Source organism: Sporosarcina sp. YIM B06819 (genome assembly GCF_033485175.1).
Classification (GTDB): domain Bacteria; phylum Bacillota; class Bacilli; order Bacillales_A; family Planococcaceae; genus Sporosarcina.
Genome location: NZ_JAWLIQ010000005.1, coordinates 115343 through 230685, shown reverse-complemented (window position 1 = coordinate 230685; position 115343 = coordinate 115343). Strand labels below are relative to the sequence as shown.

Genomic DNA, 115343 nt, shown 5'->3' with positions numbered 1-115343 from the left:
CATCTGCTAAGTCGGAAACGACAAGCTCTCTAAAATAGATGCCCGTTGGATTTTCCTGTGGTACAAACGGCGGATTGATGGCAAACGGATACAAAACATCTGTATAATGCATGTTTCCGTATCCTTTAATTTGCCAACTAGAAGGAACCTCCATATCGTCTAAACTTTCTATGCCGAAGTCTTCTTTTTCAAACCCTTTTGGTGACAGCTCAGGTGCATCTACAAATAAGAACTTCCAGACGCCATCTAGTAATGTATAGCCAATACTTTTTTCTTTAGTAAATGTTTGTGCGTTTTCTTTCGTTTCGTATCTATAAAAATCAGCATGAGCGGGAAGTCTATTGATACCCGTTATCCCGATATCTTCCCATCTTTTCATTTCGCGTCGCATTTTATCTTCCTCCATATAAAATTCTATGATGCTATTTTTAATTATTTAATCGACCCACTAATTCCTTCGACAATATATTTTTGTGCAATTAGGAACATAACAACTGGTGGAATAATCATGACCAATGTAATCGACATGATTGGTAAAATTTGAAGATCATGAATTCCTTTAAATGATGCTTTGTTGTAGTAAACAACATGCGTCGTGTACCCAACTGGTAATCCCAGAATTTTTCATCTGCTGAATTATAGTTCCACAGTGTTTCATAGAAATTGTCTTTGTACTCAGCGCCTTCTTTTTCAAGATAAGAATCCAATGGCTCTAGCGCATCCTTGTATTATGGGTAGTTCCAAATATAGATAATATCTGAAGCATCCTTTGCACCCATACCTGCTGTAATTTTCGTATCATATTCACTTCCATATGACTCCAAAACGACATGGATTTTCTCCTGTGATGCATTGAATTTGTCAATCATATCTTGTTGCAAGTTAACAGCATCGCCAACAACCCAAGTAGCAAAACGGAGTTTAACTTTACCATCTTTCGTAGTACCGCTTTCTCCCCACCTGATGAACTACAACCGAATAAAAGCAACATAGCTGCAAGAATTACAAAGAAAACTGATTTAAACTTTACAAACTTCATATATACCTTTTTTAAACATCTTCATTATATTTCACCTTTTACTAAAAGTAAATTATTTTTAGTTATTTTAGTAAAAGTCGAAGAGTTAAGAAAGAAGGTTTCGTTGTCCGTTACTTCATAAATAACTAAAAAGAGCTACCTCACAAAGTCATTTTTTGACTTTGCGAGGTAGCTCTTTTCAATTAAAACAAAACCTTCTCATCTTTTTCACCAATAATTTTCATCAAAACCTTTCGACTTTGAGGTAATGTATAGTGAACGATTTGCCCTAAAAATAACGCAATTAACACAGTACCGATACCAATTGGACCACCAAATAACCAACCGACAATCGCAACAGCAACTTCAAGTGTTGTCCGGACTTTCTTTATACTAGCTCCCGTCTTTTCAACAAGAACAAGCATCAGGCTATCACGCGGACCTGCACCAATATTAGGTGAAATATAAATACCAGCACCGTACCCCATCACAATAACACCTAGTATAAAAATTACCATTTGTGCGCCAAAGGCTGTAAAATCGGGTATTAACCAGTTAAATATGTCGATAAAAATACCAAGCAACAGCATATTAAGCCATGTACCAATTTGGGGCCACGCCTTCAATACGGCAGCTGTTGCAAGAATAATGATAAAGCCGGTAATGATTCCCCATGTCCCAATAGTCAAACCAAAATGCTGATATAATCCAACATGGAGCACATCCCAAGGTCCAATGCCCAATTGCTGTCCTTTAATGGTCATTGAAATCCCAAACGCCAATACGATTAATCCGATAAAATAAAATGTCCATCTCCATAGCAAAATCTTTTGCATACAAATCCTTCTCTCTACACGTCAAAGAACATTCGTGCTTGTTACACACGAACGTCAGATTTTCAATCTATTCATTGTAACACGTCATTATCTGATAGACATGTTAACTGTCTTTTACAATATCATAGAAAGCTGCGTCTGCTACACGTGCCAACTCTTTAGGAGCTAGCTTCATCTGTAACCCCACTTTTCCTGCACTCACAATTATCAAATCCAGATCTTGTGCAGAGTCATCTATGAACGTCGGATAATGCTTTTTCATACCAATTGCTGAACAACCTCCACGCATATAGCCCGTCTCTTTCGTTAAATCTTTTAAAGGCAGCATATCCAATTTTTTCACGCCAGCTACTCTTGCCGCTTTTTTCAAATCAAGCTCAAGCACAACTGGAACTAAAAAAACGAATAACTCCCGCGGACCCGCTATCGCTACTAGTGTTTTGAAGACACTCTCAGCTGCTTGGCCTGTTTTTTCCGCCACAGAAATACCGTCTAACAAGCCATCTGTCGCATCGTATCCCATAAGTTCATAGTGAATGCCTTCCCCTTCTATAATTCTCACTGCATTCGTCTTCGCCGCCCGATTTTGTTTTGCCACTTATCCATTTCTCCCTTCCCCAACAGAAAAGGCCACCTTGCTAGGTGGCCTTCCAATAGTAATTACGCAACTGCAGAAAACTTTGATTTATTCAGTTCGTAGCCATTTTTCCTGGCCTCCGCTTGGAAAGCATACGTTGAAATTGCTTGTTCAAAACGTTTTTGCATAATAAATGTTTCTCGATCAACGCCCGCTGGCAATTCAAAAGATTTTACTTTTCCCGTCTCGGCTGCTTGTCTAGCCATCGTTGTTTCAAATTCTGACTGCTCCAATTTTTGTAACGCAATTTGCGTTTCCATCTGCGCAATTTTCGCTGATGCTGTCGCTACAAGCTGATGATCAGCTGTTGTTGGTTCCGGCACAGAAACTGCATCTGTTCGCACATCTTGCCAAAGACCAATTGTTTCTTCTAGCGTCTTACCTATTGGAAGCACGACTTGCTCCATCTGTCCCGCACCAAGCTTTTGTAATTCTTTCGATCCCGGTTGAACAACTTGCGGCTCGTCCTTCCCGGTTAATAAAGCCTCAAGCTTTTCTAGTATTTTTTGGTTTTGTCCGTTATACTGCACAGTACGATCATAGGCGCTTTCAGCATTTTTACGCCGAATCGCATCATAACGTTGCAATTGATCACTTGCCGTTGCGAATGTCATTACAGCATTCATGCACCTTCACCTCCGTACAATCCATTCCCCTTATTATACACGCATTATTCTGCTAAATTAATCCTACTAAAGCTCCGAAAACTCACTTTTCAAATAGTTTCTTTAGCGCATCAGCCATTGCTGTATTTTCTGGTTCTTGTTGCTTATTCATGTACTTCTGAACATCACGCTTATCGGCTTTCTTACCGCCAGAATTCTCACGGCGTTTTTCAAATGCTGATAATTTCTCACGATGACCACATTTACATACGAAAATCTTGCCGTCACCTTCCCCGCGCAACTCCAATTTCTTTTTACAAACTGGGCATCTTGCGTTCGTAAGTGTCGAAACATTTTTACGATGTCCGCACTCCCGGTCCTGACAAACAAGCATCTTGCCACGCTTGCCATTCACTTCCAACAAAAGCTTACCGCAATCGGGACATGTTTTCCCTGTGACGTTATCATGCTTAAACTTTTTATCATCCGTTTTAATTTCTGTCACGGTCCGCTTTGAAAAGTCGATCATATTTTTCATGAATGCGGCTTTTTTCATCTGTCCATTGGCGATTTTTGTTAGCCCTTGCTCCCACTCCGCCGTCAGTGCCGGTGATTTCAAATCTTCGGGAACGAGATCCAGTAGCTGGCGACCTTTTGACGTTGTGTAAATATCATTGCCCTTTTTCTCCATCACGAATGAGTTAAATAACCGTTCGATGACATCGGCACGTGTAGCAACGGTTCCGAGGCCACCTGTTTCACCGATTGTTTTGATAAGCTCTTTGGATTCGCCTTGCATGAATTGTGCAGGGTTTTCCATTGCCGCAAGCAATGTCCCTTCATTAAAACGGGCAGGCGGCTTCGTTTGTCCATCTGTCATTACAATGGCACGAATACTCACCTCATCCCCTTTGTTAAATGAAGGGAGTGTATCTGTATCTATTTCTTCCTCATCTGTTGAATAAACCTTTTTCCAGCCTTCATCAGTAATTGCGCGACCTTTTACCTTGAACATTTCTCCGCCTACCACCAGTTCTGCTGTTACTTGGTCATAACGGAATGAACCAAAGAACACAGCCAAGAAACGTTTGACGATTAAATCATATAAACGCTGCTCTTTATCAGACAAACTTTGCAAAATCGGCGTTTCCTCTGTCGGAATAATCGCATGGTGATCCGACACGCGCTTGTCGTCAATCACACCTTTTTGCGGCTTGATGGTGCCCGAACGCAATAATGTATTCACGGCCTTACGATACGGTCCTATATCGACAGCTTTAATGCGCTCTTTCAGCGTACTTTCCATATCCGATGTCAAATGCTTGGAATCCGTACGTGGATACGTTACCGCTTTGTGGTGTTCATATAAGTTTTGCAATGTCGAAAGCGTCTCTTTCGCAGACCATGACCAACGACGATGCGCTTCTTTTTGCAGTTCCGTTAAATCAAATAAATGCGGTGCAGGCTGCGACTTCGGTGTCGTTTTTACATCCGTCACTTTGCCAGATTGAACCCCATCCAGCTTGCTCATCAATTTCTCAATCACTTCTTTATCAAACGACTGTGTTTGACCAGCCTTATCATGCCAAGTGAATTTTGCTGTTTCTGTCAATGCTTGCATACCATAAAAAGATTTCGGCTTGAAATCACGAATCTGTTTCTCTCGTTCCGCAATCATCGCAAGCGTCGGTGTCTGCACACGCCCCGTTGACAATTGTGCATTATATTTTACTGTCAGTGCGCGCGTCGCATTAATGCCGACAACCCAGTCCGCTTCCGCACGAGCAACCGCCGCTTCATATAAATTGTCGTAAGCACGACCGTCTTTCAAATTGTTAAAGCCATCTTTAATGGCCTTATCCGTAACCGAAGAAATCCATAACCTTTTGATAGGCTTACGAACTTTCGCCTGCTCCAAAATCCAGCGTGCCACAAGCTCTCCTTCACGTCCCGCATCTGTCGCGATAATGACGTCTTTGACATCATTTCGCTTGAGCTGTGCTTTCACCGCATTAAATTGCTTCGACGTTTGGCGAATCGGTACCAGCTTAAATGGCTCTGGAATAATCGGCAAATGCTCGAGCTTCCACTCCTTAAATTCATTGCCATAACCTTCTGGATCCACATGGGTCACGAGATGGCCTAGCGCCCATGTGACAATATAATTAGTGCCTTCAAGAAAGCCATTTCCTTTTTTATTGCAGCCGAGCACTCGCGCAATATCGCGTGCTACGGACGGCTTTTCAGCTAATACAAGTGATTTAGACATTGGTAAATCCCCTTTCTTCATAGATTGATTATATAGGAAAACAGGGTTGTTTGCTTGTTGCTCAACCTTTGGCTGTAAGCAACAAAAATCCCGTTGCCCCACTAACTTTCTACTTAGTGGGGCAACGGGATTCATTCACAGCTTATTATTTTTCATCCAATACATCTTTCGATAAATCCTGGCTCATTTCAGCATATTTTACAAAAACTCTTGCCAGCTCTCGCAAACGGTTATGCACGTCGTCATCGATAATGGTATTGTCCTTATCAAAATGGCTCGCATGTGTATAGACGTAGTTCGGTGTTACAAGACAACGGAAGTAATCTAGGATTGGCTTCAGTTGGTTTTCGATGACAAGATGGTGTTGGTATGTACCGCCATTTGCAACGATGGATACCGGTTTATAGCGCATTGTGTGCGGATGTAGCATGTCGAAAACATTTTTCAGTACGCCAGGAATTGACCCTTGGAAAATCGGTGACGCCATTATATAGCCGTCTGCCTCTTCGAACTTTTTGACAAGCTGTTGCATGTCATCATTGTATTCACTTAACGGACGTCCGTCGACAATTTGATGCTTGTAGTCTGCAAAATTCAAGTACTCTAGTTCATAGCCACAACCGGTTTCTTCAATATAACCTTTGACAGTTTCGAGAACAGCACCTGTTTTGCTGCCGATAATGGTCCCGTCCACAAACAAAACCTTCACTGATATTCACTCCTAATAACTAATGATCATAGTCCATCGTACCAAAGATCATGGTTGCTGACCCAAATATCGGCTCAAACAACCACTTCTCAATGAAACTTATTTTGCAGAAAGAGGGGCTTCACCTGGAATCATCGGCTTCTCCATTCTTTCATCCCCCATAAATTGCTCCTCTAGTTGCTCATAGAGAATAGTAGTTTCACCGTTTTCCTCCTCAAGTCGGTCTTTTACTCGTTCAATCATTTTTGCCGGGGAGGTCAAGGCAATTATGGCATCACCCGCGGAAGCCTGACGTTCGATTTCTGGTGTAAAAAATTCAATCATACCGTCCGCCCGAAGGATATAAAGAAGGATTGATTTATCATCCCGTTCACGTAAGTATTGCGTATAACTATACTGCTTCGTCAGCAATGTTTTTCGAATAACATGCCCTGCACTCATCCGTTCCTCAAGGTCATAGATGGAAACAGCAGGCGAAAACAGCATTTGCCCTCCAGTAATCGTAAACGACTCTACATCCCCTTCAACTTGAAAAGCTGTCTGGAATAAATAATCACTTCCGAGATCTGGTGCGAAGTCCGCACAAATATGCGCATTATACATATCAGTCTTCGTCATCGCAAGGATGTAGCGATACGGCGTCAAATCCGTATGGTATTCGACTTGCTCAGATAGAATATCTCCGACCAAACTGTTCAACCCTAGCTTTCGGGCATATGACAAGCCCGCCCATGATTGGTCAATTAGCAATACTTCATTCCCCGTTTCTTTCACTGATAGTGCCAATTCAGCCGCAAATCGGGTACCGCCTACAATGAGCACGCCGGATTCATCTGTTGTCGTAAGATTTAACTTTTTAGCTAGGAAACCAATCGAGAAACCATGCAGAACAACTGTTGAGAATACTAACGCGAACGTTAAAGCTGTTAACAATTCCGCATCTTCGTAGCCATTTTCAAGTAAAATCGTGGCAAAATAACCGGACACCGTCAGGGCCACAATCCCCCGTGGTGCAATCCATGCGATGAGATGCTTTTCACGATTATTCAACTCTGTACCCATTGTTGAAATCCAAATCGACAATGGTCGGACAACAAACAGCATCGCCAAGACGTATAGAATGATATGTGGATTAAAGATTTCAATTAAGACTTGCGGATTAAGTGATGCCGTCAACATGACGAAAATCCCCGAAATTAGCAGTACAGATATATTTTCCTTGAAATGACGGATGTCATTTAACGTTGTCAAACGCATATTAGCCATTGTCATACCCATCGCAGTAACTGCAAGCAGCCCGGTTTCATGCATAATTTCATCTGCAAAAACGAATGTGAAAATGACGAGTGCAAAGAGTACTGGTGCCTTTAAAAATTCAGGTATGCTCCCTCGTTCAAAGGCATTGCCTACGATGCGCGCAACGCCCCAACCTAAAACAATGGCAAAAGCCGATGCTGCAAAGAATAACAGCAATGCCGTCAATGTTGCTTCCTTATTTAAAAACTTAATGAACTCGAACGCAAATACGGCAAGCAATGCACCGAACGGATCGACAACAATTCCTTCCCACTTCAAAATAGCTGCCGGGCGTGGCTTTAGCTTCGCCTGTCTTAACAACGGCAAAATTACCGTAGGACCCGTCACAATGAACAGGCCCCCGATAATAAAGGCAACCGCCCACGATAGCCCCGCCAAATAATGCGCCGCAAGTGACCCCGCAATCCATGCAATGAACGCACCAACTGTGACGATGCGTGCAACCGGCTTACTAAACCCCTTAATTTCTTTAAAATCAAGATTCAAACTACCCTCGAACAAAATAATCGCGACGGCAAACGTTATAATAGGACTAAAAAGATCCCCCATACTCTCTTTCGGGTTAATTAAACCAAAGATTGGCCCGACCAATAACCCCGCAACCGACATCACAACAATCGCCGGCATCCGGAACCGCCATGCCACCCATTGCGATAATATCCCAATAAGAACAACCAACATGAGATCAAACAGTAGTGAATCAAACATTGACATCACCCCATTATCGAAGTATTAACTAAATTTAAATAATGCAAGTTTACCATAATTTTAGTTTCAATCCACGTGATTTGGATGGATTATTGAGAATTCATTCGTGAATACGTATATCTACTAGTCTTTTCACATACCGTGGAGAGATAGATTTATCAATGTTGCATGAAAGGGTGATTCCAATAGACGGACAAGAAAAGAAAAGAGTCGCTATCTACATTTCCCAGTCAGCCGGAAAAGGGACATACCCCGCACGTAGGGCAGCTATGATTGCACTTCAACTAGCTGCAGAAACAGATATCGTATTTTTAGTCGGAGCAGATTCACCTCCGGCACCCGATGGCTTCAGAGCGATTTCAACCGTCAATAGTACGGCTTTTTTGCAAGCCATCACAGCGATGAAGCCGGACCTGTTGATCCGTGACAGTGGCTCCACGTTACGCGAAGAAGTCGAACACATTCGTGAGCTCGTCCCTTCCATCATCCATTTTGATGATTTCGGAGACGGCGGTAATTTTGCAGATCTTGTATTTCAAACATTGTATGCTGACTCAAATGATAAAGTGCCGGATCATTATGTCGTAGGCATCGAAAGCTTCATAGCCGATGACAAGATGGCTTCATTGAAACAAATCGGCCTTCGCAAACAACGTCCCGGTCCACTGCCTCATCTCGTTATTTCATTCGGTGATGAAGACGCCGGAAATTTGACATACCGAGCATTACGCCATATGATGCAGCTACAAATCCCACTCAAAGTGACCGTTGTTGTCGGTGAAAAGTATGCGCATGATACAAGTACGTTACGTATGATGGCTCTCGGTAGACGCAACACAACCATATTAGAGCATCCTCAACATTTTACCGAAGTATGCGCAGATGCAGATGTTATTTTGTGTTCTTCTGGCTATATGCCCTATGAGGTGGCAGTAATGGGCATTCCTTGTGTCGTACTGGCACAAAATGATTTTGAACTCGGACTGGCCTTTCCGAAAGAACAACATGGATTCATCCATCTCGGCCTAGGTCGGAAAATAAAACAATCTAGCTTGCTCAACGCTGTTATGGAACCATTGCTACACGAGCCACTACGCAAAAAAGCCATTGCACGACAAACAGCCCTCGGCATCGGCGACGGCAAAGATGCTGTATGCGAAGCTATTCGCTACTACCTCGAGTATCCGAAGCGACCCGTAGGAAAAGAAACGCTCAATATGCTACACTAAGGGAAAATGCGAGGTGTTTTCCTTATGAATAAACGTCAAGTAGAAAATGCGATTGTTGAACTCAAAATGGATTATATCAATCTACAAGGTGATATAGAGAAGCTCGAATCGACAGGCAATAATAGCTTCGTCAAGAAAGCGGAGCTACGCCTAGCGACGATGGAAGAACGATTAGCCGAACTAAATAAACAACTGGCGGAATTTGAATGACAAAAGGCTATCCTGGGAATGGATAGCCTTTTTTATGCTTATTTATGTCACGCGATAACGTATTCACGTACCGCAGTGTCTTCCATCATTAATTCCTTCAAATATTTCTTGGCGCGGAACAAACGCGATTTCACTGTGCCAATTGATACTTTCATCACTTCCGCAATTTCGATAAGTGAAAATTGATGGACATAGAAATATTCGATTGTTTTTCTATAAATCGCATCAAGTTCACCAATTTTTTGTTGGACAAGTGATTGGATATCATTTTGCTCCAGTAACTCGGCCGGTGTCAGACTGTCGCTTGGCACAAGATCTAGAATGGGTACATCCAGTGAGTCTGGCTGATTCATGACATGCTTACTTCTTCTGACATCTTTTCGATAACGATCGCGGAAGGTATTCATGCAAATCGTCGTCAGCCACGCTTTCATATGATCGACGTCATCCATTCGCCCGCTGTAACGAACAACCTTCAACCATACATCTTGCATAAGATCTTCTGCTTCTTCTTTATTACGTGTCAATTTAAGACATAAATGATATATGTATCGGCCGTACTCTTCATACAACACGTTGAGATTTTTTTTCATAGGATAACGCCTCCGCCTTCAATCTGTTATCCCTATTATCAACAATCACAACATTTCAAACCATCGTATTCTCTTTCAGTTTACTTACAAACGTGTAAGGGAACGTGAACATTCCGTCACTATAAGAGAATCCCTGCAACTAGACGAGCTAGCTGCAGGGATTCTTGGTGCTATTCATCGTTACGAATTGTAATCGTCATACGGATGATTCGACTGCGCTCCATCTCATCGATTTCAAAATGCAGATGATTGTATGTAAATCGTTCTCCCGGCTCCGGAACGTGACCGAGCTCTTGTAAAACGAACCCACCCAGCGTGTCATGATCCATCGGCAACTCGATGTCTAGCAGTTCCATCGCTTCTACAATCTCAAGACGCCCATGACAAATGAGCTTATTTTCTGCTTGTTCATAGACCAGAACTTCTTCATCAATATCCGTCTCATCTTCAATGTCCTGGCCAATCATCTCTTCCATAATATCTTCATGCGTCACAATACCAAGCGTCCCACCATATTCATCTAACACAACCGCCATATGCTTCTTCTTCGCAAGCATTAACTTGAACACTTTCTCAACGCTAGCAGATTGCACGACATACAGTGGATTACGATCAATCAACTCACTGAGCTTCTTCTCTGGATGCATTGTCCACTCGATAAACATTTTCGAATAAAACATGCCGACAATCGTATCCATATTGTCATCATACACCGGATAACGTGTATAGAAATATTCCAATATCGTATCACGCACTTCTTCGTACGTCGCTTCAATCGGCAAGCCTACGATATCTGTACGGTGCGTTTCAAGAACGTCAGACACATCTTTTTCAGGGAAATCGAGCACTTCCTTCAAACGATTCGATTCCTCCTGCTTAAACGTCCCTTCAAAAGAAGCAATGTCTACCATCGACCTCAAGTCATCCTTCGTCAACTTCGCTTCCGTCACAGTGCCCTTCGAAATAATTCGAATGAAAACATTAGTGAATAAAGATAGGATAACTGTAAGTGGCGTCAAGGCTTTCACAAAAATAGCGATCGGTGGAGCAACGATATAAGCAACACGATCAGCAAATGTCGCGGCAATTGTCTTCGGTAACACTTCACCAAAAACAATAAGTATTACCGTCAAGACTCCTGTCCAAAGGCCAACACTCAGACCTTTGTCGATAGCAATCATTGTCACGATTGTTGGCATCATAATATTTGCGATATTATTGCCAATTAATATGGCTGTAATCATTCGGTCCGGTTTCAAAATCAGTTGCTGCAGCCTGATTGCCTGCACATCACCCTGATCTGCACGAAACTGGACCTTCATCCTATTAACTGCTGTTAATGCCGTTTCACTTCCGGATAAGAAGAACGACATACATAAAAAGAACCCAAGTGCTATAAACAAAAGCGTTTCCTCCCATTATTGGTTTCCGTTCGGTTTGTTATTTAAGATAGCATACCATAATATTCATATTTACGTCTGACTTACTTACTCCATTTCCATCTGTCTGTTATACTCTTTCTATTAGCTTAATTATTTCGAAAAGAGGGATTTTGTTGACTCACTTAAAGACACTTGACGGTTATTTTACAGAACAACGCGACGAACATCTTGAACAATTAAAGGAATTCCTTCGCATTCCAAGTATCAGCTCTTTATCTGAGCATAAAGGGGATATGCACAAGGCAGCAGAGTGGCTCAAGGATTCATTCGAAAAGGCGGGGCTTGAAAACTTATCGATTGATGAAACAGATGGACATCCTGTTGTGTACGGTGATTGGCTCCATGCAGAAGGTAAACCGACGATTCTAGTCTACGGACATTATGATGTGCAGCCTGTTGATCCACTGCATCTATGGGAAAGCGCGCCATTCGAACCCGAAATCCGTGATAATAAATTATTTGCGCGGGGCGCAAGTGATGATAAAGGGCAAGTATTTATGCATGTCAAAGCGGTTGAGGCATTGATTGAGAAGATGGGTAGTTTGCCAATCAACGTGAAGTTTTTCATTGAAGGGGAAGAAGAAGTCGGTAGTCCGAATTTGGAGAAATATATTGAGGCCAATAAGGACAAGCTGGCGGCTGACGTCATCGTTATTTCCGATACGGGCATGCAAGGACCAGGACATCCGGCGGTTTGTTACGGATTACGCGGATTATGTGGCGTGCAAATCGATGTAAGAGGCGCGAAGAGTGACTTGCATTCAGGGTTATATGGAGGCGGCGTAGCTAATCCAATTCATGCGCTAGCAGAAGTTTTGGCTTCCTTCCGCGATCAAGAAGGTACGATTGCAATTGAAGGGTTTTACGATACAGTCCGTCCACTCGCTGACGAAGAACGCGATGCTTACAAGGCTCTGGATTTCGATGAAGAAGCATTAAAAGAAGAAGTTGGTGTGACAGAACTATTTGGTGAAAAAGGATTTTCATATTTGGAACGTACATGGACTCGCCCAACGCTTGAAGTGAACGGTGTATTCGGCGGCTTTTCAGGCGAAGGCATCAAAACTGTGTTGCCGGCGGAAGCAAGTGCAAAAATCACGTGTCGCCTTGTGCCTGATCAAGATCCAGATGACATCATCGAAAAATTGAAAGCACATATTGAAGCGCATAAGCCAGTGGGCGTAACGGTGACAGTGAGTGAATTCGATAAAGGGAAGCCGTTCATCACTCCGTTTGACCATCCTGCTATTCAGGCAGCAGGTCGCTCTTATGAAAAAGTGTATAATGTGCCAACTGCTTATATCCGAGGCGGCGGATCAATTCCGATTGTTGCCGCTTTCGACGAAATCTTACAGCTACCTGTTGTTCTAATGGGCTTCGGGCTCTCGACGGAAAATTTCCATGCGCCTAATGAGCATTTCCATTTAGAGAATTTTGATCAAGGGCTACGTGTCATTGGTGATTATTACTATGAAATTGCTGGTTTTACGAAGGATGAATTGAAGAAATGATTGTTGTGCCGGATTCTTGTTGAGAGGGTCCGGTTTTTTATGCGCTTTGCGCGCGGAGACACTCTTCGCGCGCCCATCATTTCACAATAAATATTAATAACAAAAAACGCCAGGATTGCATACTAATATGCAATCCTGGCGTAATCTATTTTCTTATTCTTCGTCCTGTCCATAATACGTGACAATTTCATCAAGCGGTTTTCTAGCACGTGCTTTTGGAATTTCATCGAAATAACCAAATTGCATCATGCTGATGATTCGCTCGCCAGGTTTGACACCAAGCTCATCTCTAAACTTTGGATTATCGAGGAAGCCAGGCGTTTTCCAGCATGTCCCAATCCCTTTATCCCACGCAAGAAGCTGAACATTTTGGATGAACATGCTCGCAGCTGCGTAGTCTTCTAAGCGTTCTTTTTGACGAGCATCTTCTGGAACAATAACAAATGCAACTGCACCAGGTCCTGTGAATTTCTTCATTTGTTTTTCAAGATCCTCTTCCGATAAATCCTGCCATTTTGCCACACCGTATTCACGTAAAATATCGAGAAACTTCACATACGCTTTATCGGCTGCGACAACAAAGCGCCATGGATTTCGGTTACCGTGATTCGGCGCCCATGTAGCATCTTCCATTATCTCAGCAATATTTTCCGGATCTACCGGCTGGCCATTAAAATTCTTTATCGAACGACGCGAAATAATCGCATCCCTAACAGACAAAGCTTGTTCATTCATAAAACATATCCCCTTTACTCCATACTGCATTCATTATACCCCAACCACAGCCAAGTTGACACTTCACTCTCCAAATATCACTCTACTGATAACTTTCAGAATACATCCGAATTACTTTTCGTGGTATAATAATAGCAATTAAAAAAACATAGATAAGGATTGATTTACTTTATGAATAAAAAGCCGATTGCATGGATTGTAGACAGTACCGCTTATGTTTCAGAGGAACTTCAACGACATCCCGATTTCTTTTCAGTTCCTTTGAATATACATTTCGGTGAAAAACAGTTTGTCGATGGGGTCGACCTAACTCCCGAACAATTATACGCTAAAATAAAAAATGCAGAAGAATTCCCAAAATCATCACAGCCTTCCGCTGGGGAGTTCGCAGAACGTTTTAAAGTAATTGCAGAGCAGTATGAACAAGCCATCGCGATTCACGTATCCAGCAAATTAAGCGGGACGCTCGCTTCCTCGACGACTGGGGCTGAACTTGCTGGATTTCCTGTAACGTTTATCGATTCACTGTCGCTGTCCTACGGCATTACGGGGTTAATTGAAAAAGGCATGGATATGTACAGCAATGGAGCAAGCGTGCCAGCCATTAAAGCGGAGCTTGAGAAACTGGCTGGAACAATGCATAGTTACATCTTAATCGGTCAGCTTGACCAATTGTACAAGGGAGGCAGAATGAGCGGCGTGCAGTTTTTCCTTGGCAGTTTGTTGAAAGTGAAACCGATTGTTCAACTTTCGAAGGATGGCGAACTGGTAGCTATCGATAAAGTACGTTCCGAGAAGAAGGCACTGCAATACTTAGTTGATAAAATAGCGGCTAGTGATCATGCAGGGAAAAGGAATATCCATCTCATGCACGGTAACGTTTTGGATCAGGCCATCCATTTGAAAAACCTGATTACAGAGCAGGTACCTAATCTTGAAGTGAAAATTGGCGATATCAGCTCCGTTCTTGCGGTTCATGCGGGCGAGGGGACGCTTGCTGTATTGTGGTTTGATTAATAAATAGAAGCAGTCCGCCTACTAGTATAACTACTAAAGGCGGACTGCTTTTGTTTATGAAAATTGGTCGTTGATTTTAAAAAAGACGTACTTGGCGTTGGGGGAAAACATATAGGAATCCTTATAGTCCCACAGGCGATGTTGTGCGTCGAATGTATGCGCATTGACGAAAGGAACCCCGCCCACCTTCGCAGTAACAATGGTGGAGTGATCGTAGCGACCATCCCCTTCAAAATCATAGGCAATGACGTCCCCTAATCCTAGTTGCTCGGCCGACGACACTTGTGTAGCCGTCAATCCTTTTTTCGAAGTGGCTAAATACCAGCGCAATGAATGAGCCACTGACCAACTAAAACTCCATGTCCCCCCTTGCAGCCACCAGCCTCGCTCACGATTCGGATAGCCGTGCATCGGCGCCCCACCCGCCAACAAACATTGCGATATAAAATTGGTACAATCCACATCAAACGATGGAAATGCCGGATTGCGGCCGTTCCACCACTGGTTCGCATAGCGGACAGCGGCTTCCCTGTCGTACATTGTGAAATCCCTCCCTACGCCACCATATGAAAATAAATTGGGCGGAATGCATTAGAGAAGTAGCCTTGAGACGATCTATATAAATTACAGCACTAAAAAAGTACCCGAATAGACCGGATACTTATGAAGAATGTATGATATGAAAACAGTTTCTTCCTGACTTTTTAGCTTCATACATTGCATCGTCAGCATCTTTCAAGACAGAGGTAACTGTTGCCTCTGTAGATGAAACGAGGGAAATCCCCATGCTGGTCGTCACATGCAACATCTTATGCCTCATTGACCACGGTTCTTTCATAGCAGATTTAACAGCCATCGCAGTTTTCTGAGCAAGTTCTTCCGTTCCTACATTAGGCAGTAGAAGGACAAATTCATCCCCACCAAGACGCGCAGCCATTGCATCTTTGCCGATGTTTCCAGATAATCTCTTACCAAATTCCCGAATGACGCAATCACCTACTTCATGGCCGAATTGATCATTAATATTTTTAAAATGATCGATATCAAGCAGACAAACCGCAAAACCTTTTCCGCTATCCCGAAAATGATCCAATTTTGTCTGTAATCGATCCGTAAAAAGGCGACGATTTGGCAACTCCGTCAAAAAATCATGGTACGCAAAGTATTCAAGTTGATCTTCATTCTTTTTTTGTAACGTTACATCACGGATAATCATGACCATATGCTTAAAATTATTCCATTTATCATTTACAGGCGTCACCTTCAATTCCGACCACAGCCAGCCGTCCACCTTATGCTTAATTCTTAGACGCAAACTAGATGTTTTGGCCCCTAACAATACTTCTATAAAGCCCTGTTCCAAACGAGATATATCCTCCGGGTGCACATGCCAAATTGCTGATTTCCCAATATATTCAAAGGAATCAAACCCGTAAACTTCGTTACTAGAAGGAGAAACATACGTGTACGCAAGCTTTTCATTTATCAGCGCAATGACGTCTTGGGCATTTTCGGCAATGATTCGGAATTGCTTTTCACTTTCCACAAGCTTATTCCACGAAATTTCACTATCTAATTGTGCGAGTTTTTCAGTTGTAATATCTTTCACAACACCTATAATATATGTACATGTCCCCGTCAGATCAAATAAAGGCGTCAATCGGGTGTTTGAATATTTCCTGACTCCTAAAGAGGATAGATAAGAATCTTCATAAATCAGTAGTTCTTTAGTTTGCAAGACTTTGCTATATTGATTGTACAAGAACGTACTAAGCTCTAGATCATGCGTTTCACTAAAGGTCTTACCGATTGCATCCCGGTTTACATTGGCATGTTGAATAGCCAAATGATTGAAATAAGCATAGGTAAACGTCGAATCCTGTTCCACTTTCGAAATAAACACCATATCTTCAAGTACTTCCAATAAAGTCGTATCAAAAGGTAATATACTATTATCAATCATTGCTATTTTCCTTTCTTTACAGGCAGTAGTAGATGATTCAATGCACTAAAAAAAGCATCCGAATAAATCGGGTGCTCTTCGTGTTTCATATGGAGCATACCGGGCTCGAACCGGTGACCTCTTCACTGCCAGCGAAGCACTCTCCCAGCTGAGCTAATGCCCCAAAAATTTGGTACAATAAAAGTATAACAACAATATTCAAAAAAGACAATAGGCAGGGGGAGTCTTCATGCAGCATGCAGAAAGAGAAATCACCAGCCCTGTTGCGCTATGTGACGGCAAGGGGCTATTAAATCCAGAAGCAATCGGTTTTGCCCGGCAACCTCTTATTAAGAGTAATTTGACGGGTCATTTTATGCGCAAGAAAAAATGGAATTATTGGTGTGTGTACGGAGAGGATTTGCTATTTTCTGCGACAATCAGCCATCTCGATTATGCAGTTGTCTGTTTGGTCTATATTTTGGATTACGAAACGCAACGATTTTATGAAAAACAAATTACTATCCCCGTCGGACGTACTGTTAAAATGCCGGAGGAAGTTCTTGAAAGCGTCAAATTCGTCAATGACAGCTTGACTGTTCAAATTGTCAATATCCAAGGCGAAACGCATCTATCCGTAACCATCCAAGACTTTGACAATGAAGTGCTTCATGCGGATCTGCATATTACTCATCCACCAGACGACGAGTCGTTGAATGTCGTTATTCCTAAAAGTCGGGACATTTTTCAATTCACTGCGAAGCATCACTCGCTACCAACATCAGGCTTTGTGAAGATTGGCGAACGGCGTTATGATTTCAATCCCGAATACAGTTTTGCTGTGCTCGATTATGGAAGAGGCATCTGGCCACGTAACACAGAGTGGAACTGGGCGATGGCATCGCAGCGCCTTGGCAATCGCCGAATCGGGCTGAATTTCGGCGGGAAGTGGACGGATGGTACCGGGATGACAGAGAATGCTGTATTTGTAGATGGACTGATGACTAAAATTCATGAAGATGTACTGTTTAGTTATGACAAGACCAATTTTATGGGACCTTGGAAAATTCGAACAAAGTTTTCAGATACCGTCGACCTCAAATTTACACCCTTTTTTGAACGCATAGCTACAACCAATGTCAAAGTTATTCGTACGGAAGTTCACCAGCTTGTTGGCTACTTCAATGGTACAGTGCAGCTCCTAGACGGCTCCACGTTGTATATTCGCAACATGCTTGGTTGCTCAGAAGAACATATTGCGAAGTGGTAATTCCATAACGGATTTTGCTATTATCTATTATTTTTCTACGCCGGCTGAAAAGCCGGTTTTTTTATTGCATGAAACGCTCTTTGGTTTAATTCAGCCGTATTTAGGTAAACTACGTATAAGAAATTTATTTGAAAGGTGTGGTAGAGATGCACAAATTTACATTACTCGCCGCCGCAGCATTATCGGGCACTTTGATACTTAGTGGATGCGGCAACTTCGGGAAAAATGCCGACAAACCGAATCGGGAGGATGCGGCTCTTATTCACGAAAAAGAGAAAGCGGGAGGCTCCCTTGAAACCGGGGATGGTTACGGATTTACATCCTTTGATCTTGATATTGAAGTCGATGGCAAAGATGCAATTGAAGCCGATTACAAGGTGGGCAAACAGTTAGAGGCAGATTACGACAATAAACTAACCAACATCAAATTGACAGACAGCGCCGCAATGGATGAGCTGGATAAGCTTTTTATGGATATTCTTATCACCAAGGATACACCGCCTCAAGAAGTAATCGACAAAATTTTAAAATGGTACCAGCTAGAAACTTACTCGAAGTTCGATCTAGAAGTCGACTTTGATGATGGCACGAGGCTTGATATTGAAGAGATACAATGATCAATTACGCCTCGGCGTAATTGCGTCCAAATTTTGAATTGCGCTTGCGTGCCCGCAGGATGCGGATATGCAACCGTTGCCGCAGGACGCGGCGAACTTAGGTTGCCTTCCCGCTCCCTTCAAAATTTGTGACATCCGCCGGAGGCTTAACTTGAATCAGCAGGGAGTTTGGACTTCTGTATCCGAAGCTTCACTTTTAGCATAAAAATATTTGCTGATTCAAGTTAAAAGGGCTACAAGGATGGAGATATCCTTGTAGCCCTTTAACTTTATACTTTCGACTCCGCCAACATGTTGTAATAAGCCCCATGGCGTTCAATTAATTCCTGTTGGTCTCCAGATTCAATCAGTTTCCCTCGCTCCATTACATAAACGGTATCAGCTTTGCGAACCGTGTTCAATCTATGCGCGATGACAAAGCTCGTTCTGCCTGCCATCAAACGATCAAGTGCTTCTTGAATTTGCAATTCCGTCACTGTATCAATGCTACTCGTGGCTTCATCCAGCAAAAGGAGTACAGGATCCGCGACAAGCGCTCTTGCAATGGACAATAACTGCTTCTGTCCTTGTGAAATTTCACCACCATCCGCGGTCAACACCGTGTCATAGCCATCTTCCAGTCGGCTAATGAAACTATGCGCATTGGCCTTTTTGGCCGCAGCCATGACTTCCTCGTCAGTCGCATCCAGCTTACCATAGCGAATATTTTCAAGCACAGTTGCTTCAAATAGAAACGGATCCTGCAACACAAACGCTGTCTGACTACGCAATGTTTTTCGCGGCAACTCACTAATCGGAATACCGTCAATATAGATTTCACCTTTATCAACCTCATAAAATCTAGCGAGCAACTGCATAATCGTTGTCTTCCCCGCTCCCGTTGCCCCAACAAACGCCGCCGTCTCCCCCGCTTTTACGTGGAATGAAACCCCATCAACCGTATAGCCATCGGTTTCCACTGCATAACCAAATGACACGTTGCGAAATTCAACATCTCCTCGCAAAATTGTCTCTGCATGTCCTGTCGCTTCATCTTCTTCAACTGGTTCATCCATAATCTTGAATACACGTTCCGCCCCGGCAATCGCAGACAGGACTGTGTTGAACTGGTTTGCCAGATCGTTAAGCGGGCGCGTGAACTGGCGTGCAAACTCCGAGAAAATCACAATCGTTCCAATCGTCACAACCCCATCGCCTCTAAGTGCCAATAGTCCACCGACACCCGCGACAACTGCAAAAGCAGCGTTATTCAACATATTCATCACTTTGGGAATAAAACCAGAGTACGTCAACGCCCAAAAACCTGTACGCCGCAGTCGATCACTTTTCTCCGCAAACTCTTCCATAACACGCTGTTCTTGCGAGAATGCTTTAACAATGCGTTGGCCGGAAATCGTTTCTTCAATCATACCGTTCAATTCCCCAACTGCACGCTGCTGCTCTTTAAACAATAAACCTGTACGGCGTGTAATCCAACGCATCGCCACAAACATTACTGGCACGATAATCATCGTCAGCAACGTCAGCAATGGACTCAAATACAACATTACCGCCAGTGTCCCCGTCAGCGTCAAAATACTTGAAAACACTTGGATAAAGGAAGAGTTCAGCGTTTGACTGACGTTTTCAATATCATTCGTCACTCGACTCATCAATTCACCATGTTGCCGTTTATCGAAAAACGTGACTGGCAACTTCTGAAGATGGCTAAATAAACTCGTACGTAATCGGAAAATCGTTTGCTGTGCAATGCCGACCATCCAAAAACTTTGAAAATAAGTCGCGGCTGACAAGCCAATATAGATAGCAATGAGAAGACCGATTTGACCGCCAAGACCATCAAACTGCATCGCAATAATATAGTTGTCAATGATTTTTCCAATCATCAGTGGTCCCAGTAATGCCAACACGGAGCTGACAAAAACGAGGGCCAATACGGTTATTAGCAAGCCGCGTTGTTCGTCAACTAGCTTCCAAATACGGTAGAGCACTGATTTCCAGTTTCCTGCACGTTCTCCCTTTTTCTTTTTAGGATTTTTCAAATCATCTTTTATAATAATAGGTTCATAGCCAAATGGCTTACGAATGCTGCGTAACATCAGACACGACCTCCTCTCCCGATTGCGATTGCGCTATTTTTCGGTAGAGCGCAGATTGTTCCATCAAGTCGGCATGTGTGCCATAGCCAACAACCTTACCTTCATCGAGGAGAAGAATTTTATCTGCCCCTTGCGCTGTACGAATTTTTTGCGTCACAACGAGCATCGTTGCAGCTTCTCCTTCAAGCGCATCCCATAATGCCGTTTCCGTTTTGACATCTAACGCACTCGTACTGTCGTCTAAAATTAATATGGACGGTTTCCGGACAAGCGCTCGCGCAATCGACAGCCGCTGCTTTTGCCCACCTGATAAGTTCACCCCTTTTTGCCCAACCCGAGTGCTATACTTTTGCGGGAACAGATCAATGGATTCATGGATTTGCGCTTTTTTAGCCGCTAGTTCTAGTTCATCCACATGTGCTTCGGTATCGCCCCACGACAAGTTTTCCAAGATCGACCCTGTGAATAAAATCGATTGCTGTGGCACAAGTCCGATGGTATCGCGTAAATCCTTTAATGCCCAGTCCTTTACTTCAGTGCCACTGACAAAAATCTCTCCACCTGTCGCTTCAAAAATACGTGGAATTAAGTTTAGCAAGGTCGATTTTCCAGAGCCAGTTGCGCCCATAATGGCAAGCTTCTCTCCTGCTGCTACATGAAACGATACGTCATCCAATATAGGTGTTGGTTTCCCGGGGTAATGGAAGGAGACATGATCAAAACGCAAATCCCCCACCAACCGGCTGAATCCAGAACTTTCCGTTGTGTGATTTTCCAGGTCTTCATTCGCAAGGAGTACTTCTTCCATCCGTTCTGCCGAAGCCTTGGCACGTGAAAATGCAACAATAATGAAGGCAAACATTGAAAACGCCCCTGTCATGCGCATCGCATAGTTGACGATGGCAACTAGTTCCCCTACTTGTACGCCACCCTCTCGCACTTCCACAGCACCGAACCATAGCACAGCCATTAAACTGCCGTTCATGATAAGGAGCAAAACCGGTAAGATGAGCTCCATCATGCGCATCGCTGTAACCGTATCTTTTCTGAGTAAATCAGATACTTTTGAAAAACGACTCGCCTCGTACATACCGCGTAAATAAGCCTTAATCAGCCTGACCGCCTGTAAATTTTCCTGAATGACGCGGTTGACTCGATCCAATCGTTGCTGCACCCCAGAAAAATAACCGACTCCTTTATTCGCCATGAAATAAAGGAAAATCAGCAAGAACGGGGCACCAATGACTAACCATAAAGCCAGTTTAACGTTGACGATGAATGCCATGATTAAACTTCCGATGACAAGTAACGGGGCACGCATCATAATGCGGAGACCCATGAATAGGATGTTTTGCGTCATTGTCACGTCACTCGTTAGGCGCGTAATGAGACCGGCCGTTGGAAAACGCAGGAACGTTGCCATTGAAAATGCCTGCACTTGACGAAAAAGTGCCTGACGTAAATCATAGCCAAAACCTTGTGCCGCATGCGCAGCAAAGTAGGAATTGATGACTCCTGAAAATAAAGCCACGAATGCAAGCACCATCATGACACTGCCCCATGTCCAAATGACGGTCTCGTCCCCCACAAGAATGCCATCATCGATAATTTTTTGAATGAGTAGTGGCTGAATGAGCTCAACAGATAGTTCCAGTAACATTAGAAATAAGGCAATAACTATTGACCATTTGTACGGCTTAGCATAAGCAAACACTGTTTTCATTTTTCAACCCCCAAAAACTCTTTCGTTTTACGAATCATTAAATCAACAGAAGGAAGGATGTAGTTCAATCCTTCCTCCTGTTGATTTAAGCCTCCGGCGGATGTCACAGATTTTGAAGGGAGTTATGGAAGGCAGTCTAAGTTCGCGACGTCCTGTCGCAACGACTGCATGACCTACAAGGAAGGATGCAGTTCAATCCTTCCCCTCTGTAGGCCTCAAGCTCAATTCAAAATCTGGACGCAAACACGCCAAGGCGTGTTTAATTAGTAGACTTTATTATGCCATAGCTACTGAACTGTGTATAGCCAACCAAACTGAATCGCGCGATATTTCGGACAAGAGGTGAGACCAGCGAATTGAAAACTTATATGTAACCTTAAGAAAAAAGGACCGAGCCCCAGTGGGAATCGGTCCTTTTCTATTCTTATGCCTTCACCTTACTCCCCGCAATCGACAACCAAGTCACGCCAATCAGCATGACAATGGCCCCCGTCAATTGCCACATGCCGAGTACTTGTCCCAACCACAAGACAGAAATAACCATTGCTGTCAGCGGCTCAAAGCTTGATAATATGCTTGTTTCAACCGGCGATATGTATTTCATACTGCTCATAAATAAAATGAAGGCGAGTGTCCCAACCATAATGACAAGAAGAAGCATAGCCGTTGCGTTCCAATCTGCCAAATAGTCGAGATGCGTGATGATTCGTAAAGGGTTCGTCACGAAAAGTGTCACACCACCGATAATCATTGCCCAACCGATAACGAGTAGAACGCCCCATTCTTGCATGAGTCGGACTGGGTACAATGTATAAAACGAAAAAGTGAATCCAAGTACAATTCCCCAAATCACTGCTACTGGACTCAAAGCAAATCCAGAAAGCGAGCCGTTTGTCATTAGTAAAAATAGTCCAATCAATGTCACGAACATACCTAACACCTGTACGACAGGTGGCCACACCCTGTGTCTAAACGTCACGAACATAATAATAAAAATCGGGGCAAGGAATTGAAATAAGGTTGCAATGACCGCATTACTTGATTCAATAGCAGCAACGAACGTGTATTGGACACCAAGCATACCAAATACACCAAAAATGAGTAGCTGCCGTGCCCAGACCTTGTGCTTCCATGGAAGACCTATCGGTTTGCCTTGCATTTTCAACATAGCTAGCAAGAATGTCCCCGCAATTAATAGGCGTATTGTCAGCATATAAGAAACTGACATGGCGCTGTTCAATAGAATCCACTCCATCATAGGTCCCGTAGCTCCCCAAAGCATGGCACCCGAAATAATCATGACAATTCCTTTTAGTCTCTCCATCTTTTTACCCCCTCTACACTAGCAATTTATTCTTGATATAAGTAAATTGTCATCTATTCTTCAACTTCAGGATGTACAGATGGGAAAATTTCATTATAATAGGAGTATAGTACATTCAGAAGGAGACTTTTGTATGAAACCACAAAACGAGCAACTCATGCCGGAATCACCCGAAATTCCAGACATCATGAAAAGCCTTGAGCAATTTTACATGGTAAACCGAACGGATAGTGAAGGATCCATCATTTATGCCAATAAGAATTTTTTAGATACAAGCAAATGGACACCAAAGCGTATTCTCGGAAAGACATTGTGGCAAATGTTTCCTGAAACAGAGGCAAGTCAAAACCAAGCACACGCCATTTGGAACACCGTCACAAACGGCAAGACATGGTTCGGTACTGTTGAAAAAACAACACGCTTAACTGAGCCTTACTTTGTCACGATGATTGCCGTTCCATCTATACAAGCCGGTGTTGGACTCGTTTCTGTGACGTTCCTCGAGTTAGACATTACAGATGATGTCCATTTACGTGAACGACTCCAGCAAATTGCTTTTATCGACTATGAAACCGGATTGATGAGTCGCTATAAGCTTGAAACTACTGTCAATGAATCGATTGCAGAAGACAAACATTTCTCTTTTGTTTATATCACAATCGATCACTTTTACACGTTAAAAGATTTACAGTCCCCTGAATCGGAAAAAGAACTTATTAAATCATTCACCAATCGATTGAAGCGGTTTTTCCAAGATAACCCGATTGCAAGAATTGGTGTTAATGAATTTGTGGTTCTCACACCGTTTGGTGATTGGTATGTGCAAGGATTCTTACAATTTCTTGAACAACAACCTATTTATATCGAAAATAGCGCAATACCCTTGTCAGTTAGTGGAGGTATCGTTCGTTACCCTGAAGATCAATTGACATATAACCATTTGATGAAAGCTGCATTAGTCGCAACAAAAGATGTTATGGACAACGGTGGCAAGAAAATCGCTTCATTGTCTGCCGCATCGCACCAAGGTCTAAACAGACGGGCAATCATTGACCGTAAATTGCTAACTGCATTAAACCAAAACAATTTACAAGTCGTCTACCAACCACAATTTGATGTTTCCGCCAATAAAGTAAATATGTATGAAGCGCTTGTTAGATGGGAAGATTCAGAGCTTGGTTACATTTCACCAGACGAACTGATTCCCATCGCAGAAGAAAATGGACTTATCCACGAAATCGGTGCATTCGTATTGGAAGAAGCCGCAAAACTGGCTACCGAATGGAATGACAAAGGACATGCCATCAGTATTGCTGTGAACTCTTCTGTCCGTGAATTTAGCAATTCTCGCATGAAAGACAAAATTACTAAAATTCTTGAAGAAACAAGCTGTCCTGCAAGCAGTATTCAACTGGAAATTACGGAGAAATTCGCACTTCAAGCTGAAGAAGAGCAATCCATCATTCATCAGATGAAAGAGCTACAAGACGAAGGGATTAAGTTCGCACTCGATGATTTTGGAACGGGTTATGCATCATTCCGTTTTCTACAAAGCTTGCCTATCTCGAAGGTGAAAATTGATAAGCTATTTATCCGCTCCTTACTGACACATTCCAAGACACAGCGACTTGTCGAAGGAATGATTCAGTTAGGTAAGTCGTTAGGCTTGTATGTCGTTGCAGAAGGCGTCGAGACCGAAGAGCAATTTGAGTTACTTAAAACAATGGGCGTAGATGCAATTCAAGGCTATTATATTAGCGCTCCCGTCAGTGGAGATAAAATTTTATTGGACAATTAAATGAATGAAAAGGAGTGCCTGGCATGTAAAGGCACTCCCTTTTCATGTTATTTTTTCTTTTTTCTTCTCATCGTTGATTGGAAGAACAACTGAATGATCACTTCTGCAAAAACAAGCCCCATCGCAATTGCACCAGACACCATAAAAGCGCGCGAAGCATATGAAATGGATGTTGTATAATCATTTTCAACAATATGACGCATCGCATTATAAGCCATGCCTCCTGGAACAAGTGGGATGATGCCCGCAACACTAAAAATAATCATCGGCATTTTGAAGCGTTTAGCAAACAGATGTGCAACAATAGCGACAGTAAAAGCACCAAGGAAAGAAGCTTGCATGGGATCACCCGAATACTGATTGAACGTACTATAAATGAGCCAACCCGTCATGCCTACAAAACCACAATAGAATAACATCCTGCGCGGTGCATTAAAAATAATACCAAACCCTGCGGCCGCCAGAAAACTAAGAATCCCCTGCGTAACCCACGTCAACCTTCTTCACCTCTCTACTCAAAAAGATAAAACAAGTGCCACACCAGCACCAATGGCAAAAGCTGTTAAAAATGCCTCGGCACCTTTTGATAATCCAGACACAAAATGACCCGCCATCAAATCACGCACGGCATTGGTAATCAACAAGCCCGGAACAAGAGGCATGACAGAGCCAATAATGATTTTATCCAACTCCGTACCCAGCTCAACCGAAATTGCACCGTAACCAATCAGGCCGATAAACAAGGCTGCGACGAACTCCGCGAAAAAACTAACTTTCGTTAACTCTTGCATTTTGGTCGCGATGATAAATCCTACCCCACCAGCAAAAACGGCCGCTGGTACATCTGACCATATTCCTTCAAATAAAATTAGAAAACAACCGCTGGCGACAGCTGCTGCAATCACTTGCAGCCATAATGGAAACATCACATTGGCTTGTTCAATTTCTTTCAGCTTGGCATAAGCTTGCTCCAGTGTATATTCATCCGCGGATAGTTTGCGAGAAACATCGTTGACAAGCGCTACTTTTTCAAGATCCGTCGATCGATTTTTAATCCGAATTAGTTTGGTATGATACGGACTACCTGGCGTAAAAATGATACCCGTGGGCGTAACAAAACTATGCGTTGCCGACAATTCCTGCGTTTCAGCTATGCGCTCCATTGTATCCTCTACACGATACGTCTCAGCTCCCGCTTCCATCATTAAGCGCCCCGCAAGCAGACAACAATCTATCGCTATCTCTTTATCCACTGCTGACAATCTCCGCTCACTCCTCTAAAGAGGAATAAAGTTCAATTCCTCTTCACTCCTTTTGAATAATCTTAACGAAGCAATCCACAAATGACAATGAGTAAAATCCAAAGAATGAAGTTATCAACAAGTGGATAACTTCATGTAGCTAGAATAACGGTGTTTTCGTTGAATTTGCTGATAAATCCCTCAAACTGGCCAATAAATTCTCCAATATTTCATCTCACCTAAAAAACGATCCAGCATTAGTGTGCTGGACCGCGTTTTTCATTTCCACTCAATCAAACTTCACGCCACCCAAAGTACCAAATGTATCTAACGAATAACTATTAATTTCCTTCATAGAAATTGTATACAGCTCATCTTTACTATACAACATACGCTGAATTTGCTTATCCCAATCTGAATATTGCTCTCCTTGCGTATTCTTCGTCAATAAATCGCCTTTCAACACAATTCCTTTTTCAGATGTAATTTCGTATACGAGTGCTCCCGAGCTTTGAAGCTCAATGTAATCTTTTTTGCCGATTTCATCGTACACCATAACAGGGAAACCGTACAAATTACGGTTTTTATGCTGGAACAATGCCTTATGGTCATATTGAATAGGCGAGTAAGTACCTCGGCCACCGATAATTTCCGTATCCTGTTCTTTCGGATTGGCAAAATCGGAAATATTGAATAGTGAAATCTTCATGCCCTTCGTCAAAATACGTGGCTCACCGCCGTTTGGATTCTTTTCGGCAACTGTTTCATAACCGAATCCGATTAGATGAGTATCATCAAGTGGGTGCAAATAATTACTGAATCCTGGAATCTTCAGTTCACCAAGCACCTTGGGAGCTGCAGGTTTGGCTACATCAATGACAAACAGTGGATCCGTTTCACGGAACGTTACCATGTATGCCTTATCCCCCATAAAACGCGCGGAATAGATACGCTCACCCTTGGCAAGCCCCTCAACCGAGCCTGTAAGTTTCATGTTTTCATCTAAAATAAAGAGATGATTTTTCGATGGATTTTTGTCATCCCATGTATTTCCTTCCGTCATAACTACACGGAAATACCCTTTGTGCTCATCCATCGAAAACTGGTTGAGCAATTGACCCTTTAGCTCAGTAGAACTATGGAATTTCACGTCAGTTCCTTTCAATGCAAACTTAAATAGTTCAGTATTTGCAGTGCCTGGATTCCACATAATCATATCCGAAGTACTCGAATTGGAAGTGGGTACATCATCATAAGCAGTGGCAGTGAGATAGAGATTGTCCTCTGACATATACAACTGTTCACTACTACCTAAATAGCCTTTAGTGACGACCTTATTCGTTGCTGGTGATGACAGATTGATAGCAGTAATGACTGAATACGACGGCTCTACTGCACCAGGTAAAATCGCAATGTCTCGGTAATCTAGTAGCTGAGCATCTGCACTTCTTTTTGAATCGTACATGCTTGGGCGTAAGATATCTCCATCGAAAGTATCCATAATCCAAAAGTATGGGCGGACATTCGTGATGAAGTACAGCATATCTCCCGCTTTTCGCGCACCGTTCAAATAGCCTTCCGCCCCAATTTCACGGATCATCGATGGGTTTTTCGGATTTGAGACATCATACAACCGCACCATTGTCATGCTATTGACAGGCATTAGCCTTTTACTAGAGGTTGCCTGCTGTTCCTCCCGATATGGCTCATATTTCTCGCCAAGGACGACCAGTGTTTTACCGTGAAGGAACAATTGAGATGGATAAAATCCTTCTTCCATTTTAATCGCCGCAGCTTGTTCGATATTCTTTGGATTGCGGATATCTGTAATCGACACTTTACCATCACCGACTACTGCGTAAATAAAATCGCCATCCGTTTTGACAATATCTGCTTCATCGACCCCTTCAACTTGGTTGTTCGTCGTCGAATAATCAGAGGAGCCGCTTGATTTATTCGACGTAGAATCAGCCATTGCTGATTCCTCAGTAACCATGTCCGTCATAATGCCAAGACGAGGTTGTTGCATAGCCTTCGCTTGCTCGAAATACGCAATCAACTCCTTGGCAGAGGAAACGGGTGTAAGTACTTCCTCCACTGTGAACTTGAATGCATGCGCGCCGTGACGCTTACCACTCACTACCCTCGGCTTCACATGCAGTGTATAGGATCCCGCTTCAATGCCATTTACATGAGCCGTCTTTCCCTCATTACCAAGCGTAATGGTAGCAGTCACCTGCTTACCTTGGTCATTGGTGACAAAGAGATCTCCTATTTTTACAGGCTGGATGAAATCTTTGCTCCATCCTTGATTAGCAACTGCGCTAGTCGCTGCCCTAACTTCCCCTTGATGGATGACAGTAGAAGAAGCAATTGCACCTACGGTAATGAAAACAGCCGCGATGAACCCAATCGTCGATTTTTTCAAATTGACCAACCCTTTCCTTTTCGTGTATTACCTCATTAGACTGTAATGAATTGATTTGGTTACACGAAAAAAGGAATTATTTTCTGAAAGGTTGGATTTATTGAATAAAAAATGTAGCAAAACTCCTTTCTCAACCGAGATAAAAGAAGATGCTACACTTTTTTGTTTGAATCAATGATTACTTTGAATTGGGGTTGCTTGTTTTATAGCAATAGACCGTGTAACGCTCCTAGTAACGTAAAAATGATAAGATGGTCTCCGATCGCTATCACAAGTGTTTTTTTCGTCAAAAGTCCAAATAATGCATTTTTCAAATATACGATTGAAATAAGTATACCTATTATGATTCCTATCACCGCGCCTTCTAATAAACTTGCAGAGCCAGTGGCTTGGACGAGTATGGCAACAAAAATTGAACTAATAAATGCGACGATAACTGAGACACCATATTTTAAAGAACCTCTGCTCTGATGACCCTTATCCTGAGGGTCAAGATTTCCTTCTTTTTTATTCCCTAGAATGATCGAATAATAGATTGCTCCATAAATCATGTACAACAATCCACCAGCAATAATCGCAATGTAATTTAGTTCATGTAAATCAATTAACATGTAATTCCCTCCAATCTATTTAGGATCAATAGCTAAAGCTATCGTGCTTAGTTGAGCTATATTTTCATTTATGCTTATATACACAATAGCATGTTCTAGGAGAATTCGACTTATTTTTTATAGCATTAACTTGCAAAGCAAAAAACGCAAGCAGGATTTATTCAAATGAAAAAAATATAAATTCAATATGGATTGGACTTTCTCCAAGAGTGAGATGAGCAGTAACTGAAGCTGTAATTTTGCCTTCTTAGCATTTTTCGTTTAATTCATTCAACGTGAGGGAATGATTTCTTTATACGTGAATTGTCTAGGAGGAAATGACTTGATGAAAGATCAATATGACAAGATGGATGACAACGTTCAGGGACAAACGCAGGACCAGCAACCTGGTGTTGAAGCCGAAATGAATCCAGCACCCATTTATGATGATAAGGATTATAAAGGGTCAGGTAAATTAAAAGGTAAAACCGCTTTAATTACAGGCGGAGATAGCGGTATCGGGCGGGCAGTCGCGGTGGCTTTTGCCAAGGAAGGTGCGAACGTAGCAATTGCATATCTAGGCGAGCAAGAGGATATCGATGCAAATAAAACCGTGGAACTCATCGAATCCTACGGTGGAAAAGCACGGAAAGTTCGGGTTGATATTAGTGAAGAAGAACATTGCGAGCAACTGATTGATGAAGTGGTCAATGAATTCGGCGGTTTGAATATCCTCGTTAACAATGCCGGAAAACAATTTCCACAAGACGATATCTTGTCCATTTCAGCGGATCAATTACGCGAGACGTTCGACACGAATTTCTTCGGCTTATTTTATTTAACGAAAGCCGCTTTACAACATATGACGGATGGTGACGCCATCATCAACACCTCGTCTGTTACAGCCTATAACGGTTCGGCAGATTTGATGGATTACTCCGCAACAAAAGGAGCAATCACGACATTTACTCGTTCGCTCGCACTGAACTTGGCAGGAAAAGGGATCCGCGTCAATGCTGTCGCGCCTGGTCCCATTTGGACACCGCTAATTCCAGCATCATTTGATAAGAAGAAAGTCAAACAGCACGGAGCCGACACACCCATGAAACGCCGTGGTCAACCTGCAGAAAACGCGCCCGCTTATGTATTTCTGGCTTCCTGTGATTCCAGTTACATGACCGGTCAAACGATCCACGTCAATGGCGGTGGTTTTGTAGGTTCATAACGTAAAAGCCCCTGACAGCAAAAATTCCATGCTGTCAGGGGCTTTCCATTTTACGCTTCTACTGTGTTCTTCGAATATCTTCTCGTATATAGAAGTGCGAAGTAACCAAATGTAATGGCCAGACATGCAACCATGAATCCAATCAGGATACCGTTGTTCATCCAAACAAACGACAGGTTACCCGTGGAGATGGCACCTTTGAAAGCTTGCACGGAGTAGGTCATCGGCAATACTGTGTTGAAGATTTGCAGTGGCACTGGAATTAATTCAAGTGGGAATGTCCCTGCGCTCGTTGTTAACTGCAAAATAAGAATGATAATCGCGACGAAACGTCCTGCATCTCCTAATATGGATACGCATAGTTGGACAAGCGCGATGAATGTGTAGCTTGTGATAATCGCCGTTAGTACAAATAGCGGCGTGTTAATGGTTTCCATTCCAAGTGCGAATTTCACGACACCTACTGCGATAAGTGCCTGCAATAAGCCTACGATAGCGAGTACCGATACTTTACTGGCGAACCATCTGAATGCACCTGTTGGTTTGATCGCCGGCTCGACAAGCGGGAAGACGATAGACAGCAGCAAGGCACCAATGAATAACCCCATTGACAGGAAATACGGCGCAAATCCTGTTCCATAGTTCGGCACAAGGTTAATACCTTCTTTCTCGACATTAACTGGTGAACCTACCATGCTATATGTTTTGTCTGTCGGATTAACTTCACTTGCAGTTTCATTCGCTTCTGCTAGTTTTTCTTGCAGCGTCACTGTTCCTTCATCCAACTCCACCAAACCGTCAGCCAGTGTGACAGAGCCTTCTGCAAGTTCTTGTGATTTCGATGCCAGTGTATCCGTTCCCTCTTTCAATGTCCCTGTTCCTTCTGTTAATGAAGCAAGGCCTGACGCTAAATCAGACGAACCTTGTTGTGCGGCCGATACACCTTCCGCTAATTGCGCTACGCCCGATACAAGATTTTCATTTCCCTCCGCCAGGGCATTCGCCCCTTCGAGAAGCTGTGGAGAAGAACCGTTTAGTTTTTCGAGTCCTGCGAGCGCCTTACTATGTGCGCCAGCAAGTTGACTAGCAGCACCGTTTAGATTGGTAGTCCCCTCTGTTAAGGCTGCAGTTCCAGCAGATAACTCTTGCATACCGCTAGAAAGTTGGGCACTCCCTTGTTTCAATTGACCAAGTACTTCCCCAATCGCTGTTTGCTGCTCAGCTGGAAGTTCCGCCAAAATAGGACCAAGTTGTGTAGACAGTTCTTCAAGTCCAGTTGCTACATTAGCCGCTGCTCCCGTTAATTGACCTGCCGCCCCATTGAGTTGCTGTGATTTTTCATTCAACGTACCTACTGCCTTGTTAAACTCCTGTTCTTTCTGACCAATTTGTCCATAACTTGTTGTTAGTTGGTCAACACCAGCTGTATAGTTTGCAAGGCCCTCTTTCAATCCATCAGCGCCAGCTGAAGCTTGTTGTGCCCCTGCAAGCAGTTCTGTCGAGCCTTGCGATAAAGTACCTAGCCCTTTATTCAACTCAACGGCACCCGTAGTAGCATCGCTTGCTCCTTGGGCAATTTTATCAGACCCATCTGCCAGCGTAATGGTGCTACCCGCCAATGTTTCAAGATAACCTTTCAATTCGTCTGCGCCATCTACTAATTTTGTAGCACCGTCATGCAATTTCCCTGCGCCGTCAGCCGCCTCACCAAAACCATCACCCAATTCCTTAATGGAATCAAATAACTTTTCCGCATACGTTGAAGCGACTTTCTCGTTTACTTCTGCACGAATCCGGTCCATTGCCGTCTCGCCAATTTGGCCGGATAAGAAGTTGAATCCTTCGTTTGGTTTGTAAATCATCGTTAACTTCTCCGGTTCGTCATCTAGCAATGTCGTAGCATGCTCCGAGAAATTTTCCGGGATTTCAATAACTACATAATAATCTTGACTTTCAAGTCCTTTTTCTGCAACGGCTTTCGAGACCCTTTGGAAATCAAACTGCTTACTATCCATTAATTTATCAGCCAACTCTCGCCCTAAAGCCAGCTGCTCGCCATCCATTTCCGCTCCTTTGTCTAAATCTACAATCGCAACGGGCAAATCCTTCATATTGGCATAGGGATTCCAAAATGCCCACAGAAACATTCCCGCATACAAAACCGGGATAAACAAAATAGCAATCATGGGTATCATCATTTTCTTCGAACGTAGTAGCTGTTTCCACTCCGCCCAAGTCATCGTTTTCTTCACCATACACACTCCTCTAGAACTAGTTGACCACTTTCCTCAAATGGTCAATTTTAAACAAAAAAACAAGTCTCAGACTAAGAGACTTTTGAAAATTGTCCCACTCAATAACGCAACAATACGCTGTTCTTCAAGCTCCGTATCATGAGTTTTTCCCCAATCGGCCACAAGTGCCATGTACGCTTTAAATAACAGATAAGCGACCAGCTCACTGTCACAAGGCTTCAGCTCACCTTTAGCGACCGCTTTTTCAATCTTGAATTTAATATAAGAAACGATTTCTTTTTCGATCGTTTCCAACACTTCTATGACTGCTGGTGTCCGAAGTTCTTTCTCTTCATCGACAAGCATGGCATACAATTGATGCGTTTCACGGAATTGGAGCATGCGCATTAACCTAGCATGTGCATTTTGTTCAAAAGGTGCACCTTCAACAGCAACTGAATCTGCTTCCGCCCGCATCTCCTGAATCATGTTCACAACAATCGCATTGAACAGCTCTTCTTTGTTAGCAAAAAACGTGTAGATGGTTCCTTTACCAACGTTGGCAATCTTGGCCACTTGATCCATCGTTGTCGCCTTGTAGCCGAAAAGCGAAAATGACTTTGCCGCCGCCTCTAAAATTTCCTGCCTACGATCCATTTCTCCACCTCACTTTGAAGGGATTAGCTAATTGACCTAAATACCATTTCGGTCATACAGTCATTATATTACACCGGGTGGTGGAATTATGCAAGTTTTTTATTTGGCAGTCAGCATCTTACTTTACCTTTCTGTCACGATACATAACTAACGTCGCTGTATTTAATACAATCGTAACGATGAGAAGAACTGCACCGACTTTTACCAGAGCGCCCGTTGTATCCATAAGAGCACTCCAATCCCCAATCGTGACTAGGTGGTGATTATAAACAATCTGGAAATATAGCGAAATTGCACAGGCACTGACGCTCATAACAGAAAATGCAGCCCAATTCTTATGCCCACCTTGTATATATCGCATGAGACTCACAACTGGCAGTATCCACGCAATTAGTCCAAGCACGAGACTACCAACATTCAACCAACCCATCATTTTTACTTCCCCTTTCTATTTTTCACTAAACATCCCTACTATTTAAAACGATATTACCAAGGTATAAGTTTCATTATTTGGAAATAACCTCACAAGGTTGTTCGGAAAGAAAGTTATCGATCAATTGCGGCAAGTTATCGATCAATTCAAAGCCGTTATCAATCAATTCAACAAAGTTATCGTTCATTTGCGGAGTGTTATCGATCAATTGAACAGAGTTATTGTCATTTCAGGACCTTCGACTCACTGAATTGGCGCAGCCCTCTCTTGTTTATGAATCAAAAAGTGCCTGGAAAGGGATCTCTCCCTCGCCAGGCACAACATTTATTCCACTTCACTCATCCACAGATCATAATAAGACGCCAGTTGCTCTTTCAAACTAGCCACTTCCTTCGTGAACGATTCATACTTCTCCCAATCCGTTTCACATTCCATATCCTTTTCCAATGAAGTGATGGCAAGCTCAAGCTTCGCAATTTCTTCTTCCACATTAATGGTCTTTGATTCTTTCACAGGCTTCGTCACCACTACAGGTGACACTACCTCAACCATCTTCCGACTTTGAAGCTCCTGCCATTTGTCACGTGCCCAGTTATACGGTCCATCAAACGTCGTAATCACGCCGTTTTCCAACCAGGCTGTGCGCGTGAATAATTTATTCAAAAAGTAACGGTCATGTGAAACCGCAATGATGGTACCTGTGAAATCCTCCAACGCTTCTTCGAGCACCTCGCGCGATTCAATATCCAGATGATTCGTTGGTTCATCCAACACAAGGCAATTGATATCTTGGTGCATGAGCTGTGCTAAACGAAGCCGCATCCGTTCCCCACCACTTAAATCCCCAATGCGCTTGAATACATCTGGTCCGTAAAACATGAATTTTGCTAACAGATGACGCGATTCACCTTCCGCCACTTGGACGTCTGCCCGAAAAACATCAATAAGACGAGCTTTAGGATCTGCAATTTCAAAATGCTGTGACAAGAATCCTACTTTCACATTGCTCCCCAATTTACTGAGCCCACCATCCACTTGCAATTCCCCTAATAAAATCTTCAAAATCGTCGATTTCCCGCTACCGTTGCGGCCAACAATCGCCGTGCGATCCTTCCAATACACATGTAAGTCTGCTTCCTTCAATAACCGCCGTTGCCCGAATGCTTTCGTGATGCCCTCCATGACAACCACTTCCTTGCCACTACGTGGAGCAGCTTCAAACGACAAGGACATCTTCTTCGGATCTATTAGCGGTTTCCGTACCTTCTCCATCCGCTCCAACGCTCGTTCCATATTGCGCGCTCGGCGATGCAATGCCGCATTCGGTGGATTGGCCTCATTCGCCCACAGACGTAGTCGCTTAATAGCTTCTCTCATCTTCTTAATCTTCTTTTGCTGCTCTTCATAATCTTGAAATTCTCGCATTAGCCGCTGTTCCTTTTCGAGAATAAAAGCAGAGTAATTCCCGTAATAAAGATGAAGCTCTCCCTCTTCCAGATCCGCAACCTTCGTCACGACACAATCCAAGAAGTAGCGGTCATGCGAAACGATAACAACTGTCCCAGCGTAGTCTCTTAAATATTCTTCCAACCACTCCACTGCAAATAAATCCAAGTGATTTGTCGGTTCATCTAATAACAGTAAATCGGGCTTCGTCAATAACAGCTTGCCGAGCATAATCTTTGTTTGTTCACCACCACTTAATTGTCCAAAAGACCGCCCAACAAATGTTTGTAATTGCAGGCCATTGATGACCTTGTCGATTTCCGAATCGATGGCATAGCCGTCACGACGCGCAAACTCTTCTTGTAAATCTCCATACAATTGAAGTAACTTTTCCATGTCATCCTGTTGAGGATCGGCAAGCTTTACTTCCATCTGAGCCATCTTGGCCTGCATAGCCTTTAGTTCTTCAAATGCACTATTTAGTACATCGTAGCCCGTCGTTTCTTTATTGAATGAAGGAATTTGGGCTAAGTAGCCGATTTTCGTTCCCTTTTTAAAATGTAGCGCACCGTTATCTGGTCGCTCCGCTCCTGCAATGAGCTTAAATAATGTTGTTTTCCCGCTACCATTGCGTCCAACAACCCCTAATTTATCTCCCGTTTTTATATCTAATGAAAGATTTTCAAATATCATATTGCCACCAAGCATTTTGCTAATTTGTTGTATTGTACAGATCATATTTTCCGCTTCCCCTCGTTCTGTGGTCACAGCTGGAAGCAACACAAAAAGACCGCTTTTCAGCGATCTTTCCCCTTAAAAATGTATCGTAAGGAATAAATGCTAAACAGCTGTGTGATTACTGAAATTGGCTAAAAAAGGACAGACGTATCCCGTTAGGCGTAATTTCATGCGTAATCGCACATGAAGTAGCTAAATATTCCAACAAACTTTCACGTGCATACACAGTATCTAACATCATTCCTCACCTCCGTTTCACTACTAATGAGAATAGTTTAACATGTACTGATTTTTGCTGCAAGAATTGTTAATACCTTAACTGTAGGATGGGCTATCTTTTTTATTACAGAAAACCACCCTGCGCCGTAAAAAGCAAAGGGTGGTTCGTAAAAAATATTCCAACTCGGTATCCCTACGCCAATTGTTGCTCTGCAAACTCACGATACAATGCATGTGATTGCGTCAATTCCTGATGCGTCCCACTGCCCGTTACCTGTCCGTTCTCGATGAAAATAATTTTATCCGCATCGACAATTGTTGATAATCTGTGGGCAATGACAAATGTTGTGCGCCCTTCCATTAAGCGTATCAGTGCATCTTGCACGACGCCTTCCGATTGACTATCGAGACTAGCCGTTGCTTCGTCCATCATTAATATTTTGGGATCTCGTAAAAACGCTCTGGCAATGGCAATACGCTGCCTTTGCCCTCCCGAAAGTTTAACGCCTCGCTCGCCAACTTCGGTGTCCAAGCCTTTCGTAAAGCTCTTAATAAATTCGTCAGCATAAGCCATTTCAGTCACTTCCCACAGCCGTTCATCTGAAATAGTTGCACTATTGTCTAAACCGTAGCATAAATTTTCACGAATTGTTCCTGCCATCATGGCACTTTCTTGTGAAACATAACCAATTTGACTGCGCCACGATGCCATCGACAGCTCTTTAATAGGTGTGCCGCCAATTCGAATTTCACCATCCGTCGGTTCATAAAAACGTTCCAGTAACCCGAACATCGTCGTTTTTCCTCCACCACTTGGCCCAGCAAAGGCAATCATTTCACCAGGCTGTGCTTCAAAGGACACATTGCCAATGACAGGTTCATCTTCTTCATAAGCAAACGATACATCCACAACTTGAACAGATTTTCCCGCAATATCCATCGCCAAACCGTCCTGCCCTTCTTCCAATGGCAGTTCTAAAATGTCGATAATACGCTCTGTTGCCCCTTTTGCTTTCTGCAACTGCGTAAAGAACATTGCAAAGGATGTAATCGGGAAAATGATTTGGAAAAGGTATAGCAGGAATGCAACAAGTTCCCCCGTTGACATCGTGCCGCTCGCAACACGCATACCGCCATAACCGATAATCATGACGATCACAACCATAACCACCAAGTACATAAAAGGGGCAATTAATGCAGTTATACGCGCTTCCTTCAAACCAAACTTAAGTAATTTTTCAATGCCCGCTTTACCACTCGCTTCTTCATTCAGTTCAGCATTAGAAGCTTTCATTAAACGAATTTCACCGAGTGTTTGTTGAATATTACCCGTAAACACAGCTGTTTCATCTTGCAAGCCGCGTGAAATCTTTGCCATTCTAGTCCCAAGTGGCACCATAATAGCTACTGTAATTGGCACTGAAATGAGCATAATGAGCGTCATCTTCCAGTCCATTACAAGTAAAATAATGACCGCACCGATAATCGAAATGATTCCGGTAATGAATTGAGGAAAGTGTTGGGTGATCAATTCTTTAACGATTCCCGTATCATTGACAACGCGGCTCACCGTTTCACCGCTCGATTCTTTATCGAAATGGCTGACTGGCAAACGAATGAGCTTGGTCCACATTTTCTCACGCAACCTAGCTACTACTTTTTGTCCCACATAACTCAGTAAATAAATGGATACCCCATCAATTACTGCTTGGAGAATAAACGCCACCCCGATTGCAATCATAATCGGGACACTTAGCGAAGCGACCGAAAAGCCATCCACAAGATTTTTCGTTAACAGCGGAACAACCAAACCTGCAAGCGTCGTCAGCACGCCCGCAGTTAAACCAACAGCTAAAGCTAGCTTCGGAATTCCTGTGGATAAAATAAGAGAGAAAAACGGCTTCAATCCGACTTGTTTTTTTTCCATTGTGCATAACTCCAATCCCTTGAATCTTTTTTTGATAAGTTTATCATAATAGATGTATCAATCAATTTCATAATAGAACAATCAACCCTGTAATCCGAACAAGGTTGGTTACTACTTCAGGCGAGTGCAGGTACGGCTTCATTCTGCTTTACATTAGGTGCAATTCCCAATCATCGATTGGAAAGGGGAGTTATATGAGTATTATTCGTAAGCAACTTTTAGTATACGGGGTAGAAACAGGATGGATAGATCTACTGGCATTTACTATTTTAATTACACTTATTATATTGCTTTGCGTCATCGCAAATTTTATTACACAAAAAGTGATTATTCGTTTTATCACACATCTTATACGTAAACATCAACTTACATGGGGACATCTTTTGTTGGAGCGAAAGGTATTTCGGAAATTATCACATTTTGTGCCTGCAACGATTATTTATACATTTGCAGAAACATTTCCGACCTATCAAAAGTTGATTGAAACGTTGGCACTCACATACATTATGATTGTAGCCTTGAGTGTTACTAATCGTTTGTTAAGCATCTTTAATGATATTTATCAAACATATGAAATTGCCAAAACAAAACCGATTAAAGGCTATATACAAGTTGCCAAAATTGTTGTTGTGACGATTGGAGTTATTTTAATCATTGCCAATTTAGTTGGGCAAAGTCCAATTATTTTACTGAGTGGAATCGGAGCACTTTCGGCAGTATTTATGTTAATTTTTAAAGATTCGATATTGGGTCTTGTCGCGGGCGTTCAGTTATCGTCCACAGATATGGTGCGTATGGGTGATTGGATTGAAATGCCAAAATACGGTGCCAATGGGGATGTCATTGATATTTCTTTAAATACCGTGATGGTGCAAAACTTTGACCGAACTATTACGATGATTCCAAGTTACGCACTCATTTCTGACTCGTTCATTAATTGGCGGGGAATGCAGGAGGCGGGCGGGAGGCGCATAAAGCGTGCATTGTATATGGATGTGTCCAGCATTGCATTTTGTTCAAAAGAAATGATTGAGCATTGTAGAGAAATCGATATTTTAAAGGACTATATGACTGAACGAGAGCGAGAAATTGAGGAGTATAATCGAGTAAATGAAATTGATCGCAGTAATATTGTAAACGGAAGGGCGTTGACCAATATTGGCGTTTTTCGGGCATATATTAACCAATATATCCAACGGCATTCGGGGATTAATAAAGAAATGACGTTAATGGTACGCCAGTTAGCCCCTGGCGAGCATGGACTCCCGATTGAAATTTATGCATTTACGAATAGCACGCAATGGACAATCTACGAGGCTATCCAAGCCGATATATTCGACCATCTTTTTGCTGTCGCTGGACAATTCGGCCTCCGTATTTTCCAAAGTCCGGCAGGCAGTGATTTTAAATTGGATAACCAACGAATAGCGAGGTGATTTGTTTATAGATCCCCTCGCTCATTTTTTTATAGGGCGATTTTGTTGAATTTTAGCTACTGCACCCGAATCAGCAAGAAATGTTCATAAATAAAGCTTGAGGACATTAAGAAACTCATAACTTAATCACAACTTCCGTCCCATCCTTATCTTTGACATCGACTAGCAAAAGCCCTTTATGCTTTTTCAGTTCATTCACAATACTTTTGAGTTCTTTTTTATTCAAGGGCGGCATCGTAAATGTTTGTTCTTTTTCCTTCATAGATTCCTGGACCCATTTGTTAATAAGTCTAGTAGTGAGTTGCCAAGAAATGATAGAAATACCTATGTTAAGAATGACATAAGGAACTGGAATAGTGAGCCGCACCGATTCTGTTCTCACCTTTACTTTTAGCATATGAAGACCCTATTCAATCGTAACTGAAACAGTATCGCCATTCGCAGACTTGACATCAATAATTTGTCCGTCTAATTCATGTTCTATGGCATCCAAAATTAAACTGATATCGAGGTCCTTCACATACTTTTCCGATTGAGGGATACTTGCAGCGATGCTATGCCCCGCTAACAATACAACCTTTACAAGTTTGATTGGCAAATTGACAGTCACATTATCATTGTCTGCTGATACAACACGTACCTTCAATGTTTTATCCGCATAGATAGGAGATTTAGCAGACACATTACTACCAGATTCTCGATCTTTTAATACTTGGATAAGTTCTGATGCTTTCGCCGCATCCACTTTCCCATCTTGTACCATCGTTATGATTTTCTCAATTTCTGTACTCAAAGTTAATTCCTCCTATTCGTCTTTTAATAGCTTAATGGCTTCTTCCGGAGTTATTTCTCCGCTTTCTAACATTGCAACAACCTTTTTCTCATCTACTTCATTTTTCTTCTTTATTTCGTAACCAAGGGAGCTCACAACATCATTCAATTTGCCACGTACCGTTGGATAGGAAATTCCAAGTTCCTTTTCAACTTCCTTAATATTTCCTCTACACGTTAGAAATACCTCAACAAAGTGAAGTTGATCACTCGATAGAGATGCCAATTTTGACAATTCGAATTCATTTTCAATGGTTGTGTGACAAGATGAACAACGTAGCTTGGTAATTTTTAGTGTTTCGCTACAGACAGGACAATGACTAATAACTGGATAGGCCATGATAAACTTTAGTCTCCTCCTCTCATTTGTATTCATCATATAACATAGAATCAATAAAATCAACAACTAAACTTAATAATATTTATAATGAAATTAATATTATTAATACGTCGATTGAATTCGGTAAACAAACGTTAGCATGAAATTAATTATATAGGCGCACATAATTCAACCATACAAAAAGGTTAGAGAGGACGATAACATAAAAGTCCTTTCTAACCTAACTTCACTTCACTGCGTAAATTTCTAATGTACTCAATTGAGCAACTGCTTTTTGCAATTCCTCCACTTTCTGTACAAGTGCCAATCGCACAAATCCAGCACCTTCCGTACCAAAGATGCTTCCTGGAACCATGACAACACCGCATTGCTCAATCGCTTTGAAGACGAATGCCCTGTCGTCAATGTCAAACGGATATTTCGCCCACACGAACATACCTCCATTTGAAGGCGTGACAGACCAACCAATATCAGCTAACCCGTTCATTAACACTTTGTGACGCGCGGAAAACTCCTTGCGCAGCCGATCTGTAATTTCTTCTGCATGGTCAAGTGCAGTTACTGCCGCTTCTTGAATCGGCCCAAATATCCCGTAATCCAAATTCGATTTCAACTGTTTGATGATGCTAATCAACTCTGCATTGCCGACAATATAGGCGATACGAGCGCCTGCTAAACTAAAGCTCTTGGATAATGAATTGATTTCCATGCCGACTTCCATTGCCCCAGGTGTTGATAAGAAACTACTCGGCGAGTCACCTGCAAAGTAATATTCTGAATAAGCTGCGTCATGAAGGACAGGGACATTGTACTTCTTAGCAAATGCCACGACCTTATCAAAAAATGTTGCATCAGGCAACGCAGGAACAGGATTGCCTGGCAAATTCAAAATGAGTAATTTCGCTTTTCGAGCGACATCTTCCGGTATTTCATCTAAATTAGGTAGAAATCCATTTTCCGCACGCAATGGCATGTAATATGGAACAGCACCTGCAAGCTTAATGCCTGCATCGTATGCGACGTAAGCTGGATTTGTAGTCAATACGATATCCCCTTCATTGCACAGAGCAAAGGGTAAATGAACGAGTCCTTCTTGCGACCCCATTGTTTGAATGATTTCGGAGTCGGGATTAAGTGTTACGCCAGAACGTCGTTTATAGTAATTCGCCACTGCTTCGTTAAATCGTTTTGTTCCGCTCAGTGTATAGCCATATGTAGTCGCCAAGGCGCTTTGTTCAGATAAAACCTGTCTCACTTTTTCATCTGGAGGAAGGTCTGGACTTCCGAGACTTAAATCAACCACGTCAGCGCCAGTCGCTCTTTTCGCTTCAGCGGCTATTTTTAAATCTCCAAAAATAGCAGGTTCAAAAATAGACATTTTTAACGACGGTTCAATCTTCAATGGTAAACACTCCTTGTTTGTGAGAAATTGTTTTTAAGGAATAGTTTATCATAAACCGTTCGATTATTGTAAAAAAAACACGAGTTCACACCAGAGAACAAGGCAGAAATCGTGTCTTAAAATGCGCAGGGCTCTTTAAGAAGAACTATTTCCCGTCACATACACTTCTTCAAACGGTTGAATGATGACAAATCCCTCACCCTTAAACTCCATTTGAATGGATTCTCCACTACCACGGCCTATGAATGTCCGGAAACTAACATCTGTGCGGAATTCTGGCGTCAAGTCCCCAGACCAAGCAACGGTCGCATTTGGATCGGTTATGACGGGCTCTCCCGGACGAACAAGTAGCGTTAATGGCTCAAAGTGAGTGGTGATAGCCACTTTGCCCGTGCCTCGCAATGTCACGTTGAACAATCCACCCGACATCATGCCTGCCACTTTTCGCATCAGTTTGATATCCCATTCGATACTCGGTTCAAATGCTAGCAGATCATTACCGTTGACCGTAATCGATTCATTATTCAAGTCGAAAATCGTAATCTTTTTCCCTTGGTCCGCCAAGTACAAGCGACCATTCCCTGTCGCCTTCATCAATGAAGTACCTTCACCCGTCAGCGCTTTTTTGAACATCATCCCCACGCCGTGTTCCAGCATTCTTTCCCGTTCAAATTTAATCTGACCTGTGTAAGAAATCATCGAGCCGGTTTTTGCCCACACTAAGTCCGTTAAATTGACCTCCAAAATACGTGGTGTTTCCAGCTCAAAGTTTTCTCTTACTTGCTCATCCTGCTTTGTCTGTTTAATAAATTCGTTAATCGTATACTTGCCCATCTAGATCTCCCCTTTCAGCGATTCGTACTGTCTATACATACGTTGGAGTATGGAGAAGGATTCAACAATCAAAGTATGCTACCGCACTTGAGGCGGACTTTGTTTAATTTGCAATTAAGAGTTATTAATAGGCATTTATTGTTTAATTTCTGCAAAAAGCGCAGAAGTTAAAAAAACGCCACCGATAAAAAAACCCGATGGAGGCAGAAGCCCCATCAGGATCTCACTCAAAAGGCCATTCTGGCAACATATTGCTTAACCTCTTATCCTCTCGATACCCTAGCACGTACTCCGCCTGCATAATCGTATGGATTTCACGCGTACCTTCGTAGATGACGGGTGCTTTTGAGTTGCGCAAGAACCGAGCTACCGGGTATTCATCCGAATAACCGTAAGCACCGTGGATTTGGAAGGCATCATCAGCTGCTTTATTGGCAAAATCACAAGCCTGCCATTTTGCTAGCGATGTTTCGCGCGTATTGCGCAGGCCTTTATTTTTCATGTCGCCTGCACGGTAGACAAGTAAGCGGCTCATCTGATAACCAGCTTCCATATTGGCGATCATTTGCTGAACAAGTTGGTGCTTACCTATCGATTTGCCGAATGTTTCGCGTGCATGACAGTATTTCACACTTTCTTCGAGACAGCCCATAATTAGGCCGACTGCCCCCGCTGCCACAGTGAAGCGGCCATTATCAAGTGCAGCCATCGCAATTTTAAAGCCTTCACCTTCTGCCCCTAGCAAATTCGCAGCCGGCACACGCATATCTTCAAAAAACAACTCGCCCGTATTGCCCGCACGAATGCCGTACTTCCCTTTAATCGCCTTCGATGAAAAGCCCGGTGTTGTCCGCTCCACAATGAATGCACTAATGCCATGATGTTTCTTCTCCTTATCCGTATAAGCAAAAACAAGGAAATGATCAGCCACGTCGCACAAGGAAATCCACGTCTTCTGACCATTCAATACATAGTCATCCCCATCGCGTACAGCTGTCGTCGTCATCGCCGCAACATCCGATCCTGCGCCAGGTTCCGTTAATCCGAAAGCACCAATTTTCTCACCCTTGGCCTGCGGCATTAAATATTTCTGCTTCTGCGCTTCCGTTCCCCACTGCATTAGCGTCATTGAGTTCAACCCGATATGAACAGAGACTGCCGTCCGGAACGCAGTATCGCCACGCTCTAATTCCTCACATAAAATCGCCAGTGAATTGTAGTCCATGCCACTGCCGCCGTATTGTTCAGGTACACACACGCCCATAAAACCGATGTCCGCAAGCTTCTTCCAAATCGCTGGGTCAAAGCCGCCTTCCGCATCCCATTTCTGAATATGTGGCATAATTTCTTCATCGACAAACTGACGCGCCGTTTTCCTTAACATCTGTTGTTCTTCTGTGAATCCGAAATCCATTGCTATATCCCTCCCTCAAGCGGAGACATTATTCGTCTCCACCGTTTCCACAATAACCACGTCACGCTTTTTCATTTCCTCAATATATAATGCACCTGGCACACTGTTTTCTGGTGGATGAACTCCTCGCTTTGTAATTACACCATTACCAATCATCTGCGCCACGATTGAAACGGTATTCGCCGTCGCACGCGCCATCGCAGTTTCATTGACCGTCGTATCTTTTTCCGTAATCAAATCGTACTCATACGTCACAGGCAATCCACCTTTGTCACCACTAACAATGACGCGCAGCAACACGGCATCCGATTTATCACCTAGCTTAAGCTGCGGAGACAATAGCTCTCGCATAACATCACGCACTTTGACCTTATTACCAGCGACAACTACCTCACTGTCACGTGCTAATAATCCAAGATCGACAAGCAACTGGAACTTTTCAGCATGCCCTTTATAGCGAATCGTCTTATATTCAAGCGTCTCCACATTCGGGAACGATTTAGTCAATGTCGACGTCCCACCAGATGTATGAAACGCCTCCAGTTCACCATATTTATCGAAATAAATCGGTTCAATTTCGGATAAAGAAGGAACTTCTAACAGCTTACCACCACGAATAACATGAGAAGGATCTGTATAATGATCAAACACGCCTTCTAATGAAAAAACAACATTATAATTTAGCGGCGGTTCTGGCTTCACCGGAATGCCGCCCACATATAATTTAATGGACTTTACGGTATCTAGTTTTTCCGCCCCGTACCCCGCTAAAATATTTATCATGCCCGGTGCCACTCCGAGATCTGGAATAATCGTGACACCTTTCGCCGCCGCCTGTTCCGCGAGGCCGAGTACCGCATCCGTTGCACCGCCGATATGACCACCGAGATCGATGGAGTGAACGCCCAAATCTACTGCCATCCGCGCCACTTTCTCATTAAATGTATAGAACAATGCATTGATCACGACATCCCCAAGTGCCATAACGTCGCGCAATTGCACATCATTTGTTGCATCTAGCAGTAGAATATCGAGTTTGTCAGACATCAGTTGTTCTGCAAAATTTTCCGCTGGTCTGACATCCAAGTCTGCCAAATAGACTTTGGCAACCTCATCACTCTTCACTAGATCACGTGCTGCTTCTTTTCCCATTAAACCTGCACCGAGTATGACGACCTTCATGCTCCCATCCCCTTACCTAGGATATTATTCCGTGTCAATCTGCGCCCGTTGCAACTTCCCACTAAAATCCACATAAATACTTTTCCACTCCGTAAAAACATCGAGTGCAGCTACGCCCGAATCACGATGACCATTCCCCGTCCCTTTTGTCCCGCCGAACGGCAAATGGATTTCAGCCCCCGTCGTTCCCGCGTTGACATAAACAATTCCGGTATCCAAATCACGCTGTGCCCGGAATACTTGATTGACATCCCGCGAGAATATCGAACTGGAAAGTCCATATTTCACGCTGTTATTCACTTCAATCGCTTCATCTAAACTACTGATTTCAATTAAGGACACAACAGGACCAAAAATCTCTTCTTGTGCTAGTCGGCTATCCCATTTCACATCTGTAAATAGCGTTGGCTCATAATAATGCCCAGCTGCAAGGTCTCCTTCTGTTAATATATTCCCCCCTGCCAGCAGCTTCGCACCTTCTTGTTGTCCAATACCCACATAGCTATGGATTTTCTCAAGTGCTTTTTGATTAATAACTGGACCAATTTTGACTGATTCATCCAGTCCATCACCGATTGATAAACCTCTCATTGCCTCAACAAGCTTTTCCTCAAGTTCCTTCTTTACATCTTTATGCACAATGACGCGGCTACATGCTGTACAGCGCTGACCCGCCGTCCCAAAAGCACTCCACAAAATCCCTTCCACCGCAAGATCGATATCCGCATCATCCATGACGATGACTGCATTTTTACCGCCCATTTCAAGCGATACTTTTTTCAAATGACGGCCACCTGTTTCAGCCACATGACGCCCCGTTTCTGTTGACCCTGTGAATGAAATCACGCGTACATCAGGATGTTCAATTAGCGCTGTTCCCACCGTCGAACCCGCACCAAAAACGATATTAGCAACACCAGCTGGTAGCCCTGCTTGCTCAAAAATAAGCGCCATTTCATACGCCATCATCGGCGTTTCTGTCGCTGGTTTCCAAACGAAAGTATTACCCGCAACCATTGCCGGGAATGACTTCCATGTCGCGATTGCCACTGGAAAATTCCAAGGTGTGATCAACCCGACAACCCCAATCGGTGCACGAACACTCATCGCAAATTTATCTTGCAGTTCGGACGGCACCGTTTCACCAAACAAGCGGCGACCTTCTCCTGCCATATACAGCGCCATGTCAATTCCTTCTTGGACTTCGCCACGCGCCTCCTCAATCACTTTGCCCATTTCCTTCGTTAAGACCTGTGCCAGATGCTCTTTCTTGTCCTTCATGATCCGTCCAATTTCATATAAATAATCCGCACGTTTTGGTGCCGGAACGAGTGCCCACTTTTTCTGCGCTTCTTTCGCTACCTGCACCGCCTTATCTACATCTTCCTTTATCGATAGCCTTACTTGTGCCAGTTCCTCGCCATTCGCAGGGTTGGTCACAGCCGTATATTCTGCTCCTTCCTCTCCTTGCCACGAACCCCCAATATAGTTGTTCAATTTCATTGCACCATTTCCCCTTTCCACTTCCGTGTTGAATCAAATTGAAAACGCTTACAACCCTACTTAATGACTTCGACATATCCCATGAAATCCCTTTATTTTATTCCACCAAAAAACTCCGCACCAGGACATAATTGCCCATGCGGAGTTGACGTATAACTACTCTTTACTTTCCTTTAGCTCAGCAAACGACCTATCATTCTTCGGTGGTACAACTCGCTTTACAAAGAATGTTAATAGCAAGGCAACCACAGCAACAAGCATGGAAATGAAGAAAGCAAAATTGACGCCATCTAGCATGGCTGCTTTTGCAATTTCTTGCTGGAATAATGCCAAGCCCTCATTCGTTGTCGGCATGTCACCCGAAGCAGCAGCCTTTGCAGCAAGATCCGTCCCCGAACTTTCCATCCTTTTCGTCATAATGGTCAGAAGGATAGCTGTACCAATAGCCCCCGAAACTTGCTGAAGTGTATTGTTCATAGCTGTACCATGCGGATTTGAAATCATCGGCAATTGATTCATACCATTTGTCATGATTGGCATAGAGACAAGTGAAATCCCGAACATCCTGACCGTGTAGAGCATCATGATGTAGTAATAACCCGACTCCAAACCAAGTTTACTCAAATAAAATGTGGTAATAATCGTAATAGATAGCCCCATGATTGCCATTGTACGTGCCCCGTATTTATCGAATAATCGGCCGGTAATCGGCGACATCAGTCCCATGACAACCGCACCTGGCAGCATCAAAATTCCTGCCTCAAACGGTGAAATTCCTCGTACATTCTGTACATAAAGTGGTGTCAAAATCATTGCGGAAAACATTGCCACAGACAGAACAATCGAAATGACAGATGCTAGCGCAAACATCGGATATTTATAAATCCTGAAGTCGAGCATTGGATCATCCATGCGAAGCTGACGGATTATTAATGCGATAAGTGCAATCGCACCAATCAAAATGGTTCCATAGACAATCGGCGCAGTCCACCCCTTATCTCCAGCAGAACTAAATCCATACAATAAGCCACCAAAACCAACACTCGACAAAGCAAGTGACAAGATATCTAGCTTCACATCACGGTTTGGTGTAATGTTACGTAGTTTGAAAAATGCATAGATAAGCGTCATTATGGCAACCGGCAAGACAATCACAAAAAGTGTACGCCATGAATAATGTTCAATGACCCAACCTGATAATGTCGGTCCAATTGCAGGTGCCGCAAACATCACTAATCCAAACATACCCATTGCCGCTCCACGACGTTCAATTGGGAAGGCTGTTAGCATGATATTCATCAGCAACGGAACCATCATCGCAGAACCCGATGCCTGAATCATTCGTGCAGCAATGAGTAAACCAAATGTTGGCGTAATAATCGCCAACAAAGTTCCTAGCGAAAACAATGCCATTGCCGTTAAAAATAATTTACGATTCGTAAACTTTTGAACGAAGAAGGCACTGGCAGGAATCATTATCCCATTGACTAACATATACCCCGTCGATAACCACTGTACTTCATTCGGTTTGACATTGAATTCCGTCATAATTGTCGGTAACGCAACATTTAACAGCGTATTATTTAGGAACGCTACAAACGTTCCTATGAAAAGAATCGCAATCATGCCATAAGGCGGCTTGTCATGCATTTTTTGAATATCCATCTTATTTCCCCCATTTACTACTTTACGTATAAATTTTGTACTCTCGGTACACCCTATTGAACAGTTTATACTGACAGTCCAAATTTATCAACTTACGTAATCGCTTTCATTGAAAAAAACTTTATTTCATTGATATAATAGTCTTTGCGGTCTAATATATCATTAGACTAGCAGTATAAGTTCGATAGCCAATCACGAAGAAAAGGTGATTTCATGAATAACCGCAAACGACAGGTTTTATTAGTTGCACGGCAGCTATTCGCAGAAAAAGGGTTTGCAGCTACATCAGTACAAGATATTTTAGATGAGTCCCAAATTTCCAAAGGGACTTTTTATAATTATTTCACATCGAAAAACGAATGCCTGATGGCCATGTTGGAATATGCACACGAAGAAGCTACTATTAAAAGGAGAGAATTGTTGATTGGACAGGACATTCAGGATAAGAATATTTTAGCTGAACAAATTGTCGTTCGCATGCACATCAATCGCGAGCACAATCTGTTGCCGATTTATGAGTCTGTTTTCAGCTCAGGCGACCAAGACTTGAGATCCTTCATCAGTAAGCATCATTTCATGGAAATTTCCTGGTTGACCGAAAGATTGGTGGATGTTTACGGGAAAGAAGCACAATCCTACGCACCAGACTGTGCCGTGATCTTTATGGGGATGATGCAGCATCTCATTCACTTTTGGAATGCTAGTTCAACAGAGAAAATCGATATTCAGCGGCTCGCGCAATTTACAACAAGACGAATTGACGCGATTATTAGTGATATGATGGCCACAAACGACACATTACTTGGAGCCAGTTTGTTCAATCATTTACAGCCCGCAAATGAAACGACAGTGGATAACAAAAGTATGGTCATCATGCTATTAACTCAATTTCTTGAAAAGTGTGCGAATGACACTAAGCTAAGCGGCAATCAGTATACACAATTTTTACTGGATGAAGTTCATTCAGCACAGCCTCGCGTATTCATTTTAGAAACAGTCACTCGCTCCTTTAATGAAACATTTAGCAATACACACTTTGAGCCAGAAACGCGCGAAATCGTTACTTACTTATGGAGTTTCATAGATATATTAAAAAAGATGAATTGAAACTTTTCTGCTTGTCAAACGTATGGTTAATTATCAATAAAAATAGAGGAGGATTCAGGTTATATGAACAATCACGAAATTGATTACAAGTTATACGGGGACGACATGCAATTCGTCGAAATCGAGCTCGACCCACAGGAAACGGTTGTGGCAGAAGCAGGGTCTCTTATGATGATGGTAGACGGCATCAAAATGGAAACGATTTTCGGTGATGGCTCTAAATCATCAGGCGCTGGTGGACTTATGGGCAAGTTAATGGGTGCTGGAAAACGGATATTGACTGGAGAAAGTCTATTCATGACAACGTTCACTAACGACGGCGTCGGAAAAAAACATGTCTATTTTGCATCGCCTTATCCTGGGAAAATTATTCCGATGGATTTGAGCCAATATAACGGCAAAATCATCTGTCAAAAAGATGCTTTTCTTGCTGCTGCTAAAGGCGTTTCTATTGGCGTCGAATTTCAACGCAAACTCGGCGCTGGCTTTTTCGGTGGCGAAGGCTTTATCATGCAGAAACTTGAAGGCGACGGTATGGCATTCGTCCACGCTGGTGGGACAATCATCGAATACAAACTCGATCCAGGTGAAATACTACGCGTTGATACAGGCTGTCTCGTTGCCTTGACACAAGAAGTCAATTACGATATCGAAATGGTCAAAGGTGTGAAAACAGCATTATTTGGCGGCGAAGGACTGTTTTTCGCCACGCTGAAGGGACCTGGGACTGTATGGGTTCAATCATTACCGTTCTCCCGACTTGCTAGTCGCGTATTTGCAGCTGCACCACAAACACCGGGCGGAGGCTCGCGTGATGAAGGAAGTATCGCAGGCGGATTGTTTAATTTACTTGGTGGAAAGTAATATTCAGGTGTCGCTCTATTTATAGAGTGACACTTTATTTGCACTTATAGATGGTAAATTTAATACCGGACGACCCCGATACGAAACTATACGATCCCAAGCAAACTGGACGACCTTAAAGCGGAACTCCACACCTAAAAAACGTGCCATCAGCCGATCCCTCGACTAATGACACGCCTTCACTCACTTACCTATTCACACCATTCAACAACAGCCAAATATATCTCGCTTCCACTTCACTGCCCGGCTGAATCTCTTGATATCTAGGATAGGCAATTGTTTTCGACTTGAACGTTTGCAAATTGATGACATGACTATTCGCTTTAGCCGCCAACTTCAGCATGCCATCAGCTTCCGCAGATTCACCCTTCGATGCCTCCAATTCAAGCTTCCAATCCAAATATAAATAGGTCGCGTCATGCTGTGACCCTTTTTCATAGCGTACCATAATTTCTGCTGCCTCATTATAACGCCCCGCATGAATCAATGACGCAACCGCTTCATATCTTGCACCTTGATTATCATTCCAATTCAGCTTCACTAAATCCAGAAATACGCCTGCCGCCTCATGATAATCGCCTTCACTGAATAAGTACGCTCCATAGGCAAATGCCGCACGCATAAATGGCCGGTTCGGGATATTTTGCCACGGATTCTCCCCCGGCTCAAAGGTGCTACTCGCAAAATGAATAGCTTTTTCATATAACTCAGCCGCTACCACAGGGTCTTGCTCTATTTCTGCTTGTAACAACAGCGCATCAGGATTATTCGGTCCGATTTCCAGCGCACTAGCCGCCAATTTCCTACGGCCTTCTTCCGATTCTGCTGCATAAGCCTCGTACGCTAATAACTGCGCACGTCCTTCTGCAACACTCGGCTTCCGTTCAGGTTGCACAACACCCGCCGTCGTCATTGACGTTTCCCACAATGCTTTTTCCGACGGCTTCGGATCCGTCCCAATGTCGTATAATTGTGCAGCCATTGGCTCGTCCCCGCTATTCATCATCTCCGCGTAAAGCGCTTCAAGCCCCTTAACATAAACGGCCATTCCTTCAGATGAAGCACTATACTTCTCAACAATTGTCTCATCTTCTAAACCAGTACCGTGGACAATACCGATTGAAATACCCGCCTTGACTGTAGCCGCAAGAAAATCAGCTTCGACCGGCACATCCTCGTTATCATTCATGAAATACGCAACCGCTAATTTATGCATAATTTCACGTGATTCCGTCGTCTGCTCCAAGTCACGTAAAGTAGCTTCCATCGCCTGTAATGCGCTCAATTGCGTCGGCGCCAGCACCTCTTCCACGATTTCCGTCATCGATGCCATACTCCGTTTGATGAACAACTCATAAATATCCAGCGCATGATCCACTATGAATTGCTCCTGCGTTTTATCTGCCACTGCTTCTCGTAATTCTACAAGTGACGCCTTCGTCTGCTTGCTCCACTTCGCCAAAAATATTATCGATGATATCGGCGCAATGGCATCTGCCACTTTACGGGGATCACGTAACACCGCTCCAAACATCAACGTCCCGACATCCGTTGGCATGCCTTCATTGCGCGTAACATGATACGTATTGTCACCAAATAGCTCCTGCACTTTCAACATACCGAATTCAACACCCGTAATTTCTGCCAGCAACATAAACGGCTCATCCCACACTTGTAACACCGTCGCCACTGACTCACGCTTCGCTTGTTTTAATTGCTCACTAACATATGTACGCCAAACCTCTTTATTGTGAATGAATAAATAAAACTCACTAGCTGCCTCTTCAATATTTCCTATTTCCCAGCTACCCGACAGACGAATGCTCCATTCCCGCATCAAGCGCATCATTTCGCCGCGATTGTCACCTTTTGGATAGTCATTAAAATAATCAATCAGTACACGATCCAATTCTTCATTCACTAGCATTTCCACAAGGTCTGTCCCTCTTGAACCACAGCACTTCTTATATTTCTTCTCACTACCACAAGTACACGGATCATTTCTGCCAATCATATTGTTTTCCTCCCTGTTTTAAACTTATATAATCGCTACATCTTATACCTCTATCATAGCAGACAAGAGGCTTTATGTTGACTGCTACATCGCTCGTTTAAGTGACAGTCTCGCCTTTTTACGCTACTATTTGTATAGGTGTTTGTATCGAAAGGATTGAAATTATGTCACAGCAAGAACATTGGAAATCGAAAATCGGTTTCGTCCTAGCAGCTGCAGGTTCAGCGATTGGACTCGGGGCCATTTGGAAATTCCCTTACGTCGCCGGTACTGGTGGTGGCGGAGCCTTTTTACTACTCTTTTTAGTATTCACATTGCTATTGGGATTCCCTCTATTAATCGGTGAATTCATTCTCGGTCGGAAAAGTCAAAGTGATGCCATTACGACCTATAAAAGGTTTGCGCCACATTCCGCTTGGCATATTACAGGAAGAATTGGCGTTATCACTAGCTTTTTAGTGCTATCCTTTTACAGTGTCGTTGGCGGATGGATTATTCTCTATTTAGGTAAAGCACTCACTGGGGGTATTTCCGGTTTGTCGCAGGATCAGTTTGGCCCTTTATTCGGCGATATTATCGCGAATCCTTTTGCTACATTGATGGGACAACTAATTTTCATGTTGCTCACAATCATTATCGTTGCCCAAGGCATTCAAAAGGGCATTGAAAAGGCTAGTACCATCATGATGCCAGCCTTATTCATTTTATTTATCATCATCGTCATCCGATCACTTAGCTTAGATGGCGCAATGGAAGGCGTTACATTTTTACTCGTACCTGATTTCACTAAACTAACTTCGGAAACGATTTTATTTGCTTTAGGGCAAGCATTTTTCACACTGACACTAGGTGCTTCCGTCATGGTAACGTACGCTTCGTACCTCCCTAAAACACAAAATCTACCAAAATCAGCTCTATCGATTATTGCGATGAATATCATTATCGTGCTATTAGCTGGTTTGGCGATTTTCCCGGGCGTATTTGCATTCGGACTTGAACCAGATGCAGGCCCGACTTTGATTTTTTCTGTATTACCAGCCGTCTTCAATCAAATGCCTTTTGGAACGCTATTTTTCATCGCGTTTTTGGTGTTATTCTTGTTTGCCGCACTCACTTCCGCGTTTTCAATGATTGAAATTATTGTTGCAACAATGACCAAAAATGTTGCGTCGAAACGACAGAAATACACGTGGACAATCGGTATGGCTATTTTCATCGTTGGCATCCCATCCTGCTTATCCTACGGGGTAATGGCCGATGTCAAATTGTTCGACAAAACCGTCTTTGACCTAGTCGATTTTGCGGTAAGTAATGTATTATTACCACTGGGCGCATTATTAATTTCTATTTTCATTCCATTAAAATTATCTAAAAAAGAATTATTTGATGAAATGAAACAAGGTTCTGGCGTCGGAAAGCTATTCTTCAACTGTTGGTTTTATTTATTGAAATATCTCACGCCAATCGCCATTATCATTGTCTTCTTGGATGCGTTGGGTGTGTGGGATTGGTTTTCAAAGAGCTAAGTTTTTAATTTCCGAAAAAGACAGTTTACATAGCTGTCTTTTTTATATTATTCAGCCAAAAAATCCCCTTGTCTCCGTTATAAATGCTTGAATAGACGGTGATAGATAACGATTTTTCATAAAGGTTAAATACACGGTTCTCTCTAGCACAGATGAAGTGATTGTCCTACTCCTAATGGCATAATCACTTGGCCCCTGCAAGTAGTTTTCTGGAATAATCGCAATGCCTAAGTTTTCACGCACAAGGCTTAATACCGTTTCAAAACGTTCAATTTCATATTTGATGGTTGGCGTAGCTCCTTCTAATTCAAACGCCCTCAAAATACCTTCCCTTGTTTGGAAGCCCTTTGTACTGATGATAAACGGCTCCTTCTCCAACATATTTAATGATATGACGTCACTTTCTACTAACGGGTGACTCTCATGTAGGACTAAAACGAGCTTTTCATTATATAAAGGAATTGTTTCAATATCGATTTCTTTCACAAGCTGATTCGTAATGACCGCATGTGTTTCATACTTTCTTAATGACGTTTTCACATCTTCCCCACTCAATACTTCCGTTAATGTAATATTGACTTCGGGAAATTTTTTATTGTACTGAGAAAGCACTTTTGGAATCCAGTGTTTCACTGATTCAATCATTCCAAGCCTAATTTCCCCTTTGCCAACGAGCTTCACTTCCTGCATTTCTTTGTTCACAATCTCCATTTCTAATAAAAGATGGAGTGCCCTGTCATATAAAATTTCTCCCGCTTCGGTCAATCTAATATTTCTTGTATCCCGTTCAATCAGCTGAAATCCTAATTCACTCTCCATATTTTTCATTGCTTTACTTAATGATGGTTGGGAAATATGGAGTTTCTCTGCCGCTTTTGAAAAACTCATTTGATCAACAATCGTAACGAAGTAATTCAGTTTTTTTAGTTCCAAAGTTATCTCTCCTCAACATTTATAGCTGCAGGTTATTCATTTATACTAATTATATATTAGAGTTTATAGATCAAGCGATATATAATTGGTGATATTACTTTTTCTGAAAGTTTGGAAAGGATGAGGGAATTGATGAAAAAAGTAAATTCTACCGTATGGTCTGGACGCACGGATCACCTTGAAAATAAAGCAAGTTTTCGTTATCACCAAGTAGTGAAATTAGCAGAGATACATGAAGTATCGATTTCTCCAAATACTTGTGCTATCGTTGGCTTCGAATGTGAAGAAGGTGTCCGCCGTAACAATGGACGGCTTGGTGCAGCACAAGCTCCTGACGCATTGCGAAGCGAACTTGCGAAACTACCTTGGAAAATGGCAGCGGGGCAACAAATTATCGATGTAGGTAATGTCGAATGCCAAGGCCATGAACTTGAAAATGCTCAACAGCAACTGGGTGATATTGTTGCTGACATCTTACACAAAAAAATGACACCGATTATTTTAGGCGGCGGTCATGAAACCGCTTACGGACATTATCTTGGTGTCCGGAAACATATCGGCGAGGCAGCTTCTCTCGGAATCATCAACATCGACGCCCATTTCGATCTACGCCCTTACGACGAACAGCCTTCATCCGGTACAATGTTTAAGCAGATTCTTGAACAAGATACCAATTGCGGCTATTTCGTAGCAGGAATTCAACGGTATGGCAATACGCAAGAACTGTTTGATCGCGCCGACGCGCTCGGGGTTACCTATGAGTATGAAGAGGATATATCTATCGGAAATATGGACAAGCTAACGGTAGCTCTCGAAAATTTTATCGGCAAACACGATGTAATCTTTCTCACACTATGCACAGACGTTCTGAACGCTGCCTTCGCACCAGGTGTCAGTGCCCCTTCGCCATTCGGCTTAGATCCTTCCGTCGTCCGTTCTATCATTCGAACCGTCACGTCACATGAAAAAACACTATCGTTTGATATATCTGAAGTAAACCCAGTTTTAGATGAAAATAACCGCACTGTCAAACTTGGCGCTTACTTGGTAAATGAAGCCATTACGACATTTTTAGAAGGGAACAACATTCATGACACTCGAGCTTAATCAAATCACAACAATCTTTCTGTCCATTGCACTATTAACGCTAGGAATGATCTTAGTCAAAAAGGTCGGGGTACTGCAGAAGTTTTGTATCCCCGCTCCCGTAGTTGGGGGTTTATTATTCGCACTATTTGCGACTCTTTTCAAGTCACTTGGATGGCTTGAAATTACACTTGATACATCACTACAAAGCTTATTCATGCTAACGTTTTTTACAACAATTGGTTTAGGTGCAAGCTTTAAACTCATTAAACTGGGAGGTAAACTCCTTGTCATTTATTGGCTTGCCTGCGGATTCCTTGCACTTGCACAAAACGCAATTGGTGTTTCCATGGCATATTTATTCGATTTACATCCGCTAATCGGAATGATGGCAGGAGCGGTATCGATGGAAGGTGGTCACGGAGCTGCAACTGCCTTCGGCCAGACTCTTGAAGACCTTGGTATCCAGTCAGCCCTTTCCATCGGAATTGCGGCTGCCACATTCGGCCTGGTAGCTGGTGGTCTCGTTGGCGGTCCTACTGTCAAATACCTTATCACGAAACATAATCTCAAACCCTCGGAAAAAGACGATGAGGTTGGAGGTCATTTTGAAGAAAAAGAAAAGGCAATTCAAACCGATTCCTTCTTCATGCAAATCTTACTCATCACATTTTGTATGGCCATCGGCACGTATCTAGGCGAACTCTTTTCGACTGCAACAGGATTCGTTCTTCCTGGTTACGTAGGCGCTATGTTCGTTGCTGTTCTCGCAAGAAACATTGTCGACCGTATGAATCCAGATCTTATCGACATGAAGGGCATTAGCCTAATCGGTGATGTTTCCCTAGGGATTTTCCTGTCCATGGCACTGATGAGCATTAAGTTATGGGAAGTCGCTGGCCTAGCCCTCCCATTACTTGTTATTGTTTTCATCCAAGTTGTTTTCATTGTCCTATTCAGTATTTTTGTCTTGTTCCGTCTACTTGGGAAAGACTACGATGCAGCCATCATGGTAGCCGGGTTCACTGGACACGGCTTAGGCGCTACACCAAACGCAATGGCCAACATGGCAGCTGTCACGGAACGATTCGGTCCTTCCCGAAAAGCATTTCTTATCGTCCCAATCGTCGGCGCTTTCCTAATCGATGTTTTCGCAATGCCAATTATCATTACGACGATTAATCTGTTTAACTGATGGACAAAAACAATTAGACTCATCAAATAAAACGGAAGACCCCTTGAAGTGGGGTCTTCCGTTTTTCACATTAAGATATAAACTCACATCTGGTAACTACTCAGGAACGGATAGATTACGCTACTGTTCAAATCACACTTCAATAATAATTTATATAAAAAACATGCTTATGATATAATCGAAGAATAATAGCATATGGTTTTCAAGGGTGGTCAGCATCCTGTTTCTTGTTCCGGTCACGGTATATAAAATGTTAAGGAAGGCAGACTAAGTTCGCCGCGTCCTGCGGCAACGTCTGCATGACCCACATCCTGTGGGCCCGGGGTGCTGCTAAGATGACAATATTCGAAACGCTGATGGTCATGATTAGTTTCTCAACTTTACAAGTTGCGACACTGGCACTAGCGTATTCTATGTCACAAAAGAAATAATCCACCCTTGAGTTTAGGCGCTCAGGTGGATTATTTCATCGTGTGATGCTGATCCCCGTATCGGGAACCCATCTATTATGAGTACCACAACGATGCGCAAACATCGTTGTGGTCTTTTTAGTATATCTCGTTGCTACTGTAATTATAACAAACCTTAAAATGACTGTCTACCTATCGGGTTTACATCGCAAATACTCTTCCTTCAAACCACCCGATTCGCCGGCTCTCTTCCCTCCAACACATCCATAATCGCTTGTGCATTCAAGGTCATCATCCCAAGACGCGTCGCAATACTTGCACTACCAATATGCGGTAACACTGTCACATTCGGTAGTGTCAACAACGGATTATCTTGTGGAACAGGTTCCTTTGCAAACACATCAAGCCCCGCCGCCCAAATATCACCATTTTTTAATGCTTCATAGAGCGCTGCTTCATCAACAATGCCACCACGTGCGACATTAATAAGGACTGCTGTCTTTTTCATCAACCCGAGTTCCCTAGCTCCAATCAATCCCGCTGTTTCCGCTGTATACGGCGCAAGAATTACGACAAAATCTACTTCTTTCAACAATGTATCCAGCCCGACATATTCAAAGCCGTGCTCCACTTCTGCATCCATTTTCCGGCTACGATTGTGGTACAAAATCCGCATGTTAAATCCTTTTGCCCGACGTGCTACTGCTTCGCCAATCCGTCCCATGCCGATAATACCAAGCGTCGCGCCTCCAACGTCCATTCCGGTATAAGCCATCGGCGACCACGACGTCCAATTGCCCGTTCGTACATCATTTTCCGCCTCCATCAAACGACGCGCTGTCGCAAGAAGCAGTCCAAATGTCAGATCCGCTGTCGTTTCCGTCAACACATCCGGCGTATTAGTCACGGTAATACCACGTTCCTTGGCAACTTCAAGATCAATATTGTTATAGCCAACCGCCATATTAGCAACAACTTTCAACTTCGTTCCCGCCAGAAGCACCTCTTGATCAATAGAATCGGCCAGAACGCTCCATAATGCATCCGCTTCTACAACTTCTTGTAATAGAACCTCACGCGGAACTGACTCACTTTCAGACTCCCACATCCGCACATCAAACTTCTCCAGAAGTGGTGCTATCACGCTATCATCTAGTTTTCTTGTTACATAGATTCTTGGTTTCATTTCAATTCCCCCTTGCATCTATCACAATTTTAACACAACTCTGTGAGTCGGGAGAGTAATTGCAACGTTTTCGAATAACTTAACAACGTTTCTACTAAACTAAACAACGATTTCGCCAAACTAAGCAACATTCCACTATTCCCCACAAAAAAGACACTACCGAAGTAGTGCCTCATCCACCAATATAACTCATACCAATCTTCTTACGATTTTTCGCCGTCTGTTCCGTCCGCTCATCCGAATAACGGTCTCCACGACGCCCCCAAACACCTGAAATGGCGTCTAGTAATTCCGCATCGGACAATCCACCTCGAATCAATTCCCGTAAATCGAACCCATCTGATGCAAATAAACACGTATACAATTTACCATCCGACGACAATCTCGCCCGTGTACAGGTTGAACAGAACGATTCCGAAACAGATGTGATGAAACCAACCTGCGCCCCGTTATCCATATAACGATAGCGTTTCGCAACTTCGCCGTAATAATCCTGATCGGCAGGTTCCATATCATGTACAGCACGCAACCTATCATAAATCTCTTTCTTCGTGACCACTTTTTCAAAGCTCCAGCCATTGTCATTGCCTACATCCATAAACTCGATGAAACGCAGTGTAATACCTCGCTCTTTAAAGTAAGCCGCCATCGGTAGAATCTCATCCTCATTGACGCCTTTTTGAACGACCATATTCATTTTGATTTCAAAGCCAATTTGTTGCGCATAATCGATATTAGAAAGAATGAGCTCCGGTTTAATGCCTCTCCCGTTTAATTTGCCGAAAATCTCCGGGTCTAGTGCATCAAGGCTCATATTCAAACGGCGAAGGCCGGCATCATAAAGTGGCTGTGCATATTGCTTGAGCAACACGCCATTCGTCGTCAACCCGATATCCTCAATGCCTTCAATTCCCATCAGCTTCCCAATCAATTCTGGAAGATCACGCCTCATAAGGGGTTCGCCACCTGTCAAACGGAGCTTCTTGACGCCCAATGAAGCAAATAAACGTGTAAACCGTTCAATTTCCTCAAACGACAGCAATTCTTTTTTCGGTAAAAATACATAATCGTCACCGAATATTTCCTTCGGCATGCAATAGGAACATCTGAAGTTACAGCGGTCCGTTACCGATATCCGTAAATCCCGAATCGGTCGTCCCAGCTTATCTACGATTGCTTCCACACACTCAGCTCCCTTCCAATACCCCAGGCGTATTCACATTGGTGAACACCCGCTTTTCATCATCCGTCAACAAACCGCCATCTATCCACCTAACACCACTCTTTGCAAGGACAGGCATAACACGCAATTGCCCATTATCCAACGCCTCTTGAAGATTACCCTTCACACGGCTATCCCAAATGGACACAAGCGGATGCTGCCGCCCATCTACCACAACCGCTGTTACACGTTGTTCATGTTGTAACAACAACTTCCCAATAACCGCTTCATCGACATATGGCATATCGCAAGGCAACACGATATAGCGGTCCGCTTCCACGGATTCCATCGCAGACAGGATCCCTGCAAGCGGACCGAGTCCCTTATAGTCAATAATATCAGTTATCGCTGTTATCCCTTCAGGAAAACATTCCAAAAGCTCCCGTCTTGTTACGATGATTACCTCATCACAATGAGCCTTCAATGCTTCCGTCGCCCGCTCATAAAAATACCGATTATCGAGCTTCGCAAATGCTTTAGGAGAACCAAATCGAAGCGATAATCCTCCCGCAAGAACGACACCAACCGTCCTCGTCATCCGCCACTCACCGGAGGGATAAATGCGCAAACATCACCTGATTGGATCACATCTTCCTTCAAGGCATACTCTTCATTGACGGCAACATGCACGGTATCTTTGCCAAAACCGGGATAAGTAGCCTCTGCCCAGTCCAGCAATTCTGTCACTGTCATGGATTGTTGTTCAATTGTCTCTTCCGCCTTGCCCGTTAATTCGCGTAGCCTGGCAAAATAATTTACTTTAATCACTGTTCTGCACTCCCCTTTTCAGGATACTTTTTCTGTCCGCCAATCCACTCTTCGCCGTCTTCCCAAATCTCTTTCTTCCAAATGGGCACGACTTCCTTAATGCGTTCGATGGCATATTCATTCGCTTCATAAGCTGCTTTTCGATGCGGAGACGATACAGCAATGACGACAGCAATATCTGAAATATGCATCTCGCCAATTCGATGTGCAATCGCTACTTTTACACCTGGCCATTTTTCTTCCATTTCAGCACCAATTTGCGCTAATTTCTTTTCTGCCATCGGTACGTACGCCTCGTATGCCAAATATAATGTACGAATCCCATGTGTCCATTCCCGCACATGCCCCGTAAATACAGTGACAGCACCCGCACCCGCGTGAAGTACATAATCCGAATATTTTTGTGTTTCAATCGGCGTTTCTACAATTTCAAACGGTTTCATTGCCGTCCTCCTCTATCCATTCAAGGAACCAGTGATCCAGTTGCTCGACATCTGTCCTGGATGCGATTTGCCTACTGCCCGCTACAATTTCTGGACAACCGACAACAAGTTGAATGCCTGACAAGTTCCGCAAGGTCTCCCAATCTTCCGCGTTCCTTACCAGCACCACTTTGTCTCCTTGTTGTTCCTTATACCCTTCTACAAGTAAAATACTCGGACGCCTCATTGCCGCCATCTCTTTCAGCTCCGCGAACCCTGGCTCTTCATTAACCAATAATTGAACAGCTCCGCCACCTGCAACGACCGATACATCTGCTCCACCGTTGAAAAATTGCATCGTATCCGTCGAAGCATCCGGCATGGCAGGTTGTCCGCCATGACCATGATGCTTCAATACCGCAACCTTCAATCCTTGTTCTTTCACTAAACGAACCCATCTCGCAACGAGCGTCGTCTTGCCACTATTTTTAAAACCTACGACATGGAGTGTCTTCATAGCACCCATTCACTAACACCTTGCTCAGCTCCAAGTAATAAAATATCCACTTCCGTACCTGTCACGAAACCACGCGTTCCGCTTGGTAAGACTATCAGGCAATTTCCTCGCGCTATGGAAGACACTGCATTTGATTTATTGAAACCAGCAGGCACAGCAACCATTCCTTCTGGTGTCATATCCCACATTGCACGAATGAAACGCGTAAATGGATTTGGTTTGACGAAATCTTCACCAAGCTTTGCTGTCATACGTGGCATATACGGTGCCGTTCCGCCCATCATCCCAATAATCGCTGGTCGCGCAAACAATTCAAACCCCGTAAAGCAAGCAGATGGATTACCCGATAAGCCAAACAGTAGCTGATTACCAAGGGCCGCCACCGTCGTCACACTACCCGGTCGCATCGCCACTTTGTTGAATAAAACCTTAGCACCCAGACGCTCATAAATGGCAGGTAAATAATCATAATCACCGACTGAAACCCCGCCCGTCGTAATGAGGACATCCGTTTCAGCAAGTGCTTGTTCAACGATTGCCGTACACGCATCCAAATCATCCGCCTGCATACCGTAAGACTGATAGCGAATGCCCATCCGTTCCAGCTGCGCTGCAATCATAGGACCATTTGAATTACGAATTTTCCCAGGTGCCAATTGTTCATCAACACGCAATAACTCTGTCCCCGTCGATAAAATCCCGACAGTAGGACGTTTTGCCACTTCGACATTCGCATAACCGAACGTTGCCAGCAGCGCAATTGTCCCCGGATGAATCAATGTGCCAGCTTCAATTAACAGTTCTCCTTCTTTCGCATCTTCACCTTTGAAGGACATATTTTCACCAGGACTAAACGGTTTTCGTAATGTAAAGCCACCTGCCTGCTCAACAGTTTGCTCCAGCATCACGACTGCATCCGCATTGTCAGGAATCGGCGCACCCGTCATAATCCGGTATGCTTCCCCTTCGCCAATCGCACGATTTGCTACATAGCCAGCGCTGATTTCTCCAATTACACTGAACGCAACCCGGTTATCTCCCGATGCACCAGTCGTATCTTGCGCACGAACTGCGAAGCCATCATACGGTGATCGATTAAAGGATGGGACGTCATGCTGCGCAATGATTGGTTGCGCAAGAATTCTTCCATATGTATGTTCAAGTGGAACCATTTCTGTTCCGGTAGTATGTATATGCTCCATTACAAGTCGAACTGCCTCCGTCACCGGAATTGGCTTTCTCATTTCTACCATACTAATCCCTCACATTCTTCTGGTATACTAACACTATATTGTTCGAAAGGAATGAATCCATTGTCAGAACTCACGCATTTTAACGAACAGGGCCGTGCGAAAATGGTCGACGTTTCCGATAAAACCGAAACCATCAGAACAGCTATCGCAACCTCTTCCATACTCGTCAATGAAACCATCCATTCTCAAATTACAGAAGGGACAAATAAGAAAGGCGATGTCTTTGCAGTTGCCCAAGTCGCGGCAATCATGGCGGCCAAAAACACATCTACCTTTATCCCGATGTGCCACCCAATTCCATTAACAGGCGTCGACATTCAGTTCGAATGGAACATCGATGAAACAGCAGCACATTATGAGGTCTTGATTCAAGCTGAAGCCAAAACAAAAGGCGTAACAGGTGTCGAAATGGAAGCACTTACCGCCGCTTCTGCAGCTGCACTTACTATCTACGACATGTGTAAAGCTGCTGGCAAAGAAATGATTATCGGACCGACTATGCTTGTTCGCAAAACTGGCGGGAAAAATGGCGATTATAACCGACAGGTATGAGGATGCTTTACGCATCCTTTTTTTATCGTCTAGGCTCCTGCGCCTACCCCCTCGAGTCGCTTCAGTCTTGCTGTAAAGGCAAAGGACGCCTTTGCCTTCCAGCCTTCCAGCCTTCCAGCACTTGCCGGGACTGAACAGGCGCTAGCGCTTTTGTTAGTCGACTAGATGTTTTGTCAACTCATGCACAATATGATGCAATTCCGGAACAATCAACTTATCCATCGCCAACCCAACAGCCTTTTCTGAACCTGGAAGTGCAAACAACACTTTCTCCTGAATAGTCCCAGCTGTTGCTCTGCTCAATAGCGCCTTCGATCCTACATCCTCTGTATAGCTTAAAAACCGGAACAATTCACCAAATCCATCTAGTGTTTTTGTGAAATAAGGTGTCACTGTTTCAATCGTGACATCACGGAAACCAATGCCCGTTCCGCCTGTCGTAATGATGGCATGGACATTTGGATTTCTTAGCCATTCCTCAAGTATCGACTCAATTTCCATCTGATCATCCTGGCATAACCACGTTTCAAAAATATGATGCCCCGCCGTTTCAAGCTTCGTTCGGATTGTCCATCCACTGCGGTCATTCGCCACATTACGCGTATCGCTTACCGTCAACACACAACAGACTAACTTCTTCTCTTCATTATGTAAATGCGACAAGATAATTCCCTCACTTCATCCGAAAAATTGATGGTACAGTTTACGCCCAACCTTCATATCCTTCAGTCCATGAATTAATAACCGACCATTTCCAAATAAAATACAGCGATAACCACTTGCATGAAATTCTACAAAGAAAGGTGTTACTTTATAAGGCGCACCTAAGCGCTTAGCAACAAGTTCCCCATCCGCAATCGTCAAAGGACGCACACTATCCGGAATAATTTGCACCGTATCCCTTCCACATAAAACCGCATAGCCGGTTCCTTCTGAACGATGTAAACTCGGATACGTCGGTGTTTTCCCGCATGTCTCACATACTTCGCTACGCATTCGGGAAATCCCTGCCTCAACATGCGTATTGTTCCAGACATCAAAATGATAGACTTTCGTGCGCATGGACTCCACATTACCCGTTAGCCATTTTAACGCCTCGGCACTTTGATGGGCAGCAGTAATTTGCACAGCCGGTGCGATAATTCCTGCGGTATCGCATGTTTCATTCACAGATGGTAATACGGGGAGCAAGCAACGGAAACAAGCAGACTTCCCTGGAATGAATGGAAAAACAGTACCTGAACTACCCACACAAGCCCCGTACACCCATGGGATATCCATTTTCCATGCGATGTCATTTATTAGGAGGCGTGTTTCAAAATTGTCGGTGGCATCCATAATCAAATCTGCATCTTGCGCGAGATTCTCCATCAATGCTCCATCAATATGATCGAGCATCGTTACGATATCAACATCTTGTCGAATATCTTTCAACCGTCTTTCAGCTGCAACTACTTTCGGTACACCATCCCGTGCATCTTGTTCGATAAATAGCTGCTGTCTTTGTAAGTTTGTCGACTCGACATAATCCCGGTCCGCAATCGTCAATTTACCGACCCCTGCACGGACAAGCGTCTCTGATATAGCTGACCCCAATGCGCCACAGCCAATGATGACAACATGTGATGCGCTTAGCTTGTCCTGTCCAAGCTGTCCAATCGGTGTAAACAATGTTTGTCTTGAATAGCGATTGTCCAAAATATCACCCTTTTTCTTCTGTCTAGCTCCAGGCCCACAGGATGCAGGTCACAATCCATCCTCGTTGTCAGAGCTAGCAGGAAACTAGTCATGCAGTGAGGAAGGATGTCGTGATCTTAGACTGCCTTTTCATTTAAAAATGAAGCGAGGGCTTCCGGTCAATTTGACCGGCTGCCCTCTTCACCCGGAGGCGTTATATCACTAAATGTCCCCACGTAACGGATTGTCTCACCAGAATCATTTGTTACTGAATTGATAGAAAGTAGTTCCAAATATTCCTCACCATTTTTCTTCTTATTCCAAACTTTGCCGTGCCACTCACCTTGTTGCCCAATTTGGCTCCACATTGTTGTGTAAAACTCAGTCGATTGTCTGCCTGAGCTAAGGATATTCGGGCTTCTGCCGATTACTTCCTCTTTAGCGTAGCCTGTTAGTTTAGTAAAAGCCGGATTAATCAACTCGATTTTCCCAGCAGTATCTGTCACAAGAATACCCTGTCCTGTTGAGTTAAACACTTCTGCCGCAGCCGATACACGATCCATATAATAGAGCCAAACAACGAGCACTAGACTGGCAAGTGCCACTTGCGAAAACGCCATAAACCCGATTGAATAAGAACCTGTCATCGAGTGAATAACGGAGAGCAACAATGGCGGGAAAAATCCACCTAGACCACCCATCATTGATACAATCCCATTGACAATCCCCGCTTGCTTATTAAAATAGAATGGCACGAGTTTAAAGATGACTCCATTCCCAATTCCAGCAGCAGTCGCAATTAGCATACTCCCGACCGTATAAAGCATAATCGATGGAGAAAATGCTAGAAGAAATGCTGCAAATGTTAAGCAAGAAAAGACCCCCATTAGAAGGAACAATGGTTGGAATTTATCTGCAAGCCATCCACCCACTGGACGAAGGAATGTTGCCACGACGATAAATCCTGCCGTCCGCATACCCGCATCTACTTTCTCTAGTTCGAAATAAGTGACAAGAAAGTTTGGTAAGAATATCGTAAAGGCAACGAACGAACCGAACGTAATGAAGTAGAACAATGAGAAGAACCACAATTTCTCATTTTTATAAACGCCTTTGATCTGCTCAACAATAGGTGTTTTTACTTTTGCTTCCTTACGATCACCAAATATGAAATTCAATGCTGCAAAAATTAACAGCAAGACCAGATAGAATTTAACAGTCATCGACCAACCCACTTGCGTGGCAATGACAGGCGCTGCGAATGTAGAAATCGCTGTACCCATATTCCCCATCCCGTAAATCCCGTTGACAAGACCATGCTTCTCTTTCGGGAAATACTTCGGTAGCGATGTAACCCCTACAGAAAATACAGCTCCGCCGATTCCCAGGAATGTTCCACCGATGATCAAATCTGTAAACGTTGATGCTTCACTTATGTAGAACACTGGAAATAGTAGTAAAATGAAGCTTACAAAAAAGATAAGCCTTGCACCAAATACGTTCGCATAGTAGCCTAGTGGAATTCTAAGAACAGACCCTAACACGACTGGCACAGCCGTTACAATCGCTAGCTTTTCCGCTGGAATTGCAATATCTTCTCGAATGAATGGCAATAGTGAAGATATGAGTACCCATACCATAAAGCCGACTACTAAGTTTGCCGTCTGCAACGGCAATTGCGCTTTTCTAATCATCCCAATCAGTCCAATCCTATTAATTACTAATGCTATAGTATGATTGTAACGACTGTAATTCTTAAAAACTATTGGGTGCTCCCCTCTAATGCGCTAGGGAAATCCCTATATCCTTTTGTTGTCACAAAATAGACGTATACAATTGCTCATATAGCTTATCTTGTTCTTCAATTCTCAAAATATTATTGACCATTGGGAAGAGAATGGACTCCTCTTTGACAAAGTGAACCGTAATCACTTCGAATGCTTCACCTGCATCCTTAACGACATCTTTCATGTCCTTCATCGTCATTTTACTTAAATCGCCGCGCGTATGATGAAGGAAGTGACCAATATAAGCATCAATTTCTTCATGCTCCTCTTCCGTTGCATTGACGGGTCCTTGTTCAGTACCTACATACCTGGCAAGTAAAGGGAAAAGGTGCTCTTCTTCTTTCTCCGTATGATTTTTTAACGGGTCAATAAACTCGATCAGCTTTCTGCGAAGTGTCTGTAGTGCTTCATGCCCTTCTTCGAGCGTGTACATATCACGTTGAAAAGCGAGGACGATTAAATGCCAATCTTGCATCAAGTACAGCAAATAATTATGTTCATTTTCAAGGACACGCAATGCTGGTAGATCAAATTTAAACTTCTTTTCTTCTGCCACCGCTTATGCACCTCATCTTTAAAAGTTTAAAAACTTTTTCTTTAACGCATATTCAACGAGCTCAGGACGGCCTTTCAGTTGAAGCTTTTCCATAATTTTAGACTTATGGGCTTCCACTGTTTTAACGGATATATACAACTTCTCCGCAATTTCTTTATTGCCATAGCCCTTTGCGACAAGTGGGAGAACTTCAATCTCACGTTTCGACAAAATTTTGTATGGATCCGTTTCCACTCCATCGCCATCTTTTTTAACAAACTCTCGAACAAGTGATGTCGCCATCGTCGGATGAATGTACGTCCCGCCTCCATAGACAATCCGAATGGCATCAAATAATTCTTCATCTGGTGAATTTTTCAGGACATAGCCTGATGCACCATTTTTTAAGACATGAAATAAATATTCCTCATCGTCATACATCGTTAAAATAAGAATTTTCGTTTCCGGAAAATCCTCTTTTATTTTCCCGGTTGCAATAAGACCACTTTCCCCTGGCGGCATACTTAAGTCCATTAGCAATAAATCAGGGCGATGCTTAGCGACTAAATCATATGCCTCTAAACCATCAGCCGCAGTTGCAACAACTTCCATATCGCTTTGGAAGTTTAATATATGCATAAACCCACTACGAACGACTGCGTGATCATCTGCAATTATGATTTTCAACGGTTGATCACTCCTTTGTTAGTGGTATTTCCAGTCGAACAATAGTGCCTTTACTCAATTCCGAAAGGATAATGATATCTCCTTCGACAAGGGCAGCTCTTTCTTTCATACCATATAAACCCAATCCGGTCCCTTTTGGATGAACCGCATTCGAATCAAATCCATTTCCTTCATCGATAACATGTAATTTCAAAAAGCCATCCTTTTCAAACAACCGAACAGTAATATCATCCGTATCGGCGTATTTCAACGCATTGAACACAGCCTCCTGACAAATCCGGTAGACAACCGTTTCAACTTCACCGCCATACCTTTTTGAATGAAGCTCAGATGTAAAATGCACAATTAGCCCGTAATTTTTTTCAATCCATTTAAAATGTGTTCTAAACGCAGCTTCGAGTCCTAGATCATCTAAAGTAGCAGGTCGCAACTCGACGGAAAGATGTCGAATATCATCTAACAGCCGCATTAGTGAACCTTCCGTCTGTTGTACCTTTTTCAGTACTTCCGTATCAATATTCATATACTTCAATACGCGTAATTCAACCAATGAGCTAAGCATTTCCTGCGCCACACTATCATGAAGCTCTCTGGAAATCCGTTTTCGTTCGTCTTCCTGGGCTTTAATAATACTTTTCATCATCATTTTTTGATTCAAAGATTCTTGCGTCTTATATTGTTTAGTCAAATCACGAAGCATAAAGACACGGATACCATTTTCCTCATCAATGGTTTGGTAGCTACCTGTATAAGGGATAACCCCTTTTCCTTTTGTATCCAAATAGACTTGGAATGAAGTTAAATCTTGCTGCGGATTCTTGATGTAACAAGACAGGCATGTCCGAAGCTCCTGTTCACTTGTATACCCTTTACATGGCAAACAAATTGCTTCGCTGTCACCTGCCGCTATTCGATCTAGTACATCCGGATCCAAAATAAGTTCGGCGGCATTATTCATCGATATCACTTTTCGATTGCGATCAAAAAAGAAGATAGCTTCAGCTGAATTGTCATACATTTTCATCAACAAATCTTGCAATTGAAGATTATCTAAACGTATCAATCCTTCACCTTCTCCCTGTTATAAAAAGGTCCAAATCTCGGGCCAATTACCTGTTTAAAATCCTCGAATCCTTGCGGTGTTAATTTCTTTCCAGCACGGTACCCGACGAGTAACACACCTTTAACCCGATTATATTTGTATAAAGGAATCGCCCCAAAACTTTTCAATCCTTCTGAAACGACAATCGGATAATTAAATAAATCTTTCTCCTCAAGCATCTCTTCTACGTCCTCTACAAGGAACGGTTTACCTGTTTTAAAAACATGCCCTGCAACACCTTTACCTGTTTGCAAAACAATTCTTCGATAACGATTACTTCGATTCCCTGCGGCAAATTCCCATTTGAGCTCGAAATGACGTTCAGCCGATTGAACAAGCGCCACTCCAACAAAATCAAAGCCAAAATGAGCTTTTAACTGTTCTATTTCCTGTTGATAATTAAAAACCTTCATTCCATCCATAATCTATACTCCCTATATAGAAAAAAAAGGCAATTACGCCCTTTTCCCCTCATCAATTCACTCTATTCTTTCTATATAGGATATAGCTTCTTCCAACATAATTCAACGGAACACTCCAGACGTGAACAAGCCTAGTAAACGGCCACATTGCAAAAATAAGGAATCCAGACAAAATATGTAGCTGGAACGCTACGGGAACAACTGACATCAAATTTGCTTCTGGACGGAAAATAAGCAATGAACGGAACCAAACGGAAATCGAATCGCGATAATCAAAGTCAGGTTGCGCTGCACTTGTCGCGACCACACTATAAATCCCTAGAAATACTATTAGTAATAGAAGTGTATTGACGACCAAATCAGAAGCCGATGATAGTTTCCTAACATTTTTCAACAAAAAGCGACGTGATGTCAAAATCAACATCCCTGCAAGTGTCACAAATCCAAAGAATCCACCAACCCAAATCGCTCCTGTATGATACAAATGATCACTAATGCCAAGCGCACGTGTCCATTCCTTAGGAACACCGAGTCCCACAACATGGCCTGCGATGACAGGCATAATGCCTATATGAAATAACACACTACCAATCATTAATTGCTTTTTCTCGATAAATTCACTTGATTTTGCTGTCCAACCAAACTTATCGTTTCGATATCTGAAAATATGTCCTACAATAAATACCACCATACAAACATAAGGGAAAATGACCCACAAAAACTGATTAGTCATTGGCTGGTTCCTCCTGACGGATACAAGACTTAAATGTTTCCCTCATTCCCTTAATCAAATGGAAGTAAGGGCTATTATGTTTCTCAAGTGCTTTCATCAAGTTATATGTTCCATCTTCCATGACTGCAAGAAGCATGGAAAAACTTTGCGCTGCCCTCGGATCACCCACCCACTCTGCCGCGTAAATAAACTCACACATTAACGGTAAGAAGTCGGATAATTCACCTTCCGGCATATTCAAACCAAACATTTCGTATAGCACTTTCAGCTTCGCCAACATTTGGCCACGTTCTTTGGCATCTGCATACTTGACATATGTCATGAACAATGTTGATTCTTTCTGAAAATCAAATGTATACGTGTACATCTCTTGGATTTCATCTAGGCTATATTCATGCATTAAATCCCAAAATAATTTTATTTCGGCATAAGCCGGGTCGGAAGAGTCAAATGACTCCTCCAATACCGACGGATGAAATGTAAGTTTTTCAGGGTAGGATAGCTGATTGGCGAAGAAGCCAAAAACATGCTTTACTTCGTACAATTTCTCTAAATCAATCACGCCAAATCCCCCCGTAGAAGTTCTCTTCATAAATTTCTTTACCCGTCTTCGTTGGTACTGCTGGACTACAACCATCACAGTCTCCATTTTCGCCCATACCTGTGTAGCTAAACTGGTTTTGCGTTGCATCCATACCATAATCGCCCGCCATTTCTGTATAACCAGCCGACCCTTGTGAGCGATACATATTCATATGTCCTTCTTTATGTGCTGTTGGAATAACAAAACGATCTTCGTATTTTGCAATCGCCAGTAAACGGTACATTTGTTTTGTTTGATGGGCTGTGAGTCCAACACGTTCTAGACGAGATTCATCAAATTCCTTACCCGATGATACTGCACGCATATAAGAACGCATCATCGCCATCCGTTGCAACCCTTGCTTCACTGTTTCTGCATCTCCGGCCGTCAACATATTGGCAAGATATTGAATCGGAATCCGCATTTCATCGATTGCCGGGAAAATCATATCAGGGTTTTTGATAGAATCTTTCCCTTCAAAGTAGTTCATAATCGGGCTAAGTGGCGGTACATACCAAACCATCGGCAACGTTCTGTACTCCGGATGAAGTGGGAATGCTAGCTTATACTCAATCGCCAATTTATAGACAGGTGAGTTTTGTGCAGCTTCAATCCACTCTTCCGATATGCCATCTTTCCTTGCCTGTTCCATCACTGCCGGGTCATTAGGATCAAGGAATAAATCACATTGGGCTTTGTATAAATCTTTCTCATTAGGTGTTGAAGCTGCTTCAAGTACGCGGTCAGCGTCATAGAGAAGTACACCCAAATAACGGATACGTCCCGTACATGTTTCAGAACAAACTGTTGGCAGTCCTGACTCAATACGCGGGAAACAGAATGTGCATTTTTCTGCTTTATTTGTTTTCCAGTTGAAGTACACTTTCTTGTACGGACAGCCCGTCATACAATAGCGCCAACCTCGGCACGACTCTTGGTCAACAAGAACGATGCCATCCTCATCACGTTTGTAAATTGCTCCCGAAGGGCATGATGCCACACAGCTCGGATTTAAACAGTGTTCGCAAAGACGTGGCAAGTACATCATAAATGCTTGCTCGAAGTTGAATTTGATATCCTCTTCAATTTTTTGGATATTCGGGTCAGTAGGTCCTGTAATATGCGCGCCGGCTAACTGATCTTCCCAGTTTGGTCCCCATTCAAGATCCATGTATTCACCAGTAACAACCGATTTCGCACGTGCGACAGGCGTATGCTTACTATCGCCAGCCATCGTTAATTTTTCATAATCATATGTCCAAGGCTCGTAGTAATCCTTCATTTCCGGCATATCTGGGTTGTAGAAAATTTTCCCGAGAGCAATCTTTGACAACTTAGAGCCTGATTTTAGCTCCAACTTGCCATTTTTCAGTTGCCAACCGCCTTTATAAAGTTCTTGGTCTTCCCAACGTTTTGGATAGCCGATTCCTGGCTTCGTCTCTACGTTGTTAAACCACATATACTCCGCGCCTTCGCGGTTTGTCCAGGTCGTTTTACACGTGACACTACATGTATGACAACCAATACATTTGTCTAGATTCATGACCATTGCAACTTGTGCTTTAATCTTCAAGCCAGTTTACCTCCTTCATCTTGCGGACTGCGACGTAAACATCCCGCTGATTTCCGATTGGTCCGTAATAGTTAAATCCATAGCTAAGTTGTGCGTACCCACCGACCATTTGTGTTGGTTTCATATGGATGCGCGTCGGAGCATTATGACTACCGCCGCGTTCTTCTGTAATTTCAGAACCCGGTACTTGAATATGCTTATCCTGCGCGTGGTACATGAACATCGTACCTTTTGGCATTCTATGACTAACAACTGCCCGTGCTGTTACAACTCCGTTTCGGTTGTAAACTTCCAACCACTGGTTATCGTCAATATCATGCTCTTCTGCATCTTCGTTAGAAATCCACACTGTCGGCCCTCCACGGAATAGCGTTAACATATGCTGATTATCTTGATAGGTCGAGTGAATATTCCATTTACCATGTGGCGTCAAATAGCGTAGAACTAGGGAATCCTGTCCACCGACAATTTGCTTATCACGCGGTCCAAATACCATTGGCGGTAATGTCGGTTTATAGACCGGCAATGCTTCACCAAAGTCTAGGAATAGCTCGTGGTCAATATAGAAATGCTGTCTTCCCGTCAACGTTCTGAACGGAACGAGTCGCTCGATATTCGTTGTAAATGGTGAGTAACGACGACCCATTTTATTAGATCCACTAAACACTGGCGTCGGAATTACTTCCCGAGGCTGTGCCGTAATACTGGCAAACGTAAAGCGTTCTGCTGCTCTATCTGCCGAGATATCTTTTAACTCAACGCCCGAATCTTGTTCGGCTGCTTCGTATGCCTTTTGCGATACCCGACCATTTGTTGCAGATGATAATGTCAGCATTGCTTCAGCAGCATGTTTAGCCGTATGCAGTTTCGGCAATCCGTTTTTGATGGTTTCATCAAAATAAGTACCATTGATGCCTTTCATCATTTCGTATTCTTCTGCAACAGAGAAGCTCACACCATGCGCACCGACTTTTCCAGTTGATAATAAAGGGCCGAGTGTGACGTATTTATCGTAAACTTTTGTATAATCGCGTTCGACAATCGTCATACCGGGCATCGTTTTCCCTGGAATCGCTTCAACTTCGCCTTTTTTCCAGTCCTTCACTTCGCCATAAGGTTGAGCAATTTCCTGAATAGAATCATGCGCCAGCGGAGTTGTGACAAGATCCTTGTAAACGCCTGGCAGATGAACTTTCGCCATTTCCGAGAACGTCTGCGCAATTGAACGGTAAATATCCCAGTCCGAGCGTGATTCCCATAGTGGGTCGACTGCCGGATTAAATGGATGGACAAATGGATGCATATCCGTCGATGAAATATCCGTCTTTTCATACCATGTTGCGGCAGGAAGAACGATGTCCGCATACAATGGTGTCGCCGTCATCCGGAAGTCCAGTGCGACAAGAAGATCGAGTTTGCCTTCTACTTCTTCACGCCAAACCATTTCCTCTGGTTTCACTTCTTCATTCGGAGAGGCTAGCAAGCCATCTGATGCTCCGAAAAGGTGTTTCATGAAGTATTCCTGTCCTTTTGCAGAACTCGAAACCAAATTTGAACGCCAAATAAATAATGAGCGTGGGAAGTTTTCTGGTGCATCAGGATCTTCCACAGCAAACTGCAATTTGCCTGACTTCAATTGTTCAACCGTGTGACCGACAATCTCTTGTGTTGTTGTTTTCCCTAATGCCGCTGCTTCTTCAGCGAATAGTAAACTGTTCTTATTAAACTGCGGATAGGATGGTAGCCATCCAAGTCTTGCAGCCAAGACATTATAGTCCGCTGGATGCTCATAACGTGCTTTTCCAGCAGTTGGCGACATTAGCACCTCTGCGCCAGCTTCCTCATACTTCCACTGATCCGTTGCATAGTAGAAGAATGATGTTGCATTTTGTAGGCGTGGTGGTGCTTGCCAGTCCCTTGCAAAGGCAATCGTGCTCCACCCTTCAATCGGACGACATTTTTCCTGTCCAACATAATGTGCCCAGCCGCCGCCATTCACGCCTTGGGAGCCCGTCAATGTCACAAGGTTTAAGATTGATCTGTAAATCGTGTCACTATTAAACCAGTGATTAATACCAGCGCCCATAATAATCATGGAACGACCGCCCGTATCAAGAGAGTTCTGGGCAAATTCGCGTGCGATTTGTGTCACAAGTTCTGGTTTTACATTAGTGATTTTTTGCTGCCAAGCAGGTGTATAAATGGAGTTAACATCATCATAGCCAGTCGCTTCTAACTCACTACCGATACGACGAACGCCATATTGACTGAGCATTAAATCGTAAACTGTTGCGACAAGTCTTTCTGTGCCATCTGCAAATGTTACTTTTTTCGTAGGAATCGGGCGTTTAAATGTACCATTCGCGATATTATCAAAGTATGGGAACACCATTTCAGTCCACTCAGCGTCATGTTCTGCAACAGATAGCGCAGGTTCTACACGCGAGCCGTCTGCGTTATCGAGAATTAGATTCCATTTCGTATCCTCTTCCCAACGCTGACCCATTGTGCCGTTTGGAACGATGATTTCATTTGTTGTTTCATCGAAAATGACTGGCTTCCATTCTGCATGCTCAGATGTGCTACCCAGATCACTTGCCCGTAAGAAACGACCTGCTTTGTATGAACCTTCATGCTCATCCAGCATGATTAAGAACGGCATATCCGTATATTGTTTCGCATAGTTCAAGAACATCGGTTCTTTTCGTTTTTCATAAAACTCATCCAAAATAACATGCGTCATTGCTTGTGCAACGGCTGCATCCGTACCAGGATTCGCGGCAATCCAATCATCCGCATGTGTAACACTTTCCGCGTAATCCGGTGCGACGGAGACTACTTTTGTTCCTTTGTAGCGTACTTCTGTCATGAAGTGAGCATCTGGCGTTCGTGTTAATGGAACGTTCGATCCCCACATAATAATGTAGCCCGCATTAAACCAGTCACTCGATTCAGGAACGTCTGTCTGCTCACCCCAAATTTGTGGAGAAGCTGGCGGTAAATCCGCGTACCAGTCATAGAAACTAAGCATTTCTCCCCCAAGAAGTGAGATAAAGCGAGCACCTGAGGCATAACTAACCATCGACATCGCCGGAATGGGTGTAAATCCTGCGATACGGTCTGGGCCATATTTTTGAATTGTATAAATGAGCTGCGCTGAAATAAGCATCGTCGCATCTCGCCAATTGACACGGACGTGTCCGCCTTTTCCGCGAGCCTTTTTGTATTCATTCGCTTTTTCAGGATCTTCCACAATACTCGCCCATGCTTTCACGGGATCATTATGTTCTGAAAGCGATTGACTCCACATGCGCCACAATTTCCCACGTATATAAGGGTATTTCACGCGAAGTGGGCTGTATTCATACCAAGAAAATGAAGCACCACGAGGGCAACCACGCGGCTCAAATTCAGGCATATCAGGTCCACATGAAGGGTAATCAATCTGCTGATTTTCCCAAGTGATAATGCCGTTTTTAACAAAAACCTTCCAACTACATGACCCCGTACAGTTTACACCATGTGTTGTTCGAACTACTTTGTCATGTGACCAACGTTGACGGTACATATTTTCCCAATCACGGCTTTTTTCTTCTAAAATGGACCAATTCCCTGAGTAACGTTCAACAGGCTTGAAGTATCGTAGTCCACTTTCCAGTACACTTTTTTTCTTCATCGAGAAAACTCACTCCTTTTCAGAATAATGAACCAATGAGGGATTTCATCACTATGTCCATTCATATACCCTAAATTCTAAAGAGTATTCTACCCACTTCCTATTAGGGAATATCCTATATCGCATAGCGAGTTCCCTCATTCGACAAAAAAACCACCAAGTGGTGGTTTTTTGTCAATTCATTAGATTGCTGCACGCACTCGGTCAAATAAAACATTATTTTCAAGATGGACATGTTCAAATGTATCTTTTTCGAGCTGTGCAAGGCGCGCGTAAACAACACGGTAAGTACCGCAAGCTTCTTCTGGTGGTGTGTAGTTGTTGGTTAGATCACGAATTTCAAACAATAATTCACCTGCGTGTTCGTGCTCTGCTTCCAATTCCATGACATGCGGTTTTACTTGTTCTTTTAGTTCAGGCGTTGGGTTATCCAAAAATTCAAGAATGACTGGAAATACATTTTTATCTTCGTCAGCTGTGTGCTCTAAAAGCTCTGCACGTAATTCCTTATAGATTTCTTGAATACGGATTAGATGGGGATGTTTTTCTCCATGGACTTTAACGACTCGCGTTATATAAGGCGCTAGCTGTGGTAGCTCTTCTCGTAGGCCCGCATGATACTTTTCTTGAATATAAGAGACGAGCGTTCTGTTACCGAATGTAGTCGGGTGCGTGCTGGCAACTTGCTCTCGTTTCTCTTCTATTTTTTGGACACTCTGCAAAACTTCTTCCGGACTAAGATTACGTTCTTCCGCGGCATCTTTCAGCGGAATTTTCCCACCGCAGCAAAAATCGATACGCAGACTTCTAAATAAATCGGCGCTTTGAGGAATTGCCGTGACGATATCACAAACTTGTGTTTCAAGTGTAAGTTGACTCATATTTGTTTTCCTCCCCTAATCAATTTAGCGAGAACCATTCTCACTGTTAAGCATACGTACATACTGTCATTGTTCCTACTAGGGATTGCCCTAGTTATCAATAATGACGGTTTGCATGACGAACTAACTGTGTGAATGTTTTTCTACTTACAGCATAGTCGATAGCTATATCGAAAAATGTGATGTATATCACATTCCAACTACTGTCATAAATTTTTCACAATTTAAAAGAGGTGAAAAAATTTTTGATCGTGTCCAAACGATGAGTCTAAGATCCCGAAATGACAATAACTCTGCCCAATTGATCGATAACCGTGCGGAAATGATCGATAAGTTCTCCCAATTGATCGATATCCTCCGGCAATTGATCGATAAGTTTCCAATGGCGTTTGTCCGGGAATGGAAAGTGAACTTCCCGCGATATATAAAAATAGAGCTGTCCCGAAAGTTAGTGCAAACTAACTTTTGGGACAGCTCTTTAAGATTATAGATCATCAAAACCATTCAAATCACTAGTTTTCACATACTGCCTTGAAGTCTGCTCAAAGAAGTCTGTTTTCGTATCATCAAAGCTGTCGACGTAAGCACGAATCCATTTCATCGGATTATCGGTGAATTCTGGATAGATTTCACTAAGTCCTAGCATACGCAGCATTTTATTGGCACGATATTTCACGTAGCCTTCCATTTCAGTCAGGTCAATACCATCTATATCAGCTAACACATAACGACTCCATGCAACTTCTTGCTCAACAGAGTGCTTGAATTGGTCGTAAATCCATTCAGTAAATACATCGGTATTCAGTTCTGGATTTTCTGCAAGTGCTGCACGGAAAACGTCGCTAATTGCTTTTCCGTGCTGGAGCTCATCGCGATTTATATAAGAAATCATTGTCGATGTACCAACCATTTTTTGGTTGCGTGCTAGGTTGTAGAAAAATGCGAAGCCGCTATAAAAGAATAGACCTTCCAGCAATGTCGTATAGACCATCGCTTTCAATGCTGACTCAATTGTCGGATTCTCGGCAAATTCATTATAAACATCGACAATTCTTTCGTTACGACGCATCAGTACTTCATCCGTACGTCCCATTTCGAATGCCGCCATCTGCTTATCTAACGTTGTCACAGAGGACAAAACGTAAGCGTACGAATGATTATGCTCGCTTTCCTGATCAGCAATGGTTGCCATCAGTGATTTCACAGAAGGATCGGTTGTATACTGGGCAATTTTCGCCGCAATATCTGTTTGCGGACCATCAAGCGTTGCTAGCAAGCCAATAATTTTTAGAAATGCATCTTGTTCTGGCTTCGTTAGTGACGAGAATTGCTTAACGTCCTGCGTCATGTCTACCTCGTTGGCGGTCCAGAACAGCGAACGAATCCGTTGTCGTAATGTATAGAAATGTGGATGTGCTAGATCGTTCCAGTTAAGAATTCCGCTCGCTTTACCACCAAATATAGCGGTTGATTTATTTGGATTTGCGGGTTCTAATACCTTTACTCGTGTAAGTTTTTCCAATGCTTGATGACCCCTTTCGACCATTCGATGACTGTTGATTGTTGCACGCCACGTGGGCTTTGTTCAATTTTTAAAGGCTCATAGCTAGACCCGTAAAATCGTGCCAACTTCACGGCGGCATGGCAGAACAACTCGTCGCCGCCAAATTGTGTATCTCCCGTTCCGAAAACGTAGACATTGTCCGGTTTATAACCAACGTCTGCGACGAAATCCTTCACTTCATCAGGCGTTGCACCTTTATCCCATGTAAATGAACCGATAATTAGCGCATCGAAATGGCGGGGGTTCGGCATGACACCCCCACCAATTCGATACGTTGTTACTTTGATATTTTCGTTGACCAATACTTCCTCAATCATGTCAGCAACTTCTTGGGTATTTCCGCTCCAAGAAGCGTAAGCAATTAGGAATGACACCATTCACACTCTTCAATATCCGTTGCAGTTGAACGCGTGTAATACGTCGTCTTCATGCCCGACTTCCAAGCTTGCACATGAAGCTCAAGCAGCACTGAAGCACGAATCGAATTCGGTACATACAAGTTGAAAGAAATCGCTTGGTCAATATGACGCTGTCTTGCCGCGTTCTGTTTAATCGACCAACGCTGATCGACGATATAAGCAGAACGACGGTAGACATCATAGGTGTTGTGATTGAGATCAGGCGCGACTACTGGCAATTTATAGTCTTTCTTTTCTTCATGATAAAAAGGCTTGAAGATTGGATCGATGGATGCCGTTGACCCCGCAATCACAGATGTAGAGCTATTTGGTGCAACCGCCATTAAATAGCCATTACGCACACCATTTGTCGCCACGTCAATGCGCAGTTCACGCCATTCCTTCGAATCATAACCCTTGTTTTCGAAATAAAACCCGGATTGCCAATCAGAGCCTTCAAATAATGGATAAGCCCCTTTTTCCTTCGCCAGTTCCGCAGAAGCTTTGATTGTTAAAAAGGCGATTTTTTCATATAATTTATCAGCATAATCCACTGCTTCATTGGATTCCCATTGAATGTTTTGTAGCGCCAGCAGATGATGCCAGCCGAATGTTCCAAGGCCGATTCCACGATAACGAGAATTCGTCCGTTGTGCCTGGACAACTGGGATTTTATTCAGATCGATGACGTTATCTAGCATACGTACTTGGATTGTAATAAGTCTTTCCAAAACGCTTGCTGGAACAGCACGACCCAAGTTGATGGATGAAAGGTTACAAACGACGAAATCGCCAGGCTTTGAACGCGTAACAACGATATCGTCTTCCAATGTAACTGATTCAAATTTTGTTGCGCTCATATTTTGCATGATTTCCGAACAAAGATTTGATGAATAAATCATTCCCTCATGCTTGTTCGCATTGGCACGATTGACTTCATCGCGATAGAACATGAAAGGCACGCCTGTTTCGAGTTGGCTACGCATAATGCGTTTCATTAGGTCGATAGCTGGAACCGTTTCTCTGCTCAAAGTAGGATGGTTGACACATTCCTCATATTTCTCACGGAAAGAACCTGTCCCTTTTGTTTCATCATAAAAATCCTCAAGGGAGTAGCCCATGATTGTACGAACTTCATGTGGGTCGAATAGATTCCACTCACCACGCGCTTCCACTTGTTCCATATAAATGTCCGGTAGGCAAACACCTGTGAAAATATCATGCGCACGCAGACGGTCGTCTCCATTATTCAGCTTCAGGTCAAGGAATGTGAAGATGTCTTTATGCCAAACATCCAAGTAAACCGCAATTGCCCCTTGGCGTTGGCCAAGCTGATCAACACTAACTGCCGTATTATTCAGCTGTTTAATCCACGGAAGAACACCGCTCGATGCACCTTTAAACCCACGAATCGATGCGCCACGACTGCGCACTTTCCCCATGTAAACGCCGATGCCGCCACCATATTTCGACAAGTTCGCTACGTCCGTATTACTGTCGTAAATGCCCTGCAAAGAATCATCGACCGTGTCGATAAAGCAGCTCGAAAGCTGGCCATGCGGTTTCCCTGCATTCGACAACGTTGGCGTCGCCACTGTCATGTACAAATTACTCATTGCCCAGTACGATTCCCCTACTTTGTCCAGGCGATTTACAGTCTCATCTTGCATCAGCGTCATCGCAATGACCAGCCAACGCTCCTGCGGAAGTTCAACTGATTTTTTGTTGTAATCAACCGCAACATAGCGGTCCATCAATGTTTTCAATCCGATATATGTAAATAGCTTGTCCCGTTCAGGTTCAATCAATTGACCAAGATGCTCAAGATCTTCGCGTGAATATTTTTCTGTTAATACTGGTGTGTATAACCCTTGCTCAACAAGGCGAGAAACATTGTCAGCGAAATCTGTATAGACCTTCGCACCGCGTTGTTGCTCCTGGCGAGCGTAAACATCATGGAGGTGAATACGTGCTGCAACAAACGTCCAATAAGTCGACGCTTCATCCAAATTACTCAATGATTCTAATGTCATCGCTTTCGCCCATTCAGACTCAGAACCCTCCGGATATTTCTGCTGCCACCGTTCACTTGCAATGACAAGTGCTTCTACTTGCGCTACTCCAAATTCACTTTGTAATGCGTCCAAAACATGATCCATGTTCGTTTTTGCGATTTGAATTGTCATACGAACCATCTCCTTCTATTAATATTACGTATCGTATCGTTTAAATTCTTAGTTGTTTTTCATATCAAATACGCTTTGGCGTATTTGTGTCCAGATCTTTATCGAGCTTGCTCGATAAATTCCACTAAAAGATCTGTGACATCCGCCGGAGGCTTTCATTTTAGTCAGCCGGGGTTGAACCTAGGCTGACTAAAATGAAAAGGCGACAGGTCCACCTTGTCGGTAGAGCTTATCGCCCATGGGTTGAGTGCTGGAAACGGAATCAGACGCATACAAATAAAAAGCATCCTTTTCGCCTCCACCTCTCAACCCCCGAAGAAAGTGTCGCTTAACGATGAGTGGCAGGTCTACTGGCTCACGCTTCGTCCTTCCTGCCTTGGCCTTCCCATAGAATTCTCCACAGTGGCTTATTTGGCGGTCGTCGGCGTTTACAGTTGCGGGGACAGCTCCATGATGACGGATTCCCTTTTAAACCGGTGTCGGTACCATTTCCTCGTTCAATACTATATGTAGTGCCTTGTTTTCTTTATATACCCTAACATGTTGTGGTTCACACGTAAATAGGTAGAAAGTTTTCCCAATCGATAAACAAGTGCTTATCCACATATCCACAGATAACTTTTCCACATTAGCAAAACCGCCATCATCGGCATTACTGTAAAAAAGAAAAAGTTATTCACAAAATGTTAAAATCGAAAAAATTTTCTAGTCAATATTCTGTTGACAGCCCATCACCTTTTTGCTACATTCAAATACAATATCTATGATGAAGAGAGTAGCTTTCATTTCTTTTTCAGCAAACTGGGGACGATGAGAGCCCGGTAAAGAATGTTTGTGAACCGCACTTCGAAGATGCTTGTGTAGCCGGTGTCTCGCCGTTATGAGAAAGTGGCCCTTTACGGGCAATTTGAGTGGTACCGCGGAAGTTAAGCTTTCGTCTCATTAATTTGAGGCGAGGGCTTTTTTTGTTCAATTAAATAGAGGGAGTGTTAGCGATGAAAAAAGATATCTTGCAAGTGCTACAACAATTTAGTCCGATTCCACTAAACGAAAGTATGCTTGAACGGCCTACCCATACACATCTAGGCGATTTAGCTCTACCTTGTTTCCCGTTTGCCAAGGAACTTAGAAAATCACCTGTTAGCATTGCCGAAGAACTAGCAAAAGCAATCCATCATCCACTCATCTCAAAAGCACAAGCTGTGGGTGGATATGTGAATATCTTTGTGAATCGTTCTGTCATTACCGACTCTTTACTACAAACAATCCACACGCAATCAACAGCGTACGGTTCCAACAATGATGGCAATGGCGGAATCGTGACGATTGATTTGTCTTCCCCTAATATTGCCAAGCCGTTCTCTATGGGACATCTGCGTTCTACTGTCATCGGTAATTCGATTGCTTTATTGCTCGAAAAAAATGGCTTCAAGCCAGTGAAAATTAATTATATCGGGGATTGGGGAACGCAGTTCGGTAAATTACTGACAGCGTATCGAAAATGGGGCAGTGAGCAAGCAGTCCAACAAGCACCAATTCAAACGCTATTGAAACTATACATCCGTTTCCATAAAGAGGCAGAGCTAGACGATTCGCTGAATGATGAAGGTAGAGCTGCTTTCAAAGCGCTAGAAGACGGCGATACGGAAGCACTTGCCTTATGGAAATGGTTTAAATCGGAATCATTGAAAGAGTTTCAACGCATTTATGATTTGCTGGGGATTACCTTCGATTCGTATAACGGGGAGGCTTACTATAACGACAAAATGGAGCCCGTCGTCAACGAGTTAGCTAACAAAGGATTGTTGGCGGAGTCGGATGGTGCGTTAGTCGTCGAGCTTGGCGAAGACATACCGCCTTGTTTGATTAAAAAATCAGATGGTGCGACATTATATGCTACTCGTGATTTGAGCGCTGCTATTGATAGAAAAACAACGTATAATTTTGTAAAATCCCTATACATCGTGGGTAATGAACAAAGTCTACACTTCACACAAGTGAAACAGGTGCTCAGCAAACTGGGCTACGACTGGGCAGATACAATCGAGCATATCCCTTTCGGACTGATTTTGCAGGATGGCAAGAAGATGTCCACACGCAAAGGCAAAATCGTGTTATTGGAAGAAGTGCTAAACGATGCTATCAAACTTGCACACAAAAATATTGAAGAGAAAAACCCTAATTTATCGAATAAAAAAGAGATCGCTCAAGCCATTGGTGTTGGCGCTATCCTATTCAGTGATCTAAAGCAGCATCGAAAACATGATATCGAGTTCGATCTGGCGACCATGCTCCAAACAGAGGGTGAAACTGGTCCTTATGTCCAATATGCATGCGCACGGGCTTATGCAGTGCTCAGAAAAGCTGGAGAAGCAACTGCTTTTACAGTGGGCGAAGTCAATGATTTTGAATGGGAGATCGTGAAAACACTCGAGCAGTTCCCACAAGTCGTCAAACGAGCTGCAGACCATGTGGATCCTTCCTTCATCGCAAAATATGCAGTTGATCTTGCACAAGCCTTCAACTCCTTTTATGGCAATGTCCAAGTGTTGTCAGACGCCGATCACCTACCTTATCGAATCTCGCTAATCAGCTGTACGGCCACTGTCTTGAAAGAGGCTTTGCGATTATTAGGAATGGTAGCACCTGAGGAGATGTGACTTTTACGCTAGAAATTTACTCCAGACACATTGGCATATCATCTAGAATGAATAACGAATCAAATTAGATGACCGAAAAAAAGCATAGCTAGAAATGACGAAGTCGTTTCTAGCTATGCTTGCACCTTTGTATTGATGTCGTGAATATTTCGCCGAAAGCAAGATGAATATGGTTTAGAGAAGAAGGTGGTTTTCAAGCCTTCGCTTACTTATGCATTAAGCAAGTAAATGGTTAATCGGCAGGCATTCCTATCTTCATCTCTCGCCTTTCTTGAAATGATACAATAACAACTCTATTTATTCATAATCCGCCACTGCTTCTTTCAAACGATACAGTTCGGTTTTTAATGTGACTACTGTCTCACTGTAACTCGGATCACTATAAACATTATTCATTTCATATGGATCTTTCTCTAAATCAAATAATTCCCACTCCGGTGTCCTTGATTCATCAACCGCATCCGATGCGCCCAACGCTTCACCATAATAATAAATAAGTTTATATCTTGTTGTGCGTACTCCGTAATGTGCACCGACCTTATGTTCACTACTCAAATGTTCCCAGTATCGATAATACATTGATGTTTGCCAATCATCCGGAGTGTTTCCTTCCATAACTGGACGTAAGCTCGTCCCTTGCATTTCTTCCGGCACTTCAATTCCCGCATAATCGAGGAAGGTTTCTGCAAAATCCACATTAAGCGCAAAATCTTTTGTGACAGTTCCAGGTTGAATTGCTCGTGGGTAGCGCACAATAAATGGCATTCTAAGTGATTCTTCGTACATAAACCGCTTGTCAAACCAACCATGATCCCCTAAGAAGAAACCTTGGTCAGATGTATAAATGACCATTGTGTTTTCAGTCAATCCTTCTTCATCTAGATAATCAAGTATTCTCCCAACATTATCATCAATAGAAGCAATCACACGCAAATAATCTTTAATATAACGCTGATACTTCCAACTTTTCAACTCTTGATCAGATAGATGCTCGGGTGGTGTAACTTTAAAATCTCTTTCAGTCAGATCTCGATCAATTCTCATTTTTGCTTCTTTTGCGGCTTCCGAACGATTTGAATAATCATCATTAAATGTTTCCGGCTCCGGAATATGAACATCCTCGTACATATGTGCATGCTTCTTATCGGGATCCCATGGGCGATGTGGCGCTTTATGATGGCACATCAACATGAACGGCTTATCTTTATGTCTACCTTTCATCCAATCTAACGAAAGATCCGTGAGAATATCTGTTACATATCCTTCGTACACTTTCTTTTCGCCCATTTCGTAAAGCTGGGGATCATGATACACCCCCTGACCCGGAAGCACGTTCCAGTAATCAAAACCAGTCGGATTATGAATCCCTCCGTGACCTAGATGCCATTTTCCAATGAGTGCAGTTTGGTAACCATCGTCCTGCAAGATCTTTTGAACTGTTTGTTGCCTACTATCAAATTTATCACCTAGTGTTTTAACGCCATTCATATGATTATAGCGACCTGTCAAAATTGCAGCACGACTCGGTGCACAAATTGAGTTTGTGCAAAAAGCATTATCAAAACGTATACCTTCATCGGCAATACGATCAAGATTAGGCGTCTCATTAATTTTACTGCCATAACAACTCATCGCATGCGCTGCATGATCATCACTCATAATAAAAATAATATTAGGTTTCGTCTGTTTTTGTTCCAATTTACCCCATCTCCTATTCTCTTCAAATAGTAACATTGCAATCCTCGATTTTAATCATTCTACTAAAAGGCACCCCAAAAATGACAACCAACATAATGAATCGCTGTCTTATTATTTCCCCCCATTAATTCTTTTTTGTAAATCCTCTAACCAACAACTTACCATAGGTCGAATATCAAAAAACAGTTTTTCGTCAGTTTATACAAATAATTCTAACTTTTGAGAGCGTTACTGATTACTAGAGTACACAAAAAGCCTTGATGACAAACGTATTTGATGATGTGCTAGTAAAACCCATCGAAATAGATGCTTTCTATACAACAAAAACAGCGAGTCTTTCCTCAACTAAATAGAGGAAAAACTCGCTTCACTTGCAATTTTAATTGTGGAGCTTTTCAGACGGTCGATCTTCCCAACACTCAGCACCTGTAAGACCCGGTACCGTGCTTGCTTTAAATGTTGGATTCAACCCTTTTTTACGTTGAATCGTGAAATCATCCAGCACTTTAAATGCGACTTTACCAAGTAATAGAATGACAATCAAGTTCAAAATCGCCATCATCCCCATGAATAAATCCGCCATGCTCCAAACAACGCTAACTTTTGCCATTGCACCGAACATCACCATACCAAGTACAGCAACACGGTAAACCGTCATCCATGATTTATTCGCATTGATAAATTCGATATTGGTTTCACCATAATAGTAATTTCCTATAATCGAACTAAACGCGAAAAACATAATGGCAACTGCGATGAAATACGGAGCCCATGCCCCTACGTGCACAGCCATCGACGCTTGCGTCAAAATGATTCCATCCTTCGCTCCAGTACCGTAAAGGTCGGCCAACAGAATAATAAATGCAGTAGCTGAACAAATAATGATTGTATCGAAAAAGACACCAAGACTTTGAACAAGTCCCTGCTTCGCTGGATGAGAGATATTTGCAGTAGCTGCCGCGTTCGGCACACTCCCCATCCCTGCCTCATTCGAAAACAGCCCTCGTCGAATTCCTTGCATCATAGCTGCACCGATACCGCCGCCGACCATTTCCTGAATGCCGAAAGCATGCTCAACGATCAATTTGAACATTGCCGGTACGTCCGTAATGTTCGCGATCACGATGTAAGCCGCAACAAGTATGTAGAGAATCGCCATAACAGGAACAATCATCTGCGTAACTTTGACAATCCTTTTCACGCCGCCAAAAATGATCACTGCCGTTAGTAGAACCAATCCGGTACCAATTAGCCATTCAGGAATACCAAAAACATCCGTGAACGATTGGCTAATCGTATTCGACTGTACCGCATTAAAAATAAAGCCGAAGCAGAACGTCAAAAGAATCGCAAACACAATCCCAAGTTTCCGAAGTCCAAGTGCCTTTTGCATATAATACGCGGGCCCACCTCGAAAAGTATCGCCGTCCTTCACTTTGTACACCTGTGCAAGCGTACTTTCTACGAATGCTGTCGCCATCCCAATAATTGCGATAACCCACATCCAAAATACCGCTCCAGGCCCCCCGACGCCAATTGCCAACGCGACGCCGGTAATATTGCCCGTCCCTACCCGAGATGCCGCACTAATTGTAAACGCCTGAAACGGAGAAACACCATCGTTACTCTCTTTTTTCTCAACGACCAAACGGAACATCTCGCCAAACAACCGTACTTGGACGAATTTCGTACGAACCGAAAAGTAAGTACCAATTGCCAAAAGAGCACCAATCAGTATATATGTCCAAATAAAATCGTTCGCCGGACCAACCAACCACTCTAATACTTCCATGATAAAAGACCCCCTCATTACTATTTTCCACACATTCACTTACTGTTTTTCTTGCATAAAACTTAGAATACCATAGGATATCCTCTGAATACGCAAAAAACGTGAATGTCGAAACATTCACGTTTTTCATCAATAATAGGATAATGAACCATCAATAATTATGGATAGTAAATTCCTGAACCTGGTCCTAAATCGAGACCGAATAACATCCAGATAACAAGTGTCAACGTCCAGAATAATAAGAAGAACATACTATATGGGAACATGACGGAAATAAGTGTTCCGATCCCCATTTTCTTATCGTACTTCTGTGCAAATGCGATAATAATCGCAAAATACGTCATGAGCGGTGAAATGATATTTGTCGAAGAATCGGCAATGCGGTACGCCATTTGTGTTAACTCAGGCGAATAACCCAGCTGCATCATAATCGGGACAAATACCGGAGCCATCATCGCCCATTTAGCAGACGCACTTCCAATGAACAAGTTGATGAATGCCGAAATCAGGATGAACGTCAGAATAAGCGGAATTCCCGTCAAGTTAATGCTATTAAGGAATTGAGCCCCGTAAACGCCAATCATAAGACCCATATTGGACTCTGTGAAAAAGGATACGAATTGGCCCGCTGTAAATGACAGGACTATGAACATACCCATCGCCGCCATCGTTGCAGACATCATCGCCGCAACATCTCGGTCACTCTTAATCACTTTCGTCACTTTACCGTAAACCAGTCCTGGAATGAAGAACAAGATCGCGATAATCGGTACCAACGAACTCATGAACGGAGAGCGGATAATCGGCATCTCGCCTTCTACCCCACGCAGTGGCGCACCTTCAGGAAGAATAAGCAATGCAAATAGGATACTTGCAACAACAATTGAAATCGTCGCCCAAACAAGACCTTTTTTCTCTATCGCCGTAAGTTTTTCCATTTTCTCACGGAATTCGCCTGTGTATGTACCAAGACGTGGTTCAACAATTTTCTCTGTCACCCACGCTCCAACGAATGTCAATACAAAGACAGAAGCCGCAATGAAGAAGTAGTTCATGGCGATATTCATATTTGCCGCATAGGCCGGATCTATGATCTGTGCCGCAGAAATCGTCAGTTCACCAAGCAATGCATCTGTCCCTGAGAGAAACAAATTCGCACTAAATCCTCCAGAAACCCCAGCAAATGCTGCAGCAAGACCCGCCAACGGATGACGCCCGATTGCCGCGAAAATAACTGCTCCAAGCGGCGGTAATACAACGTATCCCGCATCTGAAGCAACGCTTGACATAACACCAGCAAACACAAGTCCTGCAGTAATCAATCGTTTAGGTACAGACATAACAAAACCACGTAACACTGCACTAATGAAACCGGAACCTTCTGCAAGACCGATCCCAAGCATTGTTAACAGAACCACACCAAGAGGTGCGAATCCAACGAAGTTAGCCGTCATTTTTGTAAATATGTATTCGATGCCTTCCCCGCTAAGCAGGTTTTTAACCTCTATCATTTCCCCCGGCTTACCAGGATGTTCGACCGTTAACCCAAATGACGAAACAATCCAGGATAGAACGAGAACGAGCAATGCCAATCCCGCGAACAACGTTACCGGATGCGGAAGTCTATTCCCTGTTTTCTCCACCATATCTAAGAACTTTTGGAATAAACCCTTTCTTTTCGTGTCCATAAGAAACCCCTTCCAAACTGTTAATCACTTAAGAAGTATTCAGAAAAAAAACACTGATTTCTTGAGTAGTCAACAGTATATAATATATTACACTTTACTTAAATAGCAAAACAAATAAATCAAATATGAAGAATATTGGGCCACAATAAAATACTTCACCAAGCAAACTTCCAACTTATTTTCACTACCTTCAAACTCGGTAACAAAAGTTATTCGCTTTATTTAAATAGTATGGTTTTATAGTATTAGTACAATTGATTCGGAAGCCTTTCAACTAGTAACATCCGAATAATACGGAAATGTCCGTGAACTTATGCCCATTACCGATAGTACGTCGGAATCAATCGCCAACACTTTACCCCTACGATATTCACTAAGTTTAATATCTTTTAGTAGCTAGGTACCTCAAAATAATTCAATCCATACCGATATTAATAGTAATTACTTTGCGAGTATAAAATCGACTAGACTATTATAGGGATGAGGTAGAAGATGAAACGTAAATCACTAAGTACAAAAATGTCTTTAATTCTAGTTAGCATTATGCTGTGCCTGTTTGTGGCAGTTTCTATTTTATTCACATTTAGCACCCTTAAAACTGTTCAGGATTCTGTTAGAAGTCAGGCAGTGACAACAGTCGATCACTTAGCAAGCCAAATCGATGGTGATCAGTACAAACAATTTTTGGAACAGCCAACTGAAAGTGACACCTATTGGGATTTGCGCAATCAGCTCGTCAATTTATTGGATAGCACTGGAGTCCTTTATGTGTACGCATTGAAAGCAGATACAAACGCTGTAGAGATCATGATAGATGGCTATCCAAAAGATGCAAAGGGTGCGGCAACCATTGGACAGCCAACTACAGGGACTACATATGACGACGTTAGCCCTGTTTTCGCTGGCGAGTCCGTCAGCACAAAGGTAATTGATGATCCAGAATTCGGGAAGTATTTATCCGCCTTTGCGCCAATTAAAGATAGTACGGGAGCAATCATAGGGATTTTGGCGGTCGACATTTCTGCCGAGGATGTCGCGGGGATTCAAAACAACCTACTAAAAACTACCATACCCCTCATAGGACTCGTTTTTCTGATCGTCATTATAATTTTATCGGCTATATTTTACATTTACACACGAAAAACGTTAGCTCCTCTTGGCGTTGTCAGCGAGGCACTCGAGGATTTTGCCGAAGGAAAATGGACAATCTCCTCCGAAAAAGTAAATCGTATTCAATTTCGTTCGGACAATGAAATCTCAGCATTGGCTAAGTCATTTTTAACCTCACATGCACAACTTAGTACAGTCATCAATGAGATGACTAGTCATTCCAATCAGGTCTTGCGCTCATCTACCCAACTTTTTGAGACTATCGAGGCAACAATGACAGCCAATCAAATGATCAACACAAGCATGGTGGAATTAGCCGAAGGCAGTGCACAATCGTTACAAAACAGCGAGGAATCCGTCATTGCTTTGGAAGAAATGTCAATTGGTATTCAAAAAATTGCCGACTCCGGGAATGATATGTCAAATTTCTCCAACGACGTTACTACTTTCATTCGAAAAGGGTATGAAGATTCAAAACGAGCCGTTGAACAAATTCAAGATGTACAACAGATGGTCTACCAAACAGGAGAAAAGGTGGATGAACTGAGTGGCCAATCCAAACAAATTCAAGAAATCACACAGGTTATGACAGGCATTGCCGAGCAAACAAACTTACTTGCTTTAAACGCCGCGATTGAAGCCGCACGCGCTGGTGAATCCGGCAAAGGGTTTGCCGTCGTTGCTGATGAAGTGAGGCGATTGGCTGAACAATCAAGGCAATCTGCTGAAGAAATCAGAGCACTCATCAACAATTTTGAACAAGTTACAGATGAGTTCAGCAATGTGATGGTTGCGACTTCTACAAAAGTAGCCGATGGAACAGAGGCTGTACAAGGTATTGGTACAATGCTGGAGCATGTTGTGACAACCATTAGCAGGATCAATGACGACATTCAAGATACTTCTGCAATTACGGAAGAATTGTCAGCAGGCTCAGAGGAAATTCTCGCAGCAGTTGAAACAATAAAAGGATTTGTCAGTAATACAGCTAGTCAAACTCTTGAGGTGGCGGGCTCCACAGAAGACCAGACAAAAGCGATGGGCACATTAGAAGTGATGAGTGGAGATCTTCAAAAAGTAGCACATTCATTAAATGCATTAATTGATCGGTTTGAATAATGATGATTGCTAAAAACATGACTTGCCTACTAAGGAAGGTGAGTCATGTTTTTTCCCTTGGTAACGCTTCAGTGACTTCCACCTTGAAATCCAAACTTTCAACTGGGTACAATGCAAGTAACATAAAAAATACAATATAGAAGGGATGTCTGTAATGAAAATCACACCCATCGGCATTTGGGGCGGTTATCCGAAGGCCAATAGTGCTACGTCATCTTTTTTAATTGAACACGAGGGATTTCATTGCTTAATGGATTGTGGTAGTGGTGTTCTTTCCTCATTGCAAAACTATTTGCCTTTAGAAAAATTAGACGCGGTCGTCATCAGCCATTATCACGCAGATCACATTGCGGATATCGGTAGCTTGCAATTTAGCCGGATCATTAATTTCTATCTCGGCAAACCAGCGCCTGCTTTGCCGATTTACGGACATGATCAGGATCAAGAGAATTTTGACAAGCTATCATACAAGGAGCAAACGGTTGGCGTTGCTATTTCGGAAGATGATGTTGTTCAAATTGGGCCATTCGAAGTGTCGTTCTGCCAGACAATTCATCCCGTCCACTGTCTTGCCATGAGGTTCAGTGTTGGCGATCAATCGATGGTGCTAACTGCCGATACGGAATGGCGAGATGAGCTCGTCGATTTCTCACGAGGAACAGATTTGTTAATCAGCGAGGCGAATTTGTATGAAGAGCATGTTGGCAAAGCGCCAGGGCATATGGGCGGCAGTGAAGCGGGGAAATTAGCAAGATTAGCAGGCGCCAAAAGGCTTGTCCTGACCCATTTGCCATTGCACGGAGATATTGAAGAGATTCATGGGGCTGCTCGCCAGAACTATGATGGTCCTACTGAAATTGCCGAAGTTGGAAAGGCATACGAAATTTTATAGTAAGCTATGCGCAAAAGGACTGTCCGATTATTCCCGGACAGTCCTCTTTCATAGTCAATTAATCGTCATCTTGGTCGTCGTCATTGTCCTCATGGTCTTTTTCAAATTTCAACACTTTCCCTGAAACCGCATCGATTTCAAAATCATATTCGTATGTGCCGTCTTTGATTTCGACTTCGTAAACTACACGGCCATCTTCATTGTCTAATTCGACTTTAGTTACCGTTCCTTTTGCTTGTTTCATTGCAATTCCAATAGCCGCTTTTTCCGAAATGTACTTTCCATTGGGGACGACATTATCATCTTGATCATCATTATCCATGTTGTCTTTCTCTGTACGCAATACTTTACCCGTTTGCGCATCGATATCGAGATCATATTCGATACCTTTCGATTGTACCTCTACTTCATAGATGTCACCTGATTTTTCACGATCTAATTCTATTTTTGTCACTTTACCATCGACAGAGTTTAAAGCAATTGCTTTCGCTTCCTCAGTCGTCAATAACCCTTTTGGCGTCACCGCTACACCCTGCTCCGCATTTGCTACCATTGAAACTCCACTTACTATAACCGCACCGGCTAATACCGGAATCATCATCCATTTCTTCATCTTTTAACTCCTCCTTTTGTTGTTATCTTTATATTACATCGCGAAGATGAGAAGACACTGAGAGTATTATTAGATTTTAATGAGAAGTTAACTTTCCTCCCACGTGACGGAAATTATTTTTCCCGAAATAGCGTGGATTTGAAAGGTGGCTTCGCGATCATCCTTTGTATCTATTTCAATCAGGTAATAGCCCCCGTCTTCGGTCTTTTCGTAGGAGAAGTCATCAACTTCTTCTATTTGCTCACCCTTCAGTTGTCCAAGTGCAATTTTAATGGCTTGTTCTTTCGTAATGAGCGCATTTTCCCCTGTCGTTTCCTTCATAATTTCGGAGATTATATTACCAGTTATAGCGTCAACCGTTACTTGTGTAAACTTCGGATCTTTCGACAGCGTTACTTCGTAAACCGGCGCTTCCTTATCCGTATTCAATGAAATTCGTTTAGCTGTTCCGGCGTATTTCTTCAAAAGAACTTCCTTAACCTCGGCTTCGGAAAGCATATGTGGTTGCGGGATCTCTTCTGTCATTTTACTGGTCTGAGAAAGCGATATAACACTTCCCGTCACTGCATCGACTTTAGCTGAATAACTGGCTCCACTTCGCGTCATTTCAACTTTATAGATGTCACCTTCTATTGCAATTTGGTCGACCGTCCCTCCATACATATCCTCTAGCTGCGTCCGAATATCATCAGCTGCTATTGGCTCCTTCTCGTTGATTAAACTTGCTATATATAATCCACCCACCGTTAAGATAACGATGGTTAAAAGACTAGGTATGAACCATGGCTTTATTTTATTATTTTGCATTCCACTCGCCTCCTTTCGTTCATCATACGGGGTGAACATTAAAAATCGGTGAGAATCTGCCGTTTGGGAATAATGATTCGGAAAGTGGTTCCCATTCCAACAACACTTTCGATTTTCAGTTCCGCACCGAGGCCCTCTGCAAGTTCTTTTGCAATTGCTAGTCCAAGACCGGTTCCTCCCGTTTTCCGGTTTCGGTCTTCATGAACCCGATAAAAACGGTCGAAAAGTTGCGGGAGGGCTTCTTCTGGGATACCATTTCCGTAGTCTGTGACAGCAATGGAAATGTGAGCTTTAGTTTCAGAAACGACTGTTTTAATTTCCCGTTCGCTGTATTTTCGTGCATTGTCGAGTAGTATGAATAGAAGCTGTCTAAGCTTATCAGGATCTGTCACAACAACGGTGGGGCCATTCCCTTCTAGGATGAAATCCCGTGTGTATGCTTGACGCATCGGTCGCAAGGTCTTTTCAATCAACGCATGGACATCAGTTTCCACAAAGTTAAATGCGACTTGTTCTTGATTTCTTGCAAGTTGAAGCATTTGCATAATCATGTCCTTCATACGTATGGATTCGCTAAGGATTGCCCCCACTGCCTCTTCTGCCACTGAAAGGTCATCAAAACCTCGCCGCGATAGAAGCCGAGCATAGCTTTCGATAACCGTGAGCGGCGTTTTTAATTCATGCGAGGCATTTGAAACAAACTGTTCTTGCTTTTTGAAGTTGCTCTCAAGCTGACCCATCATATCATTGAACTCATGACCCATTTGCGCCATTTCGTCCTTCCCTTCTGCAGGTACATCTATCTTTTCATATGTTCCTGTTTGCCGACTTTGGGTCATCGTTTTAATGAGGTTATCAATTGGTTGGATCACGATACGACCAAGCGTAACGCTTGAGACTGTAATCGGGATCATTGCAATCACGGTCACGCCCATGAGGATGAGCATGAGTAGGCGTAAGCTGTGTTTTACATCGATCAACTGTTGAATCATTTGCAGTTGGACCACTTCGCCATCTATCCATATGATTGGCATATTCAGAGTCATTACCGGTGTCTTATTAAATTCGCCAATTGAATACTTTTCCACGGGTCCAATTTCAGGATGGTAGCTCTCAATCCCTTCTACCGATTGGGATTCAACTTTTACCTTGCCGGTAGAATCAAGAACACGAACTGCACCGTTAGGCGGAATGTAGGCGCGGAGCACCGTTGCAGGATTTTGTCCAGTCATCCTGCTGAGTGAAGCAATAAGGTCTTCCGACTGCATCTTCACTTGATGATATTCTGTGTCAAACGCTAATTTTTCGTATACAAAATAGATGCCTGTGTTCGTCAATGCTAAGATGACGAGCATAAGGAGTGTAGAAAAAAGGTGGATCTTCGTTTTAAGCCTCATTGGCTTGCTCCTTTAAAACATAACCAACTCCCCGAATCGTCTGGATAAGCGTACTTTTTTCTCCTTGTTCGATTTTTTTTCGGACATATCGAATATACACATCAACGACATTAGTATCACCGTAATAATCGTACCCCCAAACGGCGTCTAGCAACTGTTCGCGTGACAGTACTTGGTTCGGATGTTTCAACAGATGAAGTAAAAGATCGTACTCTCGTGGCGTTAATTCGATGGAACGCCCATTTCGTTTCACTTCGCGTGTCTGCTCATGGATAGACAAACCGGCGAACTCAAGGAGATATTCATCCTTAGTTACTGTAGGCCCAATCGTTTTTGAAAATCTAAGTGCCGAACGAATCCTAGCGAGTAGTTCGCCGATTTCAAATGGCTTGGTCACATAATCATTCGCTCCTAGGTCAAGCCCCGCTACCTTGTCCTCCACATCATTTTTTGCTGTCAATAAAATCACTGGCGTAGTCGCCTCCGTTGCACGAATTCGACGAAGCACATCAAGACCATTCAATCCCGGTAACATTAGATCGAGCAGCACTAAATCCCACTGTTGTTCACGATATTTAATCAAGCCATCTGGTCCCGTATGTGCAATACCCGTCACATATCCTTCAAATTCAAGCTCAAGTTGAAGAACACGCGCGATATTCTCTTCATCCTCAATAATCAATATTTGCTCTTTCACTTGATTCACCCACCATTTTTTTCTTTTATCTTAACAGATATAGACAAAAAATAGAGACCTTCGCTATTCACGAAGATCCCTGTTTGTATTAGTGTGTGATTTTCTCGTTATTTTTATGCGCATGATACATACTCTTTATTAATGTTTCTAACATCACCGGCATTTCAACAAAGGCACTATCGACATGCAAGCGCTCCGTACGTTGATGCGCATCTTTGCCAAACGGTCCTACATTCAAAACAGGTGCTTTCAACTTAGCCATGTCCGCAAAAGGAATACTATACGTATCGCCCCATACTGGTGTATTGCTCTCGAATGCAGCCCAGCCGTTTGTATCGTCTTCATAATTAACATAGCTTAGATCACAAATACCATTAAAATAGTGGATTTGCTCGACTGTGTTATTGAATGTCCCCGCCGCTTTCTTCATCAACTCAATTGATTGAATGACAAGTGGGTTATCCGACGAGTTTATGGCTGGATAATAAGGAGGTGCGTATAACAACACGGTTGCTGGCGCAAGCTCCTGGCATTGAATCATCAAATTATCGACGATACGAAGCGATTTTTCACGGTCATCCCAATCATCATTTTGGAGTGCTTCTTGTTTCCAACGTTCGACTTCTTCCAAACCAAGTTTTTTTATGGCATGTTCCAAAAGTTGTTCGTAACGTAACACCCTTACACTCCCTACGCCTGCCACTCGCTCTCGATCACAAATGATTGTGTAGCTGTCGTTGCAAGCATCCATCGCCTCGTTCGCCACTTGTTCAAACAAATCCATTACTTCAGCCGCGGTACGTTTTAATAGAAAGACATTGTATAATGCCACTGCACGGTACGGCGTTTGCGTTGAATATTGTAGCTTTAAATCTTTTTGTTGCAATGAAACCGGTAAAGGCGTACTTTCCCCAAGATCCGTTTCACGGAACAATGGATTCCATTCCATACGTTGCGTCAAAAATGATGCAATATAGTTCGCAGTCATACCTTTCATAGGTTCACCAACATGCGTTTCCTTGCCGTAAAATAATGCAGCTGGCATGATTTTCCCAATTGTACCCGAGTAAATATATTCATCAATATCTAGCGGTTTTTGCGAAAAGGAAGGCTCACTATTTAAAAATAACTTGTACGTCAAACCATGTTCTTCACGAATACGGACAAGTTCTGTTACCGCCGCGCGCATACCTGCCGAGTTGACCTCTTCATCGGGAACTGTTGTCAATATCAGATTGATTGGCCATTGTTCAACACTCGCTTTTTCAATTAACTGCATGTGCAGAGCAAGCCCCATCTTCATATCCATCGTGCCACGCCCAAACAGATACTTGCCGGACTCTAAATCAATTCGTGCAGATTCAGGCAAATCTTCCTTGTGCTCTAGCAACTTCTTCGTCAACTCTTCCGGATGAAATGCAAGTGGCTCTAATACGCCATATTCTTCCGTCCACACCGTATCAAAATGGCTAATCAGTACAATTGTCTCTGTCGCCTTCGGATGTTTGTACAGAGCTGTCACTGCCTGACGACCCAAACCTGCATCATGTAATTCTAAGTGACTAGGATTATCACGGAAGTAATCTAACCCCTTCAACTTCTCAGCCACTTTCGGTGCAAATGTCCGCTCTCCCTTCGTCAACGTGCGACTATCCCAACTTACAAGCTCGCATAATAACGCTCGAAGCGTGGACGGGGTACCCCATCTGAATTCACTCATAACCATGCTGCTACTAAAAACATAGAAGAAAGTGTAAGTTCTTCTACGCTAGACAATTTCCTGCTTCCTCGCACCCCGCCTCGCCACTTGCTCACTACTACAGTTGGTATAGCACTCCACAGGCGTAAATTCGGATGTAGCCCACCCTACATATACACGTTACCGTTCTGTGATAATTGTATATTCCTTTGCGCATTTCAAATTTAAACTGGCATTAACATCTCGGTCAAGAACCGTATTACAATTGTCACAGGCAAATATCCGCTCTGAAAGACTGAGTCTCGTCTTTTTGACACCACAAGTTGAACAAAGCTTAGAGGATGGATACCACCTATCTACTAGTCGCAGTTCAATACCCTTCTCAAGACATTTATCCGTCAACATTGCTCGAAAAGCAGAAAAACATTGCTGGGCAACAGTTTTAGATAAATGCCGATTTTTCATCATGCCTTTCACGTTTAAATCCTCAATCGTGAGATACATTGGTTTGGTTTTCACCAACACACTCACCACATACCGAATGTATTCTTGTCGGATGTTTACTAGTCTAGCGTGCAATTTTTGAACAACTTGAAGTTGTTTCTGCCTGTTTTTAGCGCAGAAGTCACCTCTCTTTCGATTCTTATTTTGTTCATAACTGCGACTCAGTTTCCGCTGTTGTCGCTTCAAGCTTTTCTCTAATTTAATAACTGGTTGAGTCTTGTTGATGTTATCGAATCGGACATGATGACTACAAACTGCAAAAGTACGGAGGCCCACATCAATGCCAATCCCATCATGCTCGGGGATATAGGCTTCTTTCACTTCTTCAACCTCACATAAAACAGAGACAAAATATCGACCGGCTTTTTGCGACACTGTGCAGTTTATGACCGTTGCATTCGTCGGGATATACCCCATTTCCTTTAAACGAACCCAGCCAATCGTCGGGATTTTAATGCGATGGCGTTCTACTGGCAAATCAGTCGCATTATTTTTCGGGAAATAGGCTTTTACGTCTTGATTTCTTTTCTTTTTAAACCGTGGAAATTTGGCTATCCTTTTAAAAAAATTTCGATAAGCCTTATCTCCGTTTATAATGGCTTGCTTCACAGCTTTACTGGAAACTTCCTTAATCCATTGATCGGTTTCTTGTGTATGGACATTATTCAGCCATTTAGAAAAGTCATACCCCGATAGGTGTTTCTTCGTTTGTTTATAGTGTTCTTGTGCGGTATGGAGATATAAGTTGTAGACATATCGACAAACACCGATCGTTTGGTTGACTCTTTGTTGTTGGGCAGCGGTGAGGAGAACTTCTGTTTTATATGCTTTTTTCAAAACAAGCATCCCCTTTACTTTTTGCGCTTTCAATCACAGTTTCAACTTCATTAACAACCATATACCCTATTTACCGCACAGATAACCACCTGAAAAGCTTCGAAGTCCATCAATCTTTTACTACGTTATTCTATGATCTGACAATCAATGTTTTTGATAGCAGTAGTTAACTCCTTTATTTAACAAGTTCCACTTGAATATCATGATCAACCTTATTCTTTTTCTCTAATTTAAACTTATAAAACAGCATACATGCGATGAAAAAGCCTACACCATAGTACAGACCTATGCGTTGCGTCGGATCGAATGCCAAAAAGACTAATATGAACAAACAAAACGCAATACAGAATAACGGGACAAACGGATAAAACGGAACTTTATATTTTAAATTCTCCAGTTTCCCACCTGCTTTCAAATAACGACGGCGGAACATAAACTGCGAAAATGCAATTCCCATCCAAGAAATCGTCACCGAAATACCCGCGATGGACATTAGTAAGATAAATACCGCATCCGCTTCCATAACACTAGTCAACAATGACAACAAAGAGAAGGACATTGTGAAAATCAATGCCATTAGTGGAACCTTGCGCTTAGAAAGACGACCAAATACCTTTGGAGCCATCCCTTCATTCGCCATTGCCCAAAGAAGACGTGTTGACGCGTATAAACAAGAGTTACCTACTGACAAAATTGCCGTCAAAATAACAAAATTCATAATTCCTGCTGCATACGGAACACCCGCAATTTCCATCAAGGTCACAAACGGACTAGCTAACAAGCCCAGTTCAGATGCTGGGAAAATAGCCGATAAGACGATAATCGAAGCAATGTAGAAGATGACAATTCTAATAAGTATCGTGCGAATTGCTTTTGGAATATTCTTTTCAGGGTTTTCCGTTTCACCTGCCGCAATACCGACCAACTCTGAACCTTGATAAGAGAAAATAACATTCATCATCGTCACAAAGACAATCGCAATACCTGCCGGGAACAAGCCTGTTGGTGCTAAATTTGTTAAAAACGGTGTCGTTCTATCTTCTAGCGGAATAAAACCAAAAATGGCCGCAAACCCGATGATGATAAACAAGACAACCGCCAGTACTTTAATACCCGCAAACCAAAACTCTGCTTCCGCAAAGCCCCTAGTCGTCAATGCATTCAATGCAAACAGAAGGACCATAAAGACCAGGCACCAAATCCAGATAGGCGTATCCGGGAACCAGTGCTGCATAAGTATTCCAGCGGCTGTAAATTCAACCCCCGCCGTTGCAGCCGAACCTACAAAATACATCCAGCCTAGTGAAAATCCCGCTGACGGACTAATATAACGTGTTGCATATGTCTGGAACGAGCCTGTCACTGGCATATGAACAGCCAACTCCCCAAGACAAACCATCACCATATATAAAATTAGACCACCAAATAGGTAACCGAGCAGGGCCCCTCCTGCTCCAGATTGATTGATTGTATAGCCTGCATTCAGAAACAGTCCTGTTCCAATAACACCCCCGAGAGAAAGCATAAACAAATGGCGACTTTTCATGGAACGGTTCAATTGATTGTGTAGCGGTTGTTCCCCTTTAGTGGACATGAAATTTCCTCCCCTATTTTCCCTATACCTTTATGTTAAAATCGCAATGACAAACAGCTTAATCCACCATCATGCTTTTGCACTTCAGACATATCTAGTTCAATCGTTTGATAGCCCGCTTCATTAAACTTACGTTTTGTTGCTTCAAAGCCTGCTGGAAGAATGACATAATCATTGACGCGAATACAGTTAGCAGAGTACTCGTCTTCCTTACCAATCACAATCTTGTCATAGCTTTCAAATGCTGGATGATCCACAAACTCACCTGCTACAACCATCCGATTATCTCCCAGATACGCAATTCCCGTTTTTAGATGGAAAAACTCTTTTAACGGAATGATTGTCGCGCCAAAGCCTTCCTTCTCCAACAACTCCTTTAACTGAAGTGCGCCTTGCTCATTTGTCCGTTCAGAAATACCTATATAAAATTGATCCTCTGCTTGAAGAATATCGCCGCCATCCAGTGTCCCAGGTGACGTTATATAATAAAACTTGTCATAAAAGCCTTTCAACGTGCTTTCAATTTCTACGATTTCTCCATTACGCGAATCTGCCCCTGGATTTGTAATGACTGCAAACTCAGACGTTAATACAGCGGCATCTTCTACAAATGTCGAGTCTGGAAATTCTTCGCTTGCAGGGAGATGTGTAACTGCCACACCGCATTTTTCCAATGCTTCTATATAACTTTTATGTTGTACTAGTAACTTTTCAAATACCGGCTTTCCTAAATCAGACGTCGTCAATCCATTCAAATAACTTTTTCCAGGTGTTTTTACGATAACATTTTTAAAAAAACTCATTTCAATTCCACTCCTCTATTATTAGTTTCTTACAACAGGACTCGTCAGACACGTTGGCCCACCGGTTCCTTTTATGCTAATCTCTTCACCCTTGTATTCATAGACTGTTGCTCCTGCATCTACAAGCTGTTGTTTGGTGGAAGCGTTTCCATCCACCATTACACAAATCCGTGGTGCAAGTGCCAATACATTACAACCGAGCGTATGATATTCATCCTCTGGTACTTCAACCAACTGAACGCCCCGTTCGATTAATAACTGACGGAAAAATACCGGCATCAGACGGGAATGAACAACTGCCAAATCACGATCCACCATACTGATGAACGACATTAAATGAAGACACTCCGCTTCACCTTGGTCATGAGGCAGTTGAACGACAATGAATTCATCGACAAAAGGCGCAGTCATTTCTTTCAATTGCCGAATGGCTTCATCATTCGTACGATAGCCACGACCTACAACAATTGTTCGATCATCCAACCAAATGATATCACCGCCATCTGACACTGCATCTCCCGTCAATTCTCCGACAATCGGAATCTCCTTTTCCATAAGAAATTCTTTATAGACAGCTGCTTCTGGTTGTCTCAGCTTTTTACCGGATTTTAAAATAATGGCTCCCGCCGGCGTAAATTTTACCGGATCATGCGCATATAGCGAATCCATCCCTACTTCAGTGGATGCCGGCAAATAATCAATGTGTGGCACATGTTGTTCAAGAATCGCTATAAAAGCTGCAAATTCACGAACAGCCTCTTCGAAGTTTGGTTCTTCAAGGTAATTAAAAGTTTGCCATTGATCGGCAAGATGATGTTGATTACGAAAAGCTTCCGTAGGATTTTTCACAATCACTCGTTGTAGTGAACTATACATTGATGAACAAAAGGTCATTTCACTTCACCCTTTTCCGTCTAGTGGAAAACGTTTCCGAACAACGGAAAGTTTATATGTAAAATATATGCGATTCATGATACAATGTCAATGTATTTTGAATAATTAATTCTGCGAGACTTATTTTTTAGACAGGCGGTGCTGTATATGCAATCAATTGACCGTGCCATGACCGTAGCAAATGTCCTGGCAACGCACGCAACAGACAATGGGCTATCCATTTCAGAGCTTTCCAAACAATGTGAGTTACCTCTTAGCACGATGCACAGATTACTAAAAGCAATGATCAAACAAGGTATGGTCGAGCAGGATGAGCCTACAAAATGTTATCGACTTGGGACCATTTGGTTGGAATACGGTTTGAAAGTATACGATTCAATGGACTATATCACTAAAATTAGACCCGAGCTGGAACGCTTAATGAAAGAAGTAGAAGAAAGTGTTTACCTTAGTAAACCGTTAGGATTGGAGGCTATCATTATAGAAAGAATTGATAGTGAAAACAACGCCATTCGAATTTATGACCAACTCGGTTTACGCATTCCGATGCATATCGGCGCAGCAAATAAAGCAATGCTTGCCAATATGCCCACTACTAAATCGAATGCCATATTGAAGAGTCTCCTTTCGACAGAACAACTACATACAGTGGAAAACTCACTAAAAGAGATTAAACAACAAGGATACGCAATAAGTCATGGGGAAAGAACAGAAGGGACTTCTTCTGTCGCAGTAGCTGTTCGTGACGGATTAGGAGAAGTTGTAGGTGCGGTTAGTGTAGGGTTTGTCAGTTTTAACCTCACGGAGAGTCGACTGGAATTTCTAATTGAAAAAGTGGTGGAGACAGGTAGAAGGATTTCAGAAAAACTTGGTTCCAACGCCACTCATAACTAAAGTACTTACAAAAAACGACTCCTGCACATTTACATGCAAGAGTCGTTTCAGTTGCTTATAAAAAAATAATCATCGCCAACACTGCCGCCAAGATTAGTCTGTAAATCGCGAACGGCATTAGCTTAACACGTGAAATAAGTTTCAAGAAGAACCGGATGGAAATCAAAGCAAAAACGAACGCGCTGATGAATCCGATAATGTAAAACGATAGATAATCCATACTTAAATGTTCCCAGTTTTTCAGAACGGATACGAGGCTTGCACCTGCCATAATCGGAACCGCCATAATGAATGTGAAATCGGCTGCGGTCTTATGATTCATACCGAACAATACGCCACCAGAAATTGTAGCGCCGGAACGTGAGAATCCTGGCCATAGTGACAAACATTGTACAAGACCAACTGAAAATGCCTGTTTGTATGTAATTTGATCCAATGAGTTGACCCACGATTTCTTCGGACCGAATTTATCAGCTATAATCATCAGAATAGCCCCTGCCACAAGCGCTACAAGAACAGTTTCCTTTGTAAACAAATAGTCATCAATTAAATCTTTAAAGGCAAACCCAAGAATTACGGCTGGCAGCATCCCTACAATTACATGCGCCAAGTTAAATTGCTTGTTCGCTGCTACGCCCTCCATTTTATATAACCCTACAAGACTGAACAACCTTTTCCAGAATACGACAACTACAGCTAAAATGGACCCTAGCTGCACGACGATTTTAAACGTATTTGCTGGATAGTGCCCTAAGAACTCCTCTGTTTTCAACCACATATCATCGACAATAATCATGTGTCCCGTCGAAGACACTGGTGCAAACTCCGTCATCCCTTCAACGAATCCAAGAATCAACGCTTTAATCAAATCATATAATTCCATAACTAATTATGCCCTCTTTCCGCGGAAGCGAATGATCCAAAAAATGATCGCTATACCGCCAGTTACTAGTAGTACGTAAACAATGTTTGAATAAATGTCCATATAATACACGATTGATTGCCAATTATCCCCGACTGCAGCCCCAATGAAAACGAGTGCCGTGTTCCAAATTAAACTCCCGGCGGTTGTCAGTATAATAAATAGCGGAAAATTCATGTTTGACATCCCAGCCGGAATCGAAATAAGACTCCGAATTAATGGTACGAGGCGACAGAATAGTACTGTCCAAGGGCCATATCGGTCGAACCATGCGTCAGCCCGATAAATATCTTTTCTTGTAAGACGTAATAGACCGCCCCATCGATCGACAATTTTCTCTAGGCGTGTCACGTCGAGAAGTAGACCAGCGCTATACAGAATCATTGCCCCGATTACCGATCCTACTGTCGCCGCAAGGACAACACCCATTCGCGTCATATCGGAATACGTCGTCATGAATCCACCAAACGTCAAAATCACTTCAGATGGGATTGGCGGAAATACATTCTCCACCATAATTAATAGAAATACACCAAAATAGCCGAACTGGCTCATAAATTCAGTCATCCAATTTTCCACGACACGCCCCCATCATATAACTTTACTAAATATAGAATATAAGTGCAAACCGAACATCGAAGGGTTTGGTTTGTATAATTTCCGCGCCCTTTTGCAGAAATTATACAAACCGTACTTACCGACTAACAAAAAGTAGACGCCTTCTACTTTGATGGAGTTCCCTTTCCACCAACTACTTTACGCAAATGATTCTATTCTTATGACCCTTCTGCAGTAAGTAGTTATTCTTTCTTTGTGGATAACTCGCGAGAAAGTATAGTTATCCACAATAGTTAGTGTATAACTTGTGTAAATGTTTATAATTTCTGAATTTTGCATATAAAATCATCTTTTCCTGTTAGTAAGCTCATTTTTCCTGAAAAAGATATCCACAATACCTTATGAATTAGTCAACTTGCAAAAAGATAAGTTGATTTTACTCTTCCTCCAAGCCCACATTCAATAGGTAGTCTAGTAAATTATATTTACAAATGAATCAATTTCATAATAGAATAATTAACCTTGGAATCCGAACGAGGTTGATTTGCGCTTCAGGCGGACGCTTTCCGCGGGCACGGCTTCAGCCGCTTCCCTCGCTACGCTCAGTCCAGGGTCTTCAGCTCGTGCTGTTCCCGCAGGAGTCGCCGCCTTACGCTCCAATCAACGAAAGTGGAACATCATATTTGCGAATATTGAAATTCATAATCGAATAATTGTTCGCCTTTTTAATCGAAATAGGTAATTATGAAATTGATTCAAATAACTAACAAATTTGTTTCACTAAAGCATCAATCATTTGATTGATTATATGGAAGTTACAGGCGACTAATGCAAAAAAGGACTCCAACCAGTATGGTTTTGAAGTCCTTTTTTTGTTACTTACACTTCCTGATAATGCTCATTCAATTTAGTACGCAGCGAGGCTTTCAGGAATTTACCGACTGATGTTTTCGGAATTTCATCCAAAAAGATGACATCGTCTGGAACCCACCATTTCGCAAACTGCCCTTCCAAATAGCTGAGCAACTGTTGTTTCGTTGCTTCATCCCCGATTTGTCCCTCATGCAATACCACGCAGGCGAGTGGACGCTCCAGCCATTTTTCATGCGGCACGGCGATAACTGCCGCCTCGAAAACAGCCTCATGTGTCATCAATGCATTCTCCAAGTCGACAGACGAAATCCATTCGCCCCCACTCTTGATCAAATCTTTTGTGCGGTCGGTCAATTTAAGATAACCGTTGTCCATCATCACCGCGATATCGCCCGTATAAAGCCAACCATCTCGGAATGCTTCGTCCGTCCGCTCATCCTTGTAATATTCGCTCGCAATCCACGGTCCACGAATGGCCAATTCTCCCATTGTTTTGCCGTCCCAAGGCGCATCGCCATTTTCATTGACAATACGTACTTCGAGACCTGGCATCGGCAATCCTTGAAGTGCACGAACATCGATTTTCTCATCCATTGTCAAATCAGCCATCCCCGATGTCAAGACAGATAGGCTGACTAGCGGAGATGTTTCGGTCATGCCATAACCAACGATGAAAGGCACACCTAGCTTCTCCTCGAATGCACGTATCAAGCCTTTTGGCGATGCCGAACCACCGCATACGATTGCCCGAAGTGATGACAGGTCTCTCGGGTTCTGTTCCTGTTCTTTCAGCACGGCAAGCCATATTGTCGGCACACCGGCAGTGAGTGTTACTTTTTCCTGCTCAATCAAGTCCAGCAGTAATTTCGGATTCATACCGGGTCCCGGAAGTACTTGCGTTGTTCCAAAGAAAACAGCGGCGAACGGCATCCCCCATGCATTGACGTGGAACATTGGTACGACTGGCAAGATGACATCCTGCTCCCGTAATCCCATTGCATCTGCCAGTCCTAGTGCATAACTATGGAGCACTAGACCCCGATGTGTATAGACAACCCCTTTTGGATTGCCCGTCGTTGCAGATGTATAACACATGCCGGCAGGCGTATTTTCATCGAGATCCTCTGGAAATACATAGGTATCTGATGCAGCTTCAAGAAGCGCTTCATAAGAATGGACATTTTCTAATGATGTTTCTGGAATGTCCTTGCTATCGCCCATGATGACATAGTGCTTTACCGTTTTGAGATAAGGAGCTAGTTTTTCAAGATGCGGAAATAAATTATCATCTACAAGTAGAATTTCATCTTCCGCATGATTGATAACGTACGCAATATGTTCTGGCGACAAGCGAATATTAATCATATGAAGGATTGCCCCTGTACAGGGAACACCAAAATAAGCTTCCAAATGGCGATGATGATTCCAAGCGAATGAACCGACCTTCGTTCCGTGCCGCATGCCCAGTTTCGTCAGTGCATCTGCAAGCTTTCGGGATCGTTTTGCGAAATCACGGTAGGGAATACGGTGAATCGTATTTTCCCCAGTGCGCGAAATAATCAGCTTGTCCGGGAAAAATTGTTCAGCCCGTTTGACGAAAGACGATAATAACAGCGGTGTTTGCATCATAAAAATCCATCTCCCTTTTCATCGAATGATAATATCAAAATTACAACTCGTCTAACCATGAACAATATGCGTACTCGACTCTACATATGCCCCTCCCATTTACTGAATAGGAAGATATTTATATATTAATAGAATACATGAAAGCGGTTACAACTTCCACAATAGTGTTAAATTATTTTCTGTACTTAGATGATATCAGTCCTAAGTCTTAGATAAATATCCGTTTCGCGCCCGTTTGGACAAACCGAAAACCGTTATAAGATTAAGCTACAAACGAAAGGAGGAACTATACATGAAAAAATTTTGTCTTGCAGCACTCGGCATTACGGCAGCTATCGTTGTCCTCGTGAATCTTGGATCACTTCTTGCCCTTGCCTTTTCCGCATTAATTGCCTATGCGGGGTTCCACTACTATAGAAAGAGCGAATCTACGTTCAAAAAATTAATCTGGGGAGCCGTTCTACTTATCGGCCTCTTTACAGCCATTTCCAATGTACCTGCTTTCTTAGGCATCATCGCCTTCATCGGCGTTGTCTATGTATGGCGGAAATGGAAAGGCACAGACAGTAACAACATCATCACAAATGTCTCAGATGATCCCTTCGTAAACTTCGAACGTCAATGGAACGAAATCACAAAATAATGAGGAGGAATTGACTATGAACACACTTTGGAACAGATTTAAATACTCCGTACAGGCGGATCTTCATACGTTATTCGACAAAAAGGAAAGCAAAAATCCAATTGCGATGTTGAATCAATACATTCGCGAGGCAGAAAAACAAACAGAATCCATTGGTAAATTGCTCGAACGTCAAAGCAAATTGAAAGTAGCACTTGAAAAAGAACTTATGGAAGCGGAAAAAATGGCTGACAAACGTCGTAACCAGCTTGAACTGGCACAAGCTGCCGGGGAAGAAGATCTCGTTGCATTTGCACAAGAAGAAATTGCCGCATACGACACTCGTGCTGCAGAATTGGCAGAAAGCGTCACGGAGACGGCTTATGAATTAATTTCGTTGGAGCGTAAATTCGAGGAAATGAAACATAAAGTGAAGGATATGAAGGTGCGTCAGCTACAATTGATGGGCAAAGAGAATGTCACGCGGGCGCATCATCGTATGGACCAAGTCATCTCTCCAGAAAACGCGGACAGCCGTGTTGCGTCCGTTGGTGAGATGAAACAATATATCGAGAACCTTGGCGGAAAAATTGAGCGTGAATACGAAACATCTTCCATGGAACGCCGTCTGGAGTCACTTGTCAAAGTAGAAAGTACTCCAACACTTGAAAAAAGTCCCGCAAAAGAAATGGAAATTGTGTAAACTAGGGGGAAGGCAGTCTAAATCCGCCACGTCCTAAATATGTGCCTTAATTTCTGCAAAAGTGCAGAAATTAAGGCACATCGAACCCTTTGCAGTTCGAGTCGCAACAAAGAGCGATGCAGTTCAATCCCTCTCCACTGCATGACCTACAAGGAAGGATGTAGTTCAATCCTTCCCATCTGTTGGCCCGAGGAAGGTACTCACCTTCCTTTTTTACTACTCTGACATCAAGAAAGGGGAATATCCCAATGAAACGCATTGATACAAACAAAACCACCTTTTGGGCGCTCGCCTTCCTGCTGCTCATTTTTGCCGAAACTTTTTTTCTTCGTAACGGCAATATTGTGTTCGTCCTTCTTGGTGCCGGACTCCTTTACTATGGTTCGCGCAAACGTTCGAAGTGGATGTTTTTGCTCGGCTTTTTCTTCATTGCCATGGCACTCTTCACTCTATGGAGTTTACGTCTGGCCATTTTTGCAGCGATTATTTATATACTTGTTCGTTTATGGAAAGGTGTACCGTCGGACGAAATTATGCGGCCTCTTAAGGAATTTCAAAAGGAAACGCCAAATGGAATCTGGAAAAATAAATTATTTTCTGTCCAATCCTCCCCTTTTTCATCCTATGAATGGCAGGATATTCACATCCAAGGCATTTTCGGAGATTTACATATTGACGTAACAGACACCGTGTTACCAAAAGGGACTTCTTTAATTTCTGTGAGACAGGGCTTCGGGAAAATCAAAATTGAACTCCCCTATGAAATTCCGGTCCGTATCCATTACACAACGCTGTTCGGGGATGCCCGGTTATTTGATACGCATCGCAAACGGCTCATTAATGAGTCTCTTCATATGAAAGACAGTTATGAAGGTGTCCAAAAGGATAGCGCGGAGCTCATCATCACACTTTCCTCATGGGCAGGAGATGTCGAGGTGACGCGAAAATGAAAGCAGTTATAGGACGCGGTCTATTTTTGTCATTGTTATTTACCGGCATAGCGGCAGTTTACGCCTATTTCCTACTCGATTTACCGTTAGATGAAAGCTGGTTCGCCTTTTACGAATTGCAGTTTGCGGATGTACCACTTGGTTGGTGGATTTTGAACACCACCCTTTTACTCGGCTGGGGAATTGCCTTTTGGACAAATTTTTTAGGGCGGTCTAAAGAAAAAGCCCTGGAGCAAAGGTTATCCGATTTGATTGATACAGAAAAAGAGCATTACCCGAAAGAAAAGTTCACACCACGTATGGACCGGGCTATTGATACGGTATCGACGGTCATCCATACGCAGCGCAAAAGTTTACAGCGCATTACCGACGAGCGTGCCGAGGCGCAAGATCAGCTAATTCAAGAGCGCATTGTGCAAGAAAGGCAGCGGCTAGCGCGCGAACTACATGATTCCGTGTCACAGCAACTATTTGCTGCCTCCATGCTACTATCCGCAATTACGGAAAGTAACGACGATACGGAAGCGCAAAAACCATTGCTACAAGTGGAGCGCATGGTTCAACAAGCTCAACTCGAAATGCGAGCATTGCTCCTTCATTTGCGACCAGCAGCATTGAACAATAAATCACTCGCCGAAGGACTTGAAGAATTATTAGTGGAATTACGGGAGAAGGTCCTGTTCGATATTCGGTTTCGCTTGGAAGAGGTGACCTTATCAAAAGGAGCGGAGGATCATTTATTCCGTATTGCGCAGGAAACGCTATCTAACACGCTGCGTCATGCACAGGCAACAGAAGTCGATGTGTTATTCGTCGAACGTGACGGTCTTGCCATTTTCCGCGTGCAAGATAACGGGGTAGGATTTAAAGATAGCGATGGCAAAGGCGGATCGTATGGCTTACAAAACGTCAAAGAGCGCGCCATTGAAATTGGTGGTACCTGCAAAATCGTTTCCATCCCGTCGCAAGGAACGATTGTCGAAGTAAAATTGCCCGCACGGAAAGGGGAGGAAGTAATTGATAAAAATCTTATTAGTGGATGACCACGAAATGGTACGAATCGGCGTGTCTGCCTATTTGCAAATTCAACCCGATATGGAAGTGGTCGGCGAGGCAGTGAATGGACGAGAAGCTGTCGGAAAAGCACTAGAGTTACGGCCTGATATTATTTTAATGGATATGGTCATGCCCGAAATGAACGGCGCCGAAGCAACTGCCGCCATTATTAAAGAATGGCCTGAAGCCAAAATCGTCATTGTCACAAGCTTTTTGGACGATGATAAAGTCTATCCCGCGCTAGAAGCTGGCGCGATTAGCTACATCTTGAAAACCTCCAATGCCAAGCGCATTGCAGAAGCCATCCGGGAAACATTGAAGGGCCAAACCGTGTTAGAGCCTGAGGTAACGACGAAAATGATGAAAAAAATGCGCGCGGGCAATGAACGTCAGCTACACGATGAATTAACTGAACGTGAGCTTGAAATTTTATTGCTACTTGCGCAAGGAAAGACCAATCAGGACATTGCAGATGACTTATTTATCGCATTGAAAACGGTGAAAACTCATGTTAGTAATTTGTTAGCTAAGCTCGAAGTGCAAGATCGGACGCAAGCTGTGATTTATGCGTTTAAGCATGAGTTGGTGGAGTGAATGAAAAGGCGGGAGCCAGTCACTGTTACCATTAGGCCAACAGGATGTTGGTCATGCATTCGTTGCCAATCGAACTGCGAAGGGTTCGATTTGCCGTATTTCTGTGCTTTTTGCAGAAATTAAGGCACATTTTCAGGACGCGGCGAACTTAGAATGCCTTCCTGGACGCGAATGGTTTCAGTGGCCCGGCACCCGCGAGTGTGCTTATTCCGCCGTCACACTATTCAATCCATGAATAATACCCGCGTGAATACCTTCATGCCATACTGCAAATTGGACAACCGCCTCGGCTGTTTCCATTGTGTGCATAGGACCAATCGCCATCGGCTCAGCCAATACATTGCTAAGATTTCCTTCTAACGCCGCCATGACGCGCGCTGGTTGCTCTTTCAATGCAGCAAGAAGCTCTTCATTTGCAGGAACATTTTCACCCCAGCCTCCAGGACTTGACCCTGTTACAAAAAAGGGAAACCATTCAGAATGTACCGGCACATAATCTCCAACCGCTTTTTGAGCGAGCATTTCCATTGAGACCAAAATATGACCTGCATTCCAACGAATTGTGTTGTTAAAACCACTCGGCTGTATGTCCCACGCTTCTTCAATTGATTTTTTAAGGCGTCCTAATGTATATATGCGCGCCATATTCAACTGCTTTAGTGTTTCGATACCAATCAATCCTTTCCTGTTTCCTATTGCAACTTTAGCCTATTTTCATCAAGAACATCAATAAAAGCAACCGCCCCACATTGGGATGGTTGCTTATACTTCATGGTTTTGCTGGTACATTATTCGTTTTCTCTCCATTCCACTTATCATGCGATTCTTGATTGAATTCGCGATCGGGCTCTTCCTTATCGTCAAAAGGGAAAGGTTCATCTGATTTTGGTTTGTCGTATCCATTGTCAGCCTTATTTGCGGCAAAAGCAGAAGGCTCGTTTTCACCTGTCTTACCCTGCGCGTTTTTCCTAAACACATCAGTCACATTTGAATCGGCCGGATCTGCCAATGGTAGCTCATCTGTATTAACCACCCCCGCCACTTTTGGTTCAAAATCTTCCTTGTTTGGGTACTTTCCATCGGATTTTGTCATTATACACTCCTCCTTCTCTTTATCTATTCAATAAATAAAGCCAATTCCCTTTTATTCTATTCCTCTAAATGGATGAAATTAAACCCCTTTTCAAAAATTCTTGAAACTTCCTATACCCCATAACGTCTTATAATAAACTTTGGAGGTGATTTTTTGAACAAGTTCATCGGCTCTGCATTACCTCTTATAAGCATCACCATCCTTATTTGGATTGAACAAGGATTAGAAGTTGCCTACCTGTGGAAAACAATGGCGAAGGCCATCCTTTTCTTGGTCATCCCATTTATCCTATTCGGAAAGAACGGATTTTCATTCCTACGTCTACGTCAAACCGATAATAAAAGTATGAAAATTGCAATTGGTTCGGGTCTAGCCATTATGGGCATTATCATCGGGGCATTCATCATTTTACTGCCATTTATCGATATTGATGCACTTGTTATCGACCTTGCGGATGCAGGTATTACACCAACAGTATTCCCGTTTATCGCTCTTTATATCCTATTTTGCAATTCTCTGTTGGAGGAGTTTTTCTTTCGAGGCTTATTGCCAACTCTTTTCGTAAAATCGCGTCTTCGTTTTATTTTGCCATCCTTGTTCTTTGCTATTTACCATATCGCCATTTTCCTACCATGGTTTAGCCCGCCACTTCTTATGCTCGCCGTCACTGGGCTGTGGATAGGCGGCATCATTTTTCAACTGGCTAATGAGCGCAGTCAAACCATTTTACCTTCATGGACCATTCATATGTTTGCGGATATCGGTGTACTGCTCGTTGGTGTCTATATGCTTTACTTTTATTAAAAAAACTGTACGCATTTGCGCACAGCTTTCTTATTTTATTCATCAAGCCGCTACGGTCACAGTCACTTTAAACAAATCGCCATCCACTTCGATTGTCATATTGCCATTATGCAAATCGACGATGGATTGCGCGATAGCCAAGCCGAGCCCTGAACCATCTGTATGACGCGATGTATCTGCCCGTTTGAACCGCTCAAATAACTCATCCGTATTTTCACCGAGTTCATACTTCGTCACATTTTTCACAACGAATTCAGCACGATCTTCTACTTTGCGCAATGTAATGTAAACGCGTGTACCGGGCAACGTATACTTTATGGCGTTGACAATTAAGTTATCGAGTACGCGCCACCAACGTTTGCCATCCACATAAGCTACAAGCGCAGAGTCAGGCATACTGACCCTGAAATCCAATCCCGTTTTTGAAATTTCTTCTTCGTGCTCCGCAAGCGCTTGTTGCAGTAATTGCGTCAAATCCACACGCTGTCGCTGCAACTCCAAGTTACCGCTCGCCATTTTCGATACTTCAAATAAATCCTCAATTAACGTCTTCAACCGCTGTGATTTTTTATCCAATACATCGACATATTTTGTACGTTCTTCCGCCGTCAGGTCTTCATTTTTCAATAAATCCGTGTACGTAATAATTGATGTCAATGGTGTCCGAAGATCATGACTAACATTGGTAATCAATTCTGTTTTCAAGCGTTCACTTTTCGCCTGTTCACTCATTGAATTACGAACACCTTCACGGAGATTATTCAAATTCTTGGCATGCTCTGCCAATGGGGATTTTCCTTCAATAACAATTTCCTTATGCAATCGCCCTTCTGCCATTGCTTTCGTAGACTCCATAATTTGATTCAAATATGCTGTTCTGCTCACAAAAATATAAATGAATGGCAGTCCCACAAACAAAGCAAGTGGAGCATAAAAGAGTATTAACGGTGGATACAGCGCAACACCAAACAACCCTATTCCCGCAAGGAAAAAACCAATAAGTAGAATGAGCATTTGCGTACCAATCTTCCGATTCAAAAACATGCCTTGCCAAACTAGTACGAACTTCGCACTATAACTGTCCTTAATCTCTTGCTCCAACTTCCCTTTAATCTTCGCATTTTCAACCAAGAGAACGAGTTGAAATACCATTGCCCATAGGAAGCCTAACAATATGCCAAACATACCTACTAACAGAACTCCATCTGAGATATGATACTGAACAACAAGCCTTATATATTGATATGGTATACTACTCACGAAAATCAGAACTACACCACATGAAAGAATTAATAAAGCGACTTTCAAGTCCAACTTTAACTCATGATAACGCGCTGTAAAACGGCTCATTGTCACCCATTCTTTGTTGAAACGTATAACTGTCAACAAAGCTACTAAGGAAAGTACACCAAGTCCCCATAAAATATAAACAGCTAGCTTTTCTTTGTTATATTGGGCTATATCGCTACCAAGTGAACTTTCCATTAATACGTCTTTTGGCACGACGACCGTTCCTTCAAAATTCTTCACCGCTTGTGGCTGACTTGGCTCCAAAGCAGCATCTGTCTTGTTCTCTGAGGCAGTCACCGTTTCCCGCTGATTATGCTCCACAGCAATTTCTTCTTGCT

General features: G+C 42.9%; 103 protein-coding genes, 1 tRNA gene and 1 riboswitch (2 of these 105 running past the window's edge). Of the genes, 26 read left to right on the top strand and 78 right to left on the bottom strand.

Going from position 1 to position 115343, the window contains the following annotated elements; genetic code table 11:
* The 8 genes from R2B72_RS03870 to R2B72_RS03835 form a co-directional block, all read right to left on the bottom strand.
* Positions 1–391: the 5' portion of a glycoside hydrolase family 2 TIM barrel-domain containing protein gene (locus R2B72_RS03870; RefSeq protein ID WP_318614938.1), read on the bottom strand. It extends 2666 nt beyond the left edge of the window; 391 of the gene's 3057 nt are visible here — the first part of the coding sequence; the start codon lies at positions 389–391; its stop codon lies beyond the left edge, outside the window.
* 337 nt (positions 392–728) lie between these two features.
* Positions 729–881, bottom strand: coding sequence for a hypothetical protein (locus R2B72_RS03865; protein WP_318614936.1), 153 nt, complete (start codon positions 879–881; stop codon positions 729–731).
* Between the two features lie 340 nt (positions 882–1221).
* A complete protein-coding gene (locus tag R2B72_RS03860) occupies positions 1222–1854 on the bottom strand; it encodes a YitT family protein (protein ID WP_318614934.1) in 633 nt (210 codons plus the stop codon).
* A gap of 103 nt (positions 1855–1957) precedes the next feature.
* Positions 1958–2452, bottom strand: a complete 495-nt coding sequence (gene ybaK, locus R2B72_RS03855; protein WP_318614932.1) for a Cys-tRNA(Pro) deacylase — start codon at positions 2450–2452, stop codon at positions 1958–1960.
* Positions 2453–2514: 62 nt separating this feature from the next.
* Positions 2515–3117, bottom strand: a complete 603-nt coding sequence (locus tag R2B72_RS03850; protein ID WP_318614931.1) for a hypothetical protein — start codon at positions 3115–3117, stop codon at positions 2515–2517.
* 82 nt (positions 3118–3199) lie between these two features.
* Entirely contained in the window at positions 3200–5365 is a 2166-nt protein-coding gene (locus R2B72_RS03845) for a DNA topoisomerase III (protein WP_318614930.1), read from the bottom strand.
* 145 nt (positions 5366–5510) lie between these two features.
* Positions 5511–6074, bottom strand: a complete 564-nt coding sequence (locus R2B72_RS03840; RefSeq protein WP_318614929.1) for an NAD(P)H-dependent oxidoreductase — start codon at positions 6072–6074, stop codon at positions 5511–5513.
* 99 nt (positions 6075–6173) lie between these two features.
* A complete protein-coding gene (locus R2B72_RS03835; protein WP_318614928.1) occupies positions 6174–8099 on the bottom strand; it encodes a sodium:proton antiporter in 1926 nt (641 codons plus the stop codon).
* A gap of 161 nt (positions 8100–8260) precedes the next feature.
* Between R2B72_RS03835 and R2B72_RS03830 the strand changes: the two genes are divergently transcribed.
* Positions 8261–9328 carry a hypothetical protein gene (locus R2B72_RS03830; RefSeq protein WP_318614927.1) on the top strand — a complete coding sequence of 356 codons (1068 nt, stop codon included), beginning with the start codon at positions 8261–8263 and terminating at the stop codon, positions 9326–9328.
* 24 nt (positions 9329–9352) lie between these two features.
* Positions 9353–9538, top strand: coding sequence for an SE1832 family protein (locus tag R2B72_RS03825; protein WP_318614926.1), 186 nt, complete (start codon positions 9353–9355; stop codon positions 9536–9538).
* A 47-nt stretch (positions 9539–9585) separates the two neighbouring features.
* On the opposite strand, the gene R2B72_RS03820 is transcribed toward R2B72_RS03825, so the two are convergent.
* Together R2B72_RS03820 and R2B72_RS03815 are read right to left on the bottom strand one after the other, a co-directional pair.
* Complete coding sequence (locus R2B72_RS03820) at positions 9586–10131, bottom strand: RNA polymerase sigma factor (RefSeq protein ID WP_318614925.1); 546 nt, start codon at positions 10129–10131, stop codon at positions 9586–9588.
* Positions 10132–10301: 170 nt separating this feature from the next.
* On the bottom strand, positions 10302–11534 hold the full coding sequence (locus R2B72_RS03815) for a hemolysin family protein (RefSeq protein WP_318614924.1): 1233 nt from the start codon (positions 11532–11534) through the stop codon (positions 10302–10304).
* Between the two features lie 152 nt (positions 11535–11686).
* On the opposite strand from R2B72_RS03815, the gene R2B72_RS03810 reads away from it, so the two are divergent.
* Positions 11687–13084, top strand: coding sequence for a dipeptidase (locus tag R2B72_RS03810; RefSeq protein WP_318614923.1), 1398 nt, complete (start codon positions 11687–11689; stop codon positions 13082–13084).
* A 153-nt stretch (positions 13085–13237) separates the two neighbouring features.
* On the opposite strand, the gene R2B72_RS03805 is transcribed toward R2B72_RS03810, so the two are convergent.
* Entirely contained in the window at positions 13238–13819 is a 582-nt protein-coding gene (locus R2B72_RS03805) for a nitroreductase (RefSeq protein ID WP_318614922.1), read from the bottom strand.
* Between the two features lie 171 nt (positions 13820–13990).
* On the opposite strand from R2B72_RS03805, the gene R2B72_RS03800 reads away from it, so the two are divergent.
* Positions 13991–14836, top strand: coding sequence for a DegV family protein (locus tag R2B72_RS03800; RefSeq protein WP_318614921.1), 846 nt, complete (start codon positions 13991–13993; stop codon positions 14834–14836).
* Between the two features lie 54 nt (positions 14837–14890).
* On the opposite strand, the gene R2B72_RS03795 is transcribed toward R2B72_RS03800, so the two are convergent.
* The 3 genes from R2B72_RS03795 to R2B72_RS03785 all read right to left on the bottom strand — a co-directional run bounded on the left by R2B72_RS03795 (position 14891) and on the right by R2B72_RS03785 (position 16962).
* The gene (locus R2B72_RS03795; RefSeq protein ID WP_318614920.1) at positions 14891–15376 is read right to left on the bottom strand and encodes an amidase domain-containing protein; all 486 of its coding nucleotides are present in this window, start codon (positions 15374–15376) and stop codon (positions 14891–14893) included.
* 121 nt (positions 15377–15497) lie between these two features.
* Positions 15498–16799 (bottom strand): diguanylate cyclase domain-containing protein, encoded by a 1302-nt coding sequence (locus R2B72_RS03790; protein ID WP_318614919.1) that lies wholly within the window; start codon positions 16797–16799, stop codon positions 15498–15500.
* A gap of 90 nt (positions 16800–16889) precedes the next feature.
* A tRNA-Ala gene (locus R2B72_RS03785) sits at positions 16890–16962 on the bottom strand.
* A gap of 66 nt (positions 16963–17028) precedes the next feature.
* On the opposite strand from R2B72_RS03785, the gene R2B72_RS03780 reads away from it, so the two are divergent.
* On the top strand, positions 17029–18048 hold the full coding sequence (locus R2B72_RS03780) for a DUF2804 domain-containing protein (RefSeq protein ID WP_318614917.1): 1020 nt from the start codon (positions 17029–17031) through the stop codon (positions 18046–18048).
* A gap of 146 nt (positions 18049–18194) precedes the next feature.
* Positions 18195–18665, top strand: coding sequence for a YusW family protein (locus R2B72_RS03775; RefSeq protein ID WP_318614916.1), 471 nt, complete (start codon positions 18195–18197; stop codon positions 18663–18665).
* A gap of 269 nt (positions 18666–18934) precedes the next feature.
* On the opposite strand, the gene R2B72_RS03770 is transcribed toward R2B72_RS03775, so the two are convergent.
* The 3 genes from R2B72_RS03770 to R2B72_RS03760 form a co-directional block, all read right to left on the bottom strand.
* Entirely contained in the window at positions 18935–20764 is a 1830-nt protein-coding gene (locus tag R2B72_RS03770; protein WP_318614915.1) for an ABC transporter ATP-binding protein, read from the bottom strand.
* Positions 20745–22487 (bottom strand): ABC transporter ATP-binding protein, encoded by a 1743-nt coding sequence (locus tag R2B72_RS03765; protein WP_318614914.1) that lies wholly within the window; start codon positions 22485–22487, stop codon positions 20745–20747. The genes R2B72_RS03770 and R2B72_RS03765 overlap by 20 nt, the downstream gene beginning before the upstream one ends.
* 424 nt (positions 22488–22911) lie before the next feature.
* Entirely contained in the window at positions 22912–23811 is a 900-nt protein-coding gene (locus R2B72_RS03760) for a DMT family transporter (RefSeq protein WP_318614913.1), read from the bottom strand.
* Positions 23812–23944: 133 nt separating this feature from the next.
* On the opposite strand from R2B72_RS03760, the gene R2B72_RS03755 reads away from it, so the two are divergent.
* Positions 23945–25609, top strand: coding sequence for an EAL domain-containing protein (locus R2B72_RS03755; RefSeq protein WP_318614912.1), 1665 nt, complete (start codon positions 23945–23947; stop codon positions 25607–25609).
* Between the two features lie 47 nt (positions 25610–25656).
* On the opposite strand, the gene R2B72_RS03750 is transcribed toward R2B72_RS03755, so the two are convergent.
* From R2B72_RS03750 to R2B72_RS03735, 4 genes are all read right to left on the bottom strand, one after another.
* A complete protein-coding gene (locus tag R2B72_RS03750) occupies positions 25657–26106 on the bottom strand; it encodes a threonine/serine exporter family protein (RefSeq protein ID WP_318614911.1) in 450 nt (149 codons plus the stop codon).
* An 18-nt stretch (positions 26107–26124) separates the two neighbouring features.
* Positions 26125–26871, bottom strand: coding sequence for a threonine/serine exporter family protein (locus R2B72_RS03745; RefSeq protein WP_318614910.1), 747 nt, complete (start codon positions 26869–26871; stop codon positions 26125–26127).
* 268 nt (positions 26872–27139) lie between these two features.
* A complete protein-coding gene (locus tag R2B72_RS03740; protein ID WP_318614909.1) occupies positions 27140–29278 on the bottom strand; it encodes a beta-propeller domain-containing protein in 2139 nt (712 codons plus the stop codon).
* A 203-nt stretch (positions 29279–29481) separates the two neighbouring features.
* On the bottom strand, positions 29482–29889 hold the full coding sequence (locus tag R2B72_RS03735; protein ID WP_318614908.1) for a DUF1761 domain-containing protein: 408 nt from the start codon (positions 29887–29889) through the stop codon (positions 29482–29484).
* A gap of 322 nt (positions 29890–30211) precedes the next feature.
* Between R2B72_RS03735 and R2B72_RS03730 the strand changes: the two genes are divergently transcribed.
* Positions 30212–31093, top strand: coding sequence for an SDR family oxidoreductase (locus tag R2B72_RS03730; RefSeq protein WP_318614906.1), 882 nt, complete (start codon positions 30212–30214; stop codon positions 31091–31093).
* A gap of 50 nt (positions 31094–31143) precedes the next feature.
* Here R2B72_RS03730 and R2B72_RS03725 read toward each other — a convergent pair whose 3' ends face one another.
* The 6 genes from R2B72_RS03725 to R2B72_RS03700 all read right to left on the bottom strand — a co-directional run bounded on the left by R2B72_RS03725 (position 31144) and on the right by R2B72_RS03700 (position 38747).
* Complete coding sequence (locus tag R2B72_RS03725; protein ID WP_318614905.1) at positions 31144–33348, bottom strand: YhgE/Pip domain-containing protein; 2205 nt, start codon at positions 33346–33348, stop codon at positions 31144–31146.
* 66 nt (positions 33349–33414) lie between these two features.
* Entirely contained in the window at positions 33415–33984 is a 570-nt protein-coding gene (locus R2B72_RS03720) for a TetR/AcrR family transcriptional regulator (RefSeq protein WP_318614903.1), read from the bottom strand.
* A 118-nt stretch (positions 33985–34102) separates the two neighbouring features.
* The gene (locus tag R2B72_RS03715) at positions 34103–34417 is read right to left on the bottom strand and encodes a hypothetical protein (RefSeq protein ID WP_318614901.1); all 315 of its coding nucleotides are present in this window, start codon (positions 34415–34417) and stop codon (positions 34103–34105) included.
* A gap of 324 nt (positions 34418–34741) precedes the next feature.
* Positions 34742–36601: a ribosomal protection-like ABC-F family protein gene (gene abc-f / locus R2B72_RS03710; RefSeq protein ID WP_318614900.1), complete on the bottom strand. Its 1860-nt coding sequence runs from the start codon at positions 36599–36601 to the stop codon at positions 34742–34744.
* Between the two features lie 118 nt (positions 36602–36719).
* Positions 36720–36842: an RAxF-45 family protein gene (locus R2B72_RS03705; RefSeq protein ID WP_318614899.1), complete on the bottom strand. Its 123-nt coding sequence runs from the start codon at positions 36840–36842 to the stop codon at positions 36720–36722.
* 171 nt (positions 36843–37013) lie between these two features.
* Positions 37014–38747 (bottom strand): ABC transporter ATP-binding protein, encoded by a 1734-nt coding sequence (locus R2B72_RS03700; protein WP_318614897.1) that lies wholly within the window; start codon positions 38745–38747, stop codon positions 37014–37016.
* Positions 38748–38941: 194 nt separating this feature from the next.
* Between R2B72_RS03700 and R2B72_RS03695 the strand changes: the two genes are divergently transcribed.
* On the top strand, positions 38942–40183 hold the full coding sequence (locus R2B72_RS03695; protein ID WP_318614895.1) for a mechanosensitive ion channel family protein: 1242 nt from the start codon (positions 38942–38944) through the stop codon (positions 40181–40183).
* Between the two features lie 115 nt (positions 40184–40298).
* Here R2B72_RS03695 and R2B72_RS03690 read toward each other — a convergent pair whose 3' ends face one another.
* From R2B72_RS03690 to R2B72_RS03650, 9 genes are all read right to left on the bottom strand, one after another.
* Entirely contained in the window at positions 40299–40580 is a 282-nt protein-coding gene (locus R2B72_RS03690; protein WP_318614894.1) for a hypothetical protein, read from the bottom strand.
* A gap of 9 nt (positions 40581–40589) precedes the next feature.
* Positions 40590–40976: a hypothetical protein gene (locus tag R2B72_RS03685; protein WP_318614893.1), complete on the bottom strand. Its 387-nt coding sequence runs from the start codon at positions 40974–40976 to the stop codon at positions 40590–40592.
* Positions 40977–40988: 12 nt separating this feature from the next.
* Positions 40989–41354 (bottom strand): DUF2089 domain-containing protein, encoded by a 366-nt coding sequence (locus tag R2B72_RS03680; RefSeq protein WP_318614892.1) that lies wholly within the window; start codon positions 41352–41354, stop codon positions 40989–40991.
* Positions 41355–41580: 226 nt separating this feature from the next.
* Positions 41581–42756 carry an aminotransferase class I/II-fold pyridoxal phosphate-dependent enzyme gene (locus R2B72_RS03675; protein ID WP_318614891.1) on the bottom strand — a complete coding sequence of 392 codons (1176 nt, stop codon included), beginning with the start codon at positions 42754–42756 and terminating at the stop codon, positions 41581–41583.
* 135 nt (positions 42757–42891) lie between these two features.
* Positions 42892–43590, bottom strand: coding sequence for an AIM24 family protein (locus R2B72_RS03670; protein ID WP_318614890.1), 699 nt, complete (start codon positions 43588–43590; stop codon positions 42892–42894).
* Positions 43591–43813: 223 nt separating this feature from the next.
* The gene (locus R2B72_RS03665) at positions 43814–45004 is read right to left on the bottom strand and encodes an acyl-CoA dehydrogenase family protein (protein ID WP_318614889.1); all 1191 of its coding nucleotides are present in this window, start codon (positions 45002–45004) and stop codon (positions 43814–43816) included.
* Positions 45005–45019: 15 nt separating this feature from the next.
* A complete protein-coding gene (locus tag R2B72_RS03660) occupies positions 45020–46186 on the bottom strand; it encodes a saccharopine dehydrogenase family protein (protein ID WP_318614888.1) in 1167 nt (388 codons plus the stop codon).
* 24 nt (positions 46187–46210) lie between these two features.
* Complete coding sequence (locus tag R2B72_RS03655; protein ID WP_318614886.1) at positions 46211–47689, bottom strand: aldehyde dehydrogenase family protein; 1479 nt, start codon at positions 47687–47689, stop codon at positions 46211–46213.
* 156 nt (positions 47690–47845) lie between these two features.
* Positions 47846–49354: a DHA2 family efflux MFS transporter permease subunit gene (locus R2B72_RS03650; RefSeq protein ID WP_318614885.1), complete on the bottom strand. Its 1509-nt coding sequence runs from the start codon at positions 49352–49354 to the stop codon at positions 47846–47848.
* Between the two features lie 213 nt (positions 49355–49567).
* Here R2B72_RS03650 and R2B72_RS03645 point away from each other — a divergent pair, with 213 nt between their 5' ends.
* Together R2B72_RS03645 and R2B72_RS03640 are read left to right on the top strand one after the other, a co-directional pair.
* Complete coding sequence (locus R2B72_RS03645) at positions 49568–50461, top strand: TetR/AcrR family transcriptional regulator (protein WP_318614884.1); 894 nt, start codon at positions 49568–49570, stop codon at positions 50459–50461.
* A 63-nt stretch (positions 50462–50524) separates the two neighbouring features.
* Positions 50525–51325, top strand: coding sequence for a TIGR00266 family protein (locus R2B72_RS03640; RefSeq protein ID WP_318614883.1), 801 nt, complete (start codon positions 50525–50527; stop codon positions 51323–51325).
* A gap of 187 nt (positions 51326–51512) precedes the next feature.
* On the opposite strand, the gene R2B72_RS03635 is transcribed toward R2B72_RS03640, so the two are convergent.
* A complete protein-coding gene (locus R2B72_RS03635) occupies positions 51513–53339 on the bottom strand; it encodes a YecA family protein (protein WP_318614882.1) in 1827 nt (608 codons plus the stop codon).
* Positions 53340–53503: 164 nt separating this feature from the next.
* Between R2B72_RS03635 and R2B72_RS03630 the strand changes: the two genes are divergently transcribed.
* Positions 53504–54865: a sodium-dependent transporter gene (locus tag R2B72_RS03630; RefSeq protein ID WP_318614881.1), complete on the top strand. Its 1362-nt coding sequence runs from the start codon at positions 53504–53506 to the stop codon at positions 54863–54865.
* Between the two features lie 51 nt (positions 54866–54916).
* Here the strand turns inward: R2B72_RS03630 and R2B72_RS03625 are convergent, their stop codons facing one another.
* Positions 54917–55798 carry a LysR family transcriptional regulator gene (locus R2B72_RS03625; protein WP_318614880.1) on the bottom strand — a complete coding sequence of 294 codons (882 nt, stop codon included), beginning with the start codon at positions 55796–55798 and terminating at the stop codon, positions 54917–54919.
* Between the two features lie 120 nt (positions 55799–55918).
* Between R2B72_RS03625 and hutG the strand changes: the two genes are divergently transcribed.
* The 3 genes from hutG to R2B72_RS03610 all read left to right on the top strand — a co-directional run bounded on the left by hutG (position 55919) and on the right by R2B72_RS03610 (position 58510).
* Positions 55919–56905 (top strand): formimidoylglutamase, encoded by a 987-nt coding sequence (hutG, locus tag R2B72_RS03620; RefSeq protein WP_412177788.1) that lies wholly within the window; start codon positions 55919–55921, stop codon positions 56903–56905.
* A complete protein-coding gene (gene gltS, locus R2B72_RS03615) occupies positions 56889–58079 on the top strand; it encodes a sodium/glutamate symporter (RefSeq protein WP_318614876.1) in 1191 nt (396 codons plus the stop codon). The genes hutG and gltS overlap by 17 nt, the downstream gene beginning before the upstream one ends.
* Positions 58080–58414: 335 nt before the next feature.
* Positions 58415–58510, top strand: coding sequence for a putative holin-like toxin (locus tag R2B72_RS03610; protein WP_318614875.1), 96 nt, complete (start codon positions 58415–58417; stop codon positions 58508–58510).
* A 202-nt stretch (positions 58511–58712) separates the two neighbouring features.
* Here R2B72_RS03610 and R2B72_RS03605 read toward each other — a convergent pair whose 3' ends face one another.
* From R2B72_RS03605 to glp, 7 genes are all read right to left on the bottom strand, one after another.
* A complete protein-coding gene (locus tag R2B72_RS03605) occupies positions 58713–59675 on the bottom strand; it encodes a D-glycerate dehydrogenase (RefSeq protein ID WP_318614874.1) in 963 nt (320 codons plus the stop codon).
* 172 nt (positions 59676–59847) lie between these two features.
* Entirely contained in the window at positions 59848–60858 is a 1011-nt protein-coding gene (moaA, locus tag R2B72_RS03600; protein WP_318614873.1) for a GTP 3',8-cyclase MoaA, read from the bottom strand.
* A gap of 4 nt (positions 60859–60862) precedes the next feature.
* Entirely contained in the window at positions 60863–61435 is a 573-nt protein-coding gene (locus R2B72_RS03595; RefSeq protein WP_318614871.1) for a molybdenum cofactor guanylyltransferase, read from the bottom strand.
* Complete coding sequence (moaD, locus tag R2B72_RS03590) at positions 61432–61665, bottom strand: molybdopterin converting factor subunit 1 (RefSeq protein ID WP_318614870.1); 234 nt, start codon at positions 61663–61665, stop codon at positions 61432–61434. Before moaD ends, R2B72_RS03595 begins: the two co-directional genes overlap by 4 nt.
* Complete coding sequence (locus R2B72_RS03585) at positions 61662–62108, bottom strand: molybdenum cofactor biosynthesis protein MoaE (protein ID WP_318614869.1); 447 nt, start codon at positions 62106–62108, stop codon at positions 61662–61664. Before R2B72_RS03585 ends, moaD begins: the two co-directional genes overlap by 4 nt.
* The gene (mobB, locus tag R2B72_RS03580) at positions 62095–62613 is read right to left on the bottom strand and encodes a molybdopterin-guanine dinucleotide biosynthesis protein B (protein WP_318614868.1); all 519 of its coding nucleotides are present in this window, start codon (positions 62611–62613) and stop codon (positions 62095–62097) included. Before mobB ends, R2B72_RS03585 begins: the two co-directional genes overlap by 14 nt.
* Positions 62601–63857 (bottom strand): gephyrin-like molybdotransferase Glp, encoded by a 1257-nt coding sequence (gene glp / locus R2B72_RS03575; protein ID WP_318614867.1) that lies wholly within the window; start codon positions 63855–63857, stop codon positions 62601–62603. The genes mobB and glp overlap by 13 nt, the downstream gene beginning before the upstream one ends.
* A 60-nt stretch (positions 63858–63917) precedes the next feature.
* Between glp and moaC the strand changes: the two genes are divergently transcribed.
* Positions 63918–64409: a cyclic pyranopterin monophosphate synthase MoaC gene (gene moaC / locus R2B72_RS03570; RefSeq protein ID WP_318614865.1), complete on the top strand. Its 492-nt coding sequence runs from the start codon at positions 63918–63920 to the stop codon at positions 64407–64409.
* Between the two features lie 153 nt (positions 64410–64562).
* On the opposite strand, the gene R2B72_RS03565 is transcribed toward moaC, so the two are convergent.
* From R2B72_RS03565 to R2B72_RS03495, 15 genes are all read right to left on the bottom strand, one after another.
* Positions 64563–65075 carry a MogA/MoaB family molybdenum cofactor biosynthesis protein gene (locus tag R2B72_RS03565; protein ID WP_318614965.1) on the bottom strand — a complete coding sequence of 171 codons (513 nt, stop codon included), beginning with the start codon at positions 65073–65075 and terminating at the stop codon, positions 64563–64565.
* A 12-nt stretch (positions 65076–65087) separates the two neighbouring features.
* Positions 65088–66107: a ThiF family adenylyltransferase gene (locus R2B72_RS03560; protein ID WP_318614864.1), complete on the bottom strand. Its 1020-nt coding sequence runs from the start codon at positions 66105–66107 to the stop codon at positions 65088–65090.
* Positions 66108–66265: 158 nt separating this feature from the next.
* Complete coding sequence (locus tag R2B72_RS03555; protein WP_318614863.1) at positions 66266–67780, bottom strand: MFS transporter; 1515 nt, start codon at positions 67778–67780, stop codon at positions 66266–66268.
* A 121-nt stretch (positions 67781–67901) separates the two neighbouring features.
* A complete protein-coding gene (locus R2B72_RS03550; RefSeq protein WP_318614861.1) occupies positions 67902–68429 on the bottom strand; it encodes a hemerythrin domain-containing protein in 528 nt (175 codons plus the stop codon).
* Positions 68430–68447: 18 nt separating this feature from the next.
* Entirely contained in the window at positions 68448–69095 is a 648-nt protein-coding gene (locus R2B72_RS03545) for a response regulator transcription factor (RefSeq protein ID WP_318614860.1), read from the bottom strand.
* A 7-nt stretch (positions 69096–69102) separates the two neighbouring features.
* Complete coding sequence (locus R2B72_RS03540) at positions 69103–70158, bottom strand: ATP-binding protein (RefSeq protein ID WP_318614859.1); 1056 nt, start codon at positions 70156–70158, stop codon at positions 69103–69105.
* Positions 70155–70619: a GAF domain-containing protein gene (locus R2B72_RS03535; protein ID WP_318614857.1), complete on the bottom strand. Its 465-nt coding sequence runs from the start codon at positions 70617–70619 to the stop codon at positions 70155–70157. Before R2B72_RS03535 ends, R2B72_RS03540 begins: the two co-directional genes overlap by 4 nt.
* 52 nt (positions 70620–70671) lie before the next feature.
* Positions 70672–71352: a respiratory nitrate reductase subunit gamma gene (gene narI / locus R2B72_RS03530; RefSeq protein ID WP_318614856.1), complete on the bottom strand. Its 681-nt coding sequence runs from the start codon at positions 71350–71352 to the stop codon at positions 70672–70674.
* Positions 71345–71914: a nitrate reductase molybdenum cofactor assembly chaperone gene (gene narJ / locus R2B72_RS03525; RefSeq protein WP_318614855.1), complete on the bottom strand. Its 570-nt coding sequence runs from the start codon at positions 71912–71914 to the stop codon at positions 71345–71347. Before narJ ends, narI begins: the two co-directional genes overlap by 8 nt.
* Positions 71907–73508 (bottom strand): nitrate reductase subunit beta, encoded by a 1602-nt coding sequence (narH, locus tag R2B72_RS03520; RefSeq protein ID WP_318614854.1) that lies wholly within the window; start codon positions 73506–73508, stop codon positions 71907–71909. The genes narJ and narH overlap by 8 nt, the downstream gene beginning before the upstream one ends.
* Entirely contained in the window at positions 73498–77184 is a 3687-nt protein-coding gene (locus R2B72_RS03515; RefSeq protein WP_318614853.1) for a nitrate reductase subunit alpha, read from the bottom strand. The genes narH and R2B72_RS03515 overlap by 11 nt, the downstream gene beginning before the upstream one ends.
* A gap of 182 nt (positions 77185–77366) precedes the next feature.
* On the bottom strand, positions 77367–78065 hold the full coding sequence (gene ric, locus R2B72_RS03510) for an iron-sulfur cluster repair di-iron protein (protein WP_318614852.1): 699 nt from the start codon (positions 78063–78065) through the stop codon (positions 77367–77369).
* A gap of 484 nt (positions 78066–78549) precedes the next feature.
* The gene (locus R2B72_RS03505) at positions 78550–79611 is read right to left on the bottom strand and encodes a ribonucleotide-diphosphate reductase subunit beta (RefSeq protein WP_412177787.1); all 1062 of its coding nucleotides are present in this window, start codon (positions 79609–79611) and stop codon (positions 78550–78552) included.
* Positions 79566–80006, bottom strand: coding sequence for a flavodoxin (locus R2B72_RS03500; protein ID WP_318614850.1), 441 nt, complete (start codon positions 80004–80006; stop codon positions 79566–79568). The genes R2B72_RS03505 and R2B72_RS03500 overlap by 46 nt, the downstream gene beginning before the upstream one ends.
* On the bottom strand, positions 79991–82213 hold the full coding sequence (locus tag R2B72_RS03495; RefSeq protein ID WP_318614849.1) for a ribonucleoside-diphosphate reductase subunit alpha: 2223 nt from the start codon (positions 82211–82213) through the stop codon (positions 79991–79993). The genes R2B72_RS03500 and R2B72_RS03495 overlap by 16 nt, the downstream gene beginning before the upstream one ends.
* Before the next feature lie 322 nt (positions 82214–82535).
* Positions 82536–82718: riboswitch (cobalamin riboswitch) on the bottom strand.
* A 490-nt stretch (positions 82719–83208) separates the two neighbouring features.
* Between R2B72_RS03495 and argS the strand changes: the two genes are divergently transcribed.
* A complete protein-coding gene (argS, locus tag R2B72_RS03490) occupies positions 83209–84873 on the top strand; it encodes an arginine--tRNA ligase (protein ID WP_318614848.1) in 1665 nt (554 codons plus the stop codon).
* Positions 84874–85170: 297 nt separating this feature from the next.
* Here argS and R2B72_RS03485 read toward each other — a convergent pair whose 3' ends face one another.
* The 3 genes from R2B72_RS03485 to R2B72_RS03475 all read right to left on the bottom strand — a co-directional run bounded on the left by R2B72_RS03485 (position 85171) and on the right by R2B72_RS03475 (position 90051).
* A complete protein-coding gene (locus R2B72_RS03485; RefSeq protein WP_318614847.1) occupies positions 85171–86571 on the bottom strand; it encodes a sulfatase in 1401 nt (466 codons plus the stop codon).
* A gap of 379 nt (positions 86572–86950) precedes the next feature.
* A complete protein-coding gene (locus R2B72_RS03480) occupies positions 86951–88363 on the bottom strand; it encodes an alanine/glycine:cation symporter family protein (RefSeq protein WP_318614845.1) in 1413 nt (470 codons plus the stop codon).
* 158 nt (positions 88364–88521) lie between these two features.
* Positions 88522–90051 carry an AbgT family transporter gene (locus tag R2B72_RS03475; protein WP_318614844.1) on the bottom strand — a complete coding sequence of 510 codons (1530 nt, stop codon included), beginning with the start codon at positions 90049–90051 and terminating at the stop codon, positions 88522–88524.
* Between the two features lie 492 nt (positions 90052–90543).
* Between R2B72_RS03475 and R2B72_RS03470 the strand changes: the two genes are divergently transcribed.
* Both R2B72_RS03470 and R2B72_RS03465 read left to right on the top strand, forming a co-directional pair.
* Positions 90544–92280 (top strand): methyl-accepting chemotaxis protein, encoded by a 1737-nt coding sequence (locus R2B72_RS03470; RefSeq protein WP_318614842.1) that lies wholly within the window; start codon positions 90544–90546, stop codon positions 92278–92280.
* Between the two features lie 154 nt (positions 92281–92434).
* Positions 92435–93172 (top strand): MBL fold metallo-hydrolase, encoded by a 738-nt coding sequence (locus R2B72_RS03465; protein WP_318614840.1) that lies wholly within the window; start codon positions 92435–92437, stop codon positions 93170–93172.
* Positions 93173–93230: 58 nt separating this feature from the next.
* Here R2B72_RS03465 and R2B72_RS03460 read toward each other — a convergent pair whose 3' ends face one another.
* The 9 genes from R2B72_RS03460 to R2B72_RS03420 all read right to left on the bottom strand — a co-directional run bounded on the left by R2B72_RS03460 (position 93231) and on the right by R2B72_RS03420 (position 103017).
* Positions 93231–93785 carry a PepSY domain-containing protein gene (locus tag R2B72_RS03460; RefSeq protein ID WP_318614839.1) on the bottom strand — a complete coding sequence of 185 codons (555 nt, stop codon included), beginning with the start codon at positions 93783–93785 and terminating at the stop codon, positions 93231–93233.
* 87 nt (positions 93786–93872) lie between these two features.
* Entirely contained in the window at positions 93873–94592 is a 720-nt protein-coding gene (locus R2B72_RS03455) for a PepSY domain-containing protein (protein WP_318614837.1), read from the bottom strand.
* Between the two features lie 38 nt (positions 94593–94630).
* Positions 94631–95989 (bottom strand): HAMP domain-containing sensor histidine kinase, encoded by a 1359-nt coding sequence (locus R2B72_RS03450; protein ID WP_318614836.1) that lies wholly within the window; start codon positions 95987–95989, stop codon positions 94631–94633.
* On the bottom strand, positions 95979–96686 hold the full coding sequence (locus R2B72_RS03445) for a response regulator transcription factor (RefSeq protein ID WP_318614835.1): 708 nt from the start codon (positions 96684–96686) through the stop codon (positions 95979–95981). Before R2B72_RS03445 ends, R2B72_RS03450 begins: the two co-directional genes overlap by 11 nt.
* An 88-nt stretch (positions 96687–96774) precedes the next feature.
* Positions 96775–98406 carry a M20/M25/M40 family metallo-hydrolase gene (locus tag R2B72_RS03440; RefSeq protein ID WP_318614834.1) on the bottom strand — a complete coding sequence of 544 codons (1632 nt, stop codon included), beginning with the start codon at positions 98404–98406 and terminating at the stop codon, positions 96775–96777.
* A 159-nt stretch (positions 98407–98565) separates the two neighbouring features.
* On the bottom strand, positions 98566–99726 hold the full coding sequence (locus tag R2B72_RS03435; protein ID WP_318614833.1) for a transposase: 1161 nt from the start codon (positions 99724–99726) through the stop codon (positions 98566–98568).
* A 175-nt stretch (positions 99727–99901) separates the two neighbouring features.
* The gene (locus R2B72_RS03430; protein WP_318614832.1) at positions 99902–101320 is read right to left on the bottom strand and encodes an amino acid permease; all 1419 of its coding nucleotides are present in this window, start codon (positions 101318–101320) and stop codon (positions 99902–99904) included.
* Positions 101321–101355: 35 nt separating this feature from the next.
* Complete coding sequence (locus R2B72_RS03425) at positions 101356–102123, bottom strand: dimethylarginine dimethylaminohydrolase family protein (protein ID WP_318614830.1); 768 nt, start codon at positions 102121–102123, stop codon at positions 101356–101358.
* Positions 102124–102144: 21 nt separating this feature from the next.
* Positions 102145–103017, bottom strand: coding sequence for a dimethylarginine dimethylaminohydrolase family protein (locus tag R2B72_RS03420; RefSeq protein WP_318614829.1), 873 nt, complete (start codon positions 103015–103017; stop codon positions 102145–102147).
* 147 nt (positions 103018–103164) lie between these two features.
* Between R2B72_RS03420 and R2B72_RS03415 the strand changes: the two genes are divergently transcribed.
* A complete protein-coding gene (locus tag R2B72_RS03415) occupies positions 103165–103911 on the top strand; it encodes an IclR family transcriptional regulator (protein ID WP_318614827.1) in 747 nt (248 codons plus the stop codon).
* 55 nt (positions 103912–103966) lie between these two features.
* Here the strand turns inward: R2B72_RS03415 and R2B72_RS03410 are convergent, their stop codons facing one another.
* The 3 genes from R2B72_RS03410 to R2B72_RS03400 all read right to left on the bottom strand — a co-directional run bounded on the left by R2B72_RS03410 (position 103967) and on the right by R2B72_RS03400 (position 107893).
* Positions 103967–104794 carry an undecaprenyl-diphosphate phosphatase gene (locus R2B72_RS03410; RefSeq protein WP_318614826.1) on the bottom strand — a complete coding sequence of 276 codons (828 nt, stop codon included), beginning with the start codon at positions 104792–104794 and terminating at the stop codon, positions 103967–103969.
* A gap of 6 nt (positions 104795–104800) precedes the next feature.
* A complete protein-coding gene (locus tag R2B72_RS03405; RefSeq protein ID WP_318614825.1) occupies positions 104801–105412 on the bottom strand; it encodes a DedA family protein in 612 nt (203 codons plus the stop codon).
* A gap of 858 nt (positions 105413–106270) precedes the next feature.
* Positions 106271–107893: a long-chain fatty acid--CoA ligase gene (locus R2B72_RS03400; protein ID WP_318614824.1), complete on the bottom strand. Its 1623-nt coding sequence runs from the start codon at positions 107891–107893 to the stop codon at positions 106271–106273.
* A 292-nt stretch (positions 107894–108185) separates the two neighbouring features.
* On the opposite strand from R2B72_RS03400, the gene R2B72_RS03395 reads away from it, so the two are divergent.
* The 5 genes from R2B72_RS03395 (at position 108186) to R2B72_RS03375 (ending at position 111818) form a co-directional block, all read left to right on the top strand.
* Positions 108186–108536, top strand: coding sequence for an ABC transporter permease (locus R2B72_RS03395; protein WP_318614823.1), 351 nt, complete (start codon positions 108186–108188; stop codon positions 108534–108536).
* 16 nt (positions 108537–108552) lie between these two features.
* A complete protein-coding gene (locus tag R2B72_RS03390) occupies positions 108553–109218 on the top strand; it encodes a PspA/IM30 family protein (RefSeq protein WP_318614821.1) in 666 nt (221 codons plus the stop codon).
* 248 nt (positions 109219–109466) lie between these two features.
* The gene (gene liaF, locus R2B72_RS03385) at positions 109467–110168 is read left to right on the top strand and encodes a cell wall-active antibiotics response protein LiaF (protein WP_318614819.1); all 702 of its coding nucleotides are present in this window, start codon (positions 109467–109469) and stop codon (positions 110166–110168) included.
* Entirely contained in the window at positions 110165–111211 is a 1047-nt protein-coding gene (locus R2B72_RS03380) for a sensor histidine kinase (RefSeq protein ID WP_318614817.1), read from the top strand. The genes liaF and R2B72_RS03380 overlap by 4 nt, the downstream gene beginning before the upstream one ends.
* Positions 111186–111818, top strand: a complete 633-nt coding sequence (locus R2B72_RS03375) for a response regulator transcription factor (RefSeq protein WP_318614816.1) — start codon at positions 111186–111188, stop codon at positions 111816–111818. Before R2B72_RS03380 ends, R2B72_RS03375 begins: the two co-directional genes overlap by 26 nt.
* Before the next feature lie 204 nt (positions 111819–112022).
* On the opposite strand, the gene R2B72_RS03370 is transcribed toward R2B72_RS03375, so the two are convergent.
* Together R2B72_RS03370 and R2B72_RS03365 are read right to left on the bottom strand one after the other, a co-directional pair.
* Positions 112023–112496 carry a DinB family protein gene (locus R2B72_RS03370; RefSeq protein WP_318614815.1) on the bottom strand — a complete coding sequence of 158 codons (474 nt, stop codon included), beginning with the start codon at positions 112494–112496 and terminating at the stop codon, positions 112023–112025.
* 91 nt (positions 112497–112587) lie between these two features.
* Complete coding sequence (locus R2B72_RS03365) at positions 112588–112911, bottom strand: hypothetical protein (RefSeq protein ID WP_318614814.1); 324 nt, start codon at positions 112909–112911, stop codon at positions 112588–112590.
* Between the two features lie 153 nt (positions 112912–113064).
* Between R2B72_RS03365 and R2B72_RS03360 the strand changes: the two genes are divergently transcribed.
* Positions 113065–113715, top strand: coding sequence for a CPBP family intramembrane glutamic endopeptidase (locus R2B72_RS03360; protein ID WP_318614812.1), 651 nt, complete (start codon positions 113065–113067; stop codon positions 113713–113715).
* Between the two features lie 42 nt (positions 113716–113757).
* On the opposite strand, the gene R2B72_RS03355 is transcribed toward R2B72_RS03360, so the two are convergent.
* A protein-coding gene (locus tag R2B72_RS03355; RefSeq protein WP_318614810.1) for an MFS domain-containing histidine kinase crosses the window boundary here: on the bottom strand, positions 113758–115343 show its 3' portion. 724 nt of this gene lie beyond the right edge of the window; 1586 of the gene's 2310 nt are visible here — the last part of the coding sequence; its start codon lies off the right edge, out of view — the gene reads right to left on this strand; the stop codon is at positions 113758–113760.

Excerpts from the sequence above, each read along its gene's own strand:
- R2B72_RS03860 (WP_318614934.1), bottom strand. The coding sequence starts at position 1,854 with ATGCAAAAGATTTTGCTATGGAGATGGACATTTTATTTTATCGGATTA.
- R2B72_RS03850 (WP_318614931.1), bottom strand. The coding sequence starts at position 3,117 with ATGAATGCTGTAATGACATTCGCAACGGCAAGTGATCAATTGCAACGT.
- R2B72_RS03845 (WP_318614930.1), bottom strand. The coding sequence starts at position 5,365 with ATGTCTAAATCACTTGTATTAGCTGAAAAGCCGTCCGTAGCACGCGAT.
- R2B72_RS03835 (WP_318614928.1), bottom strand. The coding sequence starts at position 8,099 with ATGTTTGATTCACTACTGTTTGATCTCATGTTGGTTGTTCTTATTGGG.
- R2B72_RS03830 (WP_318614927.1), top strand. The coding sequence starts at position 8,261 with ATGTTGCATGAAAGGGTGATTCCAATAGACGGACAAGAAAAGAAAAGA.
- R2B72_RS03825 (WP_318614926.1), top strand. The coding sequence starts at position 9,353 with ATGAATAAACGTCAAGTAGAAAATGCGATTGTTGAACTCAAAATGGAT.
- R2B72_RS03820 (WP_318614925.1), bottom strand. The coding sequence starts at position 10,131 with ATGAAAAAAAATCTCAACGTGTTGTATGAAGAGTACGGCCGATACATA.
- R2B72_RS03805 (WP_318614922.1), bottom strand. The coding sequence starts at position 13,819 with ATGAATGAACAAGCTTTGTCTGTTAGGGATGCGATTATTTCGCGTCGT.
- R2B72_RS03800 (WP_318614921.1), top strand. The coding sequence starts at position 13,991 with ATGAATAAAAAGCCGATTGCATGGATTGTAGACAGTACCGCTTATGTT.
- R2B72_RS03795 (WP_318614920.1), bottom strand. The coding sequence starts at position 15,376 with ATGTACGACAGGGAAGCCGCTGTCCGCTATGCGAACCAGTGGTGGAAC.
- R2B72_RS03790 (WP_318614919.1), bottom strand. The coding sequence starts at position 16,799 with ATGATTGATAATAGTATATTACCTTTTGATACGACTTTATTGGAAGTA.
- R2B72_RS03780 (WP_318614917.1), top strand. The coding sequence starts at position 17,029 with ATGCAGCATGCAGAAAGAGAAATCACCAGCCCTGTTGCGCTATGTGAC.
- R2B72_RS03775 (WP_318614916.1), top strand. The coding sequence starts at position 18,195 with ATGCACAAATTTACATTACTCGCCGCCGCAGCATTATCGGGCACTTTG.
- R2B72_RS03770 (WP_318614915.1), bottom strand. The coding sequence starts at position 20,764 with ATGTTACGCAGCATTCGTAAGCCATTTGGCTATGAACCTATTATTATA.
- R2B72_RS03765 (WP_318614914.1), bottom strand. The coding sequence starts at position 22,487 with ATGAAAACAGTGTTTGCTTATGCTAAGCCGTACAAATGGTCAATAGTT.
- R2B72_RS03760 (WP_318614913.1), bottom strand. The coding sequence starts at position 23,811 with ATGGAGAGACTAAAAGGAATTGTCATGATTATTTCGGGTGCCATGCTT.
- R2B72_RS03755 (WP_318614912.1), top strand. The coding sequence starts at position 23,945 with ATGAAACCACAAAACGAGCAACTCATGCCGGAATCACCCGAAATTCCA.
- R2B72_RS03735 (WP_318614908.1), bottom strand. The coding sequence starts at position 29,889 with ATGTTAATTGATTTACATGAACTAAATTACATTGCGATTATTGCTGGT.
- R2B72_RS03725 (WP_318614905.1), bottom strand. The coding sequence starts at position 33,348 with ATGGTGAAGAAAACGATGACTTGGGCGGAGTGGAAACAGCTACTACGT.
- R2B72_RS03720 (WP_318614903.1), bottom strand. The coding sequence starts at position 33,984 with ATGGATCGTAGGCAGGAAATTTTAGAGGCGGCGGCAAAGTCATTTTCG.
- R2B72_RS03715 (WP_318614901.1), bottom strand. The coding sequence starts at position 34,417 with ATGATGGGTTGGTTGAATGTTGGTAGTCTCGTGCTTGGACTAATTGCG.
- abc-f (WP_318614900.1), bottom strand. The coding sequence starts at position 36,601 with ATGATCTGTACAATACAACAAATTAGCAAAATGCTTGGTGGCAATATG.
- R2B72_RS03705 (WP_318614899.1), bottom strand. The coding sequence starts at position 36,842 with ATGATGTTAGATACTGTGTATGCACGTGAAAGTTTGTTGGAATATTTA.
- R2B72_RS03700 (WP_318614897.1), bottom strand. The coding sequence starts at position 38,747 with ATGGAAAAAAAACAAGTCGGATTGAAGCCGTTTTTCTCTCTTATTTTA.
- R2B72_RS03695 (WP_318614895.1), top strand. The coding sequence starts at position 38,942 with ATGAGTATTATTCGTAAGCAACTTTTAGTATACGGGGTAGAAACAGGA.
- R2B72_RS03690 (WP_318614894.1), bottom strand. The coding sequence starts at position 40,580 with ATGCTAAAAGTAAAGGTGAGAACAGAATCGGTGCGGCTCACTATTCCA.
- R2B72_RS03680 (WP_318614892.1), bottom strand. The coding sequence starts at position 41,354 with ATGGCCTATCCAGTTATTAGTCATTGTCCTGTCTGTAGCGAAACACTA.
- R2B72_RS03670 (WP_318614890.1), bottom strand. The coding sequence starts at position 43,590 with ATGGGCAAGTATACGATTAACGAATTTATTAAACAGACAAAGCAGGAT.
- R2B72_RS03665 (WP_318614889.1), bottom strand. The coding sequence starts at position 45,004 with ATGGATTTCGGATTCACAGAAGAACAACAGATGTTAAGGAAAACGGCG.
- R2B72_RS03660 (WP_318614888.1), bottom strand. The coding sequence starts at position 46,186 with ATGAAGGTCGTCATACTCGGTGCAGGTTTAATGGGAAAAGAAGCAGCA.
- R2B72_RS03655 (WP_318614886.1), bottom strand. The coding sequence starts at position 47,689 with ATGAAATTGAACAACTATATTGGGGGTTCGTGGCAAGGAGAGGAAGGA.
- R2B72_RS03650 (WP_318614885.1), bottom strand. The coding sequence starts at position 49,354 with ATGGATATTCAAAAAATGCATGACAAGCCGCCTTATGGCATGATTGCG.
- R2B72_RS03645 (WP_318614884.1), top strand. The coding sequence starts at position 49,568 with ATGAATAACCGCAAACGACAGGTTTTATTAGTTGCACGGCAGCTATTC.
- R2B72_RS03640 (WP_318614883.1), top strand. The coding sequence starts at position 50,525 with ATGAACAATCACGAAATTGATTACAAGTTATACGGGGACGACATGCAA.
- R2B72_RS03635 (WP_318614882.1), bottom strand. The coding sequence starts at position 53,339 with ATGATTGGCAGAAATGATCCGTGTACTTGTGGTAGTGAGAAGAAATAT.
- R2B72_RS03630 (WP_318614881.1), top strand. The coding sequence starts at position 53,504 with ATGTCACAGCAAGAACATTGGAAATCGAAAATCGGTTTCGTCCTAGCA.
- hutG (WP_412177788.1), top strand. The coding sequence starts at position 55,919 with ATGAGGGAATTGATGAAAAAAGTAAATTCTACCGTATGGTCTGGACGC.
- gltS (WP_318614876.1), top strand. The coding sequence starts at position 56,889 with ATGACACTCGAGCTTAATCAAATCACAACAATCTTTCTGTCCATTGCA.
- R2B72_RS03610 (WP_318614875.1), top strand. The coding sequence starts at position 58,415 with ATGACAATATTCGAAACGCTGATGGTCATGATTAGTTTCTCAACTTTA.
- R2B72_RS03605 (WP_318614874.1), bottom strand. The coding sequence starts at position 59,675 with ATGAAACCAAGAATCTATGTAACAAGAAAACTAGATGATAGCGTGATA.
- R2B72_RS03595 (WP_318614871.1), bottom strand. The coding sequence starts at position 61,435 with ATGACGAGGACGGTTGGTGTCGTTCTTGCGGGAGGATTATCGCTTCGA.
- R2B72_RS03585 (WP_318614869.1), bottom strand. The coding sequence starts at position 62,108 with ATGAAACCGTTTGAAATTGTAGAAACGCCGATTGAAACACAAAAATAT.
- mobB (WP_318614868.1), bottom strand. The coding sequence starts at position 62,613 with ATGGGTGCTATGAAGACACTCCATGTCGTAGGTTTTAAAAATAGTGGC.
- glp (WP_318614867.1), bottom strand. The coding sequence starts at position 63,857 with ATGGTAGAAATGAGAAAGCCAATTCCGGTGACGGAGGCAGTTCGACTT.
- R2B72_RS03555 (WP_318614863.1), bottom strand. The coding sequence starts at position 67,780 with ATGATTAGAAAAGCGCAATTGCCGTTGCAGACGGCAAACTTAGTAGTC.
- R2B72_RS03535 (WP_318614857.1), bottom strand. The coding sequence starts at position 70,619 with ATGGATGGAATGAAGGTTTTTAATTATCAACAGGAAATAGAACAGTTA.
- narI (WP_318614856.1), bottom strand. The coding sequence starts at position 71,352 with ATGACTAATCAGTTTTTGTGGGTCATTTTCCCTTATGTTTGTATGGTG.
- R2B72_RS03515 (WP_318614853.1), bottom strand. The coding sequence starts at position 77,184 with ATGAAGAAAAAAAGTGTACTGGAAAGTGGACTACGATACTTCAAGCCT.
- ric (WP_318614852.1), bottom strand. The coding sequence starts at position 78,065 with ATGAGTCAACTTACACTTGAAACACAAGTTTGTGATATCGTCACGGCA.
- R2B72_RS03505 (WP_412177787.1), bottom strand. The coding sequence starts at position 79,611 with ATGGTCGAAAGGGGTCATCAAGCATTGGAAAAACTTACACGAGTAAAG.
- R2B72_RS03500 (WP_318614850.1), bottom strand. The coding sequence starts at position 80,006 with ATGGTGTCATTCCTAATTGCTTACGCTTCTTGGAGCGGAAATACCCAA.
- R2B72_RS03495 (WP_318614849.1), bottom strand. The coding sequence starts at position 82,213 with ATGACAATTCAAATCGCAAAAACGAACATGGATCATGTTTTGGACGCA.
- argS (WP_318614848.1), top strand. The coding sequence starts at position 83,209 with ATGAAAAAAGATATCTTGCAAGTGCTACAACAATTTAGTCCGATTCCA.
- R2B72_RS03480 (WP_318614845.1), bottom strand. The coding sequence starts at position 88,363 with ATGGAAGTATTAGAGTGGTTGGTTGGTCCGGCGAACGATTTTATTTGG.
- R2B72_RS03475 (WP_318614844.1), bottom strand. The coding sequence starts at position 90,051 with ATGGACACGAAAAGAAAGGGTTTATTCCAAAAGTTCTTAGATATGGTG.
- R2B72_RS03470 (WP_318614842.1), top strand. The coding sequence starts at position 90,544 with ATGAAACGTAAATCACTAAGTACAAAAATGTCTTTAATTCTAGTTAGC.
- R2B72_RS03465 (WP_318614840.1), top strand. The coding sequence starts at position 92,435 with ATGAAAATCACACCCATCGGCATTTGGGGCGGTTATCCGAAGGCCAAT.
- R2B72_RS03460 (WP_318614839.1), bottom strand. The coding sequence starts at position 93,785 with ATGAAGAAATGGATGATGATTCCGGTATTAGCCGGTGCGGTTATAGTA.
- R2B72_RS03455 (WP_318614837.1), bottom strand. The coding sequence starts at position 94,592 with ATGCAAAATAATAAAATAAAGCCATGGTTCATACCTAGTCTTTTAACC.
- R2B72_RS03450 (WP_318614836.1), bottom strand. The coding sequence starts at position 95,989 with ATGAGGCTTAAAACGAAGATCCACCTTTTTTCTACACTCCTTATGCTC.
- R2B72_RS03440 (WP_318614834.1), bottom strand. The coding sequence starts at position 98,406 with ATGAGTGAATTCAGATGGGGTACCCCGTCCACGCTTCGAGCGTTATTA.
- R2B72_RS03430 (WP_318614832.1), bottom strand. The coding sequence starts at position 101,320 with ATGTCCACTAAAGGGGAACAACCGCTACACAATCAATTGAACCGTTCC.
- R2B72_RS03425 (WP_318614830.1), bottom strand. The coding sequence starts at position 102,123 with ATGAGTTTTTTTAAAAATGTTATCGTAAAAACACCTGGAAAAAGTTAT.
- R2B72_RS03420 (WP_318614829.1), bottom strand. The coding sequence starts at position 103,017 with ATGACCTTTTGTTCATCAATGTATAGTTCACTACAACGAGTGATTGTG.
- R2B72_RS03415 (WP_318614827.1), top strand. The coding sequence starts at position 103,165 with ATGCAATCAATTGACCGTGCCATGACCGTAGCAAATGTCCTGGCAACG.
- R2B72_RS03410 (WP_318614826.1), bottom strand. The coding sequence starts at position 104,794 with ATGGAATTATATGATTTGATTAAAGCGTTGATTCTTGGATTCGTTGAA.
- R2B72_RS03400 (WP_318614824.1), bottom strand. The coding sequence starts at position 107,893 with ATGATGCAAACACCGCTGTTATTATCGTCTTTCGTCAAACGGGCTGAA.
- R2B72_RS03395 (WP_318614823.1), top strand. The coding sequence starts at position 108,186 with ATGAAAAAATTTTGTCTTGCAGCACTCGGCATTACGGCAGCTATCGTT.
- R2B72_RS03390 (WP_318614821.1), top strand. The coding sequence starts at position 108,553 with ATGAACACACTTTGGAACAGATTTAAATACTCCGTACAGGCGGATCTT.
- liaF (WP_318614819.1), top strand. The coding sequence starts at position 109,467 with ATGAAACGCATTGATACAAACAAAACCACCTTTTGGGCGCTCGCCTTC.
- R2B72_RS03380 (WP_318614817.1), top strand. The coding sequence starts at position 110,165 with ATGAAAGCAGTTATAGGACGCGGTCTATTTTTGTCATTGTTATTTACC.
- R2B72_RS03365 (WP_318614814.1), bottom strand. The coding sequence starts at position 112,911 with ATGACAAAATCCGATGGAAAGTACCCAAACAAGGAAGATTTTGAACCA.